Below are 115,343 nucleotides of genomic sequence, written 5' to 3' on the forward strand. Positions count from 1 at the left end.
CCTTACCCTCATGAATCAGCCCCAGCAGGATGTGCTCGGTACCGATGTAATTGTGGTTGAGCATCCGGGCCTCTTCCTGGGCCAAGACAACGACACGCCTCGCGCGGTCGGTGAACCTCTCGAACATTGGTGGCCCCCTAGGACTTCAGCGGCACGTGTACTGCAACCGGCGCCCGAGCAGATTGCTATATTAATTAATAGTAATCGGCTCGGCACAGGACGCAAGGGGGTCACCCCCGACAGAAGGAGACAACATGACGAAGCCGGGGATCGACACCATGGAACCCATGTGGCCCCAAGGCAGTTCGGCGGACTACGTCGCCGCGCGGATCGAGCTGGCCGAGGCCGAACGCACCCTGCGCGATCAGATCGAGGCGGTGGCGGCGGCGCGACGGAAGATGCCGCAGGGTCGGCTGCTGCCGGAGTACACCTTCGCCGAAGGACCGCAGGACTTGGGCGTCGCCGAGCCGGTGCGCGCCACCCGCCTGCGCGAATTGTTCGGCGCACACGACATTTTGGTTGTCTATCACCTCATGTTCCACCCGGACGACGCGGCGGCCTGCTCGATGTGTTCGATGTGGGTGGACGGATTCCACGGTGTGCTACACCATTTGGGGCGACACGCGGGTTTCGCCGCCATCGCCAAGGCGCCGCTGCCCAAGCTGCGCGGCTGGGCGCTGCGGCGCGGTTGGGACGGCATGCGCATCCTGTCCAGCCACGACACCACCTTCAACGCCGACATGAATGCCGAACGCGCGGACGGGGATCAGCGCCCGATGATCAGCGTGTTCACCGCCGAGGGCAACGCGGTGCGCCACTTCTACACCCTGCCCGCCAACTTCTGGGACGACGCCCAGCGCGGCATCGATCTGCTCTCCCCCGTCTGGAATGTGCTCGACCTGCTGCCCACCGGACGCGGCGAGTGGTACGCGGACAACGACTACGCGGGGCGCGAACGCCGGATCTGAAACTTCCGCCTGATTGCCCTCTTCGGCGCGCCCCGGCCACTCGGGCCGGGGCGATCTGCCACGATCTTGTGCGCCGACCGCCGGGTCGGCAGCTCGATCCCGCACGCGTCGAGAGGATTTCGCCATGCCCTTGCCGACCGAATCGATCGGTAGCATTCCCCGTCCCACGGCTCTGCTCAACGGAATTCAGGAGCACGCCGCGGGCCGGATCGACGACGGTGCGCTGGACGGTTTATACGACAGCGCGGTCAGGGACACCATCGAGCGATTGGAGGCGGCAGGCTCGCCGGTCGTCACCGATGGCGAACAGCGCAAGTCGAGTTTCGTTACCTACGCGCTCGAGGGCCTGTCGAATCTGGGTCCGGACGGTGCGGTGATTCCCTTCGCGGACGGCCACACTCGCCAACTGCCCGCACTCACCTCGGGTCCGTTCCGCTACGGCCGCACCACCGAGTCCTATCTGCGGACGGCCCAGCAGTACGCGAAGGTTCCGGTGAAGCAACCGGTCATCGCCGCGTCGGCGCTGAGCCTGCTGTATCCGGCCTCCGGTATCGACGGCTACTCCCGCGAGCAGTTCCTCGATGACCTGATCGATGGGGCGGAGGCCGATATTCGCGGCGCGCTCGACGCCGGGGCCGATTCGGTGCAGCTCGACTTCACCGAGGGTCGGCTCTCCCTCAAGCTCGATCCCTCCGGCGGAGTGCTGGATTCGTTCATCGACCTCAATAACCGGGTGCTCGACCGGTTCGCACCGGAAGAGCGCAAGCGCATCGGCGTCCACACCTGCCCCGGCGGCGACCAGGATTCGACCCACAGCCTCGATATCGACTACGCCGAGTTGCTGCCGAAACTGTTCTCGCTCAAGGCCGGTCGATTCTATGTGCAGCTCGCCAGCGAGCCGGACCAGGATCGTGCGCTGCGGGTCATGGCCGATCATCTGCCCACCGACGCGACCGTGTTCATCGGCGTGACCGACCCGATCGACCCGGTGGTCGAGACTCCGGAACAGGTCCGCGACCGAATCCTGAACGCCGCCAGGCACCTTCCGGCCGACCGCCTCGGCACCTGCGACGACTGCGGCTTCTCCCCCTTCGGCGACGACCAATCCACCTCCCGCGATGTCGCTTTCGCAAAGATCGCGGCTCGCATCCGGGGAACCGAGATGGCCGCGGCGGAATTGGGTCTCTGACCTGAACACCTCCGAATCCGCCCGCAAATAGGGCATCCGACAATTTCATTCAGTACTACCGTACTGAGTGATGTGGTTGCGGCACGGGCGGATTCGTGAGGTGGGCTGATGGGTTATCGAGGGCTGGTCAAGCGCGAGGTGCTGTGGTGGACGGCGGTGGCGTTCGGAAGTCGACTGCCCATCGCCATGGCTCCGCTGGCGTTGTTGTTCCTCGCGCGCGGGACAGGGAAGGGTGACGCGTTCGGCGCGTCGCTGGCCGCGTGCTACATCGTTGGTGAGGTGCTCGGGGCAATCCTGCAGGGCATGTGGCTGAGTCGAAACCGGCTGCGACGGCAACTATCCGTCGGAATCATGGCGGGGTCTTTGGGTTTCGCGGGATTGGCGGCACTGCCGACGGCCCCGCCCGCCGTACTGATCGCGCTGGCCGTCGTGGCGGGGGCCGGTCCGGCCGCCTCGACGGGTGGTCTGCGATCCATGCTGACCAATATGGTCGACCCCACCGAGGCTTCCAGAGCGCTCAGCGCCGAAGCGATTCTCTCCTCGATCATTTGGGCCGTGGCGCCCGCCGCGGCGGTCGGCTTGGCCTTGCAGGTGAATCCGGTCGTGCCGCTGGCGCTCTCGGCCGCCTGCGGGTTCGTCGCGGCGATCCTGATCTTCCTCCTGAAAGCGCCGCCGCCCGCGCAACGGACGCACGAATCCCCGTGGCGCGCCGTGGCAGCCGGCTGGCCAATCTACCTGACGAGCTCCGCCGCCATGGCCTTGATCGCCATCGCCGAATTGGTATTGCCCGCGCTGCTGGAATCGCATGGCGTCGCGGTCGGCTGGTCCGGGCCGATTCTGATGACGTTCGCGGCGGCCTCGGCGGTCGGCGCGTTCGTATACGGCCTACGAACCTGGCCGGGCGGGGTGCGCGAGCACTCCATGGTGCTGTTGGTGCTGATGGCGGGGGCCGCGGCGCTGATCGCGGTGCTGCCGGGCCTGTGGGTCGGGGTGGCGTTCGCGGTCGCGGGAATTCTCGAGGCGGGTGTGATCGTCTCACGCAATCTCGCACTGCGCGAACGGCTTCCGGAGGAATTGCACGCGGCGGCCTACTCGGTGAGCTATGCGGCCGCCGGTGTGGGCTACGGACTCACGGCCCTGATGAGCGCGGCCATCCTGACCCGCGCCGCGCCGAGTGTGGCCATCCTCGGCGGGGTCGCGATCACGCTCGTGCTGACCGCGCTCAGTTGGCTGGCCGAGCGCGCGCCGCGAAAGACACCGGATCGCGCGTTGGCCGCCTCGGACCGCTGAGACGCAAACAACTCGGACCCGGCGGGAAGTTCCGCCGGGTCCGAGGTTCACGAGGTCAGCGTCCAGCGGCCGCGCGCAGTTTGTCCTCGACGAAGTTCCAGGCATCCGGGAACCCGATGACGGCGGCGGTCAGATGCTCCGATACATCCACCGGCGTGAACTGAACCTGCGCCCCGGCCTTGCGATACCGGTCCACCACGTCCGAGACCGCGTCGAACGGGGTCAGGAAGTCGTCCTTGCCCTGCCAGACATACATCGGCACGGTGGGCACCTCATCGGAGTACCGCAGGCTGTTCTCGTGCAGCACGGCGAAGGCTTCCGGGCTGTCCATCAGCTTCTTGGTCTTGGCGAATTCGTCGGCGTTGTGGCCCAGACCGTCGATGAGCAGTTTGCGGCGGCAGGAGTCGCGCTCGGCGTCGCGGAAGGACAGGCCCGCGCCGTTGAGCTGATCGGAGATCGGCAGCCGGTCCGGGTATTCGCGTTCCAGGCCCATGGCGGCGGCGAAGGCCAAACCGAATCCGGGATGGGCGCTGAAGCCCAGGGCGCGGGCCATCTGCTCCAGATCCGCCGGAATACCACCCGCGACGGCGGCGGTGAGCTTCAGTTCGGGGGCGTAGCGGGGCTGTTCGGCGGCGGCCCACGCGGTGGCCATACCGCCGCCGGAGTAGCCGGCCAGCACGGTGGGCACGTCGGATAGGCCCAGTTCGGCCACGTGCTTGACGGCGCGCACGCTGTCGAGGGTGACCATGCCGCTCATCTTGGCCGCACCGTAGGCGACGTCGGGGCCGAGGTAGTCGGGCAGCGAGATGGCCCAGCCGCGCGCGATCGGGACCATGGCCGTGGGGCCGTCCTGGAGTTCGCCGTTGAACAGCGCCTGCGAGGGCTGGCAGCGAATGCCGAGGGAGTTGATGAGCGACTGGTAGGAGATGAGCGGCGGATTCTTCACGCCGCGCGGCATCAGGACCGTCGTAATGCCCATGATGGGCTTGTTGCCGGAGTTGGTCGAGCGGAACGAGATCTGCCAGCCGTCGGTGCCCGCGTAGAGGCCGGTGTCGATCTTCCTGGTCTGCACCACATCGCCGGGGTGTAGATCGCCGATATTCGCGGGCGCCGCGTAGAACGGGTCACGATCGGGCGTCGGGTACGCGGGATCCGCACCGGCCGTCGGGGCGCATACCCCGACAAACGCCGCGCACACTGCGGTGGCCAACGCCTTCATCCGAAACCGGTGGAACGTGAAACCCGCCGTAAATGTGGTCACGAGGGCACATCAAACCCGATCGGAGCAGCGGAGTCGAATCCGATCCCGGTGCGCGAGATCGATTGGCGGCAAATGATTCTCGCCGCTACCGGCGGTACCGATATGACGCGGACGGCAGCGAACCGCCGCATCGGTCGATGAGCTGGTGCGATAGCGAAGCGATCTTGATAGCCGGTAGATCTGCTGATTCGCGACATTGAAGACAAAACCGCTGGTCCAGACTAGTTGCTGAATGTTAGCTATAAACTTCTGTGACCTCTCTCACATTTGGTTTGGCAGCAAACCTCCTGCGTATGCGCGGGATTTCCGGGCGAGATTTTTCGTTCCAAGATCAACCGCACCGTTCGTTTGCCTTTCGTTAACTCTACGTTAACCGACCGTGACCATTCTGCAATCGGGTCGAAAAAAGCGACCCGAAGTTGGTTAATCCGCGAGGTTATCGAAACCCATCCGGATAACGGCCCAAGGACGGAACGTGCGTCCCGAACGGCCCCGCCAACTCTCCGCTCCCGGTACCGGACCGGGAGTTCCGCGCAGCGGCGCGGTCGGCCGAGGAGCCGAGAGCACCCGCGCGGGCGGCACGCACCGCACCGCGTTCCAGGGGACGGCCATCCCCCACACAACAAAACCCCACAACAGCACATCGCGACCGATCGGCGAGCGCCACCGCGCCCTCGTCGTGGATTCGCGCGGCCCCGACCCGCTCGAACCCGAACCGAACCGATCAAGGAACCGATACATGCTCGACCGACGCTTCCCCTCTCTTCGCCGCGCCTCGCTGCGCGAGATCGTCGCCGCAGGCGTGGCCGCCGCGGGCGTGATCGCCGTGTGCGCCTCCTCCGCGGTCTCCGTGGCCGACGATCGCGTCCCGTCGCGCATCACCATGGTGGCGCAGGAAGAGCCGGCCCCGGCCGCTCCGGCCCCGGCTCCCGCGCCCGCCCCGATGCCCTTCCCACTGCCTGCTCCCGCCCCGATGCCCGCACCCGCTCCGGCCTACCCGGACAACCTCGACGGTTGGATCCGTCAGGCCCTCGACGTCATGCACGGACGCGGCATTCCCGGCAGCTACGACGGCATCTACCGCAACGTCATGCGCGAATCGACCGGCAACCCCCGCGCCATCAACCTCTGGGACTCCAATGCCGCCGCGGGCATCCCCTCCAAGGGCCTGCTGCAGGTGATCGATCCGACCTTCCAGACCTATCACGTCGAGGGCACCTCGTGGGATATCTACGACCCGATCGCCAACATCACCGCCGCCTGCAACTACGCCGCGCACACCTACGGCTCGATGGACAACGTCAACTCCGCCTACTGAGGACCGCTTCCTACCGGTCGCAATCGGCGAGGTCGCCGGTGCGCTCGGCGGCGGGCACCACCTTGTCCGCCAGCGTGCGCAGCGCCGTCGCCTCCTCGGCGGACATGGGGTCGACGAAGATGTGGCGGACCAGTTCCACATGGTTGGGCGCGGCCCGCTCGAGCGCCTGACGCCCCTGCGGGGTCAACTGGACCAGGATGCCGCGCGCGTCGTCCTCGGCCGGGCGGCGGTCGACCAGACCGCGCGCGGCCATGCGCGAGAGATGCTTGGACAGCCTGCTCTTCTCCCACAGGACCTCGACGGCGAGATCCTTGGCGCGTAGGCAATCCCCCGGCGCGGCCGAAAGGGCAACCAGCAGTTCGTAATCGGCATTGGACAAACCGTCGCGCGCCAGCCCGGCCGCGATCGCGGCATCCATGTGCTGGCGCAGCCGAATGTAGGCCTGCCAGGTCGTTTGTTCATCGTCGCTCAGCCACCGGACCATGACAGCGAGTTTAACCCGCCTTTAGTTGACATGGAAACCAGCTCTGGGGGCGGTGGGCCAGTTGACAATAGCGCCCACCGTCACAACAGTGGATGCGGCGTTCGAGTCTCGACGCCGCAATCACCGCACCAGACAGCAGAGGAATACATGAACGTTCGCCGGCTCACCGTCAGCGTCGCCGCCGCGGGTCTGACGCTTCTAGCGGCCCCCGTCGCCTCGGCGGGTCCCGCCCCCTCCGGCTCCGCCGGAACCGGTTCGTCCGGGCTCGACTCCGTCATCGGCGCGACCGGATCCGCGGGTCTGACCCAAACCGGTTCCGCCCAGGGCGCATTCGCCAACTGCGACGAGGCCCGCGCGGCCGGACGCGCGCCGCTGTTTCGCGGCGAGCCCGGTTACGGCCCGCACCTCGATCCGAACGGCACCGGAATGGCCTGCCCGACGGTCTGAACCCCGTAATGCGAAAACACCCGGTGTGGCATTGCCACACCGGGTGTTTCACGTTCGGGATCCGCTCAGCGGAAGATCTTGATCAGCACCAGACCGACCACCACCGCGCCCGCGCCGATCAGGCTGTACTTGATCTTGGGCTGATTGAGCTTGGCCAGCAGCATGTGCTTGGTGTCGTCGGCGATCCGCTGCGGATCGGCACGCACCGCGATCTCGTCCAGCGTGCTCGCCAGTCGAGTGCGCGCGGCCTCGATCTCCTTCTCGATCCGCTCGGTATCCTTCCCCACGATCACCCTCCTGTGCTCGGCGGAGCGCGCGCCGCGCTCGATTCGGGGCCGAGTCTATCCGCAGACCCGCGAGCGTTCCGCCGCCGCGGGCGGCCAGTGCCGATTGAGCGCCGCGAACGGCAGTGCCGATTTGAGCGCCGCAGGCGCAGTGCCGATTGAGCCGCGCGGGCAGCCGCTTCGATTACCGTGCATGGGGTGACCGACAACCTTCGACTCGCCCCCGGCGATCCCGCCCCCGAATTCACCCTGCCCGACGCCGACGGCAAGAATGTCTCGCTGTCCGACTACCGCGGCCGCAAGGTCATCGTCTACTTCTACCCCGCGGCGAGCACCCCCGGTTGCACCAAGCAGGCGTGCGACTTCCGCGACAGCCTCGCCGACCTCGAGGGCGCGGGCATCGAGGTCCTCGGCATCTCCCCCGACAAGCCCGCCAAACTCGCCAAATTCCGCGATACCGAACACCTCACCTTCCCGCTGCTGTCCGATCCGGACCGCGAGGTGCTCAGCGCCTACGGCGCGTACGGCGAGAAGACGATGTACGGCAAGACCGTGGTGGGCGTCATCCGATCCACCTTTCTCGTGGACGAGAAGGGGCGTATCGAGGTGGCCCAGTACAACGTGCGCGCCACCGGTCATGTCGCGAAGCTGCGGCGGGAACTGTCGGTCTAGGGCACAGGGTCCCAAGGGCGGACACGCAGACGCCGTGCGCGTGTCGTGACCGTCGACATACCGCTAGCCTTGACGGGTGGACGTACGCGCGGAAGCCAGGTCGAAGCAGCGGCTGGATCCTGCGCTGGAACTCCAGGACGACCCGCAGGAACTCATGCCGCGCCGCCGCCCCACCCAGGAGCGTTCCAAGCGGAAATTCGACGCGCTGCTGGCGTCGTCGCGAGAACTGCTGGTAGAGGTCGGTTTCGAATCGTTCACCTGCGAGGAGGTGGCGGCCAGGGCCGAGGTGCCCATCGGCACGCTCTACCAGTTCTTCGCCAATAAGTACGTCATCGTGTGCGAACTCAATCGCCAAGACCTGGTGGCGGTTTCGCGTGAGTTGGCCGACTTCCACGGCGAGATCCCCTCGCTGGACTGGCTGCGGCACATGAATCAGCTCGTGGACCACCTGGCGAGCCTGTGGGTCACCGACCCGTCGCGCCGCGAGGTGTGGCTGGCCATGCAGTCCACCCCGTCCACCAGAGCCACCGGCGCCATCCACGAGAAGGAATTCGCCGAGGTGGTCTCGCAGATGCTGCGGCCGCTCACCCCGCGCACACCGCGCGTGCGGCGCACCATGATGGCCGAGGTGCTGGTGCACGTGGTGTATTCGATGCTGAATTTCTCGGTGCAGGACGAGCAGAGCCACGCCGAGGCGGTCACCGAGCTGAAGCGACTCATGGTCGCGTATCTGCTTGTGGCGGAAAAGGAATCGCGTTCCAGCGGAACGGCCGAGCGCGCTGGTGCGCGCCCGGCCGCTAAATCCGAGCGGCGTTAACTGGGCTCGCGGCCCGCGATCAGGTCCGCCAGTTCGCCCGGATCCTCCAACACCACCATCGCCGCACTGGTGTCGCCGTCGTGGGTCAGCGACAGGTGCACCCGCACGCGCGGCAGGAACTCCGCGGCCAGGCCGTGCAATTTGATGCTCGGCCTGCCCCAGGCGTCATTGACCACTTCGATCAGCGGGTACGGGTTGTCGCCGATCTGCGGGCGGCGGGCGAAGCGGGAGGAGGCCCAAGCCTTGAGCACCGCCTCCTTCGCCGCCCACCGCGCCGCGTAGCTGCGCGTCGGGTCCGTGCCCTTGCTCTCGCAATACCGCCGTTCGCCTGCGGTGAAACTCTCGCGGAGCATGGTCGTTCCGGCGCGCTGCAATTGTTCGGCGAACTCGGAGATGGTCACCAAGTCCAGGCCGATACCGAGGATCGTCACGAACGCGCAGCCTACGGGTTCGGTTGGGTCAGCGGCTGCGAACCCGTGGGAATATCTCCCGTGTTGCACCCGAATCCCGTTGCGCGGTAAGTCCCGTCGGCGGCCAGGCGCGCCTGCGGCGAGAGCAGCACCTCGGCCTCGAGCTGCTTGATCCGCTTGGCGGGCGTGCCATCGGCACCCAGGCGACGATCGGCGGGCCGCTCGTAGAGCGGGGCGCCACCGCACATCGCCTCGGCGAAACGCTGCCTGCCCGCGAGCTGCCGCTGCTCGGCCCTGGCCCGGTACTCCTCGCGCCGCTCCGCCGCGATCGCCTCAACGAACGCCTGCGGATGCACCACCGCGACCAGACCCGAGACGTGCCCGAAGCCGAGCGAGGTGACCAGACCCGCCTTGAGCGGGAACCGCTCACCGAAGCGCAGCGCCTCACGCGCCCACACCAGATGCCGATACTCGGCCATCTTGTCGTCGACGCAGTCCAGGCTCCGATTCGGCGGCACCACACCGTTTTCCAGCACCTGGCACAGGCCGATGAGCTGGAAGGCGGCCGCACCGCCCTTGGCGTGTCCGGTCAGACTCTTCTGCGAGACGACGAACAGCGGGTTGCCCGCGCCGCGTCCCAGCGCGCCCGCCAACCGCTCGTGCAGTTCCGACTCGTTCGGATCGTTGGCCGCCGTGGAGGTGTCGTGCTTGGAGATGACCGCGATATCGTCCGCGCCGACGCCGAGCTTGCGCAGTTCGGCGGCGAGGCGGGATTCGCGTCCGCCGCGCCCCGCGCCCAGCGCACCCAGACCCGGCGCCGGGATCGAGGTGTGCACACCGTCGGCGAAGGACTGGGCGAAGGCCAGCACACCCAGCACCGGCAGACCCATCTCCAGCGCCACATCGCCGCGGGCCAGCAGAATCGTGCCGCCGCCCTGCGATTCGATGAAGCCGCCGCGACGACGGTCGTTGGCGCGGGAGAAGTAGCGATCGCTGATGCCCTTGGCGCTCATGGCCGCCGAATCCGCAGTCGCCGACATATCGCCGAAGCCGACGATCCCTTCGATGCCGAGATCGTCGAAGCCGCCCGCGACCACCACTTCGGCCTTGCCGAGGCGGATCTTGTCCATACCCTCCTCGACCGAGACCGCCGCCGTGGCGCACGCCGCAACCGGATGCACCATCGCGCCGTAGCTGCCGACATAGGACTGGACCACGTGGGCCAGCGCGACGTTGGGCAGCGCCTCCTGCAGGATGTCGTTCGGGCGCGGCTCACCGAGCAGGTTGTCCACATACAGCGAGCGCATCGAGGACATGCCGCCCATACCGGTGCCCTGGGTGTTGGCCACCAGACTCGGATGCACCCAGGCCATCAGTTCGGCCGGGCTGAATCCGGAGCCGACGAACGCGTCCACCGTGCAGGCGATATTCCACAGCGCCACGCGGTCGATGGAATTGGCCATATCGGCGGAGATGCCCCAGATGGTGGGATCCCAGCCGGTGGGGATCTGGCCGCCGACCGTCCGCGACAGCTTGGCCCGGCGCGGCACCCGAATCTCGGTGCCCGCCTTGCGCGTCACCGACCAGTCGCCGGAATCGGCGACGGGTGCGATGACGGTCTGCTCCGGGTTGGCGGCGTGGAAGGCGCGCGCCTCGGACTCGCCGCCGACGGTGAAGGTCAGATCCTTGTCCAGGAAGACCGAGGTCATCAGCGGGGCGGAGTTGTCGGTCATCGCACCGTCATCGGCGTAGCGGCGCACACCGCAGCGGGCGACCACGGTGTCGTGGTAGCGCTCGGCCAGCTCCGATTCCGGGACGTAGTCGCCGGATTCGGTGTCGTACCAGCCCGGCTTGGGATCGTTCTCCCACTTGACCAGGCCGGTGGTCCAGGCCAATTCGAGCACACCCGCCGCCGACAGCTCATCGGAGACCTCGAGCTCGAAACGGGTGCGCGAGGAGCCGCACGGGCCGAGTTCGGCCGCACCGACGATGACGACCATGTCGGACAGCTCGGCAGTGACCTCGCCCCACTGCGGGACCGGGAGCGCGGAGGAGACGGTGGGCGGGGCGGGCAGCGCGGGAATCATCGCGCCCGTGCCTGCCTCGTCCTGCGGCTCGGGAGCCTGCTCGGCGGCCTCCTTGGCCAGGGCGCGCAGGTCCAGTTTCGGATCGGCGAGACCGCCGGTCAGGTCGATCTGCTGCGGGCCGGAACCCGTCACCGCGCGGGCCCGCGCGGTGCACCACTTCAGCAGTTCCGCCGCCATCTCCTCGGTGGACCAGGTGCGCACACCCGCCTTCTCGACCGCGACGACCAACGGATCGTTACCGCCCATCAGACCGGTGCCGCGCACCCACCCGATCAGCGCGTGCACCAGGGTGACCCGGTTCGCCCACGACTTCTCGGTGCGCCACTTGGCGACCACGGCCTCCAGCGCGGACTTGGCCTCGCCGTACGCGCCGTCGCCACCGAACATACCGCCGCGGTTCGGCGAACCGGGAAGCAGCACATGCAGTTTCGCGTCCACATCGTGATCGGAACCCAGTTTGGACAGACCGCCGATGAGGCGCTCCACCGACCACAGCAGGACCCGCATCTCCATTTCGGCGCGCGCACCCGCGTCGGTGAGATCGCCCGCGACCCTGGGGGCCGCGAAGGGCAGCAGCAGGGTGGGGGTGAAGGCGTCCTTGATCTTGACCTTCGCTCCGCCCGCCGAGTCGACCTGCTCGGTGCCGACCCAGTCGATGACCGCGTCGACATCCTGGTAGGAGGCCATATTGGCGGGAACGACCCACAGCGCCGCACCATGACGGGCGCTGTCACGGTACAGCTTTCGGTAGAAGGCCAAGCGGGCGTCATTCAGGCTGGAGGTGGTGACGACGACCGTCGCGCCACCCGCGAGCAGCCGGGCCGCGGCCGCCGCCGCGATGGAACCCTTGCTCGCACCGGTGATCACGGCGATATCGCTGGACCATTCGCCCACCTGATCGGTGACCAGCGCCGCCTCGGCAATGCGCTCGTAGTGAGCCGCCAGCACGGATTTGGCCTCGTGCCTGGCCCGATCGCGCCACCAATTCGCCTGCGCGGCAACGGCTTCACCCGCACCGAGGAATCCGTCCACCGCGGCGTCGGCGGCGGGCGATTCGGTCAGCCACAGCCGGGCCAGATCCTCGCGGGCCGTGGCCCAGCGGTCGTCGATCAGAACGGCCTTGCGGGCGTCGAATGCCGGCGCGACCAAACGCGGCCAGTCCGAACCCAATTCGACCGAAACGAGATCGACCAGGGAGGTATCGGCCGTCTCGGGTGCGCCGATCCGCTCGGCCAGGCCGAGCTGTTCGAGCACCACGCGGGCCGCCGAGGCGAGCACGCCGTCGGGTCCGGTGATCTGCGCGGTGAATTCGCCGAGCGCGGCCGCGTCGACGGTCGCACCGCCGCCACCGCCCGCCGAGGGCAGCGACACCGCGACACCGCGCCGGGCCGCCACCGCCTGCACGGCGGCATCGATCGCCGCGTCCACCGCGGCGCCGTCGGACAGCGCGCCCGACACCAGACCACCCAGATCCCCGCCGCGCACGCTGACGCCTTCGCGGGTCCCGAGCGAAACCTCGGCGGTGATGTGGCTGACCCAGCCGTCACCGAGTTCCCACACCTTCTTCACCCGCTCGGCGACGGCGGCCGGGCGCCTGCCCGATGGGCCGAACACCTTGCGCAGGTGGTCGCCGATGGCATCCGACAGCACCGAGCCGAACGGCTTGTAGGTGCGGGCCAACCGCTCGACCGTGGCCGCGAGCGCGCCCATATCGGCATCGGCCGCCCCGTCGATCGCGCCGAGCGACAGTTCCGAACCCAGGTCGACCAGGAGCTGATTGCGCCGGGACGACACGCCGTCGCACAGGCCCTCGATGGTGTCCACCGGGCCGATCTGGTCCAGCCGCAGCTTGGTCCACAGTGCGATGAGCACGCGGGTGGCGTCGGCGGCAGTGAAGGACAGGTCATCGGGGCGGGGGCCGCCCGCACTCGGGGCGGGCGCCGCAGGCGCGGAGACCGGCGCCGCGGGAGCCGGTGCGGCGGCAGCGGTTTCGGTCCGCTCCTCGACCGGCTCGTCGATGGCGGCCGGATCGGTATCGGTCGCGTAGACCACCGCCGCCTCGCGCTCGATATTGAGCACCTCGACCGTCGCCCCCGCGAAGGCGGGCAGTTTGAGGGTCTGACTGGCCAGGTTCGCCACGGTCGGTGTCGCGCCCAGACCGATCTCGACGAAGCGCTCCACCCCGAGGCCGCCGTGCGCGGCATCGGTGAACAGCAGGTCCTGGGTCTCGATCCAGCGCACCGGGCTGGCGAACTGCCAGGCCAGCAGCTCCACCAGCACCACCCGGCACAGGTCGGTCGGGCGGGCCGCCCAGTCGTCGAAATCGGCCAGCACCGTATTCAGCGGTTCGGAGGGCACCAGGTCGGCGATCTCCTGCACGAAGGCGCGCTCCAGCGAGAACGGGCGCGGCACCAGGTTCGGAATGTAGCGTCCGACAAGGGTTTGCGGGTGCAGATCGGCGGGCAGCAACTGCTCGAGCTTCTGCCGGAACTCCGCGACACCCTTGCGCAGCACCGTCGAATGGAACGGGACATCGATGCCGGGCACCACGATGAAGGCCCGCTTGCCACCGAATTCGGCGCGCCGCGTCTCGATCTCGGATTCGAGCTGTTCGAGTCCGGCGACCGTGCCCGCGATGGCGTACTGCGAACCCCGCAGGTTCAGGTTCACCACCTCGAGGAATTCCCCGGACCGCTCGGCCACCGCCGCGACGAAGGGCACCACATCGTCATCGGACACGCCCATCTGCGAGGGACGGATGGCCGCCATCCGATAGTCGCTGCGGCCCTGCGCATCCCGAGGCACCAGTTGATGCATCGCCGACCCGCGCTGGAACACCACCTCGAGCACCGCCTCGAGCGGCAGCACCCCGGCCACCGCCGAGAGCGCGTTGTACTCGCCGACGGAATGACCCGCGAGCATCGCGTCCTCGACGAAAGCGCCCGCCTCGCGCAGTTCCGCGATCTGAGCGACGCCGAGGGTCGCCATGGCCACCTGGGTGAACTGGGTCAGATGCAGGACACCGTCCGGATGCCGGTGCTCGACACCGCGCGCCCGCAGGTAGGTCGGATTGTCACGCACCACGGCCAGAATCGAGAAGCCGAGCGCCGCCCTGGTGTGCTTGTCGGCACGGTCCCAGATCTCCTTGGCCGCCTTGGACCGGCTGCGCGCGTCCAGACCCATGCCCTTGCGCTGAATGCCCTGGCCGGGGAAGGCGTAGACGGTCTTCGGCGCGGCGGTGCGGCCGGTCGCGGTCATGACCAGTTCGCCGCCGACCCGGCAGGAGACCTCCAGGATCTCACTGCCCGCCGTCACCGCGACCCGCTCCACCCGCACGTCGATCTGCGCGCCGGGGCGGACCATACCCAGGAAGCGGGTGGTCCACGCGGTCAGCGTGCGTGCAGGCACCGAACTTTCGGGATCCACGGCGCAGACCGCGTGCTGCGCCGCGGCCGAGAGCCACATACCGTGCACGATCGGGCTGCCCAGCCCGGCGAGCTTGGCGGCATTGTCGCTGGTGTGAATGGGGTTGTGGTCGCCGGAGACCGCGGCGAAGGCATGCATCGCGCGGGGCGCGACGAGGGTGACATCGCGACGGCGACGACGCGGGGTGTCGGCGGCCGCGGCAGCCGCACCCGCGGCGCGCGGCGGATCGGTGAGTTCGCCCGCGCCATTGCGGCCCCGGATGGCGAAGCGCTCGGTGAGCGTCGCGACGGTCGGCATCGACATGCCGGTTTCCGGGCGGTCCAGCATGGCGGTGATCTCGACGCGGACCTCGACCACCCGGCCCATATCGGTGTCGACGGTCGCACCCGCCTCGGCGCGCACCGCGAGAACGCTGGCGGCCGTCGGCAATTCGCCGACCAAATCGATCTGGTGGTCCAGATGGACCAAGTCGAGCATGCCCTCGATGACGCTCTCCCCCGCACCGGTGCGAGTCGCACCGAGCACAGCGAACACGGCGGGCCAGCACGCACCGACCAGCACATCGGGCACGGTGCGCCCGAGGGTGCTCAACTCGGCGGGCAGCCCGCAGCCGGTGACACCCGCGTGATCGGCCCGCAGATCCGGGGTCCAGGCCACATTCACATGCGCGACCTTGCCCTTGACCTCCGGCACCGACTGGCCCGCCGCCACGGTCAGCAGCGCGGACATGGCCGCCTCGGCATCGGCGTCGGTGATCACCGGGATGCCACCGTTGTAAATGGACACCGGAACGGTGATCCGGACCCGCACCGCGTCGCGACGCAGCAGCGGGACGGTCAACTCGACGTAGGCGTGCTCGGACTCGGGACCTGTGGTCTCCACCAGCGTGGCCCCCGTGCGCGGATGCACCGCGCCCTTGCCGTCCACGGTCCACTCGGCCAGATCACCCAGCCGGTGAATCGGATTGATGGTGGTGCGGCCCGACCACTGCACATCCGGCGCGGCCAGCACCGCGTCGATCGGACCGGCCGTGACGCCCGCGACGCGGCGCGCGTCCACCGCCGACGGAACCACGCCCGCACGGACCAAGGTGTAGGCCGTGTTCTGCTCGAAGCGGTCGAGCAGTTCGCCGACCGGCTCATTCAAGCGGGTGATCCCCGCGACCGAGACCGTGCCGGGAATGACACACACCTGATCGGCGGAGTAGCGCGGATCGTGGGCCTGCCACAGCGAATCCGAACGCCACCAGCGCCGCACATCGCCATCGACCACCGGCACGAAATTGACCGGCTTACCCGGCGTCTTGCACAGCGAGACGAAGAATGGCACATCCGCCGGATGCAGCAGCGTGGACTCGGCCGACGGGTACTGCGCGCGCAACGCGGCCAGCGCGGCGGCCGGATTCTCGAATTCCGCGTCCTCGGCGAACAGCGTCGGAATCTCGCCGCGGTCGGCCGGATTCAGGCGGGACTCGGTGCGACGCATCATCTCCGCGAAACGATCGCGCCACGTGATGTCCAGCCACACCGAGCGGGTGGCGTCGACGATCGCGCCGCCGATATCGCTGCCGCAGTCGAAATCGCGGCGCGGGGCCGTACCCACCGCCAGTTCCACGTAGCGCTCCAGCCACGCCAGGTAGGTCATGGTGGCCACATCGCCGAAATACGGCTTGGCCGTGGTGTTCAGCGCCGCGATGATCTCCGCGCGCCGCTCCGCCACCGCGGCCGCGTCACCCGCGACCTCGTCGAGCAGGCGGCCGGTGCGCGAGGCGGCATTGTCGATCTCGTGGATATCCGCGCCCAATTGGCTACGGCCCGAAGCCATTCCACCCGAAGCGGTGCCCGCGCCGACCCAGTCGGGGGTGCCGGGGGTGTCCACCAGCAACTGCTTCACCTCGGGAGCCGTGGTGGCCTCCAGCGTGGCCATCGCGGCGGTGCCGACCAGGACGCCGTCCAACGGCATCACCGGGTACCCGTGCACGGAAGACCATGCGCCGGTGAGGTATTCGGTGGCGCGCTCCGGGGTGCCGATACCGCCGCCGACACAGACCACCACATTGGCGCGCGAACGCAGCTCGGCGTAGGTCTCGAGGAGCAGGTCGTCCAGATCCTCCCAGGAGTGGTGCCCGCCTGCCCTTCCGCCCTCGATATGCATGATGACCGGGTAATCCGGCACCGCGTCGGCGATCCGCAGCACCGCGCGGATCTGCGCCACCGTGCCCGGCTTGAACGCCACGTGGGTGATGCCGACCTCGGTCAGCTCACCGATGAGCGCGACAGCCTCCTCGAGCTCCGGGATACCCGCGGTCACGATCACACCGTCGAACGGCGCGCCCGCCGACCGCGCACGCTGCACCAGACGCCGACCGCCCAGCTGCAACTTCCACAGATACGGATCGAGGAACAGCGAATTGAACTGCACCGAGCGGCCCGGCTGCAACAGCGTCTTCAACTCGGCCACCCGATCGGCGAAGATCTGCTCGGTGACCTGACCGCCACCCGCCAACTCCGCCCAGTGGCCCGCATTCGCGGCCGCCGCGACGATTCTCGCATCGACAGTGGTGGGAGTCATACCGGCCAGCAGGATCGGCGAACGACCGGTCAAACGGGTGAACGAAGTCTCGACAACAATGCGACCATTCGGCAGACGCACCGGACGCGGCGCGAAATCCGACCATGGCTTGGCCGCCTCGGGCGCCGCACCCGGTGTGAGCAGGCTACGCTGACCCGCGCGAGTCGCGGCCGCCACGATGCCCACACCGGAACCCTTGAGCGAACCCGCGGTCAGGCGAGTCAACAGATCACCGGGACCGAGATCGAGCACCCACTGTGCGCCCGCCTCGATCGCACCCTCGACCACCGCGACCCAGTCGATCGGGTCGACCAGGATCTCACGGGTCAACCCGGCCGCCAGCTCGGTATTGATACCGCACTGCTCGGCCCAACCCCGGACCAGCTCGACCGATTCGGCCAGCGCCGGATGGTGGAAGGCCACATCCACCGCGACATCCTCGAAGACCGGCGCGAAAACCGCACCGCCACGAACCTTTCCGTCGCGCTCGCGCTTCTCCTGCTCCTGCAGTTGCGCACAGCGCTGCCGCACCCGATCCAATTGCGCGGGGGCACCGGACAATACGACTCTACGACGACCATTGCGGATCGAGATCACCGCAGCCGCAGTCGGATCCACGCCCACCGAAACCTCGGCCACCACCGCACGCAGCCGCTCCGGATCCACATTCGACACCGCCACCATCGGCGCGTGCTCACCCACCGGCATCACACCGCGTCTGCGAGCCAGCAGCCCGCCCGCGGCGCCGATCAATTGGGCGACGGCCAGCAGTTCGGCGTCGCGGCGGCCACCCGATGCCACGGCGGTGGCGGCCAGACGGCCCTGTGAGTGCCCGATCACCGCGACGGGGGCGTGCTCGGCCGGATCCAGGCCCTGCAACCGCAGCGCGCGCAGGGCGGCGATCTGGGTCAGCAGCACACCGGGCATGGATACCGCCGCCGAACGCAGCTCCACGTCCGACGGCGCGGAGGAGGTCTCGCCCGCATCGGCGTCGACCAGGTCGTCCTCCAGCATCCAGCCGATCGGATCGAAGCCCACCGGGCGCACCACGAGCAGTTGCGCCGCAACGGGTTCCAGCAGCGCGGCCGCCTCGTTGACCAGCGCGGTCAATTCCGGTTCCAGGGCGCTGTCGCGTCCGATCTCACCCAGCTCACCCAGCCACCGCGCACCCTGCCCGCCGAAGGCCAGGGCATAGGGGGTGCCGTTGACGAGCCGGTCGACCAGCGGAGATCGCAGCGCACTGCCTTGTGCCCCAACCACCTTCGCCTGATGTGCGGTACCGGCTTCGGTGCTTTCGTTGATAGTCAAGACGCTTCGACTTCCTACTCGTGGCGACACGCCTGCAGGGGACACGCCGCTCCCTCCCGGGTGCGACCGCTCCTGCGCCAATCGGCTTGGTATCGGCGAGGATCGCACAAAATCATGAGGAAATCCTCACGTTTGCTCCCCGGTCCATCCGCTACCGCCGAGTATTCATGCACACTCGTACCAGAATCCCGGCAAACATGACCCTTCCTCATGTTTGAACCCGCTGGTCCACCCGGTTACCAACGCGTACGAAACATGAGCGCCCCTCATGTTGAGAGTTACCGAATCGTTATAACCCCAGGTAGGGTTACTCATGAGTACGACACCCCGCACCAGAACTTCGCGAACGCGGTCAAGCCCGGTAGAGTTTGGACGGTCGTACCATCAAGCGCGAGTGGCGAAATTGGCAGACGCGCCAGATTTAGGTTCTGGTGTCCACGGACGTAGGGGTTCAAGTCCCCTCTCGCGCACAACTCCTCGCCCACATTCCCGCCCGGCTCGGGCAGTCAGAACTGGCTCAGATGCGGCAACACTCCGAATGGCTGACACATCGATGCCGCTGCGGACACCCGGGCCGGCCGACCAGGAGCGAACTACAACTCGAGGTGTCATATACAAAGTTTTGGGCCGAAACTTCACACGTCCAGCCCACGTGCGAAATTTCTTTCCAGATGCCACTAGCCCGTGGGCTCGGCCCTGACCAGCAGTTTCAAGAACTCGCGGTTGATGAACAACCGATCGCGACCGACTTTCAGGTCCTGAAGAAGGCCTGCCTTCACAAGATCCTGAAGCCAAGCGGTCGCGGTCGGTCGTGACACGTTGCAGCGCTCGACCACGGTCTTGATCCGGCAGTAAGGCTGCTCGAACAGGATCGACTGCAACTCCGAGTTGGAACCGCCCTTCGAGGCTTCACGGGCCCGCCTGTTGAAATCATCCTGGAGCGAGCGAATGTCTTCGATCTTCCGCAGAGTCGAGCGCGACGTCCGCTCGATTCCGGTCAGGATGTACAGAATCCACTCTTCCCAGGAGCCTTCAGCGGTCACACTGCGCAGGAGCCGGTAGTAGTCGTGTTTGGTGTCGATGATGTACCGGGACAGATACAGCACGGGCAGCCGCAGCAGCCCCGCCTCTACCAGCATGAGCACGTTGAGGATCCGGCCAGTCCTGCCATTGCCGTCGCTGAAGGGGTGGATCGCCTCGAATTGGTAGTGCGCCACCGCCATACGGACAAGGGCGTCCATCCCATCGTCAGCGTGGACGAACCGCTCCCACTCGCTGAGCTTCTCGATGATCAGATCTTGGCCTTCCGGCGGACTGTAGGCGATAGCTCCCGTAGCCGTGTTGCCGATCCGCGTTCCCGGCATCGCACGGACCTTCATCTCCCGGTCCTTGATCGTGCTGCACACCGCCACGGCAGTGGTGGCGGTGAGCCCACGATCGAGAGTCGTCTCGAATCCGATCCGCAACGCGGTTCGGTAGCGCAATGTCTCTCGCGTTGCCGGGTCCGCACCCGCGTCGTCCTCCAGATGCCGGAACAGCGCGTCGGTCGTCGTCACGATGTTCTCGATCTCGGAACTCGCCTGCGCCTCCAACAAGGGGATCGCGTTGATCAGCACCGTGGGGTTCGGGATCGACACAACAGCCTGGTCAAGCTGAGCCAGTGCCGCGTTCGCACCGATCGCCGCCTTGAGCACGGCTTTCGTCTCGAGTTCATCCGCCGCCGGCGGGGGCGGAAGTTCGTTGTATGGGACCTCCGGGCTCCAGTCGACCATGAGGTGAACCATCGCACAGAACCACTATCATGTAAAGAAATGGCGGAAAATTTTACAAGTCATCGGGATGTGTGAAGTTTCTTGGTAGGTCGCGTGAGAGATCAGCCCGGCAGTTGCGCACAGCCCAGCATCGGCACGCCTCGGGCCGACAGTGCCCGGCAGATCGCGGTGATCGGGAACCGGTCACGGTCTTCGGCGACGAACTCACCACCAACGGTGTCGCGGGCCTTGCGCCCACGCGAAAAGATGTTGCGGCGGAAAGGATCTCGATCGTCTGATCAAGTTCGGCGATCTTGCGTTCCTGCTCACGGATGATCTTCGCGGCCTCGGTCGAAGTTTCCCCGACCTCCCCCTTGTCGACCGCGGCTTGCCGCACCCATTTCCGCAACGTCCCCAGGTCATACCCTGGCGTGACGTGACCGCGGTGATCGCGGCCCACCCGCTGTCGTAGTCAGCGGTGCTCCACGACCAACCGCATGGCTTTGGCCCTGGTCGCTGCACCGTACTTCGCTGGCATATCCAGCCCATCCTCTCGACGACCGGCGGTCCTGCCAAACCGGTGTCCACTACTCGGGGGAACCTCAGCGAGCCCTTGTAGGGCGGATGCGGACCTACCAAACCGCGCTGCGCGCGCACCCCGAAGCCGCGTTGCGAGCCCTCGTAGGGCAGATGCGGACGAGACTGCGGCAGTGGTATCGACCGCGAGACGGGGTTGCGAGCCCTCGTAGGGCGGATGCGGACACGGGACTCGCCTGTACTACATCATCTCCGGCCAGAACCAGTTGCGAGCCCTCGTAGGGCGGATGCGGACTCCTGTGGCCGAGGGACTTTCGTAACGCTCCATGCGTTGCGAGCCCTCGTAGGGCGGATGCGGACGGGCCGCTTTACGTCTATGCGCGTATAGAGACGAAGGTTGCGAGCCCTCGTAGGGCGGATGCGGACGCACCGGCGTCGCCGATCCGGCGGGTTTGAGGTTGAGTTGCGAGCCCTCGTAGGGCGGATGCGGACGCTGGTGGTGCGGGAGACCGCAGGCGCCGTGCTGGTTGCGAGCCCTCGTAGGGCGGATGCGGACGTGGCGGCGGCGCAGCGCCGACGGCTGTGGCAAGGTTGCGAGCCCTCGTAGGGCGGATGCGGACCCTTCGCGGCCGCGATCATCATCGTCGTTGCTCGCGTTGCGAGCCCTCGTAGGGCGGATGCGGACGTGGTCCGCGTGCCGTGGCCCCGGGTCGGTTCACGCCTGTTGCGAGCCCTCGTAGGGCAGATGCGGACCTGCTGCGGGCCGGCCTGGCGCAGGCCGATGACCAGGTTGCGAGCCCTCGTAGGGCAGATGCGGACGGTCAGCAGCTCGATCAGCATGTCGCCGGCCAGCTGTTGCGAGCCCTCGTAGGGCAGATGCGGACCCGAGCAGCAACGCCTGCACCGCGCCGGACTTCCCGTTGCGAGCCCTCGTAGGGCAGATGCGGACTGGGCGCCCAGCCAGGAATGCGACTGCCCCTGCCAGTTGCGAGCCCTCGTAGGGCAGATGCGGACCCGAGGGTAAAATCACTGGTAGAAGACTGCTTTTCAAGTGACTGGATTCCAGTTTCTGCAGTGAACCTTCGGTCCTGCACGTGAGCTCGGCGTGTCGCTGCACTCGGATGTCACCGTAGTGGAACGAGACCGGGTTCGGAGCGTCGAATTGTTGATCTTCATTTCGCGTCATGGCTCTGCAGGGCTTCGGATGTCGAGTAGGTTTGTCGGACGCGACAGCGCTTCGAGTGAGGTGGACGGCAACCCTCGGAGGGCTGATGGAGGCAGGCGTCTGAAAACCGACCGCGAACAAGTTGCGATCCCATGCAGGCATCGGCTGGTGGCGGATCCCGGTTGGGTGATGTAAGAGCTTCTCTGACAATACCTTCCACAGGTGTCGGCGTTCGTCGTGGCTGCACGCTCCTCGTTGTTTCCGGTAGGTTTTGGATTCTTGACATCGGGCCAAATCGTCACTTAGCCTTGCTGCGCGCTGTCAGCTTCATCACAGTGACAGACAGCACCGACAGAAACAGTCAGCGGCGGATCGTCTTCCGTCCGTGGGGATTCCGAAATCAGGTTCTGAGCTGTGCGTATGCGTGTGACGTTCCATACTTCGGCCCGCGAGTTGTCTTGGGAGCATGTTCTGAGTCCGGGGCGCGCGGTGTGCTACACGCTGCTCGATCGCAGTAACCCCGAGTTGGGGGCGATGCTGCACGAATATGGTTACGGCAGTTACAGATTGGTGCCGTTCGGCTACTCGGCACCGGTGTTCCGGGCAGGCCGGAAAGCGCGGGGCACCTATCCGGTCGGCGGTCCGGGAGTGATCGAGTTCGGGAGTCCACTACCGGAGGTGATCGCCGCGTGGGCACAGACCATGCGGTCGATGCCGGTGCTGGCTTGGGGTCCGGTGGCATTCATCGTCGACCGCGTCGAACTTCTCGATCAGCCCGGTTTCGATTCCGGCACAGCGGTTTTCCGGACCTCGACTCCGGTGGTGATGAAGGGATCCGGACGTAGTGACTCTGGTGAGCGCACGACCCGACAGGCGTGGGTGCTTCCGGGCGAGCCGGAGTGGGACGCGTACTTCGAGCGGAATCTGCGGCGCAAGGCCGAAACCCTCGGCCTTGATTCGGATGTGACGTTGGAGAGTGTGACCTGGCTCGGACCGAGGCGTGCGTTCGCGGTGGCCGGTCGGTCCGGGGTGGTCGGTAAGAAGCCGGGTGCTTGTGTGGAGGTAGCTGTTTCCGGTGCGCCGGAAACGTTGCGTGCCATCCACAGTTGGGGGTTGGGTCAAGCGAACGCCACCGGCATGGGCTGGATCGAATCCCCGCCGGGGATGACGATGCCTCTACCCACGCATGATGTTGTCGCGGCGCAAACATAGACGGACTTCAGCAATCGATAGTGCAAATCTGCACGGGGGCAATGTGATCGACGAGATCGAGCGATTCTGATGGACGCTCGAAGCATGCATACTGCCGCGCATCGGTGGGGACCTACCATCCGCGAGCGCGGTGCTGCGTCTCGACTGGACGACACGGTGAGTGTCACTGTGGACGGATGTGTTCGGTTGACCGCGCATCCGTTGCAGCGGGTCGGCGCGTACGCACTACTCAGTTTGGCGGGTGTCGGCGAGCGTGAACGTTCGCCGGAGTCGCTGACGCGCGCGGAGTTCGAGCGCGCCTGCGCGGAGATGGCCGACGATGTGATTGCGACCGCCGCGCTGCCGGATACCAAGGCGCCCCATGCTTTTTGGCTGTCGGCGAGCTATTTTCTGTGGCCGAACTCGCCGATGAACACGACTTCCAGGGCATCGCTTCCGATTGCAGAGCGGCGGGCGCGGATCGCGCAGTGGCGGACGTACCCACAGACTGTGCTCGATGTCCCATGTGCATTGTGCGGGTTCGCCGCCCGCGGGTTCTACGGGAAGGTCGACGTTCCGTTGTGGGCCAGCGCCAATCACCTCAACACGACGCCGCCGGACCACGAGGGGCTGGCATTGTGCGTCGGCTGCCTGGCCAGTTTCCATGCGCTGCCCTATGGGTGCTCGATTCAGGGCGGCAAAGTAGCCGCGCTGCACAGTTGGGACGACGCGGTGCTGGAGGCGATGACCAGGCGGCAGGTGCGTCGGACTCGGCAGGAAGCACTCCTGTCCGCGGGCGGGAAATCGACGCAGGCCAGGTACTCGCGAGAAGTTGAGGCGCTGTGGGCGTTGCGGACCTATGAGCATCGGGTTCGTGAGGGGGTGGAGTTGTATGTGTTCAGCAACGACAACCAGCCCGCTCGCCAGGGCCTCGATGTGTTCCCGGTTGACCAACCGTTGGCCGAATGGCTTCGCGCGGTCCTGCGCTCGGCTGAACTGAACATCGGCTTCCGGTATCTGGTTCGGGCTCACTACAGCTCGAAGGCGCCCGGATCAGTTCGATTGGCTTATAACGCCTTTCACTACCCTCATCGGCTCTCCTCGACTGCGGCCAACTATCTGGCAGGTCTGACCAGCAGTTCGGGGAAGCCGCCGGGGGAAACGACACAACTTGTCGCCTTGTACAAGTCGATGGTGAGGGAGGTACTCGGCGTGGCTCAGCGTGAGATCGACCAGATCGAGCAGCTCGGTGACCGGATCGGGCAGCTACTACGTGTGAAACCGGAACGGGGCACGCTCAAAGAGTTCGAGCATGTGCATGCCGATACGGGCAAGTTGCAGAGTTGGCTGAAGAAGCAGGCGGTCGCATGGACGCTGCGCAGGGAGGTGTCCGAGCCGCTGGTGAGCACCGAGCAGTGGCGGTTGCTGTTCGAACCGGGTGACCGGCTCCGGTTCCATCGCGACCTGCTGTTCATTTCGGTGTTGCAGCACTTGGCGATTCATGGCTGGCTCGCCGATGACGCGACTGTGCGCGGCGAGCAGGACGACGACATTCTGATGGAGGAACAGTGACGCATCTCGTGGGCAAGATCGCCCTCGATATCGTCGCCGGTGCGCCGAATAATGGCCGCGGCGACAACAACGTCGGTGAGGTCAAGAAGATGCGTATCGGGCGCGATACGCACCCATATGTGTCCGCACAGGCGTTCCGGCGGTGGCTGCGGGAGAGCCTGCCCACCGACGTCGCGGTGTCCCCCGTTACCCGGTCGGGTTCGAAGGCCAATCAGCAGGCATATACTGCGGGCCGGCCCGATCTGTATCCCGACGATGACCTGTTCGGCTACATGGTCGCGGTCAAAGGTGGTAGCTACCAACGCGACACAGTACTGGCAACAGGGACTCTGCTGTCGGTGACACCGCAATGGCCGACACGGGATTTCGGCACGATGAGCCGCGGATTCGGCAACGACGAGAACCCGGTGATACACGAACACGAGCACTACACAGCGCAATTGGCCGCGGACGTGTCACTGGACCTGCCACGGGTGGGCGTGTTCCAGTTGCAGGGCAGCGGCCCCCGCCGCAACCTCACCGACACTGCCGCGGCGGAAGCCGAGGCCGCGGGCGCGGACAAGACCACGTTCCGGGGAATGGACAGCGTCCGGTTGCCGATCGAAGAACGTCGCCGCCGGGTCGTCGTGCTGCTCAATACGCTGGCGCAGGTGCGCGGCGGCGCGAAACAGGCTCTGCACTATGGGGAACGGTCGCCGGCTCTGGTGCTGCTGGCACCGTTGAAAGGCGGCAACAACCCGTTCACCCGCATCCTGACCGCTCGAGCCGTCCGCGAAGACCAGGGCCATCCGCATCGAGAGACGGTGTTCGACGCGCACGTGCTCCGCGAGGAAATGGCAGCCTGGGCAGACCAACTCGACGACGGCCCCGTCCTGCTCGGCTGGGCACCGGGATTCCTCGGTGATCAACGCGAGAGGGTCCGCGGCGAGTTGACCGACCTGATCGAAGCGGGTGCGATCGTGCTCGACCATCCGCGAGTGCTGTTGCGTGGCTTGGCCAAACAGATCGAGGCGGGCGAGCGCGACGACTGGTTCGAAGTCCCGCAGCGGTGATCGACGCGCTGGAGGTCAGCGTGACCGCTGACGTCGTGTCGTTCCGCAATCCGCTGTATGCGGGGATCCAGGTCGGGTTGCCGTGCCCTCCCCCGGCCACGATCGCGGGGATGCTCGCCGCAGCGGTGGGCGGCTGGGACAACGTGCCGATCGAGCTGCGCTTCGGCACCGCGTTCCATGCTCAGGGCGCAGGCGTGGATCTCGAGACGTATCGCCCGCTCGACAGACGCGGTAAGGCCACCGATCCGACCCCGAAGGATCGGGACTTCCTCGCCCGCGCCGAATTGACGGTGTGGTTGATCGACGATCTGGATTTCTGGGAGCGGGCATTGCGGTGCCCGGTGTGGCCGCTGCGACTGGGTCGTAGCCAAGACCTCGCCGCTGCCAGGCCCAAGCACATCGAACTCGCCGAAGCCGCCGGTCGACAAGGCCATGCCATCACACCCGAGCAACTGACCCGCGCGGGGACGTTGCTGCGTCTACCCACCGCGATCAGTGTCGACCGCGCCCGGACACGATGGGACGGATACCGTTACGCGGCAACAGGATCCGAGGAAGTACTCGATACCGGACTCAGCACACCATCCATCGATGGAGAGCGCGGTCAGGCCGTGGCGTTGCTGACCGGACTCCATGTCGCCCAATTCGTCGCGGAGGGTCTCCGATGAACGAACTGCGTCGACTCCGCGCCAAGAGTCCTCGGCGCACCGCCCCGCACGGTGAGGCTCTGGTCGACCACCTCGCCGCGACTCTGGTGGGCGCCGAGCGACTCAAACAGCGGGTCGGTCGCATCGCTGTCGTGCCGGATCGGTTTTGGGTGTGGGTTCTGATCGCGGCGCTGTTGCACGACGCGGGAAAGGTTCCTGATGGCTTCCAGCAGATGGTGGCCGCCGTCAATGGTCCGGTATGGAAGCAACGGCACGAGGTGTTCTCCCTCGGCTTCGTGGCGGACTTGCTGTCCAAATGGCCACTGGACGAACAACTCTGGGTCGCTGTCGGTGTGCTCACCCATCATCGCCCACTGATCGGGCCTGCCGGATGGGCCATCTTCTCGACCTACGACGAGTCGGATCCTGTCGAGTTCACCAAGCGGTTCGGGACCGTGAATCCGGACGCCACCACCCTGCTACGGAACTGGCTGGCGCGAGTGCTCACCGGCACTGACCTGCTCGACGCAGTCCCCGACTCCGGTGACGATCTGGGCGCGGCAGCTCACACGCTGCTCGAAGCGATCCGAGACCAATGGGAGTACGACGGCCCCGGACCGGATTCGTGCTTGACCGCAGTGCTATTGCAGGGCGCGGTCACCTTCGCCGACCATATCTCCTCCGCACACGCGACGCTGCTCACCGAGCAACCACTCAACTCGGTCTTCGCGCTCGGACTGGTCACCGGCATGGAAGCATCCGGAAAACCGCTGCGCCGTCACCAGATCGAGGCAGCCGCCGCCGGCAAGCATCTGCTGGTTCGGATGCCGACCGGGTCGGGCAAAACCGAAGCCGCCCTCCTGTGGGCGGCAGCGCAGGTCGAACACGTGAAGGCCGCGACCGGCGGCCAGCCGCGAGTGTTCTATCTCCTGCCCTACCTCGCTTCGATCAACGCGATGACCGACCGACTCGCAGATTTGCTCGGCGACAGCGATTTCGTCGGCGTCCTGCACTCGGAAGCCGCCTCCTATCACCTGGCTCGATCCATGTGCGCCGACACCGATCTCGATGAGACCTCTGCCGCCGAGCAGGCTGTCTCCCGCGCTGCGGCGTCTCGCTTGTTCCGCGAACTCGTCCGAGTCGGTACCCCATACCAATTGCTGCGCAGCGCATTCGCAGGCCCGGCACACAGCTCGACCCTCATCGACTCCGCGAACTCGGTTTTCATCCTGGACGAACTCCACGCCTACGAGCCCCTGCGTCTGGGCATGATCCTGGCAATGATCGAGCTCTGGACCACCCTCGGTGGCCGCGTCGGAGTCGTGTCCGCGACACTCCCCTCCCGGCTCGAAACACTACTCATCGACACACTCGGCGAATCGGACGTCACAGTCGTAGCAGCCGCGGATCAGCCATGGCCCCGACGCCACCGCCTAGGTCTGCGCGAACGCCACCTCACCTCACCCCAGGCAGTCGACGAGATCGAACGTCGACTACACGCGGGCGAATCCGTGCTCGTCGTGGCCAACACCGTCAACGACGCCCGCGACCTCTACTCCCGCCTCGCGCCGATCGCACGGAAACTCCACGGTGAGCAAGCCGCTCTGCTGCTGCATTCCCGATTCAAGACCGGCGACCGTTCCGAGATCGAGGAGAGAATCCAGCAGCGGTACGGCACCGGGAAACCGCATCAGCCCGGCATCCTCGTCGCCACCCAAGTAGTTGAGGTGTCTCTCGACGTATCCTTCGACGCCCTGCACACCTCGGGTGCTCCCCTGGACGCGTTGATCCAGCGCTTCGGCCGGATCAATCGCATCGCGGTCAATCCGCCGGCGGACGTCGTCGTGCACGCTCCGGATTACCGCAAACGACCCACGAGCGACGACGAATGGGCCGACAGCGTCTACGACCGGACTCTCACCGAACTCACCATGTCCATACTTGGAGCGCACCAAAATGAAGTCCTCGACGAACAGCAGCTACAGCGCCGGCTCGACGAGCTGTACGAATCTGTGTGGGGCGATACTTGGCAATCGAGCGTCGAATTCGGCCGCAAACAATTCCGCGAACAGTTCCTGACCTTCGTTTCCCCCTTCGACAACACACGCGCACAGCTCGGTGACGAGACCTTCGATGAATTGTTCAACGGTATCGACGCCATCCTGGAACACGACATCGACGAGTACAGAGAAGCGCTGGCGGCAACCGAGGACAAAAGCGCCGGGCGACTACTCGGCAGCCAATTCCTGATCCCACTGCCGTACGCGGGCCGCTTTCAAAGCATCTACGACAAATCCCTGATGGTCAACGTCATCGATGCCGAATATGACTCCCTGACCGGTCTCGGTGCGATCAGGACCAAACCCTCGATCCGGCCACACCCATCACTGACGGAAACATCATTTGATCACTGACTCAAATATTGGCGGAGTACGCACACAATACCTCTGCACAGCCCACGCCAACCGTCGCTCCACATACGAGAACTGCAACCCAAAGCCCTCAGCGAACATACGCAATTCGGATAATCCGCCCCAAGGGCTCGCGCCGTCGGGACATGCTAGGCGGAAGGCGATCCTTCCGATAATTTGCTATGAATTCAATAAATCCACCATTTCCGCGTTTCGTGACGCCAATCAATCCATCCCTGAAACCAGGGAACTGTACCGCAGAATCGCCAGGGCATAGTCGGCGCTATTCATGACAAATCTGGTCAGCTGACCGCGAATGGCGAGTGTTCACCCACGGAGATCGTGGGATTTCAAATGATAGAGATCGAACCTTCCTAAATGATGCAGATACAATAGGAGCAATGATAAACGGTTGACGTACCTCAAATGAAAACACGCACTATCCGCAACTTCAATGCCTGCGTATCACTTTGATTAGTAACATCCCAGCCGAAGCGCCTGCCACTACACTCAGCGCGCCTGCCATTCCTGTTGACGTTAGGACTACTGGCACAATCGAGCAAATAGCCAGCATCGCAAGGATGAAGAGGAGATGCTTTGCAGTAAAGTGTGAGCTAATAACACCAAGCCATACGCGATGAATAAAATCAAGACCACCCGCCGGAGGCGTCGCTCCACGCTGCTGCAAGAGGCATGGCGCAGTTCTGCATGTATCACAGTAGTCTTCACGGCGCGAATAATCCTGACCGGAAGCATTTGAAGCACTGTCCACATTCATCTTCCCGAATTGATTGAAATTGAAAGGCAGTATTCACGTCTAGCACATTGAGATAGACAGGGCCTATGGCCGAATTCGTTGCGCAATGTTTCGACTTGTCCATCTAGATGACATACGACCATACAGCCATGGAGATTATTCAGCCAAGATTGCATTCAATCAACGGTTCTCGATGCGCGAATTTCGGAACCGCGTTTCAAGCATGTCTAGTCGAACACCGCCGCCAGACCATGCAGGTTCGCAGTCAAGTTTGCAGTCTCGAAATTAGTCAAACCCGAGGGAAGAATCACCGGATTGATAAGGAGAGTAGCTCACACCTCGCCGCTAGGCTCCTTGAACAATTCCTCGATTGTTGCTGGGTCTGCCGATTCTGCCGAGAGAAAACCGGAATCACCTCGGCGAACATTCCTTCGATAGATAACACGACGTTGCCCTTGACCTTCGTTGCAGTCGAAGAAACCTATACCACACGGAGCTACTTGGCGATATTCCCTCAAAGGGACAATCGGCGACCGGTCGACCTGTTCGGCAAACGCGATCAATCTAGTGTTTCAAACCCATCAGGGATGCCAGCGAGCACCTCGCGCGCTGGAATTAGAGGGTACTCCACTCAAGCAGGAACCACAAACCTGCATTCGGCCAAGGCAATCAATCTAGTCGACCACACCCTAGCATCAGCCCATCTCACAGTAGGGCGGTCGACGATCCAAAGATGACGAGAGGCGCTCTGAACAGGGATAACCCGGAATTCTGGGCGCTGAGCATCACACTAGGACCTCGTCCATTTGGTTGCGTTGGGAACTGAATGTCCGGTTTGATCGGGGCTTTCTGGCGGTGATGCCGCCTATGGAGTGGTGCAGGTGGCACGAACGCCGGAGGGGTTCGTCAATGCGGTGGCCCCTTGGAGGACGAGGGAGAGTTACAGCGGATCACCAGGGGCAGCAAGCAACCGATCCGGGTGCCTCACGCAATCGTGGTGATGGCTTCCGCGCAATGTCAGCTGGTCCCGTTGGTCCGCAGGATGATCCTGGTCAGCGAAAGGTATGCGCGGCAGATGATCCATGGTTTCAACGAACGGGACTCGCGACGCTGGACCTAAAATGGAGCGGGTAAGACCGACGAGACGACGTGTGAGCGTATCGGTCAGATACCCGGTGCTGCCCCGTAATCTGGGCCAGTCCTTTTCGATGCGGAGTTTGTCGAAGTTGAGGTAGAACGAGATCGCCGATACCAGTCGCGAGAAACTGCGGAAGATCCTGACCGCGCAGGGAATTTCGTAGCAGGCGGCGAAGACCTGGAAGGTCGGAAGGATCCTAGTTCACCGACAAGATGGACCGGATCCTCGACCTCTACGGCCACCCACCCTTCGATACCTGGGTGATCTGTTTCTACGGGTTCGGGCCGTTGAACTTGCAACCCCATGCCGGGCACTGCTGGCTCACGCCCCGGCACCCGAATCGATTGCGGGCGACCTACCACCGCTGATCGCCCCCTGCGGCGTCACGCTCCGGTAGCGCACCGTGGTGCTCATGTCAGCGATGACTAGATTCGATCACTTCACCTGCGGTGCAGTACATCTGAATCACCCCCGGATTTCTGCACATGCGGACATCTGTCTCCAGGCGGTCGCTCGAAGCAGGTCCAATAGGAGTCGGCTCCGCGCTCGGCCCATGGTCGGCGGCCGAACTGGCACACCAGCCGGGAGTCGTCGAACCTGCTCACCCACCCCTGGGGGAGGACGTCGGCGGCTGGAAGTCGGATCGTGAGCACGGGTGGACTATCCCTGCCCCTCTGGTGTCTACTCAAGCTCCCAAACCTGCGCAGTGCACTGCAGAGATTGCAGACCGGTCCCCATCACCCTCCCCACCTGAGACCAGACGTGCGCGAGCGAATTGAATTCGATTGGATCCGTAGCGATCTGACCTATCGTAGTGCCGATGGACATCGATGCTCTCCAGGTCGCACGCGATCAGCTACGCTACATACTGATTACCGACTCGGCACCGATGAGTCTGGAGATGCGGCTGCAGTTGGGGCTGATCGCCGCGCAGGTCGCTCTCGCTGAGCGCCTACCGCTGCGAACCGACGACACGACGCGACCTCAGAACGTCGTCGAAGCGGATGAGTTCGTTTGGGACGACGTCACAGTGCAGCGCTTCATAGGCAGGCTCGGCCCGACCGGTCTGAGGGCGATTCGAGCATTGGTCGCCGCGGGGGGCACCGCGACACCGGAGCAGCTCAAGCGAGCGCTCGGCGCTAAGAATCTGGGAGGGATGACCTCGAACCTGCGCCGGGCAGTCCACTACATAACCAAAAGAGTGCCGCCACCCTTACTGGTCGAAGCCCGGCATGAGGGCAATTCATTGGCTGAGCCAATTCGGGAGTACAGATTCTCTGCAGGAACCCTGCCGATGGTCGTTACGGCACTGGAACAGCTCGACACATAACCGCGGATCATGCCCGATGGCGTGAGGAGCAGATTATGGAGCTGTTTACACGGATGAAGCCGCGATATCGCCCTGCGATGACTTGTATCGATCCGTTCGGGAGGACACTGAGTGGGCAATCAACCTGATCGGCAGGACGATTCATCGCACCTAATCCCCTACGGCAGCGACCTCGGCGATCTATGGGAGAGACGATCGGCCCCGTAGCCGGAACCCAGCACGATGCCGCTTATCCTCGATGCAGATGTGGGCGGTGAATCGGACGACGCTCTCGCCCTGGCTGACGCCGGAGGGTCGAGTGTACTGTCCCGGATCTGGTGGTGAGCATGTACGTCATCGTCGTCTATGACACCGCATCCCAACGAAACCCCCACGTACTCAAAGCATGCCGCAAATACCTCCACCACATCCAACGCAGCGTCTTCGAAGGAGCCATCAGCCCCGCCCAACTCAAACGCTTCCGCGCCGAAATCGTCAATGCCATCGACCCCACCTACGACAGCGTGCGTCTACACCTACCCACCCGGCGCCACTCCCCAACGCGACGAATGGGGCACCCAGCAGTCGGCACCCTCCGACATCCTCTGACCCGAACGCAGCGACACGCCGGAGTCTTATGCAGTACCGACGGTCCGCTGCAAAACCAGGACACACTCGGCTGGAAAAGGAACCTTCTGCCAGCAGCTTTACCTTCGGGTCCGCATCCGCCCTACGAGGGCTCGCAACATGACCGGCTGTCCCGCCTCGATCGGGCTGGGCTTGCGGTGTCCGCATCCGCCCTACGAGGGCTCGCAACCCGAATCCCGCGCCCACCAGGTCCGACAGGTCCGGCGTCCGCGTCCGCATCCGCCCTACGAGGGCTCACAACTGATCGAGGACGCCGCCCACGCCATCGGCGCGGAACGTCCGCATCCGCCCGACGAGGGCTCGCAACGGGTGAGTCTCAAGATGTACCGGCAGCGTCAGACAGTCCGCACACGCCTTCGAGGGTTCGCAGCAGATCGGCACCATTGCGGAAGTCGAGCCAGTGGCCAGAAGGTAGATGCAAGACACGAAGTAGCCACCCACCCGAGCAGGCTTGAAGACCAGGGCATCATCGTCTAACGTTTCGACCCACTCGATCACCGGAAGGTGGCGTAAGCACAATTTCGAGGGGCTCAAGTCCCCTCTCGCGCACAGAATCGCGGTGTTTACGCCACATTTTGCGGACCGGTGTCGACCGTCAGGTAGTGCTAGCTGGCTGCCGTGACAGAATTCCTCCAGTGCGAGCCACTGTGGGGTGGTCAGCTGGTTGGTCGGCCGGGGCGCTGCGGGGCCTGCAGGAGGGACCGTCCATCTAGATCGGTTCATCGACCTGATCTGATATCCCTGCGTTTCATTGCGGCTACCGCGGGGATGGCGGCCCAGGCCAGGAGCGCCATCATCGACATCGCCGCGGCCAGACCGAAATCGGTGTTGATGCTTCCGAAAACGGCGATGCCGACGACGAAACTGAATTGGAAGGTGGTCGTCGCTATACCGGTCGCATCCGCAATACGATCAGGTCGGACGCTCGCTACTGTCAGCCCCAGCAATGGGGTGAACCCGGCGCCGTATCCCAGGCCGGCCGCGGCGAGTAGCGCCATCGCCGGTCCCGCTGACCAGTGATCACCGCGCGACACGACGGCGAGCAGCATCAGACTGCCGCCGAGCACGAACAATCCGGCGATCACCAGGGCTGGATGCCGCTGCTGCGCTACCAAAGAGCCCGGTATCGAACCCACACCGAACCCGACGGCGAACGGAAGCAGTGCCAACCCGGCCGCGGCGGCCGGGTAATGATGCCGATCCTGCAGATCGGCGGCTACGCAGTACAGGACAGCGGTGTATGTCGTGCTCGACAGCAGCAGTGCGAGCAAACCAGGGCGCATCCGTGGCATTGCGAGAACGCCGAGGTCGAAAAGCGGGGATCCGCCACGACGCTGCTGGGCGCGCTGCCATGCGACGAAAACGACGAGCACCACGAGACCGCCTGCGATCAGCAGCCATTCCGGGCTCGTCCATCCGGTGCTGGGGCCGAGCGTTAGCGGGCCGATGATCGCTCCGGCGCCAATGCTCAGCAAGGCGACTCCGGGCAGATCCAGCCGGCGCGGCGACACCGGAATCACCGGGAGGAGTCGGACCGCTCCTATGAGGACCAGGACCCCGATCGGCAGGTTGATCAAAAATACCGTGCGCCAACCCAAGCCGAGAAGATCGGCGCTGATGAGGGCGCCACCGGCGGCCAGTCCCATACTCGCGCCGAGCGAGATCATCGCCCCGTACGCGGCCAGTGCCCTGGTCCGGGCGCTGCCGACGAAGTCGACCTGAATGAACGCGATCGCCTGCGGAATGGCCAGCGCCGCGCCGATGCCCTGGACTGCCCTTGCCGCGATCAGCAGGACACCGTTGGGTGCTGCGCCGGTTACGACGGAACCTACGGTGAACACAATGATCCCGAGCACGAAGATGCGCCGTCGTCCGCGATCGGAGCCGAGCCGCGCACCGGTGATCAAGGTGCTCGCATAGGTCAACGTGTAGGCCGCCACGGCCAACGCCGCCACGCCGGACTCGATCTTCAGGTCTCGCTCGATTGATGGTGCGGCCACGTTGCCGACCGTGGTATCCATCGACGCCATGAATTGACCGGTCAACACCACGGCCAACGCCGCCCAGCGCCTGCGGGACGTCGTTGTCACGTCCCCGGTCTCGACGCGATCGAAGCCCGGACGTGCGATCATCACGGGCGGTCTTCTCCTTCCTCGGACACCTACGCGATGTGGTCGAGCAGTTGTTCCATCGCCTCGACGCAATCGAACACGTCGACGTACCGGATGTACAGCGGTGCCAATCCGAATCGCAGCAGGTCGGGAGGACGGACTTCGACATCGAAGCCCCTCGACGCCAGTTCGCCCGCGAGTCGGGGCGCGGATTCGTATCGCAACGAGACGTGGCTGCCACGCTCCGCTGCCGCGGTGGGACCCGTTACCTCGACTCCGAAGCGAGCGAGTCGGGTCCGAGCCAAGGCGATGAACTGCTCGGTGAGCGCGATCGACTTGGCACGAACATCACGCGGGTCTGCCCGCGAGGTGACCGAGACACCTTCATCCAGCGCAATCAGACTCAGCAGTGGCGGGCACCCGGTGGTGAGGCGGGCTATTCCGGGATCCGGCCGATAGTCCGCTTCGAAGTCGAACGGCTCCGCGTGGCCGAGCCACCCTGTCACAGGCTGTTCGAAATCGGTCAGCAATCGGCTCGACACATACATGTATCCGGGGGCGCCCGGTCCACCGTTGAGGTATTTGTATCCGCATCCGACCGCCAAATCGATGCCGATATCGTCGGCATCGATCGGCACGACTCCCGCACTGTGCGACAGATCCCACAATACGAGCGCGCCCGCGGCATGTGCGCGAGCCGTGATTTCCCGCATCGGTAGCAACCGACCGAAGCGGTAATCGACATGGCTGAGCAATACGACAGCTACGTCGTCGCCGAGGTGGTCCACAATTGAATCGGTGGGCACACGTCGGACCGTCGTCTCCGGGCGGAAGTGTCGCGCAACGCCGTCTGCGATATAGAGGTCACTCGGGAAGTTGTCATGGTCGGTGAGTATGACCGTCCGCGCTTGCGACCGAGCCGAAGCCGCTCGCACAGCGCCGCACAGTAGTTTGAACAGATTGACCGAGGTCGACTCTGCGACTACTACTTGACCGGCTGCCGCGCCGATGATTCCGCCGATCCGGTCACCGACCGCTCGCGGCAGATTCAGCCATTCGTATTTCCACCATGAGGCATTCATATCGATGCGCCACTGGTCCCGGACCACCGATTGCAGACGCGACCCGGTGCTTCGCGGTGGTGGCCCCAAAGAGTTACCGTTGAAGAAGACGTGATCCTTCCTCATGTCGAACAGGTCTCTCATTCCGGACAAAGGATCGACATCGTCCAGGTTTTGGAGGTCACGACGATGCGCGCTGTGCACCTTCATCTATTTGTACTCCGCAATTTGTTGCATCAGACCGTACATGTCCTCGTTGTGCCACCACTCCGCGAGACGGTCGTCATGGTCGAATCGCATAATATCGATCCCCGACATCGAAACCGGGCGACCCGTTCCCTGGATCCCGACAAGGGTCCCGGTATGCGTACCCGACGAACTATATCGAGCGACCAGCTTGTCTCCGTCGATGAGGATATCGTCGACCACAAAGATAAGGTCCGGAAACGCCTGGTGCCAGTCGAGTGCCATGGCCACATGCCCCGACTTGGTGTTCGGGAACTCGTCGATCGGCCGGTGATCAAAGAAGTCCTCGGCCAACACTCGACCCCCCTCCGCGTTGCCGGAGTTCCAGAGTTCTCCAATCCAGATATCCTCGTAGATGCGTCGCATCAGTTTTCGACGAAGTTCGGCGTCCGCCATAACTCCTCCTCCAGTCCCGAGAAACAGAGAGTACGATCATTTATCTTCGGAGCCGATCAAACGATCGGCTGTGAACGCCGCGCGACCGCGTTTCAGCCATTGAATGACCGTGCGCTGCGGTTTGAAGTAGGCCTGGAGAATCGGGATTGCCAATTCCGGATCGGCCGTGCCGCACATGAAAATATCTACGGCCGCGAAGTCGTATTCCGGCCAACTATGGATACTCACATGCGATTCCGCCAGCACCGCCACACCCGACACGCCACCGGCGCCACCGAAATGATGTGTGTACACGTAGAGTAGCGAGGCGCCCGTGGCCTCCACACACTCGCGCAGCACCCGTTCGACCAGGTCGGGATCATCGAGCTGTCCGGCACCGATGAGGTCGACCAGCACGTGCGTACCAACAGCCCGCGGTCCCAGCACCGGTCCGGCGTCCAGTGCTGTCATTCACTCGCCTCCGCGGTCGGGCGCGACGGCATCACCAAGGGGTTGACCGAGAACCCACAGACGTCCCTGGTAGCCCGGTTCGCACCGGCAGCCACGATCACCGGCGTGACATCGTGCAGGCATCGGGGATCTTCGAATACCACCGTATCGACCGGCGACTCCAGTTCGAGCTTTCGATACACCGTGCCGTCCAGATCGGCGAAATGACTCCGGCCGCCTTCGACACCCCTCCGGTCGATCAGCGAGATCGATGTGAAAGCGTGTCCGTCGTGATGCATGCCCTCCGGGGCGGGGTACCCCGGCTTATCCGGGAAGGCCAGTATCCGCATCAGATGCACGCCTATTTCCCAATACCTGGCCGCACGCACTTTCGCTTCCGGAAGAACGGCGAGTACATCCCATATCAACTGGTCGAGGAACAGATTGCGCTTCGTATGATCGGACAGTGGCTCGAATTTCCGATCAACTCCCCCGGCATAGGAATTAACGGCGACATCCTGATAGAATGGGCGGTGATCCAGCTCATCGATTCGATGTTCCAATGTATCCGCGGCGAATAGACTGAACCGCCGCTGCCGGAACACATATTCGGTCTTCAGCCACCGGTCATCGACCAGGTCATCGAAATCTTTCGACAACTCGGCCAGACCTGCTGCCAGTTCTATCGAAAATTCGTCGACGGGGCGACCGGCCAGCATGACCACCGGATCGTCATCGAAGCGGTTCTCCGGCAATGCATCGAATAATACGGTACGGATTGGAGACGACACGATATTCCTCTTTTTCTCGACACCGACTTCTCTCGGTCGAAATTGAAATCACGGGATGTAGTCGAGGTAGGTTTCGAAATCCCATTCAGTTACTGTGGACAGAAATCGATCCCATTCATCCCTTTTGTGGGACGTGTAGACGCGATAGAGCTCCTCGGGCAGCGCCGATCGTACGACGTCATCATCATCGAGAGCCGCCAGCGCCTCGCCGAGACTCATGGGCAGACGACGACGGGAGGTCGGAGAATTGTCATAGGTATTCGCAGAGGTCGGCGGACCGGGATCCAGATCGCCGCGCAAACCATCATCGATCGCCGCCATCAGGCCCGCGGCCATCAGATATGGGTTGACCATCGAATCGGCCATGCGATATTCGATCCGGTCGGGCGCCGATATCCGAATCGCGCAGGTCCGGTTCTGATATCCCCACCCTGCCTCCACGGGAGCCCACAACCCGGTATCCCTGAGGCGACGATAAGAGTTTACCGTCGATGCTCCGAGCGCCGTCAGTGCGGGCAGATGCGCTACCAACCCACCGACCGCACGCCGACCGACATCGTTGAGCGACCGCAGGTTCGGGTCCGCCTCGCGGTCGACAGTCAACATATTGACGCCGCCAACGCAATGGTTGCGCACGCCTGCCATCGTCGTCTCGATATCGGTGGGAAGAACTTCTTGGTCCCCGTCACGCCACAGCGACAGATTGTGATGGCACCCCGACGCGGACAAGCCCGCGAAAGGCTTCGTCATGAAGCACGCGATCAGACCGAATTCTCGAGCCACCTGGCGACATATCTGACGATAAGTGATGAGTCTATCGGCATTGCGCAGTGCTGCATCGTAGCGAAAGTTCATCTCGAGCTGGCCCGGCGCATCCTCGTGATCGCCCTGAATCATATCCAGGCCCAACGCGTGCCCGTACCGCAGTACTCGCAGAATCACCTCACGGAGTTCCTCGAGCTGGTCCACGTGATAGCAGTACGGTTCGGTCACACCCATCAGTTCGCCGTTGGCGCCGCGACGCAGCCACATCATCTCCGGCTCGGTCCCCAGTCTCATGCTCATGCCGTGCCGATCGGTGAACTCGGCATCCAGTCGAGCCAGGTTTCCGCGACAATCCGTGGCCAGAGCAGCACCCGGAAGATCCACTTCCTCACGGTTCCGGAACAGACGTGCAAACACCCGCGCAACTCTCCCGTCCCATGGAAGCTGCGCGAATGTCTCCGGCTCCGGCAGAGCGATCAGTTCCGAAGCTTCCGGGCCGTAGCCGAGATAACGCCCTCGACGGTCGACGGAAACATTGGATATCGCACCGTACACCAGCTGAACACCTTTTTCGGCCAACTGCGCCCATTGCGTGGCAGGCATCCCCTTTCCGACTACACGACCGGTAACCGAAGAAAACTGCACATAGATGTACTGTATTTCCAACCTGTCGATCAGCTTGCGCACTTCATTTATCGCGTCATCCCGCCCCGGCTCATTCAGGAATGCGTCTATATCCAACGAACTTCCTCTCGTTCGCAAGTTGGCGTATTGCCCTGTACATACCGTCGACACCAGCGGCCGCACCGGCCTCGTCTCTGCAACCCGGCACCGAGCCGAGTCGGACTCCTCGCCCCCGTGCGAGATGACTATCGAACGGTAGAAAGTACGAGATCCCACCTGGATTCCAGGCTCCGACCGCCGAGAATGGCCACCCGGAGAATCAGCTGGTCACTTCTCATGTCAGCACTTCACTGAACAGCAGATTCATGAGCGTTGGTCGAGTAGGCGCGCCAAATGTTGCCAGTCACGGGAGCGTTGTCGAGCGAGTTCAGCGACCATATGGACACAGTGACTCGGCAGGTTTCGGGCGATAGTGTCGAAGTCGACGCTGTCCTCGAAGGGAATCTCCAGCCAGCGCAACAACCTCCGCCCTGTTTCATTGAAACGAAGCGAGGGGTCTCTATGCAGGCGCTGCAATATCTCCGCGGCGTCGATTCCGTGCACGGCCGACGGCTGCTGAGCGTTCCGGGCAGGCTGATGCACAGATTCGGGGACAGCAGTCGGGTTGGCACCCGACCTGCGAGGGGGCACTGGTTGCTCACCTGCCCGCAGTCGTTTGCGTACGTCCTTGGCCGTGGTTACGGAGATGCCCGCGGCCAGAGCCACCTCCGGCGCCGATGCGTTCGAGTCGGCGGCGAACAGTTCGGCAGCGCGCTCACGCCCCGCACGGTTGATCGACCGATGGAGTACACCGTTGCGTGCTATTCGCCCCGTCGACTGAGGAAATTCCTCGGTCGACGGGCCGCGGAGAGCAGCGACAGTCTTCGGGGAGATGCCGGCGATGGAAGCGATTACTCGGTCCGACCAGGCGGGATACGACGACAGTATACGTAGCGCGGCGGCCTTCCGATCGGCGAGCGACAGTGGCAGACCGTGCGCGGTATTCAGTTTTACCGCCAAAACGAACGCCTCTGCACGACTGCCTTCGAAAAGCACTGCCGCAATGATCTTTTCACCGCGCAACTGTGCTGCGCGCAGCCGATGCCACCCGTCGACGACCTGCATTGTTGCCCGATGGACGACAATCGCGGGGAGCGCGGTCGTCGACTCGGCAAGTATACGTATATGACTTGCGCTCACTCCTCCGGTTCGCGGTGGCGAATCCGGCGGCAACAGATCAGATATCGGAAGATTTATGATGTTTGAGCAGTACAGTCTTTCATGGGTCGAGCCCATTCCCGAAAGGGTCCCGTCGGCGGACGGAACTATGTTGGTAATACTTCCCATCGATTCCCCTTGGAGGAATTTCTCCGGCGACATCGAACCTTTCGCCGTTCATCGAAATACAACTCACAGAATCGGATTGCCCTACTCCAATTCACAAGAGCATCAGCCGCAGCTCGGACACAGCACAATATCAGCCGATGCGAGTCGAACATAGCAACAGCCCCTATCGAAGCGAAAAGCCCACCATTCCGGTGACCAACGGATTCGACCAAATCCGCTCGGCTCGACATTTCCAGTCGACCAAAAGCTTCTACCTGACCGATTCTGACCAATGTGAATAATTATCGCCACGCGCGACGAGCGCACTCAACCGTCGAAGCGAAATGTGATACAAGTCTCTTCTCAACTGAAACCATTGCAACTTGCATGTCAATGCTGTAACGTTTCAGTCTTGAACTGTGATGTCAGGCTTTCATCGCATTTCTGGGTCCGGAATGGCCGGAGCGACCCGGCGCCAAAATTTCGGAGTCTGCCCGAAATCGCCATGGCCGCTTCCGGCGGTCGCCCTCGAGGGGTTCCGAGGTTCAGTCGAGATTCGGGCGTGGCTTCCCGCCCTTGCGGGTGAGCGCAGCGAGGGCGGCGAGGTGAGCATGGTAGGCAGTGCGGCCCTCGGGGCTGAGGGCGAGCCAGGTTCTCGGTTTGCGGCCCACGTAGCCCTTGACGACATCGAGATATCCGGCGTTCTCCAGCGTGGTCATCGCTTTGGACAGAGTCGATTTGCTGAGGTCGCACACGTCGGCGACGACGAGGAACTCCGCTTCGGCGCAACCGTCGAGGAATGCCACGAGTTTCAGGCGCGGAAGGGAGGCGAATAGTTCGTTCACCGTTTCCACGGTCAGGTCCTCCGGGAGAGGATTCGTGGCCGAGCCTGCATGAACCAGATCCATCCGCTCAGGACGATGCTGGATGCTATCCGGATCCCTCCGTCCGAGCCGGAAACTGCGTGACCGGCGAGCGGCACCACCAGGATCACGACCAACATCCCCATGATCTGCTTCCACTCGACCATCGGGAGCGGGACGATGCCGCGGGCACGCTGGGTTCGGCGCTGCCGTTGCGCAAGCCTGAAATACATCCAGCCCAAACCGATTCCGCCGATCAGGATCATCCATCCGAACGGTCTTTCGATACCGTCGGCGACCAGCATGCAAAGCAGAAACGAAGCGAGCGCTCCCAACGCAGCGGTCACGACAGGCTCCCACCGAGGCAGCGCGGCAGCCTCGTGCGCCTGCCGTGTGGTAGCGGTAGCGATGTCCAGTGCCTGCTGTGGAGTCGGCGCTTCCTGCATGGACAGACCATATGCGAACTGGTTTCCAATTGGCAACCGGTTGCCGTCCCAACCGCCCATCAATTCACCGGTAGCCGACGTCTCAGGATCAACCGGCGTAGCCGGGACCAACACTGCGAGAACGGCCCGGCCACGATCAACGGCTGGGTTCGGCACCGGGCTTTCGCTGATCGGTAGCCCATGGCTTGTCGTATTCCGTTGGTAGGTTCCGGCTGTGGTGATCGATGTGGTCGGCGTGCAGGCACTACTGGCCGAAAACTCAGTGAAACGAGAGGATTGGCGGCGGCTCCGACTTGGAGCGACCGGTGCGCTCCTGGATGATCTGCGGGCGCGGGCCTGCGATGCCGAACCGGAAGTGCGACACCGAACTTGGGATACGCTGGAACAGATTGTCGCCGAGGAAGATCGGAACGACTTCTTCGGATTGCTGGTCGACGGTGTCGATGCGGAGCAGTTCCAACGGCTGCTCACCGATGTCGATCCCGAAATCCGGTGCCTTGCGCGGCGAACGAATCTGCTGCCCGACAATAAGATCCGTGCCGCCGAAGCGACGCTCGCGACGCTGGCGGACGATCGTTTCGACTATGCCTGGCCCGACTGCGTCGAGGCGCTAGCAGGCGATCGTTCGGTCCGGGCTGACGCAACACCCGGTGGGTCCGGTCGGCTACGTCGTCGGATATGCCTTGGCGCAGGAGCATCTGCGGCAGGGACACACGGTGATAGCGGAGTCGGTGAATCCTGTTGCCGTCACTCGTGATAGCTGGTTGGAGGTGGCGAAGAACGCCGGTGTTGCCGCGGTGGAAGTCGAGGTGGTCTGTTCGAGCGCGATCGAGCACCGCAGGCGTATCGCCTCGCGATCGGTCGATATCCCCGATCTGCCGCTCCCGCGCTGGCAGGACGTGCGCGATCGCGACTACGAGCCGTGGAGCCGAGACCGCATTGTCCTCGATACCGCGGGTGAGACCCCGGCTCAGTCGTTGCGGCGGCTGCTCGATCAACTCGAGGTCCCCTCGGCGACCTGATCCGACGGCTCAGCCGATCCGGCGTGGTTGGGTAGGCTCGAGGCAGGAGGGGTGTCGGATGCGTCGGATAATGCTGGGTTTGCTCGTGGCGGCGGTGCTGGTGGTAGCCGGTTGCTCGCGGGTGAACGGGAACGCGCGAGCACCGGAGGCGTTCGATCCATGCACACTGATCGATATCGGGAAGCTCCGAGCCGACGGCGTCCTGAAGTCCGATAGTCCCGGTCTCCGTAGGGATATCGATCCGGTCGATGGTCGCAGCGACTGGTGCCATGCGGGTTTCCGTGGCGGCGCGGCGGTGTCGGTGGGTGTCGTTGTGGGCAGGCCGTTCCCGAGTGTCGAGGCGCTGCTTCCGAGCTATCTCCAGCAACGCCACCAGATTTCGGTAGGACCGGACCGGGGCCTGATTGGTTCGAACTCGTCCGGAGACGGCCGCACCTTGGCACTGCAGCACGGCAATGTTCAGCTTCTGGTCACCAACCTCGTGTTGGGTGAGATCCCGGGCAAGAAGCTCGACGACGCCGGCATGGCCGCGGTGGCGCGAGAGGTGGTAGGCAAACTGCCGCAAGCTATTCCGGACGCGCCTCGCGATGTACCCGCGATCTGCGATCAGGTTCGAGGTGTTCCGACGATCATCGGTCCGGTGACTTTCGCGCGCGGGCGATCCGAAGCGGGCGCGACGTCGTGCGATTTCGTCGGTGAGACGAAACACCTGCTGCTCACGGTGTCATTCACGAAAATGGATAGCGCGTCGGTAGCCCGGTTCAAGACTGACAACGGTCCGGCACGGCTTTCCCTCATCCCCGACCCACTGTTTCCGGGCACCCTGTCCCGCGGATACCGCGATGGTTCCGGCCTCGCGCTGGAAACCATGGTCGACGAACGCATCCTCGTCTACACCAAGTACAAAACACTCTGCTACGACGACTGCCACAAGTACGGCGTGGTCAACCCCGGCAAGGCAATCGGCCCGGACGACAGCACCCTCATCGCCTCATCGATCGACCTGGCCCGCACTATGAAGTGAGTGGACGGCTTCGCCCACCTCGGACACGGCTTCCTGGCGATGGTGGTATCGCGGGGAGGCTGTGGTCGAAATGCGGTATCTCCATGTGATGCGTCGGAGCGAAGCGGTGAAAGGTAAGGCCTTGGCGTCGAGGCGAACTCGGTGGCTTGCGCTACCGGGGTTGGCCCTGGCGACTGTGCTGCTGGCCGGATGCGCCGGCTCGGCCGCACCCGCCCCGAAGGCGGTGGAGCACCCCGAAATCGAAGCACCGCTTGTCGGTTGGGACACCTACCGCCATCTGGATCGACTGCCGAATCTGCCGGGCGGGTCTCGGACGCTCGAGTTCTCCAGTTTCGATCGTTCCGGTGGCACGTACGAGGCCTACACCGGCAATCAGAATGGCAGCGGGGGATGTCTGAGCACCGGTGGCGCCGGATGTGTGATCGCCCAGGACGCGGGCGCGGGCGAGGTCTCCTCGATCTGGTTCACCAATGATGTCAACGGTGTTCGAGGTGATGTCTCGGCCATGGGGAATATTCGGATCGAGCTCGACGGTCGAACAGTGCTGAACGCCCCACTGCAGTCGGTGGTGGACGGCAGGCTCGGCGCACCGTTCGTGTTCCCGCTCGTAGCCAATGCCGGGCAGGCAGGAGGCGGCGTCTACATCAAAGTGCCGATGGCCTACCGCGATTCGATGCGCATCAGTGTCCAGGCGAAGCTGAAGTACTACCACGTCTACTATCGACATCTTCCGGATGCCACCGGCGTGCGGACTTTCGATCCGTCCGACCGCGCCGAAGACGTGGTGGCGAAACTCCAGGCGGCCGGAACCCGCGACCCCAAACCCGCGCTGCCCGGAACGCGCAACGACGCGCGCACCGTCGACATCCCTTCCGGTGCAACGGTTCCGATCGAGACGGTCACCGGATCGGGCAGTATTGTCGCGCTGCGGTTGCGACTTCCGGTCGATAGCGACGAGGTCAGGTCCGGGCTGCGGCTGCGGATCTCCTTCGATGGGCACGAGACCGTGAATGCGCCGGTCGGTGAATTCTTCGGGTCCGGATTGGGCTCCGCGTCGGTGCGGTCGTTGCTGTTCGCCGCCGATCCGAACGGGTGGATGTCGAGTTGGTGGCCGATGCCGTATGGACACGACGCGCAGGTCGGCCTCGTCAACACCACGAAGAATCCGATCGTGGGGATCCAGAGCGAGGTCGCCTACGCACCGGATCCGCAATGGGCCAAGGCACTCGACAAACGGAGCGTGGGCTACTTCAGCACCGTCTCCGAATCCGCGCCGACGGTATCGGGCAAGGATTGGATATTCGCCGACCGGCCGGGGCAAGGCAAGATCGTCGGCGTCAATGCGACCATGCGCGGCAGCCGAACTCCGACGTCGTTCTCGCCCACGGCTCCCACCTTCCTCGAAGGCGCCGAACGCGTTTACCTCGACGGATTGCGGTCACCGCAGCTGTATGGCACCGGGACCGAGGATTTCTACGAAGGCGGCTGGTACTACCTCGGGCATATCGAGTGGTATCCCGACAACAAATCCGAACCCGACCACTTCCCAATCGGCGGAACCGATTACAGCGCGCCGTTCACGGGGATGCCTGCCCACCGCCTGGCCGGTCCCGGTTGCCAGGACTACTGCCTGTCCACCTATCGGGTGCTGCCTGCCGATGCCATCGGCTACCGGTCCGGGATTCGGTTCGGAATGGAACACGGCAAACGCGACCTCATCGACGCGCACTACAGTTCCACCACCTTCCTGTACACCCTGCCCGAAGCCGCGTTCAACGGCAACGACCGGGTAGACCTCGCCGATCCGGCCAGCCGTAGCCTGCATGCCTACTCTGATCCCGGTAGCAGCCAGTACCACCTGGTCAGCCAGTACGAGGGAACCGAAGACGCGGTCGCGGTGCCCGGCACGGTGGAGGTGGGCGGCGGACCGGTCACCTTCCGGCTTCGGATACCTCCCGACAATCACGGAGTGATGTTGCGCCGCATCTCGGATCAGATCGCGAGCAACCAATCCGCCCTGGTGCTCGTGGACGACAAACCCGCCGGAACCTGGTTGCAGGCCCGCGGCAACGATATCCACCGCTGGCTCGAAGATGCCTACCTGCTGCCCGAGTCGACCACCGCGGGCAAAGCCGAGATCACGGTGACACTCGTGCCCACGCCGGGCGCGCCGCCGTGGACGGCCACGCAGTATTCGGCGGACGCACTGGCGGGATAGCGCGGTCCGCCACGAATTGCGTTACCAGAGGCGATATAAGGAGGTCAGGAGGATCGCTGCGCCTGCGCGGCATGGTGCCGGCGGATTCGCCAGTCGTCCTCGACATGCCGGCTCACCAGCGACAGGTTCAGCCGGCGCGACTCGCCTGTGGGCGAGGTGAATTCGGCGTCCGCGAAAGCGCTCACCGTTTCCTCGCCCAGTCGGATCGCGTGCCGCACCTTCGCGATGACCGTCGAGCCGTTTGCGGCATTGTCGTGGTACGCGCGGATTTCGGCGGGACCGACTCGCAGACCAACGCGATCGGCACTCCCTCGCGCGCGAATCGCCGTGCGACAGCCAGACCGATTCCCGGTCCGGCTCCGATGGTTACTGCTCCCGCCATCAACGACTCCTTCGGCCTGTCTTGCGCGGCACGAAGGAAGGTTAAAGCCTCACATCGGCGTGAGGGTCAGGCCTTGTGCGGGAGAGCACTGTGCGAATCGGTGCCCCGGCACGCCGAATGACCTCACCGCCCATCTGCGACCAGACACGCACAGGATATGCGTCTAAGTGCGCATGGAGTACCGTCTATCTGCGCACAGAACTTGCGGCCCAGTGTGCACGACCGTACCGTCCATCTGCGCACAGAAGGGGGCTATGTATGACCAAGAACGCAGGTGTGCCCGGCAGTTCGCATTCACGGCTCCTAGCCAGGAAAGTGCAGGTCATGGCCGCAGAAGCGCTCACGGACACTCGGGTGGTCACGCTCAATGGCGCGCGGCAGTCGGGCAAGAGCACGCTGGCCGCACTCTGGCGCGCAACACCTTGAGCACGAGCCTGTCACCCTGCGGAGTTGACGGTTCACCGAGGCGGGTCGACGCGCACCAGCCCGGACTGGAAGGCGATCACCACGAGTTGGGTGCGGTTCTGCGCACCGACTTTCGTCATGGCTCGCTGGACGTGGGTGCGAATGGTCAAGGGGCTCAGGTACATTCGTTCGGCGATCTCCTCATTGGAGAGGCCCTCGGCGACCCTGGTGACGACTTCCCGTTCGCGCGCGGTGAGGACTTCGAGGGAGTCGGCCGCGGCGAAACGGGTTTCGGGGCGGGCGAGATAGCGGGCGATCAGGCTGCGGGTGGCGGTGGGCGAGAGCAGGGCGTCACCGGCGGCGACGGCGCGAATGGATCGCAGAAGTTCTTCGGGGCGAACGTCTTTGCCGAGAAATCCGCTGGCGCCCGCGCGTAGTGCCTGTGCCACATACTCATCCAGTTCGAAGGTGGTCAGGATGAGTACGCGGGTCTCGCGCAGCGCCGGGTCGGCGCAGATCTCCTTGGTCGCGGCCAGGCCGTCGACGCCGGGCATGCGGATATCCATGACCACCACGTCGGGGGTGGTGCTGCGCGCCAATTCGATGGCTTCGCGCCCGTCTCCGGCGATGCCGACCACCGTCATGTCCTCGGCCGAATCGATCAGCAGTCGGAAGGTTCCGGCCAGCAGGGCTTGATCGTCGGCCAGCAGTATCCGGATGGTCATCGCGCCGTGTCCTCGTGGTCTGGGGTTTTCGATGGCTCGAGCGGTAGTTCGGTGGTGACTTCGAAGCCGCCTTCGGGCTTGTGTCCGGCGCGCAGTCGACCGCCGACGGAGACCGCTCGTTCGCTCATGCCGATCAGGCCGTAGCCCTGGATACTCGAATCCTGTTCGCCCCGCGATGGTTTGCCACCGTCGTCGGTCACGCTGACGGTCAGGAGTCGTCGGGAGTAGATCAGTCGCACCGTCACCGCCGCGGTGTGCGCGTGTTTGGTGACGTTGGTGAGTGCCTCCTGGATGATCCGGTATGCCGTCAGGTCCACGCCGGGTGCGAGCGCGCGCGGCGCACCGGTGATCGATAGCGACAGGGTCAGACCCGCCCGCTCGAAAGAGGTGAGTAGTTCGGGCAATTGGCCCAGGCCGGGGGGCGGCTCCAGCGGGGCGTCGCAATCGTCCGCGCGCAGCAGTCCGACGGTGGCCTTGAGTTCGCGCAGCGCCGAGGAGGTGGTGTCGGAGAGTTGGTCGAGCATCTCCTGCGCCCGATCGGGTCGACTGCGCAAAAGGTATGCGGCAGCGGAGGCTTGCGCGTGCGCGAGGGCCATGCTGTGCGCGACGATGTCGTGCAACTCCCGCGCGATCCGCAGCCGCTCCTCGGTGACCCGCGCTCGGGCCTCCTCCTCGCGGGTGCGTTCGGCCAACTCCGCTCGGGCGCGCAGCGCGGCGAGATAGTCGCGCCTGATGCGTCCGGCTTCGGCGAACGCACCCGCCACCAGCACACCCGCGATCAAGGTGATGCGTCCGGCGGTCAGCATCGGATGGAATTGCTGAACGAGCGAGGTGACCAGCAGTGCGCCACCGGCGAGGATCGGCGCGAACTTCGCGATGCACAGTCTCGGCGACCACAGTCCGAGGGAGTACATCGCGACGAAGGCCGCACCGGCGGTGAAGGCGGAGACCTCGAAACCCAATGCGCCGACGCCGATTCCGCAGCAGGTGGTGACCGCGAGCACCATGCGCGGATACTGCCGCCGAAACAGCAGCGTGAGCGAGGCCAGCGCCGAGACCCCGAAAACCTCGAGCGAGGCGGGCAGCGCCGCCACGGGTGCGTGCCCGGCCGCGCCGTCGACCACCTTGCTCGCGTAGGTGGCCAACGCGCACAGCAGAACGGCGATGACGACATCGATGGCCGGAGCGTATCGACGCGTCCACTGCGACCATTCGACGGTCATCGGCGTTCCTCCTCGTAGAGAACCCTAGTCGGCGGCACCGGCGGGCCTGCTGCCTTGGATAACCCGCCGGTGCGTTGCGCTTTCAGACGCGGTCGGATTCGAGCCCCCGCACCGGTTCGGCAGCCTCGACGGGATTCAGACCCGCACCCTCCACGTCCACATTCGGCAGGACCTTCCCCAGCCACTGCGGCAGCCACCACGCCCTGTCGCCGAGCAAGGCGAGCGCGGCGGGCACCAGGGCCATGCGGACGACGACGGCATCGAAGAAGACCGCTGCCGCGAGCCCGAGACCCATCATCTTGATCATCGGGTCGCTGCCGCCGACGAATCCGGCGAAGACCGCGATCATGATCGCCGCCGCGGCGAGCACCACCCGGCCGCTGTGCCGGAATCCGGCGACGATGGCGTCGTTCGGGCTCGCACCGTGGGCGAACGCTTCACGGATGCGGGTGACCAGGAAGACCTCGTAGTCCATGGCGAGTCCGAACACCACGCCGATCAGGAAGATCGGCATCATGCTGATGACGGGTCCGGTCTGCTGGACGCCGATGATCTCGGCCAACCAGCCCCACTGGAATACCGCGACGATAAACCCGAAGGTCGCGCCGATCGACAGTAGAAAGCCCAGCGCCGCCTTGATCGGCACCGCGATCGAACGGAAGACGATCATCAGCAACAGGATCGCCAGTCCGACCACCACCGCGAGGTAGGCAGGCACGGTATCGGCCATCTTCTGCGAGATATCGATATTCATGGCGGTCGCACCGGTGACCAGCATGGTCGCGCCGAGGGTCGACTTCAGATCACCCGCCTTGCCGCGCAGGGCGTGCACGAGATCCTTGGTCTCGGTGGTCGAGGGTCCTGTGGCAGGCACGACATTCAATACCGCGGTGTCATCGGCCTGGTTGAACATGGCGGGCGAGACCGAGACAACGCCCGCGGTCCCGGTGAGGGTTTTACTGACCTGCTCCACCGCGCCCTTCGGATCACGCACTCCCCGCACATCCACCGCCACGGTGAGCGGTCCATTGAAGCCGGGACCGAAGCCGTTGACGAGCGCGTCGTAGGCGCGACGCTGGGTTGTCGAGGTCGACTGGAATTCGTCGCCGGGCATGCCGAGTTCGAGGCTGCGCACCGGTACGGACAGGACGCTCATACCGACGAGGCCGATCAAGAGCACCGTCAGCGGGCGGGCGACGACGAACTGCGCCCAGCGGGTGGCCGCACCGGGCTTGTCCTGAGTCGCGTTCTTGCGGGCGGCTTTTCTGTTGCGGAGCGCTCGCGGCAGCACCGCTCGTCCGAAGAATCCGAGCAGCGCGGGCAGCAGCGTCAAGGCGATCGCGACCGCGACCGCGACGGTGCCCGCGGCCGCCAGTCCCATCTTGGTAAGGATCGGGATATCGATCACCGCAAGTCCGGCCAACGCGATGATCACGGTGAGACCCGCGAAAACCACTGCGGATCCGGCGGTTCCAGCGGCCCGGCCCGCCGCCTCCTCGGCGCTGAATCCCTCCATACGTTCGGCCCGATAGCGGGAGACGACGAACAGCGCGTAGTCGATGCCGACCGCGAGGCCGAGCATCATGGCGAGAGTCGTTGTGGTGGCCGACATTCCGATCGCCACAATGGCGCCGATACCGACGCCGAGCCCCACCAGCGCGGTGAGCAGCGGCAGTCCGGCGGCGGCGAGCCCACCGAAGGTGATCACGAGGACGACGGCCGCCAGGATGATGGAGATGGCCTCGCTGACCGCGTTCATTTCCGGTTCGGCCAGCAGCGCGGACCCGCCGACCTCCACGGTGATCCCTGCGGCCTTGCCGCTGGTCTCTGCGGCCTTCAACGCGTCTTTGCTGGCATCGGTCAGTTTGTCACTGGTGACCTTGTAGCTGACGGTCGCATAGGCGGTGGCGCCGTTCTTGCTGACCGAGCTGGTCTCGAACGGATCGCTCGCCCCCGCCACCTGCGTTCCGCCCGCCACCTCGGCCAGGATCTTCTTGACGGAGGTCTTGTTCGCTTCGGAAACGATCTGCCCCTCCGGTGCCAGGAAGACGATCCGTGCCTCCGCGCCATCGGATTTGGTGCCGGGGAAACGTTCGCCGAGTAGGTCGAATGCCCGCTGGGATTCGGTTCCCGGTATGGAAAACGCATCCGGCGGTGGCGAGGACGCCGTCCCCGCCCCGACTGCCAGCGCGGCCAGCACCCCCAGCCACAGCAGCACCACCAACCGCCGCTTCTCGAACGCGAACCGGCCGAGCCGGTACAGGAATTTCGCCATGCGGTCATGGTCGCGGGGCGAGTCTGTAGTCGGCATCGTGCAAACGCAGGCCGTTGCGGGTAGTGCGAACGCAGTACCCGCAAGCCACTGTTGACGTAATAATTACGTCAACCTAGGGTTTTGTTGTGCTGATCCCGACGCCGAAACTGACAGCGTCCGACAGTCACGTCCTCGCCGACGTGGATCGGATGCGCGCCGAGCTGCGGTTCGAATTGCAGAGCAAGCCGGGGAAGTGGGCAGGAGGGCTCCGTAAATTCCTGACTGCGGACGCCGTAGCCGCGTCGAACTCCATTGAAGGATTCAGAGTCTCAACCGTCGACGTCGAGGATTTGATCGCCGGCGAGCGAGACGTCGAAGTCTCTGAGGAGAACAAAGCCGAGACCCTCGCATACCAGCAGATGATGTCCTATATCCAATCGCTGCACGACGTCGATGACTTCGTCTACAGCCAAGGTTTCATCAATGCGCTGCACTGGATGCTGCAAGGGCACCGCCATACCGAGAGTCGCCCGGCGGGACAGTGGCGGCGTGGTCCGGTGTATGTGACCGATGCTAGCGATCCACGGGTTGCCGCCTACGCCGCGCCCGGCGCAGACGAAGTACCGGCATTGATGGCGCAACTCGTTGATTGGCTCAATGCCGATGACGACGCACACCCGCTCGTGCAGGCAGCGATGGCGCACCTGAATTTGGTATCCATCCACCCGTGGGCCGATGGAAACGGGCGGATGTCGCGGTCGTTGCAGACGCTGATGATCGCGCGGGAAGGTGTTCTCGCGCCGGAGTTCTCGTCCATCGAAGCGTGGCTTGGACGGAGTCGCAATACGTGGGAGTACTACCAGGTGCTCGGCCGTCGGGGCAACACATATCGTCCCGATCAGGATGCGGCCGAGTGGATTCGGTTCTCCTTGACCGCGTATCACCAGCAAGCGCAAACCGTCCACGCCCGTTGGGTTCAGTCCGGCAGGGCGTGGGCAATGCTCGAGAAGTTTGCCGCGGGTATGCGTTTGGACGAAAGAGTCGTCAGCGCATTGCATGATGTCGCGATGTCGGGCCGGGTTCGGCGGACCCGCTACGAGCAGGCCGAGGGGCTGAGTTTGCAACAGGCACAGCGTGATCTGCGGGACCTCGTCGCGGCGGGGGTGCTGGAGCCCGTCGGCCGGACCCGAGCTCGGTTCTACACCAAAGGATCCGGCTACCCGCTGGACGTGTTGGAGGTCGCGGAGACTCCGACCACTCTCGAAGATCCGTACCGGCGGCACTGACTCCGTGGCGGTTGCGGTCAGTCCCAGACGCCGCTTTCCACGACCCAGATGCCGTGGTCGCCGTGGGTTGCGGGTTGGGTGAGGTGGAGGGTGACCTTGCTGCCGTCTTGGTTGGTGACGAAGACGATCATTGGTGCGCCGGTGCTGGTTTGCACGTTGGTCCAGTCGAATCGGGCCTGTACGAAGAACTTTGCGACTTGGACTCGGTCGAGGCGCCAGGGCTGGTGGCCGTTGTCGACGGATTTTTGTAGGTCGGCGGCCTGTTGGAGGGTGAGTCCTTCGCCGGGGATGGTGGTGCCGGGGGTCGGGTGGTTCGGGGGTTGCGGTGCGGCGGTGGTGGTTGGCGGTGCGGGTTGCGAGGTGGTGATCGGTGGCGCCTGGGTTGTTTGATCATCGGAGGGCGGCACGATAGCGGGCGGCGGCACAACTACTGGTGGCGGTGCGATGACCGGTGGCGGTGCGGAGATGGCGGAGCCGGGGGCCGAGGAAGATGAGCCGGGGGCCGAGGTGGACGACGAGGTCGAGCAGCCGCCGACCATCGCGGCACCGGTGAGCGTGCCGAGCAGTATCACCCCCACTCGCCGCGCGAACCTGCCGAGAACGGGTGAATTGGTGTGGCGCATGGGTTCCCCAGTGTCTGTCCTGCGATCCGAATGGATCACTGTTCTGAGTTCGCGCCGGGCGGAGCGCGGCGTTAACACCGAGATCTGGCCGTATGTTCTGTGGCGCCTATGGTTTGGCCGAAGAGGCGATCGGTAGGTCCGGCACCCCCGCGTAGTCGGGCAGTTCGATGCCGTTGATCGCGCGCTCGATCAGCTCGCCGAACCATTCGCCTGCGAAATCGGGGCTCGGCTCGGCGTCCGGGCCGGGGATTTCGCGACTGCGGGCGTTCAATCGGCCGATCTCCTGATTGGCTTCGACGATCGACCGCATCCGCGCCTCGTAGCGAGCGAACCCGATCTCCGGATCCCATCCGGCGGCGGCCAGCTCACCGGCCAGTACATAGGCGCCGATCAGGGCCAGCCCGGTGCCCTGCCCGGACATCGGGGACGAGCTGAATGCCGCATCCCCCAATAGCCCGACTCGTCCATTCGACCAGCGTTCCATCACTACTTGGGCGACCTGGTCGAGATAGAAGTCCGGAGTGTCGTCGAGATGCGCGAGGATGCCGGGGGTCAACCAGCCGAGGCCCGCCATCCGCTCGCGCAGCAGGATCTTCTGGGCCGCGATGTCGCGGTAGTCGATGTCGAAGTCGGCCGCGGCGAAGTAGAACATGGCCATCGCGCGGGTGGCGTCCTGGATCGGGCGCAGCAGGGCCGAGCGTCCGGTTTCCTGGTATTCGAGCAGCCAGCGGTCCAGTCCGAATTCGTTGGGCACACTGTAGAAGGCCAGCACGTGCCCGAGGTGGTGCAGGAATCGCTCGTGCGGTCCGAAGACCAGCGCCCGCAGCGCCGAGTGCAGTCCGTCCGCGCCGATGACCAGGTCGAAGCGCCGTCGATCGCCGCTGGCGAAACCCACGTCGACGCCGCCCGCGTCCTGGGTGAGTTCGGTGATCCGGTCACCGAAGAGGTACTCGACACTGTCGCGGGTGTCGTCGTAGAGCACACGGGACAGGTCCCCGCGCAGGATCTCGATCTCCGAGATGAACCCGTCGCCACCGTCATCGTCGACGCGGAAGGTTTCCAGGACGTTGCCGTCCGCGTCCACGGTGTGCGCGCCTGCGGTCTCGGTGCAGGCCGCGCGCACGGCCGCGTCCAGTCCCATGCGTCGGATGACCTCCTTGGCCACTCCGCGCGCGTCCACCGCCTGGCCGCCGGGCCGCAGCTCGGGGGCTCGTTCCACCACGGTCACTTCGGCTCCCCGCCGACGCAGCCAGTGGGCCAGCGCAGGCCCCGCGATACTGGCTCCCGCCACCAACACCCTGGTGCCGCTCATTTCTTGCTCCTGCCGCTGTCGGTGTATCCAGAGATTTCGACGCCTGCTCCGCCCGGAATTCATCGGCGCGGCCGGGATCGTGTCCCGCTCAGCTGAGCGTAGCGAGCACGTTCTCCAGTGCCTTGCGCATGTCCTCGGCCTCGATTCGCATCAATGTGTCCTCGTGGATCGAGGGATTCGTCCATCGCCAAGCGATTTTCCCGTTCCTCCTCGACGCGCGGCTTGACATCCGAGCACCCAACCCGGATAGTTCGGTGACGAATAATTCGATAACGAACCATTTGGGACACCGGCGGGAGTTCAAGGATGTCGATCAGCAAGAAGAACCGGGTCGGGCGTTGGGGGCGGACGTTGCTCACCGGCGCGATGGTGGCGGCCATCCTCGGGACGACGGCGCAGACCGCGACCGCGGCGGCGCCGGGACAGGTGATCTCGGTGACCGCCCAGGCGGAGGGGTTCCACGGGTCGCCGGGCGGTTCGGTGATCGAGTACTGGACCACCGACTCGCATGGTTCGCCGGTGCGGGCCAGCGGGGCCATGCTGCTCCCCTCCGGGCCGAGTCCCGTTGGCGGCCTGCCGATTCTGGCTTTCGATCACGGCACCACCGGACTCGGCGCGGGCTGCGGCAGTCAGGCCGATCCGCAGCCGTGGTTGTCGCCGGACTATCGCAGGCGCGAAGACGAGCTGATGCGCTACTTCGTCTCGAGAGGGTTCGCGGTCCTCGCACCCGACTATGTCGGCCTGGGGCGATTCGATACCGGCCCGCATCCCTACCTGGAACTGAGAACCGAGGCCACCGCCACGATCGACCTGGTCCGCGCGGCACGGGCAGGCAATCCCGAACTGTCCCGCACCTGGGCGGTCGCGGGCGGCTCGCAAGGCGGGCACGCGGCATTGGGCACGACATATCTACAGCGGAGCGCCGCGCCCGATCTCGACTTCCGCGGCACCATCGCCATCGACCCCGCCTCCGATATCGAGAAGGTGCTGGCCGCGGCCGGACCCGGATTCGATCTTCCCGGAGCCACCGGATTCGTCGCGATGATCCTCGAAGGGCTCCGCACCACCCGTCCCGATGCCGATATCGACAGCTATCTGAGCCCCACCGGCCGGGCCGTCGTCGCGGATATCGCGACCCGCTGCGAGGACGACATTCGCGACCGCGTCCATGGACTGAAGGTCGGCGACCTGCTGTCGCGGCCCTTGTCCGACGAGCACATCAAATCCGTCCTCAGCGACTATCTGACGGTGCCGACCAGCGGCTACCGCACACCAATCCTGCTGCTGATCAACGCGACCGACACGGTTGTGCCCTCGCCGCTGCATGCCGCCCTGGCGGCCCAACTCACCGCGAGCGGCACCGACCTGCAGGTTGTCACCGGAACCGGCACCCACACCGAACTCGGTCCACAGATGTCGAGCGCACTGGATGGTTTCGTGACACAGCTCCTCGCGAAGCCCGCCATGCCATAGGCCCGCCGCGGCTCCGACTTGATCGTTCGACAATTATCGCACTATCATCGTGCGAGAATTATCGAACGATTGGAGATCGGTGTGGCCGCAGCCCGCACGTACCAGCACCCGGAAGTGGACGAAATCGCGCTGTCCCGCGTGCTGTTCGCACTCAGTGAACCGTTGCGATTGGCGATGGTGCATGCCCTCGCCACCAGGGGCGAGGTGGACAGCATCGAACTCGGGCCGGGTCTGCCACGCACGACCCTGACCCACCACACCAGCCTGCTCCGGGAATCCGGTGTGGTGTTCGTTCGCGCCGCCGGGCGCAAGTGCTTGATCAAATTGCGCACCGACGACCTCGACGCGCGGTTTCCCGGATTGATCGACACGGTGCTGGCCGGGTACGAGCCCGACAGCGGCGCGGCGGAGGACGACCAGTGATTCGCAAGGTCTGGCCGCTGGTCGTCGCGGCCGTCTCACTGGGTATCGATGCCTATGTGCTGGCCGGAGTGCTGCCGAGCATCGCCGATTCCCTCACCACCGGCGTCGCCGCCATCGGCCTCGGGGTGACCGCGTTCACCGGCGCGTACGCGCTGTCGGGTCCGCTGCTGTCGAGCGTGGTCGTGCGGCGATCGACCCGAGGTGCGCTACTCATCGCCCTGGGGACCTTCAATCTCGGCAATCTCGTGACCGCGCTGGCTCCGAACGTGGGGATCTTCCTCGGCTCCCGCATCATCACCGGTGCGGGCGCGGGGGTGCTCACCGCCGTGGCCACCGCGACGGCGGGAGCGATGGTCGCCGATCACGAGCGCGGACGAGCCATGTCATTGGTGACCTTCGGTCTGTCGACCGGGACCGTCGCGGGTGTGCCCATCGGCATGCTGGTCGGGGAACGACTGGGCTGGCGCTGGACGATGGCGCTGGTGGTGGTCATCGGCGTGTTGAGCATGTTCGCCGTCTCCCTGCGCGAACTGCCGCAGCTACCGACAGCCGAGAACTCGACTCGTCTAGCGGTTTTCCGAACACCCAGGGTGGCGCTCGGCGTGCTGCTCGGCTTCGTCCTCGGCGTGGCCAGCCTCGGCCTCTACACCTACCTGCTGCCCATGGCCACCGCACATGGCCTGGGCGGCTGGGGTTTCGGATTCGTATGGGCGTGGGGCATCGGCGGTGTGGTCGGTTCGGCGAGTATCGGCAAACCGCTCGACGCCATCGGGCCGCGCGCACTGCTGCCCATCGGCACGATCCTGCTCGCGGCCGCCTTCCTCACCCTGTGGATCAGTGACTCCCCCGCCGCTTGGATCGTGGCGACCGTGCTGTGGGGCGCGTGCGGATGGGCGAGCGTTCCCGTACTGCAACAGGCACTTACGCGAGATCGCACCGATCAGGCGATGCCGATCGTCGCGTTTCAGATGGCCGCCATGTATCTCGGGTCGGCCGTCGGCGCCGCCCTCGGCAGCGCCCTGCTCTCGGCCGGCCTCGGCGCGGGCGCCCTGCCTGCTTGCGCGGCACTGGTCGGCGTGATCGCGATCCCGCTCACCCTCGTCGTCGCCCGTCTGACACCGGCCCGAACCCCGGCCCCCGCCATGACCAGGCTATGACCTGGTGGCCCACAGAATGACATTCGTGCCGAAAAACCTGGTGTGCCAACCGATATCGTGAAAACCGATGCGCCGCAGCAGATCCGCCACCTGCTGCGGCGATTCGAAGGCGCGCGTACTGGATTCGAGATATGTGTAGGAGGAGCGGTCCCGCGCCACCACCTGCCCGAGCAGCGGGACGACCGTGCGCATCCCCCAATCCACCACCGGCTTGATCGGACCGCTCGGCGGGCACGTCTCGAGAATCACCACCCGCCCACCGGGCTTGAGCACCCGATGCTGCTCACGCAGCACCCCATCGAGGTCATCGACATTGCGCAGCAGATAGCCCTCGGTGATCGCATCGAAGGACTCGTTCTCGAACGGCAACCGCGCGGCATCGGCATGCTCCCACCGAACCGCCTCGGCCCCCGGTTTGACCTTGGCCCGCTCCAACATCTGCTCGGCGAAATCGGCCCCGGTAACGCTGACACCGGGATACCTGCGCGCCGCCTCCAACGCGATCACCCCGGTCCCGGTCGCCAGATCCAACAACCGCCCACCCGAGGGCGGGGCGGCCCGCACCGCCACCTCCCGACACCACCGCGCATGCCGCCCCAGCGTCATCACGAAATTCATCCGGTCGTAGTACCCGGCGATCTTCTGAAAGATCCCATGCACCTCAGGGCTCTTCCCCTGAGGCGCCCGCTCGGTCGTCATCTCACAAACCCCTCGGTGCGCCCGCTGAACACCTACGCACCCTAGGCCCCTCCCACCCCGAGCAAACATCCAGGGACGGCGAATCGTAACCGCGACCACAACCCCGCGACCCGTCTACTCGAGCGACCTCTGCGGCCGCCGACGCCATCATCGGGACCGGCAGGTTCGGCCGAACCTCGACTCAGGCCGGGGTGGGTTGCATTCGGGTTGGGAGGGACCAACTTTGGGAGGGGCTGGCGCCGTCGCAGTTGATGAGGTCCAGTTGGGTTGTGGGGGTGGCGGATCCGGAGGGGTCGCGCAGGCAAAGGCCGTTGCCGTTGTTTGCGAAAGACCGTCCACCCGTGCGACTTCGGCGAGATGGGGCGGAATGGTTTGCAACCGCGGAAGGCTCGCCGGGTGAACGGTGTCGGTGCTCCTTGGTATGAATTCCGTGGGGCGAATCGACGGAGAACGGGTATGCGGCTGATCGACGATGTGCAGCGCAGGGCGCGGATGGGGCGGCGGCATGCGCTCGCGCCCGAATCGCGGCTGCGGGATCTGCTCGCGACGGTTCGAGCGATGACGGTGCTGCATGCCACCGAGCCGGGCACGCCCTACCTCTCGCTATTCGCTCGGATGGAATCGTTCGAGCTCGCGGATCTGGACAGGGCGCTGTACGAGTCGAAGTCACTGGTCAAGCAGTCGGCGATGCGGCGAACACTGTTCGTGTTCCCGAGGGAGTCGCTGCCCGCGGCGGTGAGCGGCCCCGCGGCGCGCTCCGCCGCCCAGGACGCGACCAAATTGATCAAAGACCTGGCGGCCCGCCGGGTCACCGCGGACGGTGCGGGGTGGTTGGCCACCGTGCGGGAGGCGGTGCTGCGGCGACTGGCGGGCGGAGTCGAACTGAGCTCCAAGCAGTTGCGAGACGAGTTGGCGGGCCAGGTGTCCTGGTACGAGCACAAAGCACATGGCGAGGCCGTGCCGGTGCTCACGCGCGCGCTGACCTGGATGTCGGCCTCGGGCGAGATCGTGCGCGGGCACAATGACGGGCAGTGGCGGGTCCCACGCCCGCTTTGGACGCGGACGGACGAGTGGCTCGGCGCGCCCGTGGACAGGTGCGAGGCGCGCGAGGCGTACGCCGAACTTGTCGGGAGGTACCTGCGCACCTTCGGTCCGGTCACCGAGCTGGATCTGACGTGGTGGTTCGGTGCGACGAAAGGTATTGTGCGGCAGGCATTATCTGACCTGGATGCGGTACAGGTGCGTTTGGAGCGCGATCACACCGGCTGGGTGCTGCCCGATGACGTGGATCCCGAACCCCCGATCGAACCGTGGGCCGCCCTGCTCCCGGCCCTCGACCCCACCACAATGGGCTGGAAGGACCGCGGCTTCTACGTCGAACCGAGTTTCGCCGCAGGCGTCTTCGATCGGGCGGGCAATGCGGGTACGACCGCGTGGTGGGATGGTCGGGTCGTCGGTGCCTACCGCCAGAACGAGGAGGGGCGAATCGAACTCGTCCTGCCGAAGGATCCCGGACCGACCGGTCGCGCGGCTCTGCTCGCGCAGGCGCAACGGCTCGGCGACTGGCTCGACGGCGCGAAGGTCCCGACGTTGTACAAGACCCCGCTGCTCACCTGGAGCCGCTGAATCCCCAGCTCGAGACCGGTCCGCGAAAGCTTGGTGGACACCATCTTCCAGTGCCTCGTCATCGCCGGGCACCTGTGGATAAACCGACGGACAGCCGTCGACCGGCCCGCGGAGCGGGGCCGGTCGGTCGGTCGGTCGGTGATCAAACGACACGCTGAATCGGCGTCAAACCCGCTCCCCCGCGCGGATCGGCGCCCCAGCCTGATGCAGATGTGTCATCGCCTCGACATGCGAGGCTATGAAACCCGTTTCGTGATAGGGCAATCCGAGCTCATCGCAGTGCGCCCGCACGATCGGCCGCGCCAATCGCAGGTTGGGCGTTGGCATGGCCGGGAACAGGTGATGCTCGATCTGATAGTTGAGTCCGCCCATGGCGATATCCACGAACCAGCCTCCGCGCACATTGCGGGTGGTGAGCACCTGCTTGCGCAGGAAGTCGAGCTTGCTCTCGGCGGTGAAGGTCGCCATCCCCTTGTGACCTGGCGCGAAGACGCAACCCATGTACACACCGAACAGCCCCTGGTGGATCGCGAAGAAGGCCAAGGCCTGGCCGGGTGAGAGCACCCACGCCAGCGCCCCCGCATACCCTACGAAGTGCGCGAACAGCAATCCCCCTTCCAGCACCGGGTGTTTCATCCACGGCTGCCGCAGTGCGCGCACGCCGCTGGCGTGCAGGTTCAAACCTTCGAGCAGCAGCAGCGGATAGAACAGCACCGCCTGGCGACGCCCGATGAACCGGGCCAATCCGCGACTGCTGCGCGCTTGATTCTGCGACCAGACAAGCACATCCGGTGACACGTCGGGATCGAGATCCTCGTTGTTGGGGTTGGCGTGGTGGCGGGTATGCTTGTTCATCCACCAGTCATAGCCGAGACCGATCGCCAGATTGCCGATCAACGGTCCGAAGAGGTCACTGAGGCGGCGGCGACCGAAAATCTGTCTATGCGCCAAATCGTGTGCGACCAGTGCGATTTGGGTAAAGGTGAAAGCGAAGAAGACGGCAAGCAGTAGCTGCCACCATGAATCACCCAGCAGGAAGAAGCCCACCCAGCCCGCGATGAATAGGGTGAACACGATTCCGAGCCGGACGGTGTAGTGCAGCGGACGGCGATCTAGCAGTCCGGCACGGCGGATATCGGCCATCAGCCGACCGAAGTCGCTGGCGGCGGAACGAGTTGAGGCCGGTGGCAGTGCTTGGGTCACGCGCCGACTCTAACATACGTTTCAAACATTTGTTAGAGTCAGCGAAACGTGCGCGAAACCGGAGGTAGACCCTCAGATCCGGGGGTTCACGACCGATCGACGCAGCTCGGCCGACGCTTCCTGCCCGAGGCGCGCACGGCGCTGCCGCCGCCAGTCGCGCGCTGGATGCCGTGCGTCCATGACGACGTGAATTCACCGATCATGTGGTGAATGCACGCAAGAAACCGTGCACGGTCCGATTGAAGAGATCCGAATCTTCCATGCTCGGTGTGTGACCGGTCTCGTCGAGAATTGTCATGCGACCGTTCGGCAGTGCCGCACGGAGTTCGGCCGCGAGCACGCCGCGATCGAACCGGTCCTGTGCGCCCGCCACCACGAGTGCCGGAATCGACAGCGTGCGCACGACATCGGTGTAGTCCGCGCGCTCGGCCCGGCCGCGCAGGGCGGAGGCGGCAGTCACCGGATCGGCTGCCAAGATCATCGCTCGGGCCTTGGCGGTGACCTCGGGACGATCACGGACCGTGCGCTCGCTGAGAACCCACGGGAGGAATTCCTCCGCGTACTCCTCGACGCCCTCCCGCTCCAGCCGATCCGCGAGAGTCATTCGGGCCATTCTGGATTCGGGTGAGTCGAGTCCGGCGAAGGTATCGCTGAACACGGCGGCTCTCGCCCGCGCGGGATGGCGGTGCAGGAAGTCCATCACAACCTGCCCGCCCATCGAATATCCGACCAGCACGGCGGGTTCGACCGCGCAGGCATCGACAAGCGCGGCGAGCGCGCGACTGTGCGCGGCCATCGGGATGATCCCGGTGGCACCGGCGCTCGCACCGAATCCGACCATATCCAGGCACAGCACCCGATAGCCGTGCGCGGTGAAATAGTCGACCTGCGGAGTCCACATGGTGCGGTCGAACAGGAATCCGTGGACGAACACGAGCGCCGGACCGTCCCCTGTATCCGTGTAGCCGACCGGACCGAATGGCGTGGTGAGTATCGGCATCAGATCTTGGACGGGTGTGTGGCCGGCGCGGTGACCTCGATATCCAGGTACGGAAACAGCGGCAGACCCGAAAGCAACTGGTGCAGTTCGTCATTGGATTCGACGTCGAGGATGGAGTAGTTGGCGTACTCTCCCGCTATGCGCCACAGGTGCGGCCATTTGCCCGTGCGCTGCAACTCCTGGCTGTACGCCTTCTCGCGGGCGATGATCTCGGCGCGGGTCTCCGCGGACAGTTCGAGTGGCAGCCGAACGTCCATCCGCACATGGAACAGCATCCTCTCTCTCCTTGTCTGTCGCAGCACAAGGGTCACGCGCGGCAGGTGCGAAACCGCAGCCGTGCCGGTGAAACCCATGCGCAGCCGCCCATTCGACCGTCGGCGACCCGCCGCACTCCCGCACGCTCGCCACCACACTCGCCGGCACCCGCCGCGCCTCACCGAGCAGGGATTCCCCTGCCGGTGTGAGCGCGACCTGACGCCTGGTGCGAGTGAACAGCGAGGCCCCGAGTTCCGCCTTCAACTGCCGAATCGACTGCGGCAGTGCGGGTTGGGCCATGTGCAGGTGTTCGGCGGCCCGGCCGAAGTGCCGGGTGTCGGCGACCGCCACGAAGTGGCGCAGGTGTCGCAGTTCCACATCCGCCTCCTCCGCCGCAGTCATGTGGGTTCGGCCAATCGGTTCTCCACCCAGCAGGCTGCGGCGAGAGCAGCGAGTTCGTTGTCCGGGCCGATCAGCTGGAGGCCGAGGGGCAGACCTGCGGGGTTGCGAAGGCCGGGGATGGCGACAACCGGGAGACCCATGGCCTGCCACGGGCGGCTCAGGATCGGATCGCCGGTCTTGGCGAGGCCGACGGGGGCGGCGCCCAAGGCCGCCGGACCCACGATGGCGTCGTAGTCGGTACGGAGATCGGCGATGGAAGCCCGTGCGGCCGTGACAATTTCGCGGGCCGATTCGTATTCGGAGGTGGTTGTCTCCGCTCCGGCGCGCAACAGACCCGCCAGCTGCTCGCTGATCCGGTCCGCTCGGGCCAATTCCTCGGCGCGCTCGATTGCCGCTTCGTAGGCCATGATGATCGTTTGTGCCGCAGTCACTTTCGCTGCCAGTTCCGCCAGCGGGAATTCGTCCACGGTTGCCCCGGCGGCACGCAGGGTGGCCACCGCCGAGGCGAGGGCGACGCCCATATCGTCGGCGACCGGTGGAGTCCACAGCAGTAGGCGAGGCGGACGGGCCTGTGCCGCAGCGGCATCGGCGGACCCGGTGAGGGCTGACCAGGCCGGCGCCAGATCATCGACGCGGGCGGCGAAGACGCCGTGACTGTCCAGGCTGGGACTCAGGCCGACTACTCCGTCGACGGGAAAACGAGCATGGCTCATGACAAGTGCGGCCACGCCACAGTAGGCGGCAGGGCGCGTCACCGAGCCCGCCGTCTGGGTACCGAGTGCCAGCGGAACCTGACCCGAGGCGACGGCGGCGGCAGACCCGCTCGACGAACCGCCCGGCGTGTGTTCGGGATTGGCGGGATTGCGGGTCGGACCAGGGGCGAAGAACGCGAATTCGGTGCTGACGGTCTTGCCCAGCGGCACCGCACCGGCCGCGCGCCAAGCCGCCACTATCGCGGCGTCTTGTTCGGCGGGTGGGGCAGCGGCACGCAGTGCTGAACCGCACTTGGTCGGAAGGCCGGCGAGATCGATGATGTCCTTGACGCCCAGCGGGATACCACCCAGCGGGCCGCCGGTCGGGATCCCCTGCTCGGAAAGCAGCGCCACCCATGCGCGCAGTTCGGCAGCGGTGCCCGCGATGCGATTTCGGCTGCGCGCGAAGGCTTGTTCGGGCGTGGTTCGGCCCGCGCGCAGATCGGCGACGAGTTCGCGCAGCGACCACGGCTTGTACATCACTGTTCCCATGCGGTGTCCGCCTTCCAGGTCAGCCGATAGTCCGCGCCAAGTCCTGCTCGATCCGTGTCGCGGCTTCCCGAAGCGGCGGCAGCAGTTCGGCCCGAATCGATTTCAGCGTGTGCCGCACCGCCTGGGTGGCGATATTGACCGCGGCGACGACCGCGCCGGTCCGGTCGCGCACCGGAACGGCCGCCGATCGCAGCCCCGCCTCCAATTCTCGGTCGACGATCGAGAATCCTTGCGCTCGAACAGTATTCAACTCCGCGCGCAGGAGGTCCGGATCGACCACGGTGTGCTCGGTGAGGCGCGGCAACGGCGTGTCCGCGAGGTAGGCGTCCAGTTCGCGAGCCGGTAGGCCCGCCAGCAGGACATGCCCCATCGAGGTGGCGTGTGCGGGGAATCTGGTGCCGATATCGATGCGCACGGTCATGATGCGTGAGACGGCGGCGCGCGCCACGTAGACGATATCCGCGCCGTCGAGGACCGAGACCGAACTGGATTCGTGCACTCGGCCCGCGAGTTGCTCCAGGTGCGGCTGCGCCAGTTCCGGCAGTCCCGAGCCGGACAGATACGAATAGCCCAGATCCAACACGCGCGGGGTGAGCGAGAACTGGCGCCCGTCGGTGCGGACATAGCCGAGATCGGTCAGGGTCAGCAGGAATCGGCGGGCCGCCGCACGCGTCAAACCGGTGCGGCGAGCCACCTCGGACAGGGTCAGCTCGGGATGATCCGCATCGAAGCAGGTGATGACCGCGAGACCGCGTTCGAGCGACTGCACGTAGTGCTCCGGCCGCGCGGTGTCTTCAGTGGCCATTCGCTCATCCTAGGGTGTGGAGGTTGCCGACTATGACGCCGCCTTCAAGGCACGCAGGGCGGTCAACTCCACTTCCGTGGGGGGCTGAGTGGCCGCCAACTTCTCGGCGATGCGCAGGTCCCAACCGGTCGCCGCCCCGGCCTGCTCGACGGTGACGCCGGGATGCAGTGCGGTGAGCACCAGTTCGCCGGATTCGTCGGCACGCAGCTCGCCCAGATCGGTGATGACCAAAGTCGGTCCGGCACCGCGCAATCCATATTCGGCTCGCTCCCCATTGCCGCGACCGTGCCCCAGGGAGGTAATGAAATCCACCTGTTCCACGAAGGTTCGGCGCGATTGACGCACCACCACGAATACCTCGCCGCAGGAGGCGGCGATCTCGGGTGCGCCACCCGCACCGGGCAGGCGGACCTTCGGGTTGGCGTAATCGCCGAGAACGGTGGTGTTGATATTGCCGTAGCGGTCGAGTTGGGCCGCGCCGAGGAATCCGATATCGATGCGACCCGGTTGCAGCCAGTAGTTGAACATCTCCGGCACGCCGACCACCGCATCGGCCGTAGTGGCCAGGATGCCGTCGCCGATCGAGGAGGGCAGCCGGTCCGGTTTGGCACCGATGGTGCCGGACTCGTAGATGAGCACCAGTCCGGGCGCGTGCGTGGTGCGCGCGAGATTGGCTGCGGCGGAGGGCAATCCGATACCGACGAAGCAGCGGCGGTCACCGCGCAGCGCCCTGGCGGCCGCCACCGTCATCATCTCGTCGGCCGAGTATTCGGTCATCGGACACTCCCCTCGTGGACGTGGTCGTCGAGCCAGCGGGTGAAACTGTCCCGGTCCCGGCTGATGGCGTCCCAGGCGGCGTATGTCGGATTGTCGCGCTCGGAATAGCCCTCGGCATACGAGGGATGCGCGCCGCCCGGAACCTCGGCGACCATCGTCACCACCCAGGACGGCAGCACGATCGCGCCGGGGACGGGTGTCAATTCATCCACGATCTCCTCGACGGTCACCAGACTGCGCCGGGCCGCGAGCACCGCCTCCTTCTGCACGCCGACCAAGCCCCAAAGTTGCACATTCCCTTGCCTATCCGCGCGCTGCGCGTGGATGATCGCGACATCCGGCTCGAGCGCGGGCACCGCCGCCAACCGCTCGCCCGTGAAGGGGCAGGTGATCGTCTTGATGGTCGCGCTCACCCCCGGCAGGTCCGTGCCCACGTAGCCGCGCAGGATCGCGAATGGCAGCCCCGACGCCCCGGCCACATAGCGGTTCGCCATACCGGCGTGACTGTGCTCCTCGAGTTCCAGCGGTGCGGGCCAACCCTTTTCGACCGCGTCCCGGAAGCGATGCAGCGAGCCGACACCCGGATTGCCGCCCCAGGAGAAGACGAGTTTGCGCGCGCAGCCCGCGCCGATCAGCTGGTCGTAGACGATATCGGGCGTCATACGCACCAAGGTCAGGTCGCGACGGCGCTGCCTGATGATCTCCCGGCCCGCGGTCATGGGGATCAAATGGGTGAAACCCTCCAGCGCGACGGTGTCCCCATCGCGCACCAACTCCCCCACCGCCTCGGGCAGGGTTGCGATCTCGGCCACCCGCCACCTCCTCTCTTGTTCGCATAGCGAACACAAGGTCGTTATACGAACACACCCTAGATCGGCGCGGCGCCGGACTCAACCAAAATTCCGATATCGGTACCTTCACCCCCGAATCCCGATGTTGATGCACCCCCGAAAGGACCATCTCCGCCCGCGCCGGGCCGGGTTCCAGAGCTCAGCCGAAGACCGTGTTGGAGTTGGGGTTTCGGGGCCGGTTACGGGAGAAGGCGGCGAGCGGGAGCGGGATGTTCGTGTGGGGGGTGGGGTGGTCGACGGTCGCGGGGTCGGCGCCGGATTCGACGGCGTCGATGAGGGTGGTCATCAGTTGACCCACCAGCGGGGCATTCTTGAACTGGTTGCCGCTGGTGCCGATGGCCACATAGAAGCCGGGGAGTTCGGTGCGGTCGTAGATGGGGTTCCAATCGTCGGCGACGTCGTAGACGCCGACGATGCCTCGGGGCTGCTCGGGGACACCGAGGCCGGGTAGGCGGCGGGCGGCTCGGGTGACGTGGGCCTCGAAGAGGGGTTTGGTGGGGTTCATGGCGGCGTCATCCGGATCGTCGAGCCATTGCAGCGGGTCGCATTCGGGTTCGGTGCCGCCGATGAGCAGGCCGCCGCGCAGGTCGCGACGGAAGTAGGTGCCCAGATCGAGGTCGGCGACGATGGGGCCGTCCCAGCCGGGCGCCGAGGGCGTGTAGGCCACCTCCTGACGCAGCGGTCGGACACCGATAGTGAAATCGCCTCCAACACCGGCGATTTCGTTGATGCGCCCGGACCACGGTCCGGCAGCGTTGACCACCGTATCCGCGAAAAGGCGAGTGCCGTCGGCCAATTCGACCGCACGGACGCGCCCACCGGTGGAATCGACCGCCGTCACCGTACTGCGGAGGCGGAACCGCGCCCCCTCCCGCATCGCGGCCGCGGCCAAATTCTGGGCCGCCAGTTGTGGATCGGTGACGAATCCGGCGTCGGGCGTGAAAACCGCACCCAACGTATCGGCCGCGTCCACCCAGAAAGCGTCGTCATCGAGCCGCTTCGGCGGCCAGTATCGACCGTGGTCCAGACCGGGCAGCCGCCGCTCGAATTCCGCCGCATCCCAAGCCTCGTAGGGCACACCAACCGCATCGAACAGCGGCAGCCAACTGGAACGCGGTGCGGCAGGCGCGTCCACCATCACCAGACCGCACCGCTCGAATCGCGCCAACGGACCCACATCATGACCGAGATGGGCGCGCCAATCGACCCAGGCGAAGTGCGCCTCCCACGAGGCCACCACCCCCGCCAGTGTCGAAAAGCTGTACCGGATAACGGCACTCGACGCACTGGTGGACCCGTGCCCGATACCGCCCGCCCGGTCCACGACCACCACGCGCCGCCCCGACCTGGCCAACTCCAGCGCGATCGACGAACCGATCACCCCGGCCCCGATCACCACCGCATCCGCGCCCATCCCGCTCTCCCTTCATCGAATTCCCTTGCCAGACGGGATTATTCGCGACTAGAACGCCACGGCGGCGCTATTGTTGCGATTGTGCGACGCGGCGTGCAGCACACCGGTTCTCGGATCGCGCTCGATAGCCACAAACACACCCTCACCGGCGAAACGCGTCTGTTCATCGGCGGCCTCGTTCCACGGCAGACCCGACGCGTCGAGGACGGCGTGGTCGTATTCGTCCGCCGCGAACTGCGCGAGCGCGGCGCCGTCCGCGTCGAAAGTGGGCGTGAAGAAGTCCGGCTTGTTCACTGCCTCCGCGACACTCATCCCGAAGTGCATATAGTTGATCAAACTCTGGAAGGTCTTCTCGTGCAGTCCCGAACCCATCGAGGCGAAGCCGAGCACCGCGACGCCGTGCTTGAACAGCACACCGGTCTCGGTCGGAGCGGGCAGTCGTTCGCCCGGCGGCACGGCCGCGATGGCCGGCTGCAGATATGAGCCCGGATCACCGATGGAGATGCCGTCGATATTGATGGCGGTCTTGCCCCACATGACGCAGTTGATCGAATGCGTGATCGCCGCGATATTGCCTTCGGCGTCGATGGCTACCACATCGTCGGAGTGGCGCGGCGCGTTCGCCTGCCACGGCAATGGGAACCCGGCGCGCACCGACTCCCAGAGCCGCTCGGCATTCTCGCGGGTGGCACGGGCGGCAGGCGAGAAGTCGACACCGGGGAACAGCCCGGCCAGCGATTCCTGCGGCACGTAGTCGAGGAAGGCGAGTCGAGTGATCTCCAATGCCTTGCGCAGCGATTTCCCGGATTCGGTCCAGTGCGGCTCGTCGAGCAGTCCGGAGACCGCGGCCAGGTGCTGGGCCTCGATCAGCGCCGTACCGCCCGCATTCGGCCACGGCGCGGTCGCGATCGAATAGCCGCCGCCGATCTCGGCGACGAGCGGGTCCGACCACAGCACCTCGTATTTCACGAGATCCTCGAGGGTCATCTTGCCGCCGTCGGCTTGGACGGCCGCGATCAGTTTCTCGCCCCACGGACCGCCATACATATAGCCGGCTCCCTCGGCGGCGATGCGCCGTAGGGTTTCGGCGAGTCTCGGCTGCCGCAGCGTCTCACCCTGCCGGTAGCTCGACCCGTCCGGCTTGAGCAGCAGCGCCTTGGTCTCGGGCAGTCGGGCCAGGTCGGCTTCGCGCAGCTGATAGCCCATCTCAACGGTGTCGTTGACCGGCGTACCGTTCTCGGCGACCTCGATCGCGGGCTGGAACAGGCTCTCGAACGGCAACTTCCCGTAGCGAGCGTGCGCCGACTCCACACCCTTCATGAATCCGCCGACCAGCGCGGTGCGCCCACTCACCGCGGTACCGCCGAAACCGGCAGGACTGCTCATATCGAGGCTGCCGGGAATCGAGAGCGGATCCGTCTCCCCCGCGACGGTATTCCACTCCGCGTTCATGGTCCGCACACTGCCGCTCTTGGCGTCGTAGTAGACCAGCGACATGATGCCGAAGTAGCTGATCGGCGCCCCCGCCGTCAACGCGACCTGCGTCAACGCCGTGGTGAGCGCCGCATCGATCGCATTCCCACCCTGTTTCAAGGCCTCGAGCCCGGCCCGCGCGGCATACGCACCATACGCGACGGTGACCGCACCGTTGCGCCCGCTCGCGGTCCCCGCCGTATCGCGCACAGCGGTTTGAGCCGCCATGAAGTGCTCGTACTCACCGTCCCCCCAACTCGCCGAACTCAGATCGATTTCGTTGCTGCCCAACAGCTTTCCTCTCGAATCACGACCGGCTGAACGACCGCGTCGATGACGCGGCCCAAAATCCATAGTGCCGACGCACCCGGACCGCTGCGATAGACAAATGTCGCAACAACCCCCACCCGAACCCGACATTCGTTCAACGAACGCCCCCCAAAACCTCCCCCCGAGCCAAGCGCAACCACCGCCCGTCCACCGCTCAGATGCGGAACCCAGCCCCTATAAACGCGGAATCAACAGTCTGCAACCGCGGAACCCAGATGCTGCAATTGCGGAATCCAGATCATGCAGATGCGGAAAATACCTGGTGGGGACGTTGAAGAACTCGACTGCGCCAATCAGCCTGGAGCAGTATAACTGTAGTTATAAGAAGTATAGTTATAAGCATGGAGAGTCTGGTCAAGCCCGAACGGGTGTTCAATCGGGACCGCGAGTGGGCGAGCCTGGTCCGGTTCGCCGCTTCGCCGAGCCCCGATGTGCGGCTGGGGATCGTCAGCGGCCGGCGACGTCAAGGGAAGACTTTCCTGCTGGATGCGCTGGCCGAGGCCGCGCGCGGTTTCTTCTTCACCGCGACCGATGCGACCGAACTCGATTCACTCGCCGGATTCGGCGCAGCGGTCGCCGGGTGCGCGGGCGGTGGTCGATACGCCTTTCGCGACTGGGACGAGGCGTTCGAGCGGCTGTGCGAGGTTGTCGGCGCGGGTCTCATCGTCATCGACGAGTTCCCCTACCTGAGCAAGGCCAGTCCTTCCCTCCCCTCGGTGCTGCAACGCGCCCTGGATCCGCGCGGCTACCTGCGGCAATCGGGTGCGCGCCTGCTGCTGTGCGGATCGGCCATGTCGGTGATGGGCCACTTGCTGTCGGGTAGTGCCCCATTGCGTGGACGGGCGAGCCTGGAGTTGATCGTCAAACCGCTCGGATATCGAGAGTCGGCACGCTTCTGGAATATCGACAACCCGCGCCTGGCGGTGCTGGTGCATTCGATCGTCGGTGGCACACCCGCCTATCGACGCGAGTTCGTCGCGGGCGATACACCGGATTCATTGGCGGACTTCGATTCCTGGGTGCTGCGTACCGTGCTCAACCCGGAGGTCCCGCTGTCCAGGGAGGCGCGCTACTTGCTCGCCGAGGAGACCGAGATCCGCGACCCGGCGCTGTATCACGCTGTGCTCGGCGCGATTTCCGGCGGAAATACCACGCGAGGTGGTATCGCCAACGCCATCGGGCGCGGTTCCACCGATATCGGGCACCCACTGTCGGTGCTGGAAGACGCGCAACTGATCACACGCGAAGCGGACCCGTTCAACCGGGGTAAATCGAGCTACCGTGTCGTCGAACCGCTGATCGCCTTCTACGAGGCGATCATGCGTCGCGAATGGACCCGGCTCGAGCGTGGAAATTCCGAAGCGGCCTGGCGCAATTCGCGCGCAACTTTCCTCTCGCAGGTCGTCGGACCGCATTTCGAGGAAATCTGCCGGGATTGGGCCATATCCGCCGCCGAGGACGTATTCGGTGAACTCCCCGGACATGTCGCCGCCGCTACGGTCAATGACCCGCAGCGCAAACGGCAGATCCAGATCGATGTAGCGGTACTGGCCCCCGAGGACACCGGACAACCGCGCCGAATCCTGTCCCTCGGCGAGGTGAAATGGGACCGCGTCATGACCCCCGGACATGTCGACCGACTGCGCCGCGCTCGGGACCTCCTATCCGCCAAGGGCTTCGACACAAGCCGAACTATCCTCGCCTGCTACTCCGGAGCCGGATTCGACGAGAACCTCCGCGCCCTCGCAACACCTGTCGGCCACCGCCCCGCCGATCCCGACACCCCACTCCTGATCGACCTGGACACGGTGTATTCCGATCCGCGCTGAGCGGCACCCGCACCGACAACGGCGCGCGCGAGGCAGGGTCCGGCCGACGCGCCTCGATCGCGCTGATTTCGGACTGATTCGGGCAAGGGAGCTTGCCGGTCGGGAATTGACTCTAGTCTAGTCCAGTTCGCCTGTGTTACAACGGAGTTGCATATAGTTCACAATGCTAACTATCTGGAGGTCCCCGGATGTGTGGGATTGCAGGGTGGGTTTCTTTCGACGCCGATCTGACGCGCGAGCAGGGGGTGATAGATGCGATGACCGAGACCATGGCCTGTCGCGGGCCGGATGGTCGCGGTACTTTCGTGCGCGCGCACGGCGCCCTGGGGCACAGACGTTTGGCCATCATCGACCTACCGGGCGGTACGCAGCCGATGAGCGTGACGATGCCGGGCGGCGATGTGGCGCTGGTGTATTCGGGGGAGGCGTACAACTTCCAGGAGCTGCGTAAACGCCTGATCGGGCTCGGGCATGCGTTCGGCACCGATAGCGATACCGAGGTGGTGCTGCGGGCGTACCTGCAGTGGGGGGAGGCGATGGTCGACGAACTGAACGGAATGTACGCCTTCGCGATCTGGGATCAGCGCGAGGAGAAGCTGCTGATGATCCGGGATCGCCTGGGCGTCAAGCCGTTCTACTACTACCCGACGCCCGACGGGGTGCTGTTCGGTTCCGAGCCGAAGGCGATCCTGGCCAACCCATTGGCGCGCAAGACCGTTGAACTGGAGGGTTTGCGGGAACTGTTCTCCTTCACCAAAGCGCCCGGTTGGTCGCTGTGGAAGGGAATGGCCGAGGTGTTGCCGGGCACCTTGATGACGGTGGATCGCAATGGGATTCGTTCCCGCACCTATTGGCGGCTGGAGGCGAAGGAGCATCGCGACACCCTCACCGACACCATCGGCACCGTGCGCGATCTGCTCACCGATACCGTTCGGCGACAGTTGATTTCGGATGTGCCGCGCTGCGTCCTGCTGTCCGGCGGCCTGGATTCCAGCTCCATCACCGGTTTGGCGGCCAAGGAGCTGGCCAAGTCGGGTGAGCAGGTCCGCACCTTCTCCGTGGATTTCGTCGATCAGGAGAAAAACTTCCTGCCCGACGATATCCGCGAGACCCCGGATTCGCCATTCGTGCGCGACGTCGCAGCGCACGTGCAGTCGGCCCACCAGGACGTGGTGCTCAATCCCGCTGAGCTGTCCGATCTTTCGGTGCGGCGCGCGGTGATCGCCGCGCGCGATATCCCCGTCGGACTCGGCGATATGGACAGCTCCCTCTATCAGCTGTTCCGGTCGATCCGGCAACATTCGACCGTCGCGCTCTCGGGGGAGTCGGCCGACGAGGTGTTCGGCGGCTACCGCTGGTTCCACGACGAGAATGCGCTGCGGACCGATACCTTCCCCTGGTTGCCCGCCTCGGAGCAGATGCTCGGCGCTCGGGAGATGCTGCTGAATCCCCGCCTGCGCGACCAACTTCAGCTCGAGGACTACATCGCCGATCAGTATCGCACCGCTGTCGCCGAGGTGGCCCATCTCGACGGCGAATCCGAGGTCGAGCATCGGATGCGCAACGTCTGCCACCTGCACCTGACCCGGTTCGTGCGCCAATTGCTCGACCGCAAGGATCGCATGTCCATGGCCGTGGGGCTCGAGGTGCGCGTTCCGTTCTGCGACCACCGCCTGGTCGAATACGTGTACAACACACCGTGGTCGATGAAGACCTTCGACGGTCGGGAGAAGAGTCTGCTGCGGCATGCTGCCAAACATGTGCTGCCGGGCTCGGTGGTGGAGCGGGTCAAGAGCCCCTACCCATCAACCCAGGATCCGGGATATGCGGCGAATCTGCAGATCCTGGTGAAAGAGTTGCTGACCGAACCGAATTCGGCACTTTTCGAGTTCCTGAGCCACGATTGGTTGCAGGATGCGGTCGAACAGGATCCGGCCCAGATGCCGCCCTTCGTCCGCGGCTGCCTGGATCGGGCCGTCGATCTCAATATCTGGCTCGAGCTCTACTCCCCCGAATTGGTGTTCTGACTCGGTCCGAAAGGGCCGATCGGACCGGCCCTTTCGGATATCCCCTCGACATCCCCCGAAAGGAGGACGCGAGGTCGCGGCTGTGGTTGGCGGCGGGGATCGCACTCGCTGTCTGCTTTGGGCTCGCGGCGACGGTCGCCGACGCGCAGCAGGCGCAGGCGCTGCGCCAAGTGATCCAACCGTTGAGCATGGTCACGCTCTTCTGGTTGCTGACCGGGCCGGTGTGGGTCATGGGCACGAAAGAACCGAAGCAATGACCCGACACCGGCCGCCCTACGGCTTTCTCGTATAGACCGGATCGCTGGAATCGCGCCGAGCAGGCACCCATCCGGGGTTGAGTGTGTCCTCGATCCATTCGGTGACGGATTCGTCGAAGACGACGATCCGATCGGCAATGGCCCAACGCCCCGAGCGACGTTCGAACCGGTCCACGTACCGGCATTTGATGGTGGCGCGGGATTGGCGGGTTTCGCCCTCGGCGCGGGCCTGGCGCAGGTAGCACAGGCAGTAGGACTCTACGTCGGCCGAATCTCCTTGCAGGTCGATGAGGATGTTGGTGATGAAATGCATGGAGGAGTCGATGGTGCGGTGGCGCAGGCGCATATCCTCGATCAGCCCGTCGACGGTGCCGATGTAGCCGCCGTGGTTGTCGATGGCGTCGGGGAAGTAGCAGTCGGCCACGCCCGCGAAGTCGCCGCGGTCGACCGCGCGGGCGTAGCGGTGCAGCACCTCGGTGATTTCCTGTTTATCGTTGAGCGACAACGGTTTTCCTCTCCAGTGACGCGGGCTGGGGATGATTCAGTCGGCTTGGAGTTCGACACCCTTGGTCTCGGCGACGAAGAAGGTGGCGCCGAGGGTCAGCGCCGCGCAGAACACGAAGTACCAGGCGGGCGCGAGCGAATTGTGGGTGAAGCCGATGAGCCAGGTCGCGATGAAGGGCGCGGTGCCGCCGAGCAGCATATTGGTGATGTTGTTGCCCAGCGCCAGACCGCTGTAGCGCACGGAGGCCTTCAACATTTCCACGTAGGTCACGTAGGAGGCGCCATTGACGATCGACACCGTGATGAACAGCACCGACTGTCCGAACATCGCCTGCCAGGCGCTACCGCCCGACATGAGCATGAACATGGGCACGCCGAGCACCACGGCGGCGGCGCTGCCGGTCATCAGCACGATCTTGCGGCCGTACTGGTCGGCGATATAGCCGGAGATGGGCAGCGTCACCACGCCGAGGATCAGCGCCAACGAGGTGGAAAGGAAGGCCACCGTGGGGGTTTGACCACCGCTCTTCTGCAGGTAGGTGGCGGCGTAGACGGAGGCGATGTAGTAGCCGCCGGTGATGAGCGCGCCGAGGAAGACGATCTTCACCAGCGGTACGGACGAGGTGCGCAGCAGTTCGAGGACGGGGACCTTCTTGGTCTCGCCCTTGTCGGCGAGTTCCTGGAACTGCGGGGTGTCCTCCATGCGATTGCGGATCCAGATGCCGACGCCGCCGATCAGCAGGCTGAACAGGAATGGCACCCGCCAAGCCCATTCGAGGATCTGCGCTTTGGTGAACAGCGAACTCAGCGCCAGCGCGACCAGGGAGGCCGCGAGCGAGCCGAGGTAGGTGCCCGAGTTGACCATGGAGGTCTGCAGGGCTCGCCACCGCGCGGGCGCGGATTCGGAGACGAAGGCATTGGCCCCGCCGAGTTCACCACCCGCCGCGAAGCCCTGTAGGCAGCGCGCCAGCACCAGGGTGACGGTGGCCCACACGCCGAGGGTGACGTAGGTGGGCATCAAACCCATTGCGGCAGTGGCGAACACCATCAGCAGGATGGTCCAGGACAGTGCCTGTTTGCGCCCGTACTTGTCGCCGACGTGTCCGAAGAAGATCCCGCCCGGCACCCGCAGGAAGAAGGCCACGGCGAAGGTGGCGAAGGTGCCGAGCAGGGCGGCGGTGTCATTGGAGGTGACGAAGAACAGCGTCGCCACGAAGGTCGCCATGTAGCCGTAGATACCGAAGTCGTAGTACTCGACCACGGTGCCGACCACGGCCGCGCGGATAACCCTAGCCGCCGAACGGGTTTGCGGTGGCTCCTGGGTCGCCTCGGGCGCTGCGGAGCCGGTCTCGATGTTGTGCATGGGTTTCCTTGTTCTTCTCGGGCGTCGGTGCCCAGGGTGAAACTCGTTGGAACTCACCGCTGTGCGGTTCGGATCTGAGAGCGGTGCGGCCTCGGCCCTCAGCGGGGCGCGGCGCCCGCGGCATTGCGGCCCGCGATGCGGCCCATGGTCAGTGCGTTGGCGACGGCATTGCCGCCGCCCACGTAGCGCAGGCCGAGGATGCCCGCCCCGGACTCGCCCGCCGCGAACAGTCCGCGGATCGGGGCGCCGGTGCGGTCGAGGACCGACGCCGCCGCGTCGATCTCCAAACCCGCGTGGGTGCAGACCAATTCGGCGGGCAGCAGCCGGACCGCGTAGTACGGCGCGCGGGCGATCGGGTCGAGCGGCTCGGTGACACCCTTGTTGGACAGGGTGCGGTGCCGCAGGAATTCGTCGTCGCTACCGTGCGGCAGTTGCGTATTCCACCGGGCCACCGTGGTTTCCAGCGCCGCTGCGGGCACCCCCATCGCCGCGGCGAGTTCGGCGAGGGTGCTCGCGCGAAGGGTGCGGCCCGCATTCGCCTCCGCAGCGACGCGTTCGGGAATCCAGTCGGTGTAGCCAGAGGGCAGGCCGAGGCGGGCGTTCTCATCGAAAACCGCCCAGGCGCCACCATTTTGGGCCTCGATGATGCCGGTGGACACGGCGTAGGAGGCGTCCTCGTCCATGAATCGCCGACCCGCGCCATTGATGTAGACCCTGGACTTGGGCGGGAATCCGGAGGTCCAGTGGTGATGGCGCTGGAAATAGGCGGTGGGCAACAGCAGACCCCAGCCGACGCCGGTGACGGCCGAGTCGACCTGTTCGGCGAAGCGCAGATGGTCGCCGCGACTGCCGGGCGCGGCGACCACGAACAGCGAATCGCCCGCCGATCTCGCCTCCGGGAAATACTGTTCGACCAGCGCGCGGTCCTGCGCGAATCCGCCGGTGGCGATCACCACCGCCCCGGCGCGCACCTCGACATCGTCGGCGATGACCCCCTCAATCCGGTCATCGCCGACGATGAGCGACTGGACGCGGGTGGCCATGACCACCTCGACACCGCGCGCCCGGCACGCACGCTCGAGCACTTGAACCAGGCCGTACCCCTGATCCTTCGGCACGTGCCCGCGCCAGACATCCTCCACACCGGCCTGGCTCAATCCCGGCATATGGGCGTTGGACGACACCCGCGCCGGGATTTCGACCCCGAGGCCGATCAACCACTCCAGCGTCGGCCCGGACTGTTCGCAGAAGGTGCGCACCAGACCGGGTTTGAGCATCCAGTGGTTGAGGTCCATGTAGTGCTGGAAGAAACGATCGGCGGAGTCCTCGATACCGAGGGCGCGCTGCACGCTGGTGGCCGCCGCGGTGAACAGGCCGGCCGACAACTGGGTCGACCCGCCGAGTTCGGTCTCGGATTCGAACAGCAGCACCGACGCGCCCTGTTCGGCGGCCGAGGCCGCGGCGGCCAGTCCGGCTCCGCCGCCGCCGACGACAATCACATCCCAGTCGTCACTCATGCGTGCTCTCCTGCCGTATCCGCGAGAATGCGGTGGTAGAGGCCGTTGGATATCAGGCCGCCGTCCACCGTGAGTTCGCTGCCGTTGAGGTAGGTCGATCGATCCGAGAGCAGGTACAGGACCGCGTCGGTGATCTCGTCGGGGGTGCCCATGCGGCCCGCCGGAATGCTGCGCACCGAGGCGGCGATGAAATCGTCCGCGCCCGCCACCAGCGGTGTGTCGATCAGGCCGGGGTGGACCGAGTTGACCCGGATGCCCCAGCGTGCCAGGTCGCCCGCGGCGGATTTCGACAGTCCGGTCAAACCCCATTTGCTGGCCGCGTAGGCCGGGGAGAAGTAGCCGATCCGCCCCGCGATCGAGGAGATATTGACGATGGCGCCACCGCCGCTATCGCGCATCAGTGGGGCTGCGGCGCGCATACCGTAGAACGGGCCGAAGAGGTTGACCCGCAGGGTCGCCTCCCAATCCGCGTCGGTGGTTTCGGCGAGTCCGCGCCTGCGGGAGATACCCGCATTGTTCACCAGGCCGCCGAGTTCGCCTGCACTGGAACGGATTTCGTCGATGACTCGCTCCCAGGCCGCGGGATCGCTGACATCGAGGACATGTCCCGACACGCTGGCCCCGGACGCCTGGAGTTCGGCGAGCAGCGGCGCGGTGTCGACGATATCGGCCAGGCAGACGTGCACGCCGAGCGCGGCGAGCGCGCGGGCGTGGTTGGCTCCCATGCCATTCGCCGCGCCGGTGATCAGCACGACGCCCGGATAGCCCTCAGACATGCCGCGATCCGCCGTCCACCGCGATGGCGTGACCGGTGACGTAGCGGGCGCTGTCGGACAGCAGGAACAGCAGCGGCCCGAATACCTCTTCGGGCGCGCCGATCCGGTGCAGCGGCACCGAGTCCAGCGCGTGTGCCAGGGCGATCGGATCCTCGCGCACCCAGCGGGTCATCTCGGTGTCGATATAGCCGGGGGCCAGCGCGTTCACTCGGATTCCCTTGTCGCCCAACTCCACCGCGAGCGATTCGGTGAGGTGGGCGACGGCGGCCTTCGAGGTGCAGTACGCACCGCGCCCCTTGCGCACCCGCACCGCCGACACCGAGGACATGTTCACGATCGCGCCGCCCTCGGCCATATGCCGGGCCGCCGCCTGCGCCCCGTAGAGCACGCCGGACACATTGACCTCGAGGACGGCCGAGATCTGCTCGGGCGCGATGTCCTCGATCAGGGCGAAGGGGAAGATGCCCGCATTGTTGATCCAGAAGTCGAGGCGGCCGAATTCGGTCAGGGCGCGTCGGGCGAGTTGGTCGTGCTGGTCGGCGTCGGTGACGTCGATGGCGGCGGCGACCACCCGGCCGGGCGCGGTGACACCCTCGGCGGCCAGTGCGGCCTGGATCTCGCGGGCCGTGTCGGCCATCTGCTCGGCATTGATATCGCCGCCGACGACGTGCACACCGCGCCGGGCCAAACCGGCGGCGAAACTCGCGCCCATGCCGCGCGCCGCGCCGGTGATCACCGCGACCTTGCCCGGCAGCTCCGGGTAGGCGGCGGTGACCAGTTCACGGTTGACCCGGCCCGGATTCGACTGTTCGGTCATTCGGCGTTGCTCCTCGAAAATATTTGTTGGGAAGAATTCACTGGGGTAGCGGGGCATCGTCGCGCGCGACGGTCCGCCGGGCCACCCGCCAACCGTCCGGGGTGTGGCGCACCGTGTCGGACAGGGTGGTGAAGCGCAGTAGGGCGCTCGGGCCGGCGACCTTCGTGGCGATGATCTGCAAGTAGGCCGCGACGGTCAGCGTGCGCGCGTCGACGCGCTCGATATGCAGGTTGGTGATCACGTGCCGGTGCCGCTCCGCCTTGGCGAAGGCGCTCGCGGCGAAGTCGCGCGCGAACTGCGTGAGCGCCTCGGTGCCGACGACCGGGTTCGGGTAGCTGGGTGAGTCGAAGACCCCGTCGGGGGTGAAGGTCTCGGCCCATTCGCGCGCCGCGCCGGAGTCGATCAGATGGCTCTGCCTGCCGTAGAGCTGCTGGATGGCCGCGATCGTCTCGGGCTGTGGATGGGAAGTCATGGAAGCAAACCTCAAAGCTGGGCAAACCAGCGGAAGTGTGCGATAATCGCACGCATTGTCCGATACATGAACACCATAGGTGGCTCAGGTCACAAGGTCAAGGAGGGGATTCGGTGGCGAAGCTACAGCCACGCGAACAATCGGCAAACGACAGCGGCGCGATCGGCCCCGACCTGTCGAAAACACTGCACAACGGCCTGCAGATCCTGGAGTTGTTGGCACGCCGACCGCAGGGACTCTCGGTCACCGAGATCGCCGATCAGGTCGGCGTCCACCGCACAGTAGCGCACCGGCTCATTCGCACCCTGGAGTCGCACCGACTGTGCCGCCGCGACGACTTCAAGCGGGTGCTGCCCGGATTCGGCCTGGTCCGGTTGGCCGAACCGGTGGAACAGGATCTGCGCACACTGGCGCGCCCCGTCCTGGAGGAGCTGGCCGACGGCACCCAGGCCACCGCCCACCTGGTGGTGCGCGAGAGCGCGGCGGAGGTCCGCTCGCTCATGGTGGTCGAACCGCGCCGCGCGCCCATGCACATCGGCTTCCAGGTCGGCCGGGTGGACCCGATCGACCGGGGCTCGGCCGGACTCGCCATCCTCGCCGCACTCCCCCAGCAACCGGGCGAGCGCGCCGAAATCGCCGCGGCACGGCGACGCGGCTACGCGGTCTCACACGGCGAGCTCGTGCCCCCGGTGGTCGGCATCTCCGCCGCCGTCGCGGGACGGCACGGGGATGTGCTCGCCGCACTGGGTGTTTCCGTCTTCGACGGTGGGCGTGAAGCGGAACTCGGTGTCGCCGTGCAGGATGCCGCACGGCGACTGGCCACGCTGCTGCGCTGAGGCCGCAACTCCCACGCACAACGCGGTGCCTGCCGTGCGGTGATTGCGCACGGCAGATCGCTAGAACTCCGGAGCGGGCCGGATTTCCCCTGTCACCTCGCCGAAGGAGATGCGTTCACCATTCGGACCGGGCGCCCAGCCGTCGATGGTGACCGTATCGCCATCTTGGAGGAAGGTCCGCCGCGTGCCATCGGGGAGGGTGAGCGGTTCGGTTCCGTTCCAGGTCATTTCGATGAAGGAGCCGCGCTGGTCGGGGGCGGCGCCGGAGATGGTGCCCGAGGCGTAGAAATCGCCGGTGCGCACGGTGGCCCCGTTCACCGTGGTGTGGGCCAGCATTTGCGCCGGGGACCAATACATCTCGGCATAGGGCGGATGGGAGACGGTATGGCCGTTGAGGTGCACCGTCAAGGTCAGGTCGAGGCCCCAGGGTTCGGCGCCGCGCAGGTAGGGCAGGGGGCGCGGCTCCTGCGGCGGGGTCGGCACCCGCGCCTCGGTCAGCGCTTCCAGCGGCACGATCCAGGGTGAGATGGAGGTGGCGAAGGATTTACCGAGGAAGGGTCCGAGCGGGACGTACTCCCACGCCTGGATATCGCGGGCCGACCAGTCGTTGACCAGACAGACACCGAAGACATGTTCGGCGAAATCGTCGGAGCCGATGCGGGTTCCCGGCGTGCCGACGACGAATCCCACCTCGGCCTCGATATCGAGCCGGACCGACGGACCGAAGACCGGTTCGGCATCGGTGGGCGCTTTGCGCTGACCGAGGGGTCGGGTGACGGGCGTTCCGGAGACGACGATGGTGCCCGCCCGGCCGTGGTAGCCCACCGGCAGATGCTTCCAATTCGGCAGCAGCGCCGCCGAATCCGGTCGGAACATCCGGCCCAGGTTGGTGGCGTGCGCCTCGCTGGCATAGAAGTCGACATAGTCGCCGACCGCGATGGGCAGCAGTAGCGTCACCTCGCCGACCGGATACAGCAGCGTGTGATCCGCGCGCGTCGCATCGGTGAGCAGTTCGACAATGCGCGCCCTGGTCTCGCGCCAGAAGTCGCGCCCGCGCGCCATGAAGTCGTTCAGCGTCGGCCGGGCGAATACCGTATCGCCCAGTGCCGCGGCGAGATCCAATACCTCGTCGCCGATGCGCACACCCACCCGCGCCGCACCACCTGCGGGCGCGAAGACGCCGTAGGGCAGGTTGGCCGGGCCGAATCCGGAGCCCTCCGCAACATTTGCCCAGGTCACTGTGAAATCCCTTCCTCGAGTAGGCCCAGCGCCGCCGCCTCCGCGGCCGGGGTGTGCGTACTGCACGAACCGTAGCTGGTGAACAAGCGACGCGTGGCCGCGATGGCGGCCGGATCCAGTGCGGCACGGCTGATCAGCGCGGCGCCGTCGGCCAGTGCCAATACCGCGGCGACGTCCGCGACCGGCTCCCCTTGCGCTGCGGCGGCCGAGGCCAGCAGCAGGTTCAGGTAGCCGTGGTGGGTGAATCCCGTTGCCGCGTCGGTATATCGCACGGCGTGATGCAGGCCCGCCGTCGCCTTGACCGCAACGCCCGCGCGAGCCGCCGCGACCAGCGCCTCGGCCAGTTCGCCGACCGTGGGGAACAATTCGGCGCGAACGCCACCGCAGCGCAGCTTCAATCCCGCACCGTGCTCGACCAGCGTCGCCAGCAGGTCCGGAATATCGGCGTATGCCGCAGGCTCGACGAAAATCGGTACACCTGCGGGCAATTGGGCGATCACCTCGGCCACCGCCTCCGAAGTCTTGGCGAGCGGGAATTCGATGACCGCCAAGGTGAGTCGCGGATCGTCCGCGACGACCGCGAGCACCGCCGCGAGACCGTCGAGCCCGGTATCGGCGATCAGACCGACCCGGATCCGGTCCGCAGCCGTCAACTCCTCCCGCAGCTCCTCGATCCTGCTTGCGGGACAAAGGAATCGGTGCGTGAGCATTGAACCCGATGCCGCGAGGTCGCCGCGATATCTGGCCACGGCCTGCGGCATGGCAAGCGCGGTCGGCGGGAACAGGCCCGCATCGTCGACCAGCGCGTCGACAAGTGCGCTCATGCCCTGTTGTCCAACCAACTGCGCGCGTACACACCGTCGTCGGCGACCGTGCCGCCCTCGCCCAACTGCAGCGGACGGAAGGTGTCGACCATGACGGCGAGCTCGTCGAAGAACTCCTTGCCCAGACTGCGCTCGACCGCGCCGGGTTGCGGACCGTGCGCGTGCCCACCCGGATGCAGCGAGATCGAACCCTGGGTGATGCCCGTGCCCTTGCGCGCCTCGTAATCGCCGCCGCAGTAGAACATCACCTCGTCGGAGTCCACATTCGAGTGGTAGTACGGCACCGGCACCGACAGCGGGTGGTAGTCCACCTTGCGCGGCACGAAGTTGCAGACCACGAAGTTGTTGCCCTCGAACACCTGATGCACGGGCGGCGGCTGATGCACCCGGCCGGTGATGGGTTCGAAGTCGGAGATGTGGAAGGTGTAGGGGTAGAGGCAGCCGTCCCAACCGACCACGTCGAACGGATGCTGCGGCACCACGTACCTCGTGCCGGTGATACCGCTCGCGCCACGATGTTTGACCAGCACCTCGGCCTCGCCGGTATCGAAGACCAGCGGCTCCTGCGGACCGTGCAGGTCACGTTCGCAGTACGGGGCATGCTCGAGCAGTTGGCCGTAGCGCGACAGGTAGCGCTTGGGCGGGGCGATATGACTGTTCGCCTCGATAATGTAGGCGCGCAACGGATTTCCGGGCTCGGGCAGCCAGCGGTGGGTGGTGGCGCGCGGCAGCAGGACATAGTCGCCGGTGCGGAAGGGCAGCACGCCGAAGACGGTTTCCACCGTGCCCGCGCCGTCTTCGATGTAGACGCATTCGTCACCGATGGCATTGCGGTACAGGGGGGAGGTCTCGCCCGCCACGACATAGGAGATGCGCACATCCTCGTTGCCGAGCACCAGCCGCCGACCCGTGACCACGTCGACGGATTTCCACTCCTCGCCCGCGAACAGTTCGGGCAGTCGCAGGTGTCGCGGCAGGAGCGGGGCGTTCGGGGTCAGCGACAGGTCGCCCGGATCCCAGGACTGTGCCGACACGATGGCCGACGGGATGCCGCGGTGGTAGAGCAGGGAGGAGTCGCTGGAGAAACCCTCCTCACCCATCAGTTCCTCGTAGTACAGGCCGCCTTCGGCGGTGCGGAACTGGGTGTGACGCTTCGGCGGGATCTCGCCCACCCGACGGTAGTACGCCACGTCGTGCCTCCTCGTTCGAGCGGTGCTGGGCAATTGCCGCACCACAGGTGCTGAGTACTTGCCGCACTCAGGGGTGCCGAGTGCTTGCGCACCGGTGGTGCTGATTACTTGCCGCACCAGTGGTGCGATAATCGCACCCTTAGTGCACTATTTACACTCTCACGGTAGAGAGTGACCCGGACCACGTCAAGGCGGCCGCACACTACGCTGACCACCATGGCTTTCTCCGCCGCCGCGCCGGACCGCGCCGGATCCAAAACCCTGGACAGCGGGATCCGCATCCTCGATGCGCTCGCCGCACACCCCGACGGCTTGACCACCACCGAAATCGCCGCCGCCGTCGGCGTGCACCGCACCGGCGTCTACCGGCTGCTCGGCACCCTCGCCCAGCACGGGCTCGTCGGCCAGGACGAACGCAACCGCTACCGACTCGGCCTGCGGATAGTCGAACTCGCGGGCGCGGTGCGCGCCGAATTGCAGTCCATCGCGCGCGCCCCGCTGGCCGCGCTCGCCGAAAAGACCGGGGCCACCGCCTTTGTCACGGTGCTCGACGGTATGGAGGCGGTGAATATCGCGGTGGCCGAGCCGCCGGGCGCGCAGGTGCACATCGCCTATCGGCTCGGCACCAGGCATCCACTGGAGCAGGGGTCCTCCGGTTTGGCGATCCTGTCCGCACGGCCCGCGATGGCAGGCGAGCGCCCCGAGGTGGAACTGGCGCGCGGGCAAGGGTATTCGGTGAGCACGGGCGAATTGCAGCGCGGCGCGTGGGGTTTGGCCGCGCCGATCATCGCGCACCGGGGGTCCGCGCAGGCCTCGGTCGGGGTGGCGGCGCTCGAACCGTTGGACGAGGCCGCGGTGGCACGGCTGGTCATCGAGACCGCGGCCGCGATCGGACGGCAACTCCCCTGATGCCCAACGAATCGGGTCGCGCTCGAGATGCCGCCGCCACCAGGGTCGCCCTGCTGACGGCGGCGCAGGCGCTGTTCGCCGAGCGCGGCTATGAGCGAGCGACCGTACGGGAAATCGCCGCGCGGGCGGGGGTGAATCAGGCGCTGCTGTTCCGCTATTTCGGTTCCAAGGACGAACTGTTCCGCGCCGCCATCGCCGATACCGGGCGGCGGATGCTCACCGAGGGCAGCGCCGAGGGGCTGCTCGGACGGCTGCTCGCGCGGCTGCTGGCCCAGACCGACGCGGCGACCGGGGTGAGTTGGCTGCAGGCCGGGCTGCGCTCGGGCGGGCACGACGAGGGAGTCTCGCTGATCCGACGCGAACTCGGCGACGAGTATGTGCGCGCGATGGCAAGCCTCACCGCCGAACCGGACGGGGAGTTGCGGGCCGATCTGGTGCTGGCCTGGCTGCTGGGGATCGTGCTGATGCGTTCGGTGCACCAGCGCGAACCGCTGGCCGGGGCCGATCCGGCCGAGGTTGCCGCTCATGTGCTGCGCGCGTCCGCCGCGCTGTTGCCCGGTATCGACCCGAATTTCCCACCCGCATAGCGATATTCATTCGTTGACGCCTCCATGTGGGCTCCCTAACATCGATAGATGTAAGCAATCGCTTACATCTATGGACGCCGTCCGGGCCGGTGAAGGAGACCCGCATGACCGTGAATACCGAGGTGCGTCACTATCCCTTCGACGAGCCGGTGCGACTGGATATCCACCCGCTCTACGCCAGACTGCGCCGGGAAGAGCCGGTCTCGCGCATCCGACTGCCGCACGGCGGTGACGGATGGCTGGTCACCCGCTACGCCGATGCCAAATTCGTGCTCGCGGATCACCGCTTCAGCCGTGCGGTCACCGTGGACCGCGAGGACATTCCACGCACCACACCCCGCCCCTCCCCGTCCGATTCGCTGCTCAGCATGGACCCGCCCGAGCACAGCAGGCTGCGCAAGCTCGTCGCCAAAGCCTTCACCGCGCGGCGGATCGAACAGTTGCGTCCGCGCGCCCAGCAGATCGTCGACGAGCGACTCGACGCCATCGAGGGCCGCACCTTCGACCTGGTGCGGCAACTCGCGCTGCCGCTGCCGGTCACCGTCATCTGTGAAATGCTCGGCGTCCCACCGCAGGATCAGCCCCGCTTCCGCGAATTCTCCGATGTGGCGCTCACCAGCACCGCCCATACCCGCGCCGAGGTGGATGCCGCGCGGGCGGGTTTGGAGACCTACCTCGGCGAACAGGTGGCCCAGCGACGTAGCGAACCCTCCGACGACCTGCTCGGCGCACTCGTCGAGGCGCGCGACAGCGACGATCGGCTCAGCGAGCAGGAGCTGGTCAATCTCGGTATCGGCATCCTCATCGCCGGACACGAGACCACCGCCAACCAGATCGCCAACTTCACCTATCTGCTGCTCAGCGAGCGCGAGCAATGGGAGTTGCTGCGGGACAACCCGGATCTGCTTCCCGGCGCGATCGAGGAGTTGCTGCGCTATGCGCAGCTCGGCACCGGTGGATCCTTCGCCAGGGTGGCCACCGAGGATGTCGAGGTCGGCGGGGTCACGGTGCGGGCGGGTGAGTCGGTATTCGTCAACACGCAGTCCGCCAACCGGGACGAGTCCGTCTTCGAGGAGTCCGCGCGGCTCGATCTGGCGCGCGAACACAACCCGCACATGGCCTTCGGGCACGGCGCGCATCACTGCTTGGGCGCACAGTTGGCGCGGTTGGAACTGCAGATCGCCTTCGCGACGCTGCTGCGGCGCTTTCCCACGCTGCGTCTCGCCGTTCCGTTCGAGGAGGTGCCGTGGAAACGCGGGCTGCTGGTGCGCGGACCGGAGGAGTTGCTGGTTACCTGGTGAGTGTGCGCTCGGATCCCGGTGCGCCCCTGTCGAGAGGAGCTACAGATGACTGACCAACGGTGGCGCGTCGAGGTCGACCGCAACACCTGCATCGGCTCGGGTGTGTGCATCGGCACCGCGCCCGACCACTTCACCCTGGTCGACGGACATTCCAGCCCGAATGCCGAACTCGTCGACCCCGATGATTCGGTGACCGATGCCGCCGATTTCTGTCCGGTGGAGGCGATTCGGGTCCGGCTCGCGCACACCGGGGAGGTCTTGGCGCCCAAGCTGTGAGCGCGCGGCGTCTATCGGAGTCGCACCGCCGATAGACGCCAACCGGGCCGCGTCTGCTGCATTCGCGCCGCCAGCGCGAAGTGCCGCGCGCCGCGATCGTAGGCCGCGCTCACCTCCACCGCACCGCGCGTCACCATCGCGATATCCACCCGCGTCAACATCGCGACCCCCAGTTGCCTGCCGGGAACCAGGCCGAGTCGCAACAACGTTCGCACCGCGGCGACCACCGTCGGTTCGGCCACCGCCCCCAACTGCCCGATCGGCCGCCGCAAATCCAATACCTCCAGCAGCAGCCGCAGCGCCCGCTCCACGAACCCGCGCAGCCGCGCGTCGACAGGCGAAACCTCCTGCGCCGGTTTGTGTTCCCGTGCGGTTTGCCGCTCCTGCTCGGCACTGCTCCTGCACTTGCGAACCGCCCGCCCCTCCCGCCGCACCATCCCCCGCCGCTGCGGCCGATACTCCCCCACCGGCGGCTCGTTCCCCGGCGCGGGCTCCAACGAAGTCCACCGCTCAACCATCCGAAACCCCCTCGAATCCGTCCACCCCAACAGAATTCGCCCAGCCTCCCACCCCATCCCCACCCCGTAAACCCCCACCTCCCCAACCAAGCGCCCAACCAACAAACCGATCGGTCTGCACAACAATGGGCAATCATTCAGCAGGGCAACACGATTCGACCCAACATGCGTTCCCAGTACCAGCCCGACACACCCTCAAATCGGTCGAAAATCCAGATTCCCGGGCGTGTCGCACCAACTCACGGACGCCTGCGAGCAGGCACACTGCTCACCGCCGCCGATCGATTACGAGCCTTGGAAACGACGCTGCGGATCGATGGCGCCGGTATCGGCAGATTCGCGACACAATCCCCGGCGGATTCGCGACGAACTCTCCGGCAGATCAGCGACAGAACCATCGGCAGATTGACGACAACACCCTCGGCAGATTAGCGGCGACCAATTCGGCAGATTAGCGAAGAGAACTACGGCAGATTAGCGACGCAGTGTTCGGCAGATCGGCGACGCACGGTATCCTCCCACTATGCGCGAAGCCGTCGACTATCTCCCCAGGAAGGCCGCCTACCAGGTCAAAGAGGCCCTTGCCGACACCCGCGTGGTCATCGTCAATGGCGCACGCCAGACGGGCAAGAGTACCCTTGCCGAGCACTGTTTGGCCGGTCGCGAAGACGTCGTCCGCAGATACCTCGATGACCCGCTCACACGCACCTCTGCCCACGCCGATCCGAGTGCCTTCCTCGACGTGCCCGCGACCATGCTGATCGATGAGGTTCAGCGTGTCCCCGAACTCTGGCTCGCCATCAAGAACGCGGTGGATCGCGACCCGCGCCCCGGCCGGTTCCTGCTCACCGGTTCGGCACGGCTGCTCGGTCTGAGCACGCTGCCCGACTCCCTGCCCGGTCGCTCGGAGACGATCGAACTGTCGCCGCTGTCGCAGGGCGAGATCAATGGCGCCCCGGACGGCTTCATCGATGCCGCATTCACCGAAGGCGACCAGTTACGAATGAGCTCTTCGACATTGCGCAGGCGGGACTACCTCGAGATGGTTGCGCGTGGCGGCTATCCCGAAGCCGTGCGCCGCGAAGCGCCCCGACGGCGGGCGCAGTTCTTCAAGTCGTACCTGGACGACATCATGAGTCGGGATATCCACCAGGTGGCCCATATCCAGCGCGGCTCCGATATGCGCAGGCTGATCGGGGCATTGGCGGCACAAACCGGCGGAATGCTCAACTACAGCAGACTGTCTTCGGATCTCGGCGTGCCACTCGGGACGATTCGCGACTACATCGGGCTGCTCGAAGTCATCTATCTCATCCGACTCATCCCGGCCTGGTCGTCCAACGCGACCGCGCGGGCGCTCGCCACGCCGAAGTTGGTGTTCAACGATTCCGGACTGGCCGCCCACCTGCTCACCGGGATCACCAATGACTCGACCACCGGCGGGCTCATCGAGACCTTCGTGCTCGGCGAACTCCACCGGCAGGTCGGGTGGAGTCGGACGATGGTGCGGCTGTACCACTACCGCGATCGTGATGGAAACGAGGTGGACGCGATCCTGGAGGACAACGCGGGCCGGATCGTCGCCATCGAGGTGAAAGCCGCGCAAACTGTACGCGCCAATGACTTTCGAGGGCTACGGCTGTTGAAACGCCGTCTCGGCGACAGGTTTCACGCGGGCTTCGTACTCTACTGCGGGGATCAGCAACTGCCCTTTGGGGATGGGTTGTCCTGTGTTCCGATCAGTGCGCTGTGGACACAGGGGGTTTGAGCGGGTTCAGACCGATTTGAGGGTGGCCAGGTAGGTGTCGATCTCGTCGGCGAGGAAGGGGCATTCGGAGACCGGGTTGTCGCGGTGGCAGGGGAGGGCGAATTCGAGGTAGCGCTTGGCGGCGACTATTCGGTTCAGCTGCTCGTCCAGGGCGGCGAGGCGGGCGCGGACGACGTCGTGCCAGTCGCGGGCGCCCGCGCGGCCCGCCAGGAGTACGGAGATGTCGTCGAGGCTCATCAGGCCGGTGGACTGCCACAGTTGGATCATGGCCAGCCTGCGCACCTCGACCGGGGCATACCAGCGTTTGCCCGCGCGCTGCTCGGGGGTGATGAGGCCCTGGCGCTCCCACCACCGCAGCGTCGATGCTGCCACGCCGAGCAGGTCCGATACCTCACCGATGCTCATCAACCGATCTGCCATGTATTGATTACACCTGGTCAGGGCCGATCCAGTCGCATCTGCGGGTGGGCGAGCTGCCATGGGGCCTGCGCGCTGTCGGCGAGTCGGCCGAAATTGGTGTTGAAGAAGGTGCGCAGGTAGCCGCGTTGCAGGTCGATGGAGTCGGTGACGGGGATGGTGCCGATGCTTTTCGCGGCATCCTCGTGCGGCACGACCCCGGCCGCGGCGAGCTGCGACAACACGACCTGAAGGTCGCTGAAGGACATGTGCAGTGAATCTCCCAGCGCGACGGCGAGTTTCGCGCCACGCGAATGTTCGAAGAAGTCCCGGCGCGAGGGCTCCCAATTCAGGAAAGCGCCCTCACCCGAGCTCATGAGCAGGAAGGGCCGGTCGACGCCCGCGTCACGCACCGAGCCGAAGATGCTGCCATCCATATCGACGCCCGCGCGGATCCTGGGATCCTCGAGCATCGCCTGGGCCGAGGTGGCGCCGCCCAGCGAATGTCCGAACATACCGACCGAGGACAGGTCCAGGACTCCGCCCAGACCTGCGGGCAGCGGACGCTGCTCGGCATCGGGATTGCGGCCCGCGACCACAGCGGCCAGAGCATCGAGGGCGTATCGGGCGTCGTCGACGCGGGCCTGCACCAGCCCCGGCAGCTTGGACTCCAGATCGACCTCGATGCCGGGGATCTGCCGAACCACCCGATCACCGGGGAATACCACCGCACCCACGTCACCGGGATGATCCAGGGCCGCCACCACGTAGCCGTGGCTGACCAACTCCTCGATGAGCGCCGCCCCGACCATCGAACTCGAACCGAATCCCGGCGAGTACAGCAGTATCGGACGCGGACCCGCCGCCGCGGGCGCGCCGACCCTCGCGTGCGAGTTCCCCAGTCTCCAGTCGCCTGCCCCATTGGCGTACTTCGTCACGTATTCGCGGAAGTCGTCAACTACCGCTTCAGGCGCCCATGTGTCGGCGGGCCATTTTTCGGCGTCGACGGCGGGGTAGAAGATCCGCAGTGGGAATTCCCGCTTGCGCCCGTTGTTGAGCACCTCGTCGACGCGATTCTCATCGACCAGATGCAGCGACACGACACCGATCGATTCGGACCCGGTCGGGGCGGGCAGCGTCACCACCGGGGCATCCGCCTGCGCCACGGCGGTTTTCACGGGAACAATCAGGAGCGCGGCCACGAGTAGTGCGCGCAACGCGATTCTCACGACGAACATCCTCCCGCAGCCGAACGGGGCGGACGCCACCGGTTCTCTTAGGGCCGCTAACTTTTGGTGAGCCTACCGGTCGTCCGACCAATACAGGGCGAAGACAGGGAATACGTGAGCAACGCGACGTGACGAATTCGATCGTGCGGGCCAAACCCACTGCGACGCAGTCGATACCGCTTCTTCGCGGTGTCGCGTCCTCAGCCGCCGCAGCCGATGCGATCCACCGGGCGATCACTGCGCGCCGCCGCCGGAAGTTGGCTGATGCGAGTATTTCCCCATGTCACTGACCGTCGCGGCGCTGGCGCTGCGCGTGCGGAAGCTGCCCCCGTCCTGCGGTCCGGTCCGCATTGTCGCCATCGACGGGCCGAGCGGCGCTGGTAAATCCACCCTGGCCCGGCGCCTGGCCCGCGCCGCCGCCGCACAGGCGGTGACCTCCGATGATTTCCCGGTCCCGTGGGACGCGGATCCATTGGTATGGTGGCCGCCGTTCGCGGCCGAGGTGCTGACTCCGCTATCCGCGGGACAACCGGGAAGTTACCGACCCTACGATTGGAAGCACGGCCTCTACCGCCCTCGGCGCATCATCGCGGTCGCGCCCGTTCTCATTGTCGAGGGCGTCGGCGCAGCCGCCGGAGGATCGCCTGTCGCGTATCGCATCTGGGTGGACGCCCCGCGCAAACTGCGTAGGCGGCGGGTCCTGCGCCGCGACGGCAGTGCGGTCGCCGCGGCCTGGGATGCCTTCGAGGAGCGCGCCGCCACCCACTTCGCCGCCGACCGCACCGAAACACGCGCGGACCTGATTCTGGACGGGGCAGCCCTGCCGGCCGGTCAATAGCCGTAGCGGCACACTGTTCGGCAACGGGGATAGCGCGGCCGCCCACCTACAATCGCGGGCATGAGCGCACAGACCGGTTCGCTGGTTCCCATCGTGGCCGATCTCGATGCGGTGACCGCCGTCGGCGTGGAGGACGATCCGACCGCCGTCGGGGTGTCGGCGGCGGCGATCGAGGCGATCTGGGAGTCGGTGCGGGACTGGTATCGGCTCGGCACCACACCGGCGATTCAGGTTTGTCTGCGCCGGGATGGTCGGGTGTTGCTCGATCGTGCGATCGGGCACAGTTCGGGCAATGCGCCGAGCGACGGGCCGGAGGCGGTCAAGGTTCCCGTGTCCACCGAGACTCCGTTCTGCGGCTTTTCCACCGCGAAAGGCGTTGCCGCGGTGGTGGTGTCGATGCTCATCGAGGACGGTGTGTTCGCCCCCGAGGATCCCGTGGCGAAATACATTCCGGAGTTCGCCGCGAATGGCAAGGCGCACATCACCATTGGCTCGGTGCTGTCGCATTCGGCGGGCATTCCTTTTCTCACCGCGCCGTATCGCGGATTCGATGTGGTTCTCGACGAGGAATTGGCGGTGCGCGCGCTCGCCGATCTGCGCCCCGCCTGGCCCGCCGATCGATTCCGGGTCTATCACGCGCTCACCGGCGGGCTGATTCAGCGCCTGCTGGTGCAGCGCGCCACGGGGAGGCGGATGAACGACCATCTGCGCGAACGGGTGCTCGATCCGCTCGGCTTCCGATGGACCGCTTTCGGTGTGCGCGAGGAGGATGTCGATCAGGTGGCCCCGAGTGTTCCGATCGGCCCGGCCCCGTCGAAGGTTTGGCGCTATCTGGCGCGGCGTGCCCTGGGCGGTGGGATGGGCGGCCACCTGTCCGATACCAAGACCCGCGCCTTCCTCACTGCCGAACTGCCCTCCGGGAATCTCGTCACCACGGCCGCCGAACTCTCGCGCTTCTACGAAATCCTGGCCCGAGGCGGCGAATTGGACGGTGTGCGCGTCCTCGGTAGGGAGGCGCTGCGGCAATCGGTCCGGCCTGCTCCGTGGTTGCCCGGCGCGGCAGGCCGGGTGAGCCGGGCGGGCTACGAACTCGGCGGCCGACGTTCCAAATTCGGCCGCGACACCGAATCCCATTTCGGCCGAAGCGGACTCACCACGCAGTACGGCTGGGCCGATCCGGCGCGCGGTCTCTCGGGGGCCATCCTCACCACCGGCAAGGCGGGTGCGGACGCGAACCGGCCATGGCGGTTGTGCGCCCAAATCTCGGCCGCCATACCGCGATTCTGATCCGGACGCCGCTCACGCCGCGCCCGATGCCCTATCGGCCCGCGCCCGCTCGACGGCCGCCGTCATCATCCGATACGCGGGCAGCAGATCTTCATACAGTTGCCGACCCACCAGTGTCAGATCCACGGTGCGACTGGTTCTTTCGAACAGTTGCGCACCGAGGCGACGCTCCAGCCCCAGGATGGTCTGACTCACCCTGGTCCGCGAAATATCCAAACGCCGCGCCGTGCGCCCGAAATGCAGCTCCTCGGCCAGCGTCAGAAAGCTCTCCAGCTCCAACCGTTCCAGCACACCGTCGAAGGTAGCGCGTTATGCGCCGGAGGCGGTGTGCCGGTCCATGGCGTGCAGGGTGCCGAGCTTGTGACCGCGCGCGGCGGCCTCGATCTCGGCGGCGTCGGCACCGGATTCGATGAGGTCGATGAGGTGATCGTGCTCGAGCACCGATCCACCCGCCCGACCCGGTACGAAGGCAAAGGAGCTGCGCCGGGCCAGATCCAACCGCGCCCACTCGCCTACGGCCAGGCTGCGAATATAGGAGTTCGGACAGCGTTCCAGGATGACGCCGTGGAACTGATGGTTGAGTTCGGTGAAGGCGGCCGGGTCGAAGGTGTTGAGCGCCTGCTCCATCTGTCGGTTGAGCGAGCGGGCGCGCTTGATATCGGTTTTGCGCATGCGCGGCGCGGCCAGTGCGGTGGCGTAACCCTCGAGCAACGCGAGCGCCTCCATCGCCTGCCGATACGCACCGGTGTCCAAATGCGCCACGCGCGCACCGACATTGCGAATGAACTCCACATAGCCTTCGGCCTCGAGCCGCCGGATGGCCTCGCGCACCGGGACCGGACTGAATCCGAATTCGCGGGCGAGCTGTTCGAGAACCAGACGGTAGCCGGGGCCGTAAACGCCGGTCACGATGCGGGTCTTGATGGACTCGTAGGCGAGCTCGTGTTTGGACCCCGACGGCCGTGCGGCGATGGAATCGATGGACGCGCTGCGTGCTGGCACTTGATCTCCCGTGACCCGAGTTGATGATCATAAATGATAATCAACATGATTTACCGCCGAAAACCATGTTGACCTGCGATGTATACCACTGAAGCGGTCCTGGGGTATCCAGCTGTTGACACCGGGCGCACAGGTTGCGAATCGACCTGCGCGCGGTGCGCTTCCCGCCGCATCATCCAGCGATGACGGACGACGACCTGCACGCCGACTATGTCATTGTCGGCGCGGGCACCGCGGGCGCGGTGCTGGCCCGCCGACTGATCGAGCGCACGGAGGCGACGGTGCTGGTGCTGGAGGCCGGCGGGTCGGACCGGGATCCGGTCATTCGGGATCCGGCGCGCATGCACGAACTGTGGCATACCGCCGCCGACTGGGACTATTACACCGTGCCCCAGCCGCACGCGGCGGGCCGCTGCCTGCATATGCCGCGCGGCCGCGTGCTCGGTGGTTCGCACTCGCTCAATGCCACCATCTACGTGCGCGGCAATCCCGCCGACTACGACGAATGGGCCGCACTGGGCAATCCGGGCTGGTCCTGGCAGGAGGTCGAGCCGGTCTTTCGGCGGATCGAGCGCTACGACCGGCCCGCCGCCCATCGCGGAGACAGCGGAATCCTGCCGGTGCTCAGTGTTTTCGAGCCGGATCCGATTCAGCGGGCCATCATGGCGGCGGCCGAGCAGACCGGGATTCCCGTCAATCCGGACTACAACGGCCCGACCCAGGAGGGGATCTCCACCGTCCAACTCACCATTCACGACGGTGAGCGGGTGACCACGGCCGATGCATATCTCACACCGGCACTGGATAATCCGCGACTGACGCTGCGCACCGACGCATTGGTGCACCGGTTGGTCGTCCGCGACGGCCGGGCCACCGGAGTGACCGGTGTCCTCGCGGGACAATCGTTCACGGCGGTGGCGGACGAGGCGGTGCTGCTCACGGCGGGCGCCATCGATTCGGCGGCGCTGCTGCTGCGCTCCGGAATCGGCCCGGCCGAGGAACTGCGGGCCTCGGGTATCGCGCCGGTGCTGAATCTGCCCGGCGTCGGCCGCGATCTGACCGATCACTGGCTGGTGCCGGTCATCTTCGCGGCGGAGCGAAACATAGTCCACACACCCGGACTGCCACCCGCGCAGACACATCTGTTCTGGCACAGCGAATCCGGGCTCGCGGTCCCGGATCTGCAACCGCTGCACTTCAGTTCGCCGCTGTACGAACCGTGGATGTCCGGACCCGCCAATGGGTTCTCGCTCATGGCCGGTTTGGTACGGCCTTCCAGCGTCGGCACATTGACGGTGGCCGGACCCGACGGACCCACCGGAATCGATCCGAATGTCCTCGCCGAACCGCGGGATGTGCGGCGGCTCGCGGCGGCCGTGCGACTGTGCCAGGAGATCGGCGCCGCGCCCGCGCTGCGGAAATGGGGTGCGGTGCAGCGCTATCCGGGTCCGGGGGTGGGCGAGAACCTGTCCGGCTACATCCGCAGGACGGTCCTCACCTACCACCACGCCGCGGGCACCTGCCGGATGGGCACGGATCCGGGCGCGGTGGTCGATCCCGAACTGCGGGTGCGCGGCATCGACGGTCTGCGGGTCGCCGACGCCTCGATCATGCCCCGGATCACCACCGGAAACACCAACGCGCCCACGATTCTCATCGCCGAGCGCGCCGCCGACCTGATCGCGCCGTGATCAGTCCCCGTAGTGCACCCAGACGCCCTTGACCTCGGTGTAGGCATCGAGGGCGTAGGGACCCATCTCCCGCCCCCAACCGCTGGCCTTGAAACCACCCCACGGCGCGGTGGCGTCCGGGATCGCGGGCATATTCACATACACCGCCCCGGCGCGCACGCCCGCCGCGAGGCGATGCGCGGTGCCCAGATCCTTGGTCCAGATCGCCGCCGCCAGACCGTATTCGGTGTCATTGGCCCGATCGAAGAGTTCGTCCTGGTCCTCGTAGGTCAGCACCGGCAGGACCGGTCCGAAGACCTCCTCGCGGGCCAGTGTCATGGTGTCGGTGACGCCGCCGACCACGGTGGGCCGGTAGAAGAACCCCGATGCCAGTGCGCCATCGGCCCGCGCGCCGCCGCTGAGGATCTCCGCGCCTTCGACGCGCGCGGTGCCGACCAGCGAGTCCACCTTCGCCAGGTGTTCGGCCGAGACCAGCGGCCCCAGTTGGGTTTCCGGCGCGAGCCCCGGACCCAGTCGCAGCGCCGAGGTGGCCGCGGCCAGTTTCTCGGTGAATTCGGCGGCCCTGGCCCGATCGACGTAGAACCGCGACATGGCCGCGCACACCTGACCCGAATTCAGCAGCGCCGCCTGCACATTCCCGGCGACCGCGGCGTCGATATCGGCGTCGGCGGCGATGATGCTCGGCGCCTTGCCACCCAATTCCAGGGTGACCCGCTTCAGATTGCCCGCGCTCGCCGCGACGATGCTGCGGCCCACGGCGGTCGACCCGGTGAACGAGACCTTGTCCACGCCCCGATGCTCGCTCAGCGCGCGACCCGTATCCGGGCCGCCGGTGAGGATATTCACCACACCGGGCGGGAATCCGGCCTCCTGCAACAGCTCACCGAGCCGAATCGTGGAAAGCGGTGTCTGCTCGGCCGGTTTGACCACAATGGTGTTGCCGCAGGCGAGTGCGGGCGCGATCTTCCACGACGCGATCATCAGCGGGAAGTTCCACGGCGTGATGAGCGCGCACACGCCGACCGGTTCGCGCCGGGTGTAGGTGAAGGTGTCCGGGTAGCCGACGGAGTGCACCGCGCCGTCGAGTTTGGTGGCCCACCCGGCGTAGTAGCGGAAGTGCGCGGCCGTTGCCGCCACGCTCACACCCGTCGAAATCCCCAGCGGCTGGCCCTGATCCAGGGTTTCCAGCTCGGCGAGGCGCTCGCCTGCGCGCTCCACCAGTTCCGCGACCCGCCACAGCAGTTTGCCCCGGTCGTCCCCGGACATCCGGCCCCACGGGCCGCGCAGCGCCTGCCGCGCCGCCGCGACCGCCGCGTCCACCCCGGCCGGACCGGCCTCGGCGCAGCGGGCGATGGGTTGGCCGGTGGCCGGATCGACGGTGACGAAATCGGCGCCGCCCGGCGCGACCCACGCACCGTCGATGAGCAGTTGGCCCGCGTGTACGGGCACGAGCGTCGTCTCGGATGTCATCTCACTGGCCTTCCTGTTGTCCATGGCAGACCAAGATGTATCCCGGCGGCGGGTCGCCGGGTTTGGTGCTGCGCGACCGGTCCTTGCCCATGAGGGCACTTTCTGTTGTCGGCGGGCGCACTCGCGGTCGGATTCGCCGTGTGGGGCACGGCCTCGGCGCACGATGGGGTAATGGCGAACCAGAACTCGGTGGCGCACCAGAGGCAGGAACACCGGCTGTTGGGGGAATTGGTCCTCGGCCAGTTCCCAGCGCCCGCACCGCGGCCGCCGGTCGGTTCGAATCGCGGACCGCACTTCCTACTGTTGTACGGAGCGTGCGTGATTCGCCAGGAAGGTCGCCGAATCCGTTTGAGCAGTGATGATTTCGCACTGGTCGACACCTCGTATCCCTATTCGATCGGCCACGAATCCGCACCGCTGCGGGCGCTACTGCTCCCCCAGCGCAGTCTGCGGCTGCCCGCCGCCGACCTCGCGACACTCACCGCGACGCGGCTGCCCGGCGGGTACGGCGCCGCCGCCCTACTCGCGACGCTGCTCACCCAATTGGCCGCGACCGCACACACTTTCACCACGGTGCAACTGCTGCGCACCGCCGATACCGTGGTCGACCTGGTCACCACGGTGCTGGCGGGGCAACTGTCGCGGGATCCGGCGGAAACCATTGCCGCACAGGGCTCGCTGCTGCTGCGGGCCAAGGCGTACCTGGAGGAGCATCTGGACGATCCCGAGCTGACCCCGGCTGTGGTCGCGGCGGCTGCGCATGTCTCGACAGGGTATCTGCACAAGCTGTTTCGGGCCGAGGGCACGACCGTTTGCGGATGGATGCGCAAACGCAGGCTGGAATGCTGTCGGCGGGATCTGGCCGATCCGAGCACCTTCGCCCTGCCCGTCAATGCCGTCGCCGCCCGCTGGGGCTTCGTGGACGCGGCGCATTTCAGCAGGCTGTTCAAGCTCACCTACGGAATGCCGCCGCGCGAATACCGCATTCTCAGCGGGCTCGACAGTTGGCGCGGCCCGGACTATCCGGCGGTACGGGCCGGATGACCCTAGGGCCGCATGGCCGTCTGAACCAACGCGGTGTCGGTGAACTGCTCGAACTGGTGCACTCTCCCCGCTGCCAACCGCCAGACATGCACGAACCGCGCCGACATGGCATTGCCGGTGGCCCGGAAGGTGCCCGAATAGGCGCCGATGCCGATCACCACGCCCCCGCCGAGTCCGATCACCTCCGCCACGGTGGCGGTGTAGTCGTCCCATTCGGCCGCCAATCGTCCGAAGACGTTGTCGCGCACCGATTCCGGGCCGATGTAGGTGCCCGCGTACGGGAATCCGGCCATCTCGGTCCAGGCCACGTCGGCGGCCAGCGGCGCGAGCATGCCGGGCAGATCGCCGCGATCGGAGGCCGCGTAGTGGGCCTTGATCACCTCGAGATCACTGTTCACGAAATCATCCCTCTCGCTTGTCATACCGGTTGTGCGCCGTCCGGGTAGGACACCCGGCCGAGTTCGGCGATGTGCGCGCCGCCCGGCGCGTTGCGCACCGAGCCGTCCTGTCCGAGTCCGAAGAATTTGCCGGTGGAGCGCATGGCGTCCAGGTTGTAGAGCCAGGTGGCCGCCACCGGGATCAGGAATTCGCGGAAGGTGAAGACGTAGTGGTCCGGCGCGAGTTTCCACGTGGTGGCCAGGTCGACGTCACCGTGGCCGCGCTGCTCGCCGATCAGGCACTGCCAGCAGTATCGCTCGGAGCTGAGGTATAGGTGTTCGTAGAGGTGGTTGGGGCTGTAGCGGTAGACGGCGCGCCAGCCGATCAGGTCGCGGGTCGGACCGGGCACTTCGCCGCTCGGGGTGCGCCCGTCGCCGGGATCGACGGTGCCGGGGTGGAATTCCTGTGTCACCCTGGGCATTGCGGGAATCGGCTGCTCGGCGATGGTGGAGCTCACGCGGATCGTGCGGGCCGAGGGCAGGTGGACCAGATGCACCTCGGAGTAGTAGGGGCGCGCGGCGAAAGTCTGGTCGAGGAAGTAGACGCCCGCGGCGGACTCGATGGCCTGGTACCAGTCGCTGCCCGATTCCGCGCCGCGCGTCCAGTCCACCAGATCTGCGGTGCGGAAACGCAATTCGGTGTCGACGCCGTCCGATCGGCGCAATGTCCAGATCTGTCCGATCAGCGCGTCGGTGGGGGGCAGTCGATTGGCGTCGATACCCGCGGCGAATTCGTCCATCGCCTTCCAACCCGCCGGGACGGGACTGCCCGGATCGGGTCGAAATGTACTGGCTCGCATGCTATCTCCTCAGTCGGTGTGCGCGAACGCGATGGTGGGCAGATCCACCGCCGCCGCGCCGGAGTCGGCGACGACCACCGAGCCGGTCATCGCCGCGGCGTCATCGGACAGTAGGAAGGCGATCACCGAGGCGATCTCATCGGGTTCGGCCGGACGACCCAGCGGGGTGTCGGTGGTGACCAGGTCGTAGGCCTGCTCCCTGGTGAGACCGCGGGTGGCGGCGAGGGCGTCCATCTGCTCGTCGGCCATGGCGGTGCGCACCCAGCCGGGACACAGCGCGTTGACCCGCACGCCCTGCCGTCCGTAGTCGCGGGCAAGGGATTTGGTGAGCCCGATGAGCGCGTGCTTGGCGGTGACATAGCCCGCCACCGCCGGACCGGAGAACAAACCCGCCAGCGAGGACACCACCACCACCGAGCCGCCGCCCTCGCACAGCCGGGGCAGCGCCTCGCGCACCGTGACGAAAGCGCTGGTGAGGTTGATGTCCAGACTCTGCGCCCATGCGGCGTCATCGGTGTCGGCGACAGTGCCCAGACCGTGGCCGCCCGCATTGGCCACCACCATGTCCACTCGACCGAACCGATCGACGGCCGCGCCGATCATGCGCCGCACGTCCGCGGCCTGGGTGGCGTCGCCCGCGACCACCGCCGCGGCGTCACCGAGCGCCTCGGCCACCGCCGTCAGCGGTTCGGCGCGGCGACCGCACAGCACCACCCCCGCGCCCTCGCCGACCAGCCGCCGCGCCGCAGCCGCGCCGATGCCGGTGCCGCCGCCGGTGATCAGCGCAACCCGGCCCGCGAGCCGTTTGGTCATATCCACACCGGACCTCACTTCCCTTCCCGCACCTACTTGTCGCGCCGACCGTATGCGCGGGCGCGCGCGGGGTTAAGGGCCTGCGGGCGGGCGGTGTCCGCTCGGACAAGGACTGTGCACGCACGGACAAGTGCTCGCGCGCCACCGTGCAGGAAGCTGATCGCACACCTCGGACGAACAGGATTCACCGTGACGGCCAATGACACCGAAAGGGCCGAATCGGCCGCGCCGACGCCGAACGCGGCCGCATCGACCGGCATCCCCCCGACACTGCTGCGACTCTTCCAGGCCGAATCCACCAGCGCGCTGCTCGCCACCGTCGCACTGGTCGCACTGATCGGCGTATTGCGCCCGGAGTTCTTCAACGCCGGGCAGATTCGCGATGTGCTGCAGAGTTCGGTCTATGTGGCGCTGCTCGCCGCGGGCATGTCGTTCCTGCTGTCGATGCGCGAGATAGATCTGTCGGTCGGCGCGAATTTCGGTCTGTCGCTGATCACTTCGGCGGTGCTGATGCGCCACGGGGTCAATCCGTGGTTGGCGGCGGTGGTGGGTGTGCTCTTCGGCGCCCTGCTCGGACTGGTGAACGCGCTCGTGGTGCAGGTGATCGCGATTCCGGCGATCGTGGCGACATTGGCCACCATGCAGGTGTATCGCGGCTTGTCGCTGGCGATGAGCAATGGTCAGCAGGTGAATGGATTGCCGCTGCGCAGTTCGTTCTTCACCGTCATGGGCGAGCACGTCCTCGGCTTGCCGGTGAGCGTATGGGTGCTGATCGCGGTCACCATCGTGCTCACCGCGGTATTGCGGTTGACGCCGTTCGGTTTTCGGGTGCGTTCCATCGGATCCAATCCGGAGGCGGCTACTTTCTCCGGTATCTCGCAATCGTGGACCCGGTTGAAGGTGATGGTGCTCGTCGGCGCGCTGTGCGGATTGGCCGGTGTGCTCGGTCTGGCCTTCTTCACCTCCGGTGATCCCAATGTGGGCAGCGGATTCGAACTCCAGGCCATCGCGGCGGCGGTCATCGGCGGTACGCCATTGCGCGGCGGCAGCGCCACCGTGGTGGGCGCGGTGTGCGGTGCGGTGCTGTTGAGCGTGGTGTCGAGCGGGCTGGTGTACTTCGACATCCCGGTCAACTGGAGTTCATTCGCCAGCGGTGTGGTGGTGCTGATCGCGGTCTCCATCGACAGTCTGCTGCGCAGCAGAAGACGCTCGCGCAAGAACCAATTCGGGCTCTAGGCGTAGTTCCGCCTTCGCTCCAGCTATGCGCAGGTCTGAGGACTGCTGCGCCGACAGCGTCCAGTTAGGCAGATCCATGAATGTGCTCGAGGTCCGCGAGGTCGGCAAGACCTACGGCGGTGTTGTCGCGCTGCACGACGCCGAATTGACGGTGCGCGCCGGATCGGTGCACGCGCTGCTCGGTGAGAACGGCGCGGGCAAATCCACACTCATCAAGGTGATTTCGGGTGCGGTGGCCCCCGATCGCGGCACGGTGTCACTGTCCGGGCGCGCGGTGTCGTTCGCCTCCACCGCGCGCGCGGCCGCCTCCGGTGTCGCGGTTGTCTCCCAGGAGCTCAACCTCTTTCCCGATCTGGACGTGCTGTCGAACCTGTATCCGATGCGCGAGCCCAAGCGCGGACCGTTCCGCGACAAACGGGCCATGATCGCCGCTGCCGAACCCGTCTTCGCCGAACTGGGGCTCGATGTCGAATTGGACCGGCCCCTGGGCACTTTGACCCTCGCGCAGCGGCAACTGGTGGAGATCGCCAAGGCGCTGCTCACCCGGCCTCGGGTGCTGATCCTGGACGAACCGACCTCGGCGCTGGACGAGGCGAGCACGGCCCGACTGCTCGAAATCCTGCGCGCGCTGCGGGAACGACAGGTCGCGGTGGTGTTCGTCTCGCACATCCTCGAAGAGGTGATGGCGCTGTGCGACGAGATCACCGTGCTGCGCGACGGACGCACGGTGCTGTCCGGGATCGCACGCGATGAACTGGATATCGAGCGGGTGGTGGCGGCGATGCTCGGGGACAAACCCGAACTCCCCGACCATGCCGCACCGGAGCGGTCCCGCGCCGATGAGGGGCGCGGGACCCTCGAGTTGCGCGGTGTGACGGTGCCCGGCCTGCTGCACGACATCGACCTCACCGCGGCCCCCGGCGAGGTGGTCGGCCTCGCCGGGCTCGCGGGCTCCGGTCACACCGCCATCCTCGAAGTCGTCGCGGGACTGCGCAAAACCAGCGGCGGTCGGGTCGACCTGCCCGATGGTCGCCCGGTGCCGCACGGCTTGCGCGCCGCCATCGCGGCGGGTGTGGCACTGGTCTCCGGCGACCGCAGGCGACTCGGTTTGCTGCTCGACAAACCGGTCTGGGAGAACATGGCCCAGGTCCGCACGGTCGCGTTGGGCCGCGACGGCCTGTTCATCCGGCCGCGCCGCCTGCGCGCCGCCGCTCGGAAACTCCTGTCCACCTTGCATATTCACGCCGACAGCGTCGACACCGCCTGCGGCCTGCTCTCCGGCGGCAATCAACAGAAGGTCGTCCTGGCCAAATGGCTCGCCGCCGAACCCACCGTCCTGCTGCTCGACGACCCCACCCGCGGCGTGGACGTCGGCGGCAAATCCGAGATCCACGCCCTGTTGCGCTCCGTCGCGACCGATTCGATAGTCCTGCTGTGCTCCACCGACCTCGACGAACTCGCGGCCGTCTGCGACCGCGTCCTCGTTCTCTACCGCGGCGCGGTCTGCGCGACCCTGACCGGCTCCCGAATCAACCAGCACGACCTACTGCACGCCATGAACACCGGTGCGGCGTAGGTGGGTTTCTCGTCGATATTGCACATTGGGGCGCTATTCGACCGGTGTTCGAGTGCGCGCGGGCATTGCCGCGATTCTGGATGTGGCTTGCGAATAATCGGCAGTGACAATTGTCATGACGACGTCGCGTGCCGTGGAGAATCGCGAGGTGGAGTGAATTCCGGTGCGCATTCCGGCGGCGTGGAAAGCGGTGGCATCTACTTGGAATTCAACGTGGCATCCGCAATGCCGCACGCGAGGAGGAAAGGCGTACCCACCCGCTCATGCCGAAAGGGGTTTGGAGAGGTCGTCTTCGGCGACGACCTGGTAAACGGTGTTCAAGGTGGGGGCGCCGACCATATCCTTGATGCGGTCGAAGCGGCGAGCTTCGACGGGGGCCAACTTCTCCAGCCAGACCGGAATATCTGCCGGGGCGGCGTCGCGGATGATGGCGATGGTCATGAGCTCGCGGGGGTCTTCGATATTGAAAGCACTGATGACCTGAGTGCGGGGGTCGTCGGGGAAGACCTCGTCCGGGAGCCACGCCTTGCGGAAGGTGGCGTAGTCGACATCGTCGTCGAGGCGGCGGGACATGGCGGTGATCAGCATGGCTTCTACCTTCACTTCACGATTTCTTGCACTGCAAGAAAGACGGTAGAGCAGGTTTTCTTGCAGTGCAAGTAAAACCTCGGGCAGGATCGGGGCATGGCAGATCGCAGAGCACGGCCCCGCCCAGGGTTGAGTCGCGAGAAGATCCTCGATGCGGCGATCGAATTCGTTGACGCGCAAGGCCTGTCAGCGCTGTCGACTCGCAGGCTGGGGGCCGCGATGGGGGTGGACGGGATGAGCCTGTACCACTACCTGCCGAGCAAAGCGGCGCTGCTGGACGGCATGGTGGAGCGGCTGCTCGAGCGCTCGCTCAGCGCGATCGTGCCCCCCGCAGGCACACCGTGGCCCGAGGCCGTGACGACCATCGCGCACGCCCTGCGCGCCACGCTGGTGCGACATCCGGCCATGCTCGCCATCCTGGCCACCCGGCCGGTGAACTCGTTCGCAGCGTTCCAGATCCTGGAATCCGGGCTGGCCGTAATGTGCGGTCAGGGCGTGCCGCTGGCGCGAGCGATGGATGTGCTCAATGCCGTCGCCACGTTCGTCATCGGGCACACTTTGGCCGAAGTGGGGACCACGCCCGGTCACGAGTCGGCGCAGGCAGAGCCGGTAGCGGCGGATGCCAAAGCACATCCGTTGCTGGCCGAATCCCTCGCGACCGGAGCCGGAACGGACTTCGACTCCCGATTCGCACAAACCGTCGAGTTCATTGTGCAGGGGTATGCGCGGGCAGACTGAGCGCGAATCTTTTCGAAAGAAACGGCTAAATTACCAGCACTGGAGATGTCCGATGACAAGGCGGGCGGTACGATCACCCATGCCGAGCAAGATGGCGAAAGTTGGTGGCGTATGCCCGAACTCGGAATTCCGCGGCGACTGCCGCACGGCGCGTCGCCGCATCCGCATGAGGAAGACGTGCATTTGAGCGTGACGGTGGCGGGCATGAAATTCCACTATGCCGCGTGTATCAGCGCCGCATTGACATTCGTACAGGAGCAGGGCGCACACCACTACACGGTGGCCGTCGAGGTGGTGCGGGGCGACACCAGAGGGTTGCCCCGCCTGCCGAATGAGCGATTATTCCTGGAGCCGTGACTACTCGGCCGAAAATACCTCGCGCCCTTGGAAATAGGTTCGCAGCACGCGGGTCCGGTGAATGTCGGTCACCGCGATGTCGAATAAATTACGGTTCAGCACAATGAAATCCGCAGATTTTCCGGGTTCGATACTGCCCGCGAGCCTGCCCAGTCCCATGGCCTGCGCGGAGTCGCGAGTGAACGCGAGCAGCGCCTCGGGCAGCGTCAGCGCCTGTGCGCCATTGAGCGTGCGACCATCGCCGCCGCCCGGCCCCTGCCGGGTGATCATGGTTTCCAACCCGATCCACGGATCGGGCAGCGGGAACGCGCACGGCCAATCGGATCCGGCGGCGACGGGGGTGCCGCCGGTGAGCAGATCCCGCAGCGGCCAAGCCGTGTCCTGATAGCCCGCGGGCAGCGTTTTGGCGTTGCTGTCCTGGATGATTCCCGGATACCAGATGAAGGGCGAGGCGTCGGCCACCACGTCGAGGGCCGCGAAGCGCGGAGTGTCGGCGGCCGCGATGTGCTCGGTGTGCGCGAGGTGGAAGCGCGGTCCGCCGCCGTGACGGCTGCGCATGACGGCGATGGCGTCGAGCGCGATGCGCGCGGCGGCGTCGCCGGTGGCATGGATCTTCGCCCCGCGCCCTGCCGCCACCACGGTCTCCAGCGTGTCGACGAGTTCATCGAGGGTGTAAAGGATTTCGCCGCAGTAGTGCGAATCGGCGCAGCCGGGGTACGGCGTGAGCAGCGCCGAGGTTCTGGTCATCGGAACGCCGTCCAGCACCACTTTGACGAAGTCCGGATGCACCAGCGGCGAGCGGTACTGCTCGGACAGCGCGATCAATTCCGCTCCGGTGACACCGGATTCGAGGAATTCCCGCATCGGGGTGGAGGCGACCACCCGCAGGGTCAACTCGTCCGCCCCTTCGAGCCGGGCCAGCGCCCGCAACAGCGGCGCCATGGTGGCCGCCTCCTGCACCGTGGTGATGCCGGATCGATTGCAGATCTCGGCGGCGGTGCGCAGCGAAACCCGGTCGCGCGCCGCAGGATCGGCGATACTCGCGACAAACACCGTCTCGGCCAGCCGCGACGCCTGTTCGCGCAGCACGCCGGTATGTCTGCCCGCCGCGTCGCGCACGAAGCTGCCGCCCTCCGGATCCGGTGTCCGCGGTTCGACTCCCATGGCGGCCAACGTCGCCGAGTTGACCCAGCGGTTGTGCTGGGTGTCGTCGCGCAGCAGCACCGGATGTCCCTGTGCTGCCGCGTCCAGGTCGGCCAGTGCCGCCGCGGTGGCCACCGCATCCATCACCGCGCTGCCGACTATGCCGCCGACCACCCACTCCCCCGGCGCCAGCTCGGCGGCCCGCGCGGCCACCTTGGCGCAGATCTCGGCCGGGGAATCCGTTGGCGCGATGGGCAATTCCCACGCCTGCTGGGCGCCGCCGAAGCCGAGGTGGATATGGATATCGCACAGGCCGGGCAGGATCATCCGCCCACCGGCGTCGATGATCTCGGTGTCGGGTCCGGTGCGCACCGCGGCGTCCACGGCCTGGAATCGACCGTCCACCACCGCGAATCCGTCGGCCCATTCCCGGTGCGGATCGCAGGTGTAGACGGCGGCATTGCGAACAACGAGTTGAGCGACAGACATGACCTGCTACTTCCGGGACGGAGATGATGTGGTTGCGGTAGCACAAGCCGTGCGGATCCCAGCGGGAACCGCACGGCTTGTTATTCAGTTCGCTTCGCCCAGGGGCCGCAGGTACTTGCCCTGATCGCCCATTTGCTGGGCGGTCACCTTGGCGAACCACTGCTTGCGCGACTGCTCGTCCTGCTGGCGGGCGGTGATCTCATCGATATTGTCGGAGTTGATGATCAGACCGCCGGGATTCCACCAGCCCTCGGTGAGCGGTTTCCCGGAGCGGGCGTGCTCGGCCAGCAGGCGCATGGCGATATAGCCCTTGAGCCAGTGCTCGGGTGAGGCGAGGGCCACGGCGTACCCTTCCTTCACCGCGACCAGTGCCTGTGCGTCCGGATCGCACGAGGCGACAAGGAATTTGCGGCCGCCGTTCTTCTGGATCAGCGCCAGCGAGACCGCGTCCGACGCACCGGCGCCCAGGTAGGCCACCGCATTCGGATGCGCCTTGACGATGTTGTTCCACTTGTTGAAGTTGTCCACCGGTTCGGATCCGGAATCGAACGGGCCGAGCACGGTGAGCGTCGGACGCTGCTCCTGCAATACCTGCTTCATACCGTCGAGCCGCTGCGCGAGCAGCGTCAGACCCGGAATCGCGTCGCCCAGCACCACTTCTCCGGTGGCGCCCGCCGGAATATGCTTGAGCATCTCGGTGGCCAAGGTGCGACCGAGATCGGTATTGCTGTTGCCCACATACAGATTGACGCCCGCATCTGCGGGTGCCATCGTATCTACCGCCGCCACAGGAACTTTCGCATCGCGGGCTTGCTGCAGCGGCCGGACGAACAGATCCGGGGTCAGGGTCTCCATGGCGATGCCGTCACGTGCGGTGCGAATGGCCGCCTGGAACTGCGAGACCTCGGCCGGCCCGTTGATCGCGGGCGGGGCGTTCTCGACCAGGTCGATCCCGCCCACGTCCTCGGCGGCGGCCTTCGCGCCGAATGCCATCTCCTGGAACGGATTCTGCGAGGTGGTGGAGTAGATGAAGGCCATATGTAGTTTGCCTCCGCCACCGCCCGACGAGGAACACCCCACCACCAGCAGCACACTGAACGCCATCACTGCCCAAGACAGCGGCCTCATCGAACGAATCATCTGCACCTTCCTCGCGACGATCGTTTATCGGCGGATCCGTCTGACCAGCATCCGGCAGGCGCGCGCGAACGCCTTGTCTGTGCGTGCACAGTCCTTGTTCAGGTGGACACGCTCGACCTACTGGCGCAGGGACTCGCGAGCGGCGGTAAACCCGTCCGCGCCCACCACCACATCGATCTCGTGCGGTTCGGCCCGTTCCAGCAGTTGTTGCGGTCGACCGTCGAGGTCGAGCACGGTGCTCGCCTCGCGATACCAGGATTCGACCACCGCGTGGCCCCAGAAGTCGCGGCGGCGCTCGTCGCGCACATCCCAGCGCAGCGTGGGGTTGTCCGGGTCGCCGGTGTAGTAGTCGGTGGTGTAGATCTCGACCCGGTGGCCGTCGGGGTCGCGCAGGTAGACATAGAAGGCGTTGGACACCCCGTGGCGGCCCGGTCCGCGCTCGATATGGGCCTGATTCCCGAGCGAGCCCAGCACATCGCACAGGTGCAGCACATTGCGCGCCTCCGGTGTGAAGAAGGCGATGTGGTGCAGCCGCGGCCCGGCGCCACCGGTCAGGGCGATATCGTGCACGGTGGATTTGCGGGCCAGCCATGCCGCATAGAGGGTGCTCTCGTCCTCGATGGTCTCCGAACAGCGGAAGCCGAGGTCGGAGTAGAAGCGGTGCCCCGCGGCGATATCCGGGGTCATCACATTGAAGTGATCGAGGCGGGCCGGTTCCACGCCGTGGTAGAGGTCGTAGCGCTGGGTCAGCCTGGGCACATGGGTGACATCGTGGAACAGCTCCATCGGGAAGCCGAGCGGGTCGAGCACCCGCACCGCCTCGCCGATACCCAGAGTGGTTCCGGCCGGGACACGTCGGGTCGGCAAGCCGAGCGCACCGAAGTACGCCTCGGCCGCGTCCAGATCCGCCGGGGTCCGCACGCGATAGGACAACCGAGCCAGGGCGGGTTGTTCGCCCCGACGCAGCACCAGGCTGTGGTGGGTGTATTCCTCCATGCCGCGCAGGTAGAGCGCGTCGTCGTCGGCAGCGGTGACGACGAGTCCGAGTGTCTCGGTGTAGAACCACCTGGATCGTTCGAGGTCGGTGACGACGAGTTCCGCGCTCGCGGCGCGCAGGATATCGGGTGGGGTCGGCATCTGCGACAACTCCTAGGACGTGCGGGTGACACCGAAGCGCGGCGGCGCCGGATCACCGAGGGTGAGGTGAATTATCTGTGGTTCGGTGAAGAAGTCGATACTGCGCGCGCCGCCCTCGCGGCCGAGGCCGCTGGCCTTGACGCCGCCGAACGGGGTCCGCAGATCGCGGATATTGTGCGAATTGACCCAAACCATGCCTGCTTCGATGGATTCGGCCACCCGATGGCCCCGGCGCAGATCGTTGGTCCAGACGTAGCCCGCGAGTCCGTAGCGCACGGCATTGGCCAGTTCGATCGCCTCGTCGTCGGTATCGAACGGGGTCAGTGCCACCACGGGGCCGAAGATCTCCTCCTGGAAGATGCGCATCTCGGCGGTGACATCGGCGAATACCGTTGGCTGCAAATAGTTTCCGGTGTTCAAGTGGGCCGGGCGCACACCGCCCGCGACGAGTCGCGCGCCCTCGGCCTTACCGATGGCCACGTAATCCATGACCCGCGCGTAGTGCTCGGGATGTACCAGCGCGCCGACCTCGGTGCCGGGATCGCCGGGCGGTCCGACCACGATGCGCTCGGCCCGCTCGGCGAAACGGCGCACGAACTCGTCGTAGATCGGCCGTTGCACCAGCACCCGCGAACCCGCCGTGCACCGCTCGCCATTGAGCGAGAAGACCCCGAAAATCGCTGAGTCCAAGGCTTTTTCGACATCAGCGTCGGCGAAGATCAGGACCGGCGACTTGCCGCCCAGTTCCATCGACAGACCCTTGAGCGCGCCCGCGGCCGACCGCATGATGGTCTGCCCGGTGGTGGTCTCGCCGGTGAACGAGATGAGCGGGACCCCCGGATGATCCACCAGCGCCTGACCCGCGCGCTCACCGATGCCGTTGACCATGTTGAAGACCCCGGCGGGCAATCCGGCGGCGGCGAAGATCTCCGGCCACAGGCTCGCGGACAGCGGAGTGAACTCGGCCGGTTTGAGCACCACCGAACAGCCGGAGGCCAAGGCGGGGGCCAACTTCCAACTCTCCAGCATGAACGGCGTATTCCACGGCGTGATCAGTCCGGCGACACCGACCGGCTTGCGGACCACATAGTTGGTTTGCACACCGGGGACCCGGTACGCCTCCTCGTGCAGGCTCACGATGACATCGGCGAAGTAGCGGAAGTTCTCGGCCGCGCGACGGGCCTGACCGCGCGCCTGGGTGATGGGCAGACCCGTGTCGAAGGATTCCAGTTCGGCCAGGCGCTCGTCATCGGCCTCGATGCCGTCGGCGATGCGCACCAGCACCCTGGCGCGCTCGCGGGCGGGCATCGAGGCCCACGGCCCGTCGCAAAATGCCGTGCGGGCGGCGGTGACCGCGAGGTCGATATCCTCCGGTCCGCCTGCCGCGGCGGTGGCGTAGGCGGCATTGCCGACCGGATCGCTCACCTCGAAGGTCGCGCCGTCGACGCTGTCGCGATACGCGCCACCGATGTAGTGACGCAGGCCGGTGGGCAGATCGCGCGGCACGGCGGTGGCCCGCGCGCCCGACGTGGCGGTCATCGGGCCGCCGCCAGTAGCTGTTCACCCTCGGCGAGCAGCCGCTCGATGCGCGCAATGGCAGGCTCGGTCGGCGTGATCAGCGGTGGGCGCACATGCGGCGAGGTCAGCCGACCGCGCTGGTGCAGCACCCATTTCGCGGGCGCCGGATTGGTCTCGACGAACAGCAGATCCACCAGCGGGTGCAGCGCGAAATGCAGGCGGCGGGCGGCTTCGTGCTCGCCTTCGGTCCACAGCTCGTACATGCGCGCCACCGCTGCGGGCGCGATATTCGCTGCGGCACTGACGAATCCGCTGCCGCCGAGCGCCAGCAGTGGCAGGCACAGCAATTCGATGCCCGACCAGACCAGCAAGTCGCGGCCCGCCGCCGCCAGCACGCGGGAGAAGTGCTCGAAATCCTTGGTGGTCTCCTTGATCCCGACCAGATTCGGGAAATCACGCCGCAGCCGGGCCACGGTCTGCGGGTCGATATCCACGGCGGTGCGCGAGGGCACGTTGTAGATGACCAGCGGCAGGTCCGGGAATTCCCGTGCCACGGTGGCGTACCAGGTGTAGAGCGCCTCCTGGGTGGGCCTCGCGTAGTACGGGGTGATGATCAGCGCCGCGTCCGCGCCGAGATCCTGTGCGGCGGCCGTCATTTCGAGCGTCTCGTCCAGTTTGGCCGATCCGGTGCCGGGCAGGAACGGCACCCGGTCACCGATCTCCGCGGCGGCGGCGGTCATGGCTGAGATTCGCTCGGCCACGCTCTGCGCGCCGGGCTCGCCGGTCGAACCGCCGAGCGAGATACCGTGCGAACCGGATTCGAGCTGCCAGCGGATCAGACCGCGCAGGCTGTCGAGATCCACTGCGCCGTCCTCGTGGAATGGTGTGACGACCGGGGCGATAGATCCGGTGATCTTCGCCGGGTCGCTGCGGAATCGCATGGCGACTTGCCTCCTGTGGAAGTGACGCTCCGTGGGCCGCGGAGCTAGTTGGTGGTGGATTCATCTGCGGCGCACCAGATTCGGTAGCGCTCACGCCAATCCGGTCCGAGGGGATACAGACCGACGATGGAAGCCCCCGACGCCACCTGTTCGGCGATGAAACGTTCCTGACGCTCCTGTTCCACCGACGCCTCGGCCACCTCCCCGGCCAGCGCGGGTGGCACGACGATCACCCCGTCGTCATCGCCGACCAGGATGTCGCCGGGACGCACGACCGTGCCGCCGCAGGCGATCACGGTGTCGGTCTCCCAGGGGATGTGCAGGCGGCCGAGCACCGAGGGGTGCGCGGCGGCGGCATAGGTGGGGATATCGAGCGCGGCGACGGCGGCACTGTCGCGGACCGCGCCGTCGGTGACAATGCCTGCCGCACCGCGCATTTGGGCGCGCAGTGCCAGAATGTCACCGATGGTGCCCGCGCCGTGTTCGCCGCGCGCCTCCATCACCAGCACCTCACCCGGTGCGACGGATTCCACCGAACGCTTCTGCGCGTTCATCGGGCCGACGGGCACCAGATCCTCGCGCAGCGGCAGGTAGCGCAGGGTTTTCGCGATACCGAGCAGGCGCAGACCCGGCTTGGTCGGGCGCACGCCGTCGATACTCATATTGGGCAGACCGCGATTGCGCAACTGCGCGCTGAGCGTCGCGGTGCCGACACTGTTCAGCTGTGCGGCGAGTTCCGGATCGAGGCCGGGTGTTCGCCCGTAGGCGTCGGCGCGGGCGGTGGCATCCACTTTCGGTGGTGCGCCGAAGGCGGCGAGCGGATATTCGCCCGCGACAACGGGATTGCGCAACCGCCCCGTACTGCGGACGCCATCGTCGACCTGGACCTCGACCACATCGCCCGGTACCACCACGCTCGCACCCGCCGGTGTGCCGGTGAGGATGATGTCGCCGGGTTCGAGGGTGCTCGTGCGGGACAGATCCGCGACCAGCAGGCCGAGGTCGAACAGCAGGTTCTCGGTCGAATCGTCCTGGACCAGTTCACCATTGACCCAGGTGCGCAGCCGAAGGGCGCGCGGGTCCAGTTCGGTGGCGTCCAGCAGGACCGGGCCGACGGGGGTGAATCCGTCCCCGCCCTTGGAACGCAGATTCGAACCTCGATCCGCGTAGCGCAGGTCGTGCAGGCCCGCGTCGTTGGCCGCGGTCACCCACTGAACCCGCGACCAGCCCTGTTCCGGTTCGATATCGCGGGTGCGCTCCCCTATCACCAAGGCGATCTCGCCCTCGAAGGCGAGCAGTTCGCAGCCGGGGGGTCGTACCAGCGCCGCACCGTCCGCACTCAGGGACGAGGACGGCTTCAAGAAATAGGAGGGGTGGTCGGGCGCCCGGCCGCGCTGGACGGCGCGGCTGCGGTAGTTCAGGTGGACCGCAACGATTTTGCCGGGCCGAAGATGCAACGGATTCGTTGTCACGAGTCCCCACCTATCTCATTTTCATAGGATCTCAGGTACAAAATCATATATGATCGTTCCTGTCGAACACTAGTTGTTCAGAGCCAGACGTTTCAAGATCACCAGTTAGTTCCGCACCAGTGCCGCAGCTTTCGAGGAGGGGCACATGTCGACGGCGACCCGGCCGCAACCCACCGATACGGACCGATTCGAGGACTTCCGCGAACGGGTATCCAACACCTTCGTCCCGCTCCAGGTGGAGCGCATCGTGCTGCCCTTCGGCAGCCGCCCGGACCGCCCGTTCACCGGCGGCCTGCGCAGTATCGAACTCGGGACCATGCAGGTCACCGAGGTCAGCGCCACCGCGCACCTGGTGCGCCGCACGCCTCGGCTCATCGCGCGCTCGGATCCGGAGTACTACAAGCTCGGCGTGCAGTTGGGCGGGCGCTGCCTGCTCACCCAGGCCGGTCGCGAAACCTGCTTGACCGAAGGTGATTTCACCATCTACGACACCAGCAGGCCCTACTCCATGGCCTTCGACGGCCCCTATCGACAACTGGTGGTGATGTTTCCCAGGCGACTGCTGTGCCTGCCCGAGGACAGGGTGCGGGCCGTCACCGCCCGGCGCGTCGCGGGCGACACCGGATTCGGGGCCATGCTCTCGCTGCTGCTGCGCGGACTCGCCGACCGGCTGCCCGAATTCGACCGCCCCGCCGACACCCGCCTGGCCGACAACATCATCGACCTGGTCACCACCGTGTACGCCGACCAGCTCGGCGAGCACGGACGCACCGCCGAGCGGCGGCCGATCATGGCCACGGTGCTGGCGCATATCGAACGCCACCTCGATGACGCGGACCTGACCCCGGCGCGCATCGCCGCTTCCCACTACATCTCGACCCGCTACCTGCACAAACTCTTCCACGAGGAGTCCACCACGGTGGCGGGCTGGATCCGCGAGCGCAGGCTCGAGCACTGTCGCCGCGATCTGCGCGACCCGCTGCGCCGCGACCGCTCCATCGGCGCCATCGCCGCGCGCTGGGGCTTCGCCGACCCGGCCCACTTCAGCCGGGTCTTCCGCGCCGCCTACGGCCGCAGCCCGCACGAGTATCGGTCCGCCGAGAATATCGGCGCGGCAACGCAATTGCCCGCGTGAGGTCAGGGCCTATCCGGGGAAACGGGCATGCTCGGTCGCCAGGGTTACCCAGCGGGTATTGGAGAAAGCTTCGATACCCCAGTGCCCACCGAAGCGGCCGTATCCCGACGCGCCGAAACCGCCGAAGGGGACCTGTGGTTCATCGGCCACCGACTGATCGTTGATATGCGCGATCCCGGTCCTGATCCGGCGCGCCACCCGCAGGCCGTGGGTGCCGTTCTCGGTGAGAATGCCGACGGTCAGGCCGTTTTCGGTGTCATTGGCCTTGGCGATGGCCTCCTCGTCGGAAGCGAAGGAGTCCAGCACGCACACCGGGCCGAAGGCTTCGCCGTAGTGGATCCGCGCCGACTTCGGCACACCGGAAAGTACGGTGGCCGGGTAGTGCGCGCCGCGCGGCCTGCCGCCGCCCGCCAGCAGGGTCGCGCCGTGCGCCAGCGCGTCGTCGACCAGATCCGCGACCCGACGGGCCGCGGCCGGACTCACCAGCGGCCCGATGACAGTCTCCGGATCGTCCGGATCGCCGACCGGTAGTCCCGCGACCACGCCGGCGAAGGTTCGGGTGAACTCCGCGATGCGGCTGTCGTGCACCAGGATTCGATCCGCCGACATGCAGATCTGGCCGCTGTTGGCGAACGCGCCGAATACGGCGGCATTGACCGCGTAGTCCACATCCGCGTCCCCCAAGACAATCAGGGCGTTCTTCCCGCCCAACTCCAGCACCGCCGGTTTGAGGTGTTCGGCGGCGAGGCGGCCGATGATCCGGCCCACGGCCGTCGAACCGGTGAAGTTCACCGCGCGCACACGGGAATCGCCGATCAGCGTCTCGGCGATCGCCGCGGCATCCTCGGGATCGTTGGTCAGCACATTCAGCACGCCCGCGGGGAGTCCGGCCGCGCGCAACACCTCGGCCAGCAGCAGTCCCGACGACTGCGGCGCGGCCTCACTCGCCTTGAGCACCACGGTATTTCCCGCCGCCAGCGGCGCGGCCACCGCGCGGGTGGACAGGATGACCGGCGCGTTCCACGGCGCGAAGGCCGCGACCACACCCATCGGCGCGCGCAGCGCCATGCCGAGCACACCATCGCGCCCGGCAGCCAGCACCTCCCCGGTCGGCGCGGTGACCGCAGCGGCCGCCTCGCGCAGGATGCCCGCCGCCAGGTGCGCATTGAAGTCGGCCCACGCCCGCAGCGCACCGGTCTCGGCGGCCATGATGTCGGCGATCTGCTCGCGGCGCTGCTCGAGCAGCGCGGCGGCCTCGGTGAAAATGGCGCGGCGCACCAGCGGCCCGGATTCGGACCAGGCCGCGAACTCTCGATCGGCAGCGGTGACCGCGGCGTCGACATCCTCCGGACCGGCGGCGGCGACAATGGCATACCTGGCGCCCGTCCTCGGCGTATGCACATCGGTGGTCCGCCCGGAGCGGGCGGGTACCTGCCTACCGCCGATCAGCAGATCCAGGAATACGGTCATCACTACCTCCGCACGCACCGCACTTCTCCTGCGCCCGAGCATGATTCGGGCGCGACCGACGCCGCAGGCGCAATTCCATTCAATGGTCGGGATTCTCGACCGTGACCCGGTGCCGCGGTGGGCGCACGGGCGCACCCAAGGCCCGCGAGATACCGCGCGCCGCCGCGACGAGGGCGGGGACCGCGCCGCGCGCGCGTTCGGTGCGCGGCAGGATGACCGAGAGCGCCGCGACCACTTGACCACCCGCCGCCCGCAGCGGCGCGGCGGCCACCGTGGAAAGCTCATCGATATACCCCTCGCAGAGGGCGTACCCCTCGCGGCGGATCCCGCCGAGCAGCACCCGCAGCGCGGCCGGATCGGTGACCGTCCGCGCGGTGAAGACCCGCAGCGGCCCGGCCAGCACCTGCTCCTGGAGGTGAATCGGACCGTGGGCCAACAGCACCAACCCCGGCGACGAGGCGTGCAGCGGGAACCGGCCGCCGAAGTGACTCTTGTTGCGCACCGCGCCGGGCGCCGAAAGCTGCTCTATGTAGAGGACTTCGCGATGCTGAAGCACGCTCAACTGCACATGGTGACCCACCACCGCGTGCAGGTCCTCCATATACGGCATGGCCGCCTCGCGCAGCCCGAGGGTCGGCGAGGCGCGCACCGCCAGCTCCCACATGCGCACCCCGACCCGGACCCGGCGACCGCTGTCGCGGCGCAACCAACCGTGTTCCACCAGCTCCGATACCAGCCGGGAGGTGGTGGCGGGCGGCAGATCGGCCCGGCGGGCCAGTTCCGACACCGTGATGGCGGTGGTCTCCGGATCGAATGCCTCGAAGATGCGCACCACCCGGCACAGCACCGATTCGCCACTGGTGGATCTGGCCATGGGTATCACCTCCGCGCCGGGTGCGGAATTTCATTGAATGGAAGACCGGTGGTCGACATGGTAGCCCCGAGGTCATGCTCGAGGTGCCGCAGCGACAGC

The 115,343-nt window shown here is 66.0% G+C and carries 101 protein-coding genes, 1 tRNA gene, 2 pseudogenes and 1 CRISPR repeat array; of the genes and pseudogenes, 43 read left to right on the plus strand and 61 right to left on the minus strand.

Annotated features, from left to right (window positions below; translation table 11 throughout):
- A partial coding sequence (locus D5S18_RS36320; protein ID WP_147403815.1) for a Clp protease N-terminal domain-containing protein occupies positions 1 to 127 on the minus strand: 127 nt, incomplete at its 3' end.
- 127 nt (positions 128 to 254) lie between these two features.
- On the opposite strand from D5S18_RS36320, the gene D5S18_RS01965 reads away from it, so the two are divergent.
- The 3 genes from D5S18_RS01965 to D5S18_RS01975 all read left to right on the plus strand — a co-directional run bounded on the left by D5S18_RS01965 (position 255) and on the right by D5S18_RS01975 (position 3,447).
- A complete protein-coding gene (locus tag D5S18_RS01965) occupies positions 255 to 968 on the plus strand; it encodes a DUF899 family protein (protein WP_203236538.1) in 714 nt (237 codons plus the stop codon).
- A 124-nt stretch (positions 969 to 1,092) separates the two neighbouring features.
- On the plus strand, positions 1,093 to 2,157 hold the full coding sequence (locus D5S18_RS01970) for a cobalamin-independent methionine synthase II family protein (protein WP_120037380.1): 1,065 nt from the start codon (positions 1,093 to 1,095) through the stop codon (positions 2,155 to 2,157).
- 108 nt (positions 2,158 to 2,265) lie between these two features.
- On the plus strand, positions 2,266 to 3,447 hold the full coding sequence (locus tag D5S18_RS01975; RefSeq protein WP_120037382.1) for an MFS transporter: 1,182 nt from the start codon (positions 2,266 to 2,268) through the stop codon (positions 3,445 to 3,447).
- A gap of 55 nt (positions 3,448 to 3,502) precedes the next feature.
- Here the strand turns inward: D5S18_RS01975 and D5S18_RS01980 are convergent, their stop codons facing one another.
- Positions 3,503 to 4,666, minus strand: a complete 1,164-nt coding sequence (locus tag D5S18_RS01980) for a lipase family protein (RefSeq protein ID WP_120037902.1) — start codon at positions 4,664 to 4,666, stop codon at positions 3,503 to 3,505.
- Positions 4,667 to 5,183: 517 nt separating this feature from the next.
- Here D5S18_RS01980 and D5S18_RS01985 point away from each other — a divergent pair.
- Positions 5,184 to 6,026, plus strand: a complete 843-nt coding sequence (locus D5S18_RS01985; protein ID WP_439651073.1) for a transglycosylase SLT domain-containing protein — start codon at positions 5,184 to 5,186, stop codon at positions 6,024 to 6,026.
- 10 nt (positions 6,027 to 6,036) lie between these two features.
- Here D5S18_RS01985 and D5S18_RS01990 read toward each other — a convergent pair whose 3' ends face one another.
- Positions 6,037 to 6,510, minus strand: a complete 474-nt coding sequence (locus tag D5S18_RS01990; protein WP_120037384.1) for a MarR family winged helix-turn-helix transcriptional regulator — start codon at positions 6,508 to 6,510, stop codon at positions 6,037 to 6,039.
- 147 nt (positions 6,511 to 6,657) lie between these two features.
- On the opposite strand from D5S18_RS01990, the gene D5S18_RS01995 reads away from it, so the two are divergent.
- A complete protein-coding gene (locus D5S18_RS01995) occupies positions 6,658 to 6,957 on the plus strand; it encodes an excalibur calcium-binding domain-containing protein (protein ID WP_120037386.1) in 300 nt (99 codons plus the stop codon).
- Positions 6,958 to 7,022: 65 nt separating this feature from the next.
- On the opposite strand, the gene D5S18_RS02000 is transcribed toward D5S18_RS01995, so the two are convergent.
- Positions 7,023 to 7,244: a DUF3618 domain-containing protein gene (locus D5S18_RS02000; protein WP_120037906.1), complete on the minus strand. Its 222-nt coding sequence runs from the start codon at positions 7,242 to 7,244 to the stop codon at positions 7,023 to 7,025.
- 195 nt (positions 7,245 to 7,439) lie between these two features.
- On the opposite strand from D5S18_RS02000, the gene bcp reads away from it, so the two are divergent.
- Both bcp and D5S18_RS02010 read left to right on the plus strand, forming a co-directional pair.
- The gene (gene bcp / locus D5S18_RS02005) at positions 7,440 to 7,913 is read left to right on the plus strand and encodes a thioredoxin-dependent thiol peroxidase (protein ID WP_120037388.1); all 474 of its coding nucleotides are present in this window, start codon (positions 7,440 to 7,442) and stop codon (positions 7,911 to 7,913) included.
- A 154-nt stretch (positions 7,914 to 8,067) separates the two neighbouring features.
- The gene (locus D5S18_RS02010; RefSeq protein WP_239003507.1) at positions 8,068 to 8,730 is read left to right on the plus strand and encodes a TetR/AcrR family transcriptional regulator; all 663 of its coding nucleotides are present in this window, start codon (positions 8,068 to 8,070) and stop codon (positions 8,728 to 8,730) included.
- Here the strand turns inward: D5S18_RS02010 and acpS are convergent.
- Both acpS and D5S18_RS02020 read right to left on the minus strand, forming a co-directional pair.
- A complete protein-coding gene (acpS, locus tag D5S18_RS02015) occupies positions 8,727 to 9,161 on the minus strand; it encodes a holo-ACP synthase AcpS (protein WP_120037389.1) in 435 nt (144 codons plus the stop codon). The genes D5S18_RS02010 and acpS overlap by 4 nt on opposite strands.
- Positions 9,162 to 9,172: 11 nt before the next feature.
- The gene (locus D5S18_RS02020) at positions 9,173 to 18,532 is read right to left on the minus strand and encodes a type I polyketide synthase (protein WP_120037391.1); all 9,360 of its coding nucleotides are present in this window, start codon (positions 18,530 to 18,532) and stop codon (positions 9,173 to 9,175) included.
- Between the two features lie 388 nt (positions 18,533 to 18,920).
- Here D5S18_RS02020 and D5S18_RS02025 point away from each other — a divergent pair.
- Positions 18,921 to 19,002: transfer RNA gene (locus D5S18_RS02025), tRNA-Leu, on the plus strand.
- 207 nt (positions 19,003 to 19,209) lie between these two features.
- On the opposite strand, the gene D5S18_RS02030 is transcribed toward D5S18_RS02025, so the two are convergent.
- Complete coding sequence (locus D5S18_RS02030; protein ID WP_120037393.1) at positions 19,210 to 20,304, minus strand: Fic family protein; 1,095 nt, start codon at positions 20,302 to 20,304, stop codon at positions 19,210 to 19,212.
- 581 nt (positions 20,305 to 20,885) lie between these two features.
- A CRISPR array of direct repeats spans positions 20,886 to 21,834; the repeat unit is 30 nt; unit sequence GTTGCGAGCCCTCGTAGGGCGGATGCGGAC.
- Between the two features lie 571 nt (positions 21,835 to 22,405).
- Here D5S18_RS02030 and D5S18_RS02035 point away from each other — a divergent pair.
- The 7 genes and pseudogenes from D5S18_RS02035 to cas2 all read left to right on the plus strand — a co-directional run.
- The gene (locus D5S18_RS02035) at positions 22,406 to 23,197 is read left to right on the plus strand and encodes a CRISPR-associated endoribonuclease Cas6 (RefSeq protein WP_120037395.1); all 792 of its coding nucleotides are present in this window, start codon (positions 22,406 to 22,408) and stop codon (positions 23,195 to 23,197) included.
- 186 nt (positions 23,198 to 23,383) lie between these two features.
- On the plus strand, positions 23,384 to 24,748 hold the full coding sequence (locus D5S18_RS02040; protein WP_147403816.1) for a hypothetical protein: 1,365 nt from the start codon (positions 23,384 to 23,386) through the stop codon (positions 24,746 to 24,748).
- Positions 24,745 to 25,800 (plus strand): type I-B CRISPR-associated protein Cas7/Cst2/DevR, encoded by a 1,056-nt coding sequence (gene cas7i, locus D5S18_RS02045; RefSeq protein ID WP_120037399.1) that lies wholly within the window; start codon positions 24,745 to 24,747, stop codon positions 25,798 to 25,800. Before D5S18_RS02040 ends, cas7i begins: the two co-directional genes overlap by 4 nt.
- Positions 25,801 to 25,820: 20 nt before the next feature.
- Complete coding sequence (gene cas5, locus D5S18_RS02050; protein ID WP_203236539.1) at positions 25,821 to 26,468, plus strand: CRISPR-associated protein Cas5; 648 nt, start codon at positions 25,821 to 25,823, stop codon at positions 26,466 to 26,468.
- Entirely contained in the window at positions 26,465 to 28,861 is a 2,397-nt protein-coding gene (cas3, locus tag D5S18_RS02055) for a CRISPR-associated helicase Cas3' (RefSeq protein ID WP_120037401.1), read from the plus strand. The genes cas5 and cas3 overlap by 4 nt, the downstream gene beginning before the upstream one ends.
- Positions 28,862 to 31,573: 2,712 nt before the next feature.
- Positions 31,574 to 32,083, plus strand: coding sequence for a hypothetical protein (locus tag D5S18_RS02065; RefSeq protein WP_120037405.1), 510 nt, complete (start codon positions 31,574 to 31,576; stop codon positions 32,081 to 32,083).
- Positions 32,084 to 32,409: 326 nt separating this feature from the next.
- A pseudogene (gene cas2 / locus D5S18_RS36325) lies at positions 32,410 to 32,586 on the plus strand (CRISPR-associated endonuclease Cas2); the annotation flags it as partial.
- Positions 32,587 to 32,944: 358 nt separating this feature from the next.
- On the opposite strand, the gene D5S18_RS36545 reads toward cas2, so the two are convergent.
- The 10 genes from D5S18_RS36545 to D5S18_RS02115 form a co-directional block, all read right to left on the minus strand.
- Complete coding sequence (locus D5S18_RS36545; protein ID WP_439651078.1) at positions 32,945 to 33,208, minus strand: hypothetical protein; 264 nt, start codon at positions 33,206 to 33,208, stop codon at positions 32,945 to 32,947.
- A 221-nt stretch (positions 33,209 to 33,429) separates the two neighbouring features.
- Positions 33,430 to 34,842 (minus strand): MFS transporter, encoded by a 1,413-nt coding sequence (locus D5S18_RS02075; protein WP_120037407.1) that lies wholly within the window; start codon positions 34,840 to 34,842, stop codon positions 33,430 to 33,432.
- A 29-nt stretch (positions 34,843 to 34,871) separates the two neighbouring features.
- On the minus strand, positions 34,872 to 36,092 hold the full coding sequence (gene kynU / locus D5S18_RS02080; protein WP_120037409.1) for a kynureninase: 1,221 nt from the start codon (positions 36,090 to 36,092) through the stop codon (positions 34,872 to 34,874).
- Positions 36,093 to 36,524, minus strand: a complete 432-nt coding sequence (locus D5S18_RS02085) for an ester cyclase (RefSeq protein ID WP_120037411.1) — start codon at positions 36,522 to 36,524, stop codon at positions 36,093 to 36,095. It lies immediately after the preceding gene.
- A 36-nt stretch (positions 36,525 to 36,560) separates the two neighbouring features.
- Positions 36,561 to 36,974: an adenosylmethionine decarboxylase gene (gene speD, locus D5S18_RS02090; protein WP_120037413.1), complete on the minus strand. Its 414-nt coding sequence runs from the start codon at positions 36,972 to 36,974 to the stop codon at positions 36,561 to 36,563.
- Positions 36,971 to 37,744 carry a 2OG-Fe dioxygenase family protein gene (locus tag D5S18_RS02095; RefSeq protein WP_147403817.1) on the minus strand — a complete coding sequence of 258 codons (774 nt, stop codon included), beginning with the start codon at positions 37,742 to 37,744 and terminating at the stop codon, positions 36,971 to 36,973. Before D5S18_RS02095 ends, speD begins: the two co-directional genes overlap by 4 nt.
- Before the next feature lie 48 nt (positions 37,745 to 37,792).
- Positions 37,793 to 39,250, minus strand: coding sequence for a glutamine synthetase family protein (locus D5S18_RS02100; RefSeq protein ID WP_120037417.1), 1,458 nt, complete (start codon positions 39,248 to 39,250; stop codon positions 37,793 to 37,795).
- Positions 39,251 to 39,496: 246 nt separating this feature from the next.
- On the minus strand, positions 39,497 to 40,297 hold the full coding sequence (locus D5S18_RS02105; RefSeq protein WP_500797130.1) for a transcriptional regulator: 801 nt from the start codon (positions 40,295 to 40,297) through the stop codon (positions 39,497 to 39,499).
- 746 nt (positions 40,298 to 41,043) lie between these two features.
- On the minus strand, positions 41,044 to 41,343 hold the full coding sequence (locus D5S18_RS02110) for a transcriptional regulator (RefSeq protein WP_203236541.1): 300 nt from the start codon (positions 41,341 to 41,343) through the stop codon (positions 41,044 to 41,046).
- A gap of 11 nt (positions 41,344 to 41,354) precedes the next feature.
- Positions 41,355 to 41,807, minus strand: a complete 453-nt coding sequence (locus D5S18_RS02115; protein ID WP_120037424.1) for a hypothetical protein — start codon at positions 41,805 to 41,807, stop codon at positions 41,355 to 41,357.
- A 214-nt stretch (positions 41,808 to 42,021) separates the two neighbouring features.
- On the opposite strand from D5S18_RS02115, the gene D5S18_RS35210 reads away from it, so the two are divergent.
- From D5S18_RS35210 to D5S18_RS02135, 4 genes are all read left to right on the plus strand, one after another.
- Positions 42,022 to 42,564 (plus strand): hypothetical protein, encoded by a 543-nt coding sequence (locus D5S18_RS35210; protein WP_203236542.1) that lies wholly within the window; start codon positions 42,022 to 42,024, stop codon positions 42,562 to 42,564.
- A gap of 13 nt (positions 42,565 to 42,577) precedes the next feature.
- A complete protein-coding gene (locus tag D5S18_RS35215) occupies positions 42,578 to 42,829 on the plus strand; it encodes a hypothetical protein (protein WP_203236543.1) in 252 nt (83 codons plus the stop codon).
- A gap of 301 nt (positions 42,830 to 43,130) precedes the next feature.
- On the plus strand, positions 43,131 to 43,853 hold the full coding sequence (locus D5S18_RS02130) for a hypothetical protein (RefSeq protein WP_158607771.1): 723 nt from the start codon (positions 43,131 to 43,133) through the stop codon (positions 43,851 to 43,853).
- An 88-nt stretch (positions 43,854 to 43,941) separates the two neighbouring features.
- Positions 43,942 to 46,071 carry a glycoside hydrolase family 172 protein gene (locus tag D5S18_RS02135; RefSeq protein WP_120037911.1) on the plus strand — a complete coding sequence of 710 codons (2,130 nt, stop codon included), beginning with the start codon at positions 43,942 to 43,944 and terminating at the stop codon, positions 46,069 to 46,071.
- 44 nt (positions 46,072 to 46,115) lie between these two features.
- Here D5S18_RS02135 and D5S18_RS34705 read toward each other — a convergent pair whose 3' ends face one another.
- Positions 46,116 to 46,289 carry a hypothetical protein gene (locus D5S18_RS34705; RefSeq protein ID WP_162500965.1) on the minus strand — a complete coding sequence of 58 codons (174 nt, stop codon included), beginning with the start codon at positions 46,287 to 46,289 and terminating at the stop codon, positions 46,116 to 46,118.
- Positions 46,290 to 46,711: 422 nt separating this feature from the next.
- Here D5S18_RS34705 and D5S18_RS34710 point away from each other — a divergent pair, with 422 nt between their 5' ends.
- Entirely contained in the window at positions 46,712 to 46,879 is a 168-nt protein-coding gene (locus tag D5S18_RS34710; protein WP_158607773.1) for a hypothetical protein, read from the plus strand.
- A 32-nt stretch (positions 46,880 to 46,911) separates the two neighbouring features.
- On the opposite strand, the gene D5S18_RS02145 is transcribed toward D5S18_RS34710, so the two are convergent.
- From D5S18_RS02145 to D5S18_RS02155, 3 genes are all read right to left on the minus strand, one after another.
- Positions 46,912 to 47,583, minus strand: coding sequence for a response regulator (locus tag D5S18_RS02145; protein WP_120037430.1), 672 nt, complete (start codon positions 47,581 to 47,583; stop codon positions 46,912 to 46,914).
- On the minus strand, positions 47,580 to 48,806 hold the full coding sequence (locus D5S18_RS02150; protein WP_120037432.1) for a sensor histidine kinase: 1,227 nt from the start codon (positions 48,804 to 48,806) through the stop codon (positions 47,580 to 47,582). The genes D5S18_RS02145 and D5S18_RS02150 overlap by 4 nt, the downstream gene beginning before the upstream one ends.
- Before the next feature lie 82 nt (positions 48,807 to 48,888).
- A complete protein-coding gene (locus D5S18_RS02155) occupies positions 48,889 to 51,081 on the minus strand; it encodes an MMPL family transporter (protein WP_120037434.1) in 2,193 nt (730 codons plus the stop codon).
- 125 nt (positions 51,082 to 51,206) lie between these two features.
- On the opposite strand from D5S18_RS02155, the gene D5S18_RS02160 reads away from it, so the two are divergent.
- Positions 51,207 to 52,346, plus strand: coding sequence for a Fic family protein (locus D5S18_RS02160; protein ID WP_120037436.1), 1,140 nt, complete (start codon positions 51,207 to 51,209; stop codon positions 52,344 to 52,346).
- A 17-nt stretch (positions 52,347 to 52,363) separates the two neighbouring features.
- Here D5S18_RS02160 and D5S18_RS02165 read toward each other — a convergent pair whose 3' ends face one another.
- Entirely contained in the window at positions 52,364 to 52,924 is a 561-nt protein-coding gene (locus D5S18_RS02165; protein ID WP_147403820.1) for a hypothetical protein, read from the minus strand.
- Positions 52,925 to 53,075: 151 nt separating this feature from the next.
- A complete protein-coding gene (locus D5S18_RS02170) occupies positions 53,076 to 54,281 on the minus strand; it encodes an FAD-dependent monooxygenase (RefSeq protein WP_120037440.1) in 1,206 nt (401 codons plus the stop codon).
- A gap of 306 nt (positions 54,282 to 54,587) precedes the next feature.
- Here D5S18_RS02170 and D5S18_RS02175 point away from each other — a divergent pair, with 306 nt between their 5' ends.
- The 3 genes from D5S18_RS02175 (at position 54,588) to D5S18_RS02185 (ending at position 57,334) form a co-directional block, all read left to right on the plus strand.
- On the plus strand, positions 54,588 to 55,754 hold the full coding sequence (locus D5S18_RS02175; RefSeq protein WP_120037442.1) for an alpha/beta fold hydrolase: 1,167 nt from the start codon (positions 54,588 to 54,590) through the stop codon (positions 55,752 to 55,754).
- Positions 55,755 to 55,835: 81 nt separating this feature from the next.
- Positions 55,836 to 56,177 carry an ArsR/SmtB family transcription factor gene (locus D5S18_RS02180; protein WP_120037913.1) on the plus strand — a complete coding sequence of 114 codons (342 nt, stop codon included), beginning with the start codon at positions 55,836 to 55,838 and terminating at the stop codon, positions 56,175 to 56,177.
- On the plus strand, positions 56,174 to 57,334 hold the full coding sequence (locus D5S18_RS02185; protein WP_120037444.1) for an MFS transporter: 1,161 nt from the start codon (positions 56,174 to 56,176) through the stop codon (positions 57,332 to 57,334). The genes D5S18_RS02180 and D5S18_RS02185 overlap by 4 nt, the downstream gene beginning before the upstream one ends.
- Here the strand turns inward: D5S18_RS02185 and D5S18_RS02190 are convergent.
- A complete protein-coding gene (locus tag D5S18_RS02190; RefSeq protein WP_203236544.1) occupies positions 57,329 to 57,994 on the minus strand; it encodes a ubiquinone/menaquinone biosynthesis methyltransferase in 666 nt (221 codons plus the stop codon). The two genes, D5S18_RS02185 and D5S18_RS02190, sit on opposite strands and share 6 nt — an antisense overlap.
- A 495-nt stretch (positions 57,995 to 58,489) precedes the next feature.
- Between D5S18_RS02190 and D5S18_RS02195 the strand changes: the two genes are divergently transcribed.
- Positions 58,490 to 59,659: a winged helix DNA-binding domain-containing protein gene (locus tag D5S18_RS02195; protein WP_120037448.1), complete on the plus strand. Its 1,170-nt coding sequence runs from the start codon at positions 58,490 to 58,492 to the stop codon at positions 59,657 to 59,659.
- 165 nt (positions 59,660 to 59,824) lie between these two features.
- On the opposite strand, the gene D5S18_RS02200 is transcribed toward D5S18_RS02195, so the two are convergent.
- From D5S18_RS02200 to D5S18_RS02245, 10 genes and pseudogenes are all read right to left on the minus strand, one after another.
- Positions 59,825 to 60,862, minus strand: coding sequence for a fatty acid desaturase family protein (locus D5S18_RS02200; RefSeq protein ID WP_239003478.1), 1,038 nt, complete (start codon positions 60,860 to 60,862; stop codon positions 59,825 to 59,827).
- A 199-nt stretch (positions 60,863 to 61,061) separates the two neighbouring features.
- On the minus strand, positions 61,062 to 61,862 hold the full coding sequence (locus D5S18_RS02205) for an alpha/beta fold hydrolase (protein ID WP_120037452.1): 801 nt from the start codon (positions 61,860 to 61,862) through the stop codon (positions 61,062 to 61,064).
- Positions 61,862 to 62,137, minus strand: a complete 276-nt coding sequence (gene catC, locus D5S18_RS02210) for a muconolactone Delta-isomerase (protein WP_120037915.1) — start codon at positions 62,135 to 62,137, stop codon at positions 61,862 to 61,864. The genes D5S18_RS02205 and catC overlap by 1 nt, the downstream gene beginning before the upstream one ends.
- 232 nt (positions 62,138 to 62,369) lie before the next feature.
- A pseudogene (locus D5S18_RS36245) lies at positions 62,370 to 62,519 on the minus strand (LysR family transcriptional regulator); the annotation flags it as partial.
- Positions 62,516 to 63,763 carry an amidase family protein gene (locus D5S18_RS02220; RefSeq protein WP_120037454.1) on the minus strand — a complete coding sequence of 416 codons (1,248 nt, stop codon included), beginning with the start codon at positions 63,761 to 63,763 and terminating at the stop codon, positions 62,516 to 62,518. The pseudogene D5S18_RS36245 and the gene D5S18_RS02220, both read right to left, overlap by 4 nt.
- A gap of 19 nt (positions 63,764 to 63,782) precedes the next feature.
- The gene (locus tag D5S18_RS02225) at positions 63,783 to 64,568 is read right to left on the minus strand and encodes an IclR family transcriptional regulator (protein WP_120037456.1); all 786 of its coding nucleotides are present in this window, start codon (positions 64,566 to 64,568) and stop codon (positions 63,783 to 63,785) included.
- Positions 64,569 to 64,598: 30 nt separating this feature from the next.
- Positions 64,599 to 65,345 carry a CoA-transferase subunit beta gene (locus D5S18_RS02230; protein ID WP_120037458.1) on the minus strand — a complete coding sequence of 249 codons (747 nt, stop codon included), beginning with the start codon at positions 65,343 to 65,345 and terminating at the stop codon, positions 64,599 to 64,601.
- Positions 65,342 to 66,157, minus strand: coding sequence for a CoA transferase subunit A (locus D5S18_RS02235; RefSeq protein ID WP_120037460.1), 816 nt, complete (start codon positions 66,155 to 66,157; stop codon positions 65,342 to 65,344). The genes D5S18_RS02230 and D5S18_RS02235 overlap by 4 nt, the downstream gene beginning before the upstream one ends.
- 178 nt (positions 66,158 to 66,335) lie before the next feature.
- Complete coding sequence (locus D5S18_RS02240; protein ID WP_120037462.1) at positions 66,336 to 67,610, minus strand: NAD(P)/FAD-dependent oxidoreductase; 1,275 nt, start codon at positions 67,608 to 67,610, stop codon at positions 66,336 to 66,338.
- A gap of 48 nt (positions 67,611 to 67,658) precedes the next feature.
- Entirely contained in the window at positions 67,659 to 69,374 is a 1,716-nt protein-coding gene (locus D5S18_RS02245; protein WP_158607774.1) for a gamma-glutamyltransferase, read from the minus strand.
- A gap of 380 nt (positions 69,375 to 69,754) precedes the next feature.
- Here D5S18_RS02245 and D5S18_RS02250 point away from each other — a divergent pair, with 380 nt between their 5' ends.
- From D5S18_RS02250 to D5S18_RS34715, 3 genes are all read left to right on the plus strand, one after another.
- Complete coding sequence (locus tag D5S18_RS02250) at positions 69,755 to 71,242, plus strand: ATP-binding protein (protein WP_120037465.1); 1,488 nt, start codon at positions 69,755 to 69,757, stop codon at positions 71,240 to 71,242.
- A 188-nt stretch (positions 71,243 to 71,430) separates the two neighbouring features.
- Positions 71,431 to 73,269 (plus strand): asparagine synthase (glutamine-hydrolyzing), encoded by a 1,839-nt coding sequence (gene asnB / locus D5S18_RS02255; protein ID WP_120037467.1) that lies wholly within the window; start codon positions 71,431 to 71,433, stop codon positions 73,267 to 73,269.
- 86 nt (positions 73,270 to 73,355) lie between these two features.
- Positions 73,356 to 73,526 carry a hypothetical protein gene (locus D5S18_RS34715; RefSeq protein WP_158607775.1) on the plus strand — a complete coding sequence of 57 codons (171 nt, stop codon included), beginning with the start codon at positions 73,356 to 73,358 and terminating at the stop codon, positions 73,524 to 73,526.
- Positions 73,527 to 73,542: 16 nt separating this feature from the next.
- On the opposite strand, the gene D5S18_RS02260 is transcribed toward D5S18_RS34715, so the two are convergent.
- The 6 genes from D5S18_RS02260 to D5S18_RS02285 form a co-directional block, all read right to left on the minus strand.
- Positions 73,543 to 74,031, minus strand: a complete 489-nt coding sequence (locus D5S18_RS02260; protein WP_120037469.1) for a nuclear transport factor 2 family protein — start codon at positions 74,029 to 74,031, stop codon at positions 73,543 to 73,545.
- A gap of 36 nt (positions 74,032 to 74,067) precedes the next feature.
- On the minus strand, positions 74,068 to 75,393 hold the full coding sequence (locus D5S18_RS02265) for an MFS transporter (protein ID WP_120037471.1): 1,326 nt from the start codon (positions 75,391 to 75,393) through the stop codon (positions 74,068 to 74,070).
- A gap of 98 nt (positions 75,394 to 75,491) precedes the next feature.
- Positions 75,492 to 76,910 (minus strand): FAD-dependent oxidoreductase, encoded by a 1,419-nt coding sequence (locus D5S18_RS02270; protein ID WP_120037473.1) that lies wholly within the window; start codon positions 76,908 to 76,910, stop codon positions 75,492 to 75,494.
- On the minus strand, positions 76,907 to 77,686 hold the full coding sequence (locus tag D5S18_RS02275; RefSeq protein ID WP_120037475.1) for an SDR family NAD(P)-dependent oxidoreductase: 780 nt from the start codon (positions 77,684 to 77,686) through the stop codon (positions 76,907 to 76,909). The genes D5S18_RS02270 and D5S18_RS02275 overlap by 4 nt, the downstream gene beginning before the upstream one ends.
- Complete coding sequence (locus tag D5S18_RS02280; RefSeq protein WP_120037477.1) at positions 77,679 to 78,503, minus strand: SDR family NAD(P)-dependent oxidoreductase; 825 nt, start codon at positions 78,501 to 78,503, stop codon at positions 77,679 to 77,681. Before D5S18_RS02280 ends, D5S18_RS02275 begins: the two co-directional genes overlap by 8 nt.
- Before the next feature lie 37 nt (positions 78,504 to 78,540).
- The gene (locus D5S18_RS02285; protein ID WP_120037479.1) at positions 78,541 to 78,975 is read right to left on the minus strand and encodes a nuclear transport factor 2 family protein; all 435 of its coding nucleotides are present in this window, start codon (positions 78,973 to 78,975) and stop codon (positions 78,541 to 78,543) included.
- 113 nt (positions 78,976 to 79,088) lie between these two features.
- Here D5S18_RS02285 and D5S18_RS02290 point away from each other — a divergent pair, with 113 nt between their 5' ends.
- Positions 79,089 to 79,811 (plus strand): IclR family transcriptional regulator, encoded by a 723-nt coding sequence (locus tag D5S18_RS02290; protein WP_239003479.1) that lies wholly within the window; start codon positions 79,089 to 79,091, stop codon positions 79,809 to 79,811.
- Between the two features lie 60 nt (positions 79,812 to 79,871).
- On the opposite strand, the gene fahA is transcribed toward D5S18_RS02290, so the two are convergent.
- From fahA to D5S18_RS02305, 3 genes are read right to left on the minus strand one after another with little or no spacing between them, the layout of a single operon-like run.
- Positions 79,872 to 81,050 (minus strand): fumarylacetoacetase, encoded by a 1,179-nt coding sequence (fahA, locus tag D5S18_RS02295; protein WP_120037481.1) that lies wholly within the window; start codon positions 81,048 to 81,050, stop codon positions 79,872 to 79,874.
- A complete protein-coding gene (locus tag D5S18_RS02300) occupies positions 81,047 to 81,874 on the minus strand; it encodes a hypothetical protein (RefSeq protein ID WP_120037483.1) in 828 nt (275 codons plus the stop codon). Before D5S18_RS02300 ends, fahA begins: the two co-directional genes overlap by 4 nt.
- On the minus strand, positions 81,871 to 83,064 hold the full coding sequence (locus D5S18_RS02305; protein ID WP_120037485.1) for a homogentisate 1,2-dioxygenase: 1,194 nt from the start codon (positions 83,062 to 83,064) through the stop codon (positions 81,871 to 81,873). The genes D5S18_RS02300 and D5S18_RS02305 overlap by 4 nt, the downstream gene beginning before the upstream one ends.
- Before the next feature lie 216 nt (positions 83,065 to 83,280).
- On the opposite strand from D5S18_RS02305, the gene D5S18_RS02310 reads away from it, so the two are divergent.
- The 4 genes from D5S18_RS02310 to D5S18_RS02325 all read left to right on the plus strand — a co-directional run bounded on the left by D5S18_RS02310 (position 83,281) and on the right by D5S18_RS02325 (position 86,137).
- The gene (locus D5S18_RS02310; protein ID WP_120037487.1) at positions 83,281 to 83,973 is read left to right on the plus strand and encodes an IclR family transcriptional regulator; all 693 of its coding nucleotides are present in this window, start codon (positions 83,281 to 83,283) and stop codon (positions 83,971 to 83,973) included.
- Positions 83,973 to 84,560, plus strand: a complete 588-nt coding sequence (locus D5S18_RS02315; RefSeq protein WP_120037489.1) for a TetR/AcrR family transcriptional regulator — start codon at positions 83,973 to 83,975, stop codon at positions 84,558 to 84,560. Before D5S18_RS02310 ends, D5S18_RS02315 begins: the two co-directional genes overlap by 1 nt.
- A gap of 104 nt (positions 84,561 to 84,664) precedes the next feature.
- Positions 84,665 to 85,861 carry a cytochrome P450 gene (locus tag D5S18_RS02320; protein WP_120037919.1) on the plus strand — a complete coding sequence of 399 codons (1,197 nt, stop codon included), beginning with the start codon at positions 84,665 to 84,667 and terminating at the stop codon, positions 85,859 to 85,861.
- 45 nt (positions 85,862 to 85,906) lie between these two features.
- The gene (locus tag D5S18_RS02325; protein WP_120037491.1) at positions 85,907 to 86,137 is read left to right on the plus strand and encodes a ferredoxin; all 231 of its coding nucleotides are present in this window, start codon (positions 85,907 to 85,909) and stop codon (positions 86,135 to 86,137) included.
- 11 nt (positions 86,138 to 86,148) lie between these two features.
- On the opposite strand, the gene D5S18_RS02330 is transcribed toward D5S18_RS02325, so the two are convergent.
- On the minus strand, positions 86,149 to 86,655 hold the full coding sequence (locus D5S18_RS02330) for an Rv3235 family protein (RefSeq protein ID WP_147403821.1): 507 nt from the start codon (positions 86,653 to 86,655) through the stop codon (positions 86,149 to 86,151).
- 523 nt (positions 86,656 to 87,178) lie between these two features.
- On the opposite strand from D5S18_RS02330, the gene D5S18_RS02335 reads away from it, so the two are divergent.
- Entirely contained in the window at positions 87,179 to 88,423 is a 1,245-nt protein-coding gene (locus tag D5S18_RS02335) for an ATP-binding protein (protein ID WP_120037495.1), read from the plus strand.
- 6 nt (positions 88,424 to 88,429) lie between these two features.
- On the opposite strand, the gene D5S18_RS02340 is transcribed toward D5S18_RS02335, so the two are convergent.
- Positions 88,430 to 88,843 carry a MerR family transcriptional regulator gene (locus D5S18_RS02340; protein WP_158607776.1) on the minus strand — a complete coding sequence of 138 codons (414 nt, stop codon included), beginning with the start codon at positions 88,841 to 88,843 and terminating at the stop codon, positions 88,430 to 88,432.
- 17 nt (positions 88,844 to 88,860) lie between these two features.
- Positions 88,861 to 90,048 carry an alpha/beta hydrolase family protein gene (locus D5S18_RS02345; RefSeq protein WP_158607777.1) on the minus strand — a complete coding sequence of 396 codons (1,188 nt, stop codon included), beginning with the start codon at positions 90,046 to 90,048 and terminating at the stop codon, positions 88,861 to 88,863.
- A gap of 280 nt (positions 90,049 to 90,328) precedes the next feature.
- Here D5S18_RS02345 and D5S18_RS02350 point away from each other — a divergent pair, with 280 nt between their 5' ends.
- The gene (locus D5S18_RS02350; RefSeq protein ID WP_120037501.1) at positions 90,329 to 90,886 is read left to right on the plus strand and encodes a uridine kinase family protein; all 558 of its coding nucleotides are present in this window, start codon (positions 90,329 to 90,331) and stop codon (positions 90,884 to 90,886) included.
- Positions 90,887 to 90,946: 60 nt separating this feature from the next.
- The gene (locus D5S18_RS02355) at positions 90,947 to 92,173 is read left to right on the plus strand and encodes a serine hydrolase domain-containing protein (protein WP_120037503.1); all 1,227 of its coding nucleotides are present in this window, start codon (positions 90,947 to 90,949) and stop codon (positions 92,171 to 92,173) included.
- Between the two features lie 12 nt (positions 92,174 to 92,185).
- On the opposite strand, the gene D5S18_RS02360 is transcribed toward D5S18_RS02355, so the two are convergent.
- Together D5S18_RS02360 and D5S18_RS02365 are read right to left on the minus strand one after the other, a co-directional pair.
- A complete protein-coding gene (locus D5S18_RS02360; RefSeq protein WP_239003480.1) occupies positions 92,186 to 92,464 on the minus strand; it encodes a LysR family transcriptional regulator in 279 nt (92 codons plus the stop codon).
- A gap of 18 nt (positions 92,465 to 92,482) precedes the next feature.
- The gene (locus D5S18_RS02365; protein ID WP_239003481.1) at positions 92,483 to 93,175 is read right to left on the minus strand and encodes a GntR family transcriptional regulator; all 693 of its coding nucleotides are present in this window, start codon (positions 93,173 to 93,175) and stop codon (positions 92,483 to 92,485) included.
- A gap of 182 nt (positions 93,176 to 93,357) precedes the next feature.
- Between D5S18_RS02365 and D5S18_RS02370 the strand changes: the two genes are divergently transcribed.
- A complete protein-coding gene (locus D5S18_RS02370) occupies positions 93,358 to 94,866 on the plus strand; it encodes a GMC family oxidoreductase (protein WP_120037923.1) in 1,509 nt (502 codons plus the stop codon).
- Here the strand turns inward: D5S18_RS02370 and D5S18_RS02375 are convergent, their stop codons facing one another.
- Positions 94,867 to 96,336, minus strand: a complete 1,470-nt coding sequence (locus tag D5S18_RS02375) for an aldehyde dehydrogenase family protein (RefSeq protein ID WP_120037925.1) — start codon at positions 96,334 to 96,336, stop codon at positions 94,867 to 94,869.
- A gap of 171 nt (positions 96,337 to 96,507) precedes the next feature.
- Between D5S18_RS02375 and D5S18_RS02380 the strand changes: the two genes are divergently transcribed.
- The gene (locus D5S18_RS02380; protein ID WP_147403822.1) at positions 96,508 to 97,380 is read left to right on the plus strand and encodes an AraC family transcriptional regulator; all 873 of its coding nucleotides are present in this window, start codon (positions 96,508 to 96,510) and stop codon (positions 97,378 to 97,380) included.
- Positions 97,381 to 97,382: 2 nt separating this feature from the next.
- Here the strand turns inward: D5S18_RS02380 and D5S18_RS02385 are convergent, their stop codons facing one another.
- The 3 genes from D5S18_RS02385 to D5S18_RS02395 are packed head-to-tail and all read right to left on the minus strand — an operon-like array spanning position 97,383 to position 99,430.
- Complete coding sequence (locus D5S18_RS02385) at positions 97,383 to 97,778, minus strand: nuclear transport factor 2 family protein (RefSeq protein WP_203236545.1); 396 nt, start codon at positions 97,776 to 97,778, stop codon at positions 97,383 to 97,385.
- Between the two features lie 20 nt (positions 97,779 to 97,798).
- The gene (locus tag D5S18_RS02390; RefSeq protein ID WP_120037509.1) at positions 97,799 to 98,617 is read right to left on the minus strand and encodes a molybdenum cofactor biosynthesis F family protein; all 819 of its coding nucleotides are present in this window, start codon (positions 98,615 to 98,617) and stop codon (positions 97,799 to 97,801) included.
- 9 nt (positions 98,618 to 98,626) lie between these two features.
- Positions 98,627 to 99,430 (minus strand): SDR family NAD(P)-dependent oxidoreductase, encoded by an 804-nt coding sequence (locus tag D5S18_RS02395; protein ID WP_120037927.1) that lies wholly within the window; start codon positions 99,428 to 99,430, stop codon positions 98,627 to 98,629.
- Positions 99,431 to 99,619: 189 nt separating this feature from the next.
- Between D5S18_RS02395 and D5S18_RS02400 the strand changes: the two genes are divergently transcribed.
- Both D5S18_RS02400 and D5S18_RS02405 read left to right on the plus strand, forming a co-directional pair.
- Positions 99,620 to 100,666, plus strand: a complete 1,047-nt coding sequence (locus D5S18_RS02400) for an ABC transporter permease (RefSeq protein WP_120037511.1) — start codon at positions 99,620 to 99,622, stop codon at positions 100,664 to 100,666.
- A 76-nt stretch (positions 100,667 to 100,742) separates the two neighbouring features.
- On the plus strand, positions 100,743 to 102,242 hold the full coding sequence (locus D5S18_RS02405; RefSeq protein WP_120037512.1) for a sugar ABC transporter ATP-binding protein: 1,500 nt from the start codon (positions 100,743 to 100,745) through the stop codon (positions 102,240 to 102,242).
- A gap of 261 nt (positions 102,243 to 102,503) precedes the next feature.
- Here D5S18_RS02405 and D5S18_RS02410 read toward each other — a convergent pair whose 3' ends face one another.
- Positions 102,504 to 102,845 carry a hypothetical protein gene (locus D5S18_RS02410; protein ID WP_147403823.1) on the minus strand — a complete coding sequence of 114 codons (342 nt, stop codon included), beginning with the start codon at positions 102,843 to 102,845 and terminating at the stop codon, positions 102,504 to 102,506.
- 81 nt (positions 102,846 to 102,926) lie between these two features.
- Here D5S18_RS02410 and D5S18_RS02415 point away from each other — a divergent pair, with 81 nt between their 5' ends.
- Together D5S18_RS02415 and D5S18_RS02420 are read left to right on the plus strand one after the other, a co-directional pair.
- Positions 102,927 to 103,568, plus strand: a complete 642-nt coding sequence (locus D5S18_RS02415) for a TetR/AcrR family transcriptional regulator C-terminal domain-containing protein (RefSeq protein ID WP_120037516.1) — start codon at positions 102,927 to 102,929, stop codon at positions 103,566 to 103,568.
- Between the two features lie 45 nt (positions 103,569 to 103,613).
- Complete coding sequence (locus tag D5S18_RS02420; protein WP_120037518.1) at positions 103,614 to 103,925, plus strand: hypothetical protein; 312 nt, start codon at positions 103,614 to 103,616, stop codon at positions 103,923 to 103,925.
- On the opposite strand, the gene D5S18_RS02425 is transcribed toward D5S18_RS02420, so the two are convergent.
- The 6 genes from D5S18_RS02425 to D5S18_RS02455 form a co-directional block, all read right to left on the minus strand.
- The gene (locus D5S18_RS02425; RefSeq protein WP_120037520.1) at positions 103,926 to 105,557 is read right to left on the minus strand and encodes an amidohydrolase; all 1,632 of its coding nucleotides are present in this window, start codon (positions 105,555 to 105,557) and stop codon (positions 103,926 to 103,928) included. It abuts the gene before it with no gap.
- 84 nt (positions 105,558 to 105,641) lie between these two features.
- A complete protein-coding gene (locus tag D5S18_RS02430; protein WP_239003482.1) occupies positions 105,642 to 106,685 on the minus strand; it encodes a sugar ABC transporter substrate-binding protein in 1,044 nt (347 codons plus the stop codon).
- A 129-nt stretch (positions 106,686 to 106,814) separates the two neighbouring features.
- Positions 106,815 to 107,834, minus strand: coding sequence for a 3,4-dihydroxyphenylacetate 2,3-dioxygenase (gene hpaD, locus D5S18_RS02440; RefSeq protein ID WP_120037524.1), 1,020 nt, complete (start codon positions 107,832 to 107,834; stop codon positions 106,815 to 106,817).
- 12 nt (positions 107,835 to 107,846) lie between these two features.
- The gene (gene hpaE / locus D5S18_RS02445; RefSeq protein ID WP_120037526.1) at positions 107,847 to 109,373 is read right to left on the minus strand and encodes a 5-carboxymethyl-2-hydroxymuconate semialdehyde dehydrogenase; all 1,527 of its coding nucleotides are present in this window, start codon (positions 109,371 to 109,373) and stop codon (positions 107,847 to 107,849) included.
- Complete coding sequence (dapA, locus tag D5S18_RS02450; RefSeq protein ID WP_120037528.1) at positions 109,370 to 110,293, minus strand: 4-hydroxy-tetrahydrodipicolinate synthase; 924 nt, start codon at positions 110,291 to 110,293, stop codon at positions 109,370 to 109,372. Before dapA ends, hpaE begins: the two co-directional genes overlap by 4 nt.
- Positions 110,294 to 110,337: 44 nt before the next feature.
- Positions 110,338 to 111,765: a fumarylacetoacetate hydrolase family protein gene (locus D5S18_RS02455; protein WP_203236546.1), complete on the minus strand. Its 1,428-nt coding sequence runs from the start codon at positions 111,763 to 111,765 to the stop codon at positions 110,338 to 110,340.
- A 145-nt stretch (positions 111,766 to 111,910) separates the two neighbouring features.
- Between D5S18_RS02455 and D5S18_RS02460 the strand changes: the two genes are divergently transcribed.
- Positions 111,911 to 112,900, plus strand: a complete 990-nt coding sequence (locus tag D5S18_RS02460; RefSeq protein WP_120037532.1) for an AraC-like ligand-binding domain-containing protein — start codon at positions 111,911 to 111,913, stop codon at positions 112,898 to 112,900.
- 9 nt (positions 112,901 to 112,909) lie between these two features.
- On the opposite strand, the gene D5S18_RS02465 is transcribed toward D5S18_RS02460, so the two are convergent.
- Both D5S18_RS02465 and D5S18_RS02470 read right to left on the minus strand, forming a co-directional pair.
- Positions 112,910 to 114,388 carry an aldehyde dehydrogenase family protein gene (locus D5S18_RS02465; protein WP_239003483.1) on the minus strand — a complete coding sequence of 493 codons (1,479 nt, stop codon included), beginning with the start codon at positions 114,386 to 114,388 and terminating at the stop codon, positions 112,910 to 112,912.
- Between the two features lie 61 nt (positions 114,389 to 114,449).
- On the minus strand, positions 114,450 to 115,244 hold the full coding sequence (locus tag D5S18_RS02470) for an IclR family transcriptional regulator (RefSeq protein ID WP_120037536.1): 795 nt from the start codon (positions 115,242 to 115,244) through the stop codon (positions 114,450 to 114,452).
- Positions 115,245 to 115,343 lie beyond the last annotated feature (99 nt).

The organism is Nocardia panacis (assembly GCF_003598715.1).
Lineage (GTDB): Bacteria > Actinomycetota > Actinomycetes > Mycobacteriales > Mycobacteriaceae > Nocardia > Nocardia panacis.

Excerpts from the sequence above, each read along its gene's own strand:
- D5S18_RS02265 (WP_120037471.1), bottom strand. The coding sequence starts at position 75,393 with ATGCACAACATCGAGACCGGCTCCGCAGCGCCCGAGGCGACCCAGGAG.
- D5S18_RS02225 (WP_120037456.1), bottom strand. The coding sequence starts at position 64,568 with ATGGCCACTGAAGACACCGCGCGGCCGGAGCACTACGTGCAGTCGCTC.
- D5S18_RS01970 (WP_120037380.1), top strand. The coding sequence starts at position 1,093 with ATGCCCTTGCCGACCGAATCGATCGGTAGCATTCCCCGTCCCACGGCT.
- D5S18_RS02380 (WP_147403822.1), top strand. The coding sequence starts at position 96,508 with ATGGCGAACCAGAACTCGGTGGCGCACCAGAGGCAGGAACACCGGCTG.
- D5S18_RS02285 (WP_120037479.1), bottom strand. The coding sequence starts at position 78,975 with ATGACTTCCCATCCACAGCCCGAGACGATCGCGGCCATCCAGCAGCTC.
- D5S18_RS02170 (WP_120037440.1), bottom strand. The coding sequence starts at position 54,281 with ATGAGCGGCACCAGGGTGTTGGTGGCGGGAGCCAGTATCGCGGGGCCT.
- D5S18_RS02085 (WP_120037411.1), bottom strand. The coding sequence starts at position 36,524 with ATGGCGGACGCCGAACTTCGTCGAAAACTGATGCGACGCATCTACGAG.
- D5S18_RS02250 (WP_120037465.1), top strand. The coding sequence starts at position 69,755 with ATGGAGAGTCTGGTCAAGCCCGAACGGGTGTTCAATCGGGACCGCGAG.
- D5S18_RS02155 (WP_120037434.1), bottom strand. The coding sequence starts at position 51,081 with ATGGCGAAATTCCTGTACCGGCTCGGCCGGTTCGCGTTCGAGAAGCGG.
- D5S18_RS02275 (WP_120037475.1), bottom strand. The coding sequence starts at position 77,686 with ATGTCTGAGGGCTATCCGGGCGTCGTGCTGATCACCGGCGCGGCGAAT.
- hpaE (WP_120037526.1), bottom strand. The coding sequence starts at position 109,373 with ATGACCGCCACGTCGGGCGCGCGGGCCACCGCCGTGCCGCGCGATCTG.
- D5S18_RS02035 (WP_120037395.1), top strand. The coding sequence starts at position 22,406 with ATGCGTGTGACGTTCCATACTTCGGCCCGCGAGTTGTCTTGGGAGCAT.
- D5S18_RS02325 (WP_120037491.1), top strand. The coding sequence starts at position 85,907 with ATGACTGACCAACGGTGGCGCGTCGAGGTCGACCGCAACACCTGCATC.
- D5S18_RS02315 (WP_120037489.1), top strand. The coding sequence starts at position 83,973 with ATGCCCAACGAATCGGGTCGCGCTCGAGATGCCGCCGCCACCAGGGTC.
- D5S18_RS02230 (WP_120037458.1), bottom strand. The coding sequence starts at position 65,345 with ATGACCGAATACTCGGCCGACGAGATGATGACGGTGGCGGCCGCCAGG.
- D5S18_RS02065 (WP_120037405.1), top strand. The coding sequence starts at position 31,574 with ATGGACATCGATGCTCTCCAGGTCGCACGCGATCAGCTACGCTACATA.
- D5S18_RS02355 (WP_120037503.1), top strand. The coding sequence starts at position 90,947 with ATGAGCGCACAGACCGGTTCGCTGGTTCCCATCGTGGCCGATCTCGAT.
- D5S18_RS02310 (WP_120037487.1), top strand. The coding sequence starts at position 83,281 with ATGGCTTTCTCCGCCGCCGCGCCGGACCGCGCCGGATCCAAAACCCTG.
- D5S18_RS02240 (WP_120037462.1), bottom strand. The coding sequence starts at position 67,610 with ATGGGCGCGGATGCGGTGGTGATCGGGGCCGGGGTGATCGGTTCGTCG.
- cas3 (WP_120037401.1), top strand. The coding sequence starts at position 26,465 with ATGAACGAACTGCGTCGACTCCGCGCCAAGAGTCCTCGGCGCACCGCC.
- D5S18_RS01990 (WP_120037384.1), bottom strand. The coding sequence starts at position 6,510 with ATGGTCCGGTGGCTGAGCGACGATGAACAAACGACCTGGCAGGCCTAC.
- D5S18_RS02195 (WP_120037448.1), top strand. The coding sequence starts at position 58,490 with ATGCGGCTGATCGACGATGTGCAGCGCAGGGCGCGGATGGGGCGGCGG.
- D5S18_RS02220 (WP_120037454.1), bottom strand. The coding sequence starts at position 63,763 with ATGGGAACAGTGATGTACAAGCCGTGGTCGCTGCGCGAACTCGTCGCC.
- asnB (WP_120037467.1), top strand. The coding sequence starts at position 71,431 with ATGTGTGGGATTGCAGGGTGGGTTTCTTTCGACGCCGATCTGACGCGC.
- D5S18_RS02425 (WP_120037520.1), bottom strand. The coding sequence starts at position 105,557 with ATGTCTGTCGCTCAACTCGTTGTTCGCAATGCCGCCGTCTACACCTGC.
- D5S18_RS01975 (WP_120037382.1), top strand. The coding sequence starts at position 2,266 with ATGGGTTATCGAGGGCTGGTCAAGCGCGAGGTGCTGTGGTGGACGGCG.
- D5S18_RS02335 (WP_120037495.1), top strand. The coding sequence starts at position 87,179 with ATGCGCGAAGCCGTCGACTATCTCCCCAGGAAGGCCGCCTACCAGGTC.
- D5S18_RS02420 (WP_120037518.1), top strand. The coding sequence starts at position 103,614 with ATGTCCGATGACAAGGCGGGCGGTACGATCACCCATGCCGAGCAAGAT.
- D5S18_RS02150 (WP_120037432.1), bottom strand. The coding sequence starts at position 48,806 with ATGACCGTCGAATGGTCGCAGTGGACGCGTCGATACGCTCCGGCCATC.
- dapA (WP_120037528.1), bottom strand. The coding sequence starts at position 110,293 with ATGCGATTCCGCAGCGACCCGGCGAAGATCACCGGATCTATCGCCCCG.
- D5S18_RS02030 (WP_120037393.1), bottom strand. The coding sequence starts at position 20,304 with ATGGTCGACTGGAGCCCGGAGGTCCCATACAACGAACTTCCGCCCCCG.
- speD (WP_120037413.1), bottom strand. The coding sequence starts at position 36,974 with ATGACAGCACTGGACGCCGGACCGGTGCTGGGACCGCGGGCTGTTGGT.
- D5S18_RS02415 (WP_120037516.1), top strand. The coding sequence starts at position 102,927 with ATGGCAGATCGCAGAGCACGGCCCCGCCCAGGGTTGAGTCGCGAGAAG.
- D5S18_RS02175 (WP_120037442.1), top strand. The coding sequence starts at position 54,588 with ATGTCGATCAGCAAGAAGAACCGGGTCGGGCGTTGGGGGCGGACGTTG.
- D5S18_RS01980 (WP_120037902.1), bottom strand. The coding sequence starts at position 4,666 with ATGAAGGCGTTGGCCACCGCAGTGTGCGCGGCGTTTGTCGGGGTATGC.
- D5S18_RS01965 (WP_203236538.1), top strand. The coding sequence starts at position 255 with ATGACGAAGCCGGGGATCGACACCATGGAACCCATGTGGCCCCAAGGC.
- D5S18_RS02010 (WP_239003507.1), top strand. The coding sequence starts at position 8,068 with ATGCCGCGCCGCCGCCCCACCCAGGAGCGTTCCAAGCGGAAATTCGAC.
- D5S18_RS02280 (WP_120037477.1), bottom strand. The coding sequence starts at position 78,503 with ATGACCGAACAGTCGAATCCGGGCCGGGTCAACCGTGAACTGGTCACC.
- D5S18_RS02470 (WP_120037536.1), bottom strand. The coding sequence starts at position 115,244 with ATGGCCAGATCCACCAGTGGCGAATCGGTGCTGTGCCGGGTGGTGCGC.
- D5S18_RS02320 (WP_120037919.1), top strand. The coding sequence starts at position 84,665 with ATGACCGTGAATACCGAGGTGCGTCACTATCCCTTCGACGAGCCGGTG.
- D5S18_RS01995 (WP_120037386.1), top strand. The coding sequence starts at position 6,658 with ATGAACGTTCGCCGGCTCACCGTCAGCGTCGCCGCCGCGGGTCTGACG.
- D5S18_RS02105 (WP_500797130.1), bottom strand. The coding sequence starts at position 40,297 with ATGCAGGTCGTCGACGGGTGGCATCGGCTGCGCGCAGCACAGTTGCGC.
- D5S18_RS02390 (WP_120037509.1), bottom strand. The coding sequence starts at position 98,617 with ATGCGAGCCAGTACATTTCGACCCGATCCGGGCAGTCCCGTCCCGGCG.
- kynU (WP_120037409.1), bottom strand. The coding sequence starts at position 36,092 with ATGAAGGTGCACAGCGCGCATCGTCGTGACCTCCAAAACCTGGACGAT.
- D5S18_RS02300 (WP_120037483.1), bottom strand. The coding sequence starts at position 81,874 with ATGAGCGCACTTGTCGACGCGCTGGTCGACGATGCGGGCCTGTTCCCG.
- D5S18_RS02430 (WP_239003482.1), bottom strand. The coding sequence starts at position 106,685 with ATGAGGCCGCTGTCTTGGGCAGTGATGGCGTTCAGTGTGCTGCTGGTG.
- catC (WP_120037915.1), bottom strand. The coding sequence starts at position 62,137 with ATGCTGTTCCATGTGCGGATGGACGTTCGGCTGCCACTCGAACTGTCC.
- D5S18_RS02370 (WP_120037923.1), top strand. The coding sequence starts at position 93,358 with ATGACGGACGACGACCTGCACGCCGACTATGTCATTGTCGGCGCGGGC.
- D5S18_RS02460 (WP_120037532.1), top strand. The coding sequence starts at position 111,911 with ATGTCGACGGCGACCCGGCCGCAACCCACCGATACGGACCGATTCGAG.
- D5S18_RS02330 (WP_147403821.1), bottom strand. The coding sequence starts at position 86,655 with ATGGTTGAGCGGTGGACTTCGTTGGAGCCCGCGCCGGGGAACGAGCCG.
- D5S18_RS02075 (WP_120037407.1), bottom strand. The coding sequence starts at position 34,842 with ATGATCGCACGTCCGGGCTTCGATCGCGTCGAGACCGGGGACGTGACA.
- D5S18_RS02350 (WP_120037501.1), top strand. The coding sequence starts at position 90,329 with ATGTCACTGACCGTCGCGGCGCTGGCGCTGCGCGTGCGGAAGCTGCCC.
- D5S18_RS02375 (WP_120037925.1), bottom strand. The coding sequence starts at position 96,336 with ATGACATCCGAGACGACGCTCGTGCCCGTACACGCGGGCCAACTGCTC.
- D5S18_RS02395 (WP_120037927.1), bottom strand. The coding sequence starts at position 99,430 with ATGACCAAACGGCTCGCGGGCCGGGTTGCGCTGATCACCGGCGGCGGC.
- D5S18_RS34710 (WP_158607773.1), top strand. The coding sequence starts at position 46,712 with ATGACCAAGAACGCAGGTGTGCCCGGCAGTTCGCATTCACGGCTCCTA.
- D5S18_RS02270 (WP_120037473.1), bottom strand. The coding sequence starts at position 76,910 with ATGAGTGACGACTGGGATGTGATTGTCGTCGGCGGCGGCGGAGCCGGA.
- D5S18_RS02205 (WP_120037452.1), bottom strand. The coding sequence starts at position 61,862 with ATGCCGATACTCACCACGCCATTCGGTCCGGTCGGCTACACGGATACA.
- D5S18_RS02115 (WP_120037424.1), bottom strand. The coding sequence starts at position 41,807 with ATGCAGGAAGCGCCGACTCCACAGCAGGCACTGGACATCGCTACCGCT.
- D5S18_RS02340 (WP_158607776.1), bottom strand. The coding sequence starts at position 88,843 with ATGGCAGATCGGTTGATGAGCATCGGTGAGGTATCGGACCTGCTCGGC.
- D5S18_RS02135 (WP_120037911.1), top strand. The coding sequence starts at position 43,942 with ATGCGTCGGAGCGAAGCGGTGAAAGGTAAGGCCTTGGCGTCGAGGCGA.
- hpaD (WP_120037524.1), bottom strand. The coding sequence starts at position 107,834 with ATGCCGACCCCACCCGATATCCTGCGCGCCGCGAGCGCGGAACTCGTC.
- D5S18_RS02405 (WP_120037512.1), top strand. The coding sequence starts at position 100,743 with ATGAATGTGCTCGAGGTCCGCGAGGTCGGCAAGACCTACGGCGGTGTT.
- D5S18_RS02145 (WP_120037430.1), bottom strand. The coding sequence starts at position 47,583 with ATGACCATCCGGATACTGCTGGCCGACGATCAAGCCCTGCTGGCCGGA.